Source organism: Flavobacterium micromati (assembly GCF_900129585.1).
Classification (GTDB): domain Bacteria; phylum Bacteroidota; class Bacteroidia; order Flavobacteriales; family Flavobacteriaceae; genus Flavobacterium; species Flavobacterium micromati.
On record NZ_FQWF01000009.1, the window covers coordinates 57672 to 173014 of the forward strand.

Genomic DNA, 115343 nt, shown 5'->3' on the forward strand with positions numbered 1-115343 from the left:
ACAGGTTTCAATCATTCAAAAAAAATATGATGAAATCGCTAAGATTACAGGAGAAAATTTTAATATTTTCTCTATTATGAGAGCTGAAACTGACGAAGTAAGAACACATTCAAGGATAATTGCAGAATTATTAAATCCTAAAGGATTACATAGTCAAGGGAGTATTTTTTTAAAGCTTTTTTTTGAAGAAGTAAAAGATTTAAATGATATTCTAGAAAACTTTGATTACGATAATGCCCAAGTTGTGGTAGAAGAACATACTGGAAGAATCGATGAAGATTATTCAGAAGGTGGTTTCATCGATATTATTTTAAAAGATTCAAAAAACCAAGTGGTGATTGAAAATAAAATAAATGCTGGTGATCAAAAAGGCCAACTATTGAGGTATAAAAATAAATATCCTAACTGCAAATTGCTGTATTTAACCTTAGATGGTAAAAAACCTAATGAGTCAAGTTACAAAATCGAAAAAGGTCAGGAGTTAAAATTAGAAGATATTATATTAGTTTCCTATAAGGAAGTCATTAAAAACTGGCTCGAAAAATGTCTTGAAAAAACATATTCTCTTCCTGTAATTAGAGAAACGTTAGTACAATATTTATATCTAATAAAGAAATTAACAAATCAAACAACAAACATAAAAATGGAAAATGAAATTTTAGATAATATTTTAAACAATCCTCAAAATATAGAAAGTGCCTTGATCATTGCTGGAGTTGGGTTAGATAACATTAAACTGGGAATTTGTAAAAGACTAATCAGTAAAATTCAAAACAAAGTAGGAAATAATCTAATAACAAAAGATTATGACGCCACAGTTTCATTTGGGAAATTAGAGTCAGGAATGTGGTTTTCTTCGCAAGAAGAATTCAAGATTGGAGTTTTACTTTGGTTTGACGCTAATTACAATTTAAACCTAGGTATAGATGTGAATTGTCATACTCATGATGAGAAACAAGCAATAAGAAAAATTTGTGGTAGTGATACAAATTGGATTACGGCCACAGATGATTTTAATGAAAATTTTAACAATCTGAAATGGGAAGAAATTTTGTTAGAAAACAACATAAGTGAAATTGTTATTAAAATCATGAAACTAATTGAAACCGTGAAAATATTAGAAGAAAAGATATGAAAACTTGTAAAACAATTTAAAAGTTAAATCACAACAACGATTCTACACCGACACACCCTAAAAATGTGTCGTTTTTGATTTATTAAAGATTGAAAAAATATATATTTCTAGACCGTCATCTTTTGGCATACTTGCTAATTTCCTTTGTTATATAAAAAATAAAGATGAAAACATATTTCCAAAAAAACGAAAATCAGTTTATTGCTTCAATGATTTTAAATAGCACTACCGATATTAATAACAAGGAAAATCTAAAAAAAATCAATAGTTATTTTATAAACAAATTTATGAAATACGAAAAACTTTTAGCAAAAAATCAAACAGAACTAGAGTTACTAAAAAGTCAACCCAAATATTTTGGTTTTGCAATTGCTTCAGGAAATAATAGAGCTGAAAAAGTTATTGAATTAGCACTTTCAACACTTACACATAATGATAAGCTGATGGTTGATAATGTTTCTATACTTCTACTAATTTCTTCCATAAACGGCGGAATTGACTTAGACGAAATTGGATTAATCAACGATTCTATTCAAGAAAAAGCGGATTTTAAAGCAAGTATTACGATGGACGTTAGCGAAGATGAAAATCTTGGAGAGGCTATTGCTGTTGCTATACTGATATCATAAAATTTAAAGTCTATTTAAAATAATTTTTTATATCTACATTTTTTAAAAGCAGTACGCAATTATGAAAAATAATCAAATAGCACAAGCTAAAGAACAATTGAAAGCATACAAAAAAGCTCAGGAAGAATGGGAAAAACGCAAATTAGTTGATGTGAATTCACTATCTTTTGATAACGATTGTGCCGATCTTATAATTACAAATTCATTTACTTATAAAGCTAACGAACCATTACAAATAAGAGTTTTTAATAATAAAGAAAGCATCAACATCGGTTGCTTAATTATTCCAAATCAGTTTGAAGAAACAAATACTAAAGAACAATTTACTGCTGATTATAAAAGCATTGGCAATCATTTTGACGCGTTGCTGTTAATGACTCCAAATTCTAATTTTACTGATCTTGGTTTTAAAAAAATGGTTTCTAATGACAAAGATAATTCAATGAGTCATTACCGAAATAGTTGTTTTGATTTTGAAGCTTTTAAAAATGTATTTAAGCCAAAAAGCATTGTACTTATGGGGACGTCGGTTGCTTTTGGTTTTGATCGAGCTGGAGAGGCAACTAAATCTGTTTTTTCATTCCATGACTTTTTAAAAAATAAAAATATGGAGATCAGAAATACAATGGTTTGCATATCTTATGGTACCGCAAAATGTTCAAACGATGAACTTAATGATATTGGTAAATATTCTCATCGCCAAATTAAAAGAGGATATAGTCTTATTTGCAATACATTTGAAGATTTATCATTAGAAAACAAGATTAGAGTTTCGGGATTTATAGGGTGTTTTGATAGCGTTGAATGACATAATATTAACAATAATAATCTTTTTAATAAGCAAAAAGTCCTAAGGTAATCGATTGTCAGACGACTCCAATAAATTTGTCCAAAACAATTAAAAAAAACTATCATGTCACAAATGAATACTGAAGGAGGTGAATTAAATAGAAATTGTTCTAAACAAAGCAACAAAATTGAATACTCGACAACATCAGGAAGGTCATGATACACTCGATATTCCGGTTCTAGTTATGGTGAATTTATAGATTTGACGGATGCAGGAAAAGAACTGTTAGCAAATACCTCCAAAGGTCTTTATTACTCGACTACAAATGGTAGGAATTGGTCCAAAAGAGGATGATTTTATTTGAAATATTCAAAACCCTTTCAGAGTTTAAAACTCTGAAAGGGTTCGTTCGTATATGAAATAGCTAAGAATAATATCTTAAAATAATCTTCTAAAACCAAATTAGTAAATTAATGTCATTTTGCAAGCTAAACCCCTAGCCCAGATAGAAGTGAAAATCCTTTTCTTTTTTTCTTTATAAAAAGAAAAGATTGTAACGGATAGCTGGATTAGCTCCTAAAAATTCTAAAAAAAGACACAAAAAAACCGCCAATCTTGCGAGAGGCGGTTTTTATTTTATTCTATAACAGCATTTTCTTTTTTGTCGTAGAAATGATATTCTAGATACGTGTAAGCGTCACGAGGTATGATTTTCACCCACTTTTTATGTTCAAGAAACCATTTTGAACGTAATGATGGAAAACCTTTGGTAAGGTATGCGGCCACAAAAGGATGTACATTAAGCACAACTTCTTTGTGATTCTTTAATGCTCTTTCTAGATCAAAAGTGATTTTATCAATGATTTGGATTGGCGCTTCAATTTCGCCACTTTCATTGTTTGGATCTTCTTCTCTAGTTTTGATATTTACTTCCGGTCTTACTCTTTGTCTAGTAATTTGGACTAATCCAAATTTACTTGGGGGTAAGATCTTATGTTTCGCTTTATCATCGCTCATTTCTTCTTTCAAGAAATCGAACAACACTTTACGATTTTCGGGATTGGACATATCGATAAAATCAATTACAATTATTCCGCCCATATCACGTAGACGTAATTGTCTGGCAATTTCAGCAGCGGCTATCATATTGACTTCCATGGCTGTATCTTCCTGATTAGTGGCCTTATTAGAACGGTTTCCGCTGTTTACGTCTATAACGTGTAGTGCTTCAGTATGTTCTATAATAAGATATGCCCCTTTACTCATGGATACTGTTTTCCCAAAAGAAGTTTTGATTTGTCTTTCTATGTTATATTTCTCAAAAATAGGTGTGTCTTTTGATTGATAAAACTTGACAATTGATTGTTTGGATGGTGCAATTTCTTGCAAGTAATCCTTTGTTTGGTTGTACAACTCTTCATCATCAATTTGAATACCGCTAAAGGTATCATTGAAAACGTCTCTCAATATGGATGAAGCTCTGTTGAGTTCTCCCAAAACTTTGGACGGATGATGAGCAGTTGGTAATTTTTTACACATTGCAGTCCATCTGCTAAGCAGGTTCTGCAAATCTTTTTCTAATTCTACTGTGCTTTTGCCTTCGGCTACTGTGCGAACAATAACACCAAATCCTTTTGGTTTGATGGATTGTACAAGACGTTTCAAACGTTCCTTTTCTTTTTTGTCTTCTATTTTTTGCGAAATAGAAACTCGGTCAGAAAACGGAACCAAAACTATAAATCTTCCGGCAAGAGAAAGCTCTGCGCTAATTCTTGGTCCCTTGGTAGATATAGGTTCTTTGACAACTTGTACTAAAACAGATTGATTGGAACTCAAAACATTAGTTATGGTGCCATCTTTATCTATTTCTTTTTCAAACTGAAAGGTTTTTAGGGAGAAATCTTTTAATTTACCTGCGCTTACAAGTTTTATGAATTTCAATTGGGAAGCTAAATTAGGACCTAAATCATGATAATGTAAAAAGGCATCTTTTTCAAAGCCTACGTTTACAAAAGCCGCATTGAGGCCAGCAACAGGTTTCCTGATTTTGGCAATAAAAATATCACCAACTTGGAAATTGCTTTTTTCTTCTTCCTTGTGTAATTCAATTAGTTTTCCATCTTTTAATAAGGCAAAATCTACTGCTTCAGAACTAGATCTAATGATTAATTCTTTATTCATTTGTAAATTTTTATCCGCACTTTTAATTTAGGATTTTCGAATAAGAAACTAGGATTAAAAATCCCAAATCTCATATTATCAATCAGTAATTAATTGTAAGGATGGATTAAACAATAATTTAACAGGTATTGGACCCGAGGAGATTTTAGATTTTTGATTTATAAATTTTGATTTTAGATTTTTAAAATCTGTAATCTTAAATCGTTGATCGACAATCTTCAATCTCAATTTCAATGAACGTTTAAAAAGAAAAAAGTAGTTTAAAACTACTTTTTCTTCTTGTGACGGTTAGCTCTTGCTCTTTTCTTGCGTTTGTGCGTTGCTACCTTATGTCTCTTTCTTTTTTTACCACTTGGCATATCTTGTCGATTTTAAGATTAATTAATATATTACTTTGCTTCGTTATTTATTTTCACTCCTTCTACAAATACTTTCGCAGGTTTAAATGCTGGGATGTTGTGAGCAGGAATTTTAATAGTAGTGTTTTTTGAGATATTTCTACCTGTTTTTTCAGCTCTAGTTTTTACGATAAAACTTCCAAAACCTCTTAAATATACATTGTCGCCAGTCTCTAATGAATTTTTAACTTCATTCATAAAAGTCTCTACAGTCGCCTGAACATCTCCTTTTTCAAGACCTAATTTCTCTGAAATTTTTGCTACGATATCTGCTTTCGTCATTTTCTTTCCTATTATATTTTGTTGTACTATTTTTTTGAGGTTGCAAATATAAGCATTTAAAAAACAATTATTCAAGGTAATTCATTAAATTTTAATCACATAAACTTTTACTTTTGCAGTCTAATATTTAAAGATGAATTTTTCTAATATATTGATAAAATGGTACTTACAAAACAAGCGTGATTTACCTTGGAGAAACACCACCAATCCCTACCCTATTTGGCTCTCAGAAATCATGTTACAACAAACGCGAGTTGCCCAAGGAACACCTTATTTTTTATCGTTTACAACAGCTTTTCCAACAGTTTTTGATCTCGCCGCCGCAAGTGAAGAACAAGTGTTAAAACTGTGGCAAGGACTTGGTTATTACTCTCGTGCGCGAAATTTACACAAAACGGCGCAATACGTTGCGACTGAATTAAACGGAATATTCCCTGATAATTATAATGACTTACTTAAACTAAAAGGAATTGGTGAATATACCGCTGCTGCAATTGCTTCTTTCTCCTATAATGAGGCGGTTCCGGTGGTTGATGGAAATGTCTTTAGGGTTTTATCTCGTTATTTTGATATTGAAACAGATATTGCCCAGGCTTCCGCCAAAAAAGAATTTGCTACTCTAGCGTTCGAGTTAATGCCAAAAGACAGCCAAGATAGACTCAAACGGAGCAAATACGCACCCGCAACTTTCAATCAAGCGATTATGGAATTTGGTGCTTTGCAATGTGTCCCTAAAAATCCCAACTGCAGTATTTGTGTTTTTAACGAAAGTTGTGCTGCCTTACAAAAGAAGAAAGTTGCTCATTTACCTGTAAAATCTAAAAAGATAAAAGTGCGCAATCGCTACTTTAATTATATAGTCGCAAATGATGATAATGAAAATACGTTAATTCAAAAACGAACTTTAAAAGGAATTTGGCAAAATTTATATGAGTTCCCTTTATTAGAAACAGAAAAAGAGGAAGATTTTGATTTTGTTTCAGAGCAAATTCAGAGCGAATATTTCAAAGAAAATACTATTTCGAGCATATTAGAAACCAACGATAAAAGCATTATCCATAAATTATCCCATCAACATTTACATATTAAATTTTGGAAAGTGAATGTGAATGGAATTATTGAAAACGGAATTAATCAAGAAACTTTAAAGACTTTTCCATTTCCTATTGTTATTCATAATTTTATTGAAAAGGAATTAAATTAAAATATTTCCAAAAAACTGTACCTTTGATCAAATACCTCAATTTATAATGAACGGAACATTAAATAAAGTAATGCTAATAGGTTTTCTTGGCGATGATATCAAAATGCATTATTTTGACGGAGGCAATTGCATTGGAAGATTTCAGCTGGCCACTAATGAAGTTTACATCAACAAAACTACTAATGAAAAAATCACTTCTACAGAGTGGCATAATCTAGTGGTTCGCAATAAAGCAGCTGAACTTTGTGAAAAATACTTATCTAAAGGAGATAAAATATACGTTGAAGGTAGGATCAAATCGCGACAGTGGCAAGCGGAAGATGGAAGTACAAAATACGCCAGCGAAATTCAAGTAACTGAATTCACTTTTCTTACCACAAAGAAAGAGAGTGAAAACAACAAACAAATTCCTGCAACTGCTGTTGCAAAAAACACTAATTTTGAACCAGAAAAAAATGTCTTGCCCATAAACGACTTGCCATTTTAATTGTCTAACTAATTTTTATCAATTTGGACCCAGAGCCCAGTTTGTCTTTTACCTATAATATTGACAGCAATTTGGCATTTGCCATTTTGGGAATAGTACTGTTACTATTATGCTCCGCTTTAGTTTCAGGAGCTGGAGTTGCGTTGTTTTCATTGTCACAAAAAGACATTGACGCAATAACCGCAGGAAATAATTCTAAAGGAAAACTTATTTCCAATCTTTTAGAAAAGCCTAAAAAATTGCTAGCCACATTAATGGTTGCAAATAATTTTATAAATATCACCATTATATTATTTTTCTCTTTAATAGGAACAAATATTTTTTCAGCGATCCAAATTCCACTTTTAAAGTTTGTAGTAGAAATTGTCGTTATCACCTTTTTGATTTTGCTGTTTGGAGAAGTTTTACCAAAAGTATATGCAAGTAGAAATAGCATCAACTTTGCTAAAATAGTTGTTTATCCTATTGCATTTTTAAATAAAGTGCTTTCGCCAATAAGTTTGCCTATGCGAGCGATTACCATTCACTTACACAACAAATTTGGAAAACAAAAAACAAATTTTTCAGTAGATCAATTATCTCAAGCACTTGAACTTACAGCCTCAGACGAAACCTCGACCGAAGAGCAAAAAATTTTAGAAGGAATTGTCAGTTTTGGGAATACCGATACGCGACAAGTTATGAGTCCAAGAATCGATATTTTTGCTTTAGAAATATCAGAGTCATTTACCGCTATTTGCCCAAAAATAATAGATAAAGGATATTCCAGAATTCCAGTTTACAGAGATAATATTGATCAAATAGAAGGCGTTTTACATGTTAAAGATTTATTACCACATATTAATACGAATGAATTTGACTGGACATCTTTGCTGCGAGAACCATTTTTTGTTCCTGAAAATAAAAAACTAGACAACCTGTTAAAAGATTTTCAAAATATGAAAAGCCATCTTGCTATTGTAGTAGATGAATATGGTGGAACTTCAGGATTAGTATCCCTTGAGGATGTTATTGAGGAAATAGTAGGTGATATTAGTGATGAATTTGATGACGAAAATATTAATTTCTCCCAGATAGACAACAAAAATTTCCTTTTTGAAGGCAAAATAAATTTAAAAGATTTTTATCGAATTATTGAGGTTGACGAAGAATTATTTGAAGATAAAAAAGGAGAGGCGGAAACACTAGCAGGATTTATTCTAGAGATTTTAGGTAATTTTCCAAAAAAAAATCAGAAGATTTCACTAGGAAATTGTTTATTCACTATCGAAACGGTAGATCAAAAAAGGATAAAACAAATTAAAGTAACGATTGACTAAGTAAAATGACAAAAAAAATATTCGCCCTTGCGATGGTAAGTATAGTTGCAGCAACTACTTTTAGTTGTAAAGAAGAGGTGTTGCCAAAACCTTCAAGCTATTTGCGACTAGATTATGCCGAAGCTAAATACTCAAATTTTGAAAATGAATGTCCTTTTACTTTTGAAATGAATGCAGATGCTATTGTCAAAAAAGGTAAAAATTGTGATCTTACGATTACTTATCCTAAGATGAAAGCAACTATATATTTGACTTACAAACCTGTAAATAAAAATATAAATAACCTTTTGCGTGACGCACAAAAATTGACTTTTGAACATGTGATAAAAGCGGATGATATTTTAGAGCAACCGTATTTGAATCCTGATAAAAAAGTTTATGGAATGTTTTATCAAGTAGAGGGAAATGCAGCGACAAATTCACAATTTTATGCGACAGATAGTACTAAACACTTTGTAACTGGATCTGTTTATTTCTATGCAAAACCCAATTATGATTCTATTATGCCCGCAGCCAGTTATATAAAAAATGATATGCAGCGATTGATGGAAACTTTAAAATGGAAACAATAAAACATAAAAAAAACATTCGCGACAAACGAATGCTTTTTTTGTATAAATTAAAATGATCTTAGATCTTCATATCTTTTACTGAATATGTTTTACCATCGGCAGCTTCTTCAACTACTTTAGTTAGTTTTTCTGGATTTTGAACTGTTTTGTCAAACGTTACAGTTGCTAATTTTGTATCAAAATCCACCTTTGCCTCCTGAACACCATCTAAACCTGTTAAATCTTCCTGAATAGTTTTTGCACAACCTATAGAGCAAGTCATTCCGCTTACTTCGAAAGTAGCTGTTTGTAGGTTAGCAGCAGCTATTTCTTTTTTAACTTTTGGAGTTGCAACTTCTGATGTTTTTGCAGTCTCTTTTGAATTTAGATCATTAGATTTTTCTTTACATCCTACAAATAAGATACTTGCCAAGGCTAAAGTCAATATTGATTTTTTGAAGTTCATACTATTATTTTTTAAAGATTGAAAGCAAATTTACAAATGCAAAATTAATCAAAAAAAGGCCGAGTAATTCATAAAATAATTACAATTTTGGGGCAAAATTATCTTTATGGAATCGAAGCAGTTAAAATGGGTATATTTGGGTTTTCTTGCATTAGTTTGGGGAAGTTCTTTCATTTTAATAAAAAAGGGATTAATTGGCTTAACCGCCCTTCAAGTTGGTTCTTTACGAATTATTTTTGCTTCTATTTTTCTTCTAATGATCGGGTTTAAAACGCTTTCAAAAATTCCTGCTCACAAATGGAAATATATTGCGTTGACATCGTTATTTGGCACTTTTATTCCCGCTTATCTATTTGCTATAGCACAAACTGAAATTGACAGCTCAGTCAGTTCAATTTTAAATTCGCTAACTCCTTTGAATACATTAATTCTTGGTGCCTTAGTTTTTGGATTGCGTTTTAAGAGAAACCAAATTATTGGCATTCTAACAGGTTTATTGGGAAGCGCATTACTAATTTTAAATGGTGCCATGAATCATCCAGAACAGAATTACTATTACGCTATTTTAGTATTGATTGCCTCTGTTTGTTATGCAGTAAATGTGAATTTAATTAAGAAATACCTGCATGATTTGAGTCCGTTAAGCATTACGACGGGGAATTTTATGGTATTGTTTGCACCTGCGCTGGCCGTTTTATTTTTCTCTGGATTTTTTGATGTAGTGACTGAAATCAAAGTGCAGCATTCTATAATTTTTATAATTATTCTTGGTGTGGTAGGCACTGGAATAGCTAACATTTTGTTTTTTAAATTAATCCAAATGTCTTCACCCGTTTTTGCAACATCAGTAACTTATTTAATTCCTGTGGTTGCGTTTAGTTGGGGATTGTTAGACAATGAAATGCTGACGTCTGTTCAATTTTTTGGAGCATTTATTATTTTAATCGGGGTGTACTTGTCCTCAAAGAAATAGTGTTCGGTAGTCAGTGTTCAGTGTACGGTAGGCAGTGTTCACTATTAAGTGTTCACTATTAAGGATCTAGTGTTCAGTGGGCGGCATTGAGTATGCGGAAATATTAATTTGTAAAAAGTTTGATGTTCGATACATAAAAAGAGTTAAAAACAACAAAGGCTGCCTAAATTAGACAGCCTTTGCTTTTTATTAAGATTTCTGATTATTTAAAATCAGCATCTGACACATCTTCATTAATTTTTACATCTGACATTTTGATGTCTAATTCAAAACCAACATTCTGAATAATATTAAAAGGAACTTTAATACCTTTTACTTCTTTGTAATCCCCGTAATTAGTAACTTGAGTAATACTTTTACCACCTTGTTCCATCACTTTAGATTCTGCTACTTTTAATCCCGAAGTTACATCATAAAAATAAGTTGTTTTTCCGTTTTTAACAGCATAAGCGTCTTTTCCATTTATCGATTCAATACTTTCTAAAGTTAGCCCTTGCTTTTTAGAAAGAGAAAGCTCTTCAAATGGAGTCGCCGCCGCCTGCATATCAGCAAGCGCTGTGCCTTCAATGTTTTGGCGTTGCCCTTGTTGCATCGTGTAACCTCCTTTTTCATTCACAACTTGTTTCATCAAGCTCATTGTTCCCATTGCAAGTTCAACCATAAGCTTTCCTTTAGCATCTACTTTTGTAACAAAACTTAATGGTGATGGTGCTTGTGGAATAGTTGTAGTTCCATTCATTGCAATTGTTTTCACAGCAGTTGCCGCTTTTTCCCCACCTATTGCTTTGATATAATTATCGATAACACTTTTTGCTGTTACTCCTGCTGGAACTGCTTTTTTGAATTCTGGTTTTGCAGTTGCATTTCCGTACTTATCAAAATAGGAAACTGGAATAGTAAGCTTTTCTAATGCTGGTGCAACATCTGATGCTTTTCCTACAATTATAATTCGGCTGTTATCCGCTAAGAAATATTTATTGGCCACTCTCAAAACATCATCAGCAGTTACTGCACCTATGTTTTTAATGTAATTTTCATAAAAATCAGCAGGCAAGCTTTGAGTTTGAATACGCAAAGCATAACCAGCAACAGTTTGTGGTTTCTCAATTTGCATTACAAATCGTCCTGTGTAACCAGCTTTAACGCTAGCTAACATTTCATCAGTTACTTTTTCAGTTCTGATTTTCTTAAATTCTTTCATAATTTCCACAACCGTACTGTCAGTTACAGCATTACGAACTTGTGTTGATGCACTGAAGTTAGATACGCGCTTATCACCGCCTATCGATGTTCTTGCACCGTAAGTCCATCCATGTACTTCTCGCAAATTCATATTGATGTAACTGTTAAAATCGCCACCAAAAATTTGGTTGGCAATCAAAACCGCAAAATAATCCGGATCAGTCATTTTAAGATTTGAGATGTTACCAACCGCAACTTCTGACTGAACGGCATTTGGCATATCAATGAAGTTAATTTGAGTGCTTGCAACATCTTTTGGATCAGCGTAAGAAATAGACGGCGCGGTCCCTTTCTTCCATGAACCAAAGAATTTCTCAACCATTTTCTTAGTTTCTTTGAATTTAACGTCACCCACAATAATAAGGTATGCGTTGCTAGGAACGAAATACGTATTGTAATTTGCTTTTGCATCCTCAAGTGTAACGTTTTTGACAGTAGCTTCACTTACAAATTCACCAGATGGATGATTCTTGCCAAAAGTTAAAACATTTATAACTCGAGCTGCAACAGCTGAGACACTTTTTTCATCTGCTTTCAAGCCTTCGATGAGTTTTGTCTTTTCTTTATCAAATTCTTCCTGAGTGAAGTTTGGGTTTAATGCGCCATCAGCCATTAATTCTAATACTCTGCCAGAATATTTTGATAATGCACTAGCTGTTGCTCCATTAGAACTAAAGTTGATATTTGCTCCAAGAAAATCTACCTCTTCATTGAAAGCATCTTTTGATATTTTTGTTGTTCCACTTCCTATTAATATGCCAGTCATATCAGAAACGCCTTTTTTGTCGCCCTCCGCGTACGGATCGTTGTCTAGTGTTAGACTGAAAGTTACTCTTGGTAGCTTGTGGTTTTCAACAACCATTACTTTCAATCCATTTTTCAATTCAAAGGTCAATGGTTTACCTATTTTTACTGAAGGAGCTACTCCTGGTTTCGGCTGAGGGATTATTTGTCCTTGCATAATAATTGTTAAGAGCAGGCTTGATAAAATTAATATTGATTTTTTCATGATATATCTTAGTTTTGAGCTTTATCTTTAGATGGAACATAATCCAAAACTAATCGTTGATTTGGATTCAAATATTTCTTGGCAACATCTCTAATCTCTTCGCGTGTGATTGATTGGTAAATATCGATTTCAGTGTTTATCAAGTTAACATCTCCATATAACAAATAATAGGTAGCCAAATTGTCAGCGATACCGTCAATTGTTGAATTGCTGTTTACATATTGATTCTCAAACTTATTTTGAAGTTTTTGCAAATCCTTTTCAGAAATTAATTCCGTTTGTAAGTTTACAATTTCTGCATCGATTTCTTTCAGGATATCCTCAGCAGTATTTGGAGCCTGCGGCAAACCGTAAATAATGTAGCTTCCGTAGTCTTCTTGATTGTTGCTAAAAGCACCAATTTGTAACGCCATTTTCTTGTCGTCAACTATTTTCTTATACAATCTTGAACTTTTACCATCACTCAATATTGACGAGATCATATCAAGAACTCTAGCATCTCTAGTTTTCATCGATGGTGTTCTGTAAGCCGCTACAATTGCAGGTATTTGAATGTTAGCATCTTCAAACTTAGCTTTTATTGTTTGAGTAATTGGTTCTTCAACAAATGTTTCTCTTACAATAGCTGCTCCTTTTTTTATTGATCCAAAATATTTCTGAATCCATTCTTTAGCTTGTTCTTTTTTGAAATCACCAGCTACAATTAAAACCGCATTATTTGGAACGTAAAATTTCTTGTTGAAAGCTTGAAACTCTTCTAAAGTAGCAGCATCTAAATGGCTCATAGAACCAATAGTTGCCCAGCGGTAAGGATGTTTTGTAAATATATTCTTTTTTACTTCTGCTAAAAAGTTTCCATAAGGTTGATTGTCAACGCGAAGTCTTTTTTCTTCTTTAACCACTTCGTTTTGCGTATCGACACCTATTTGGTTAATGATAGGATGTAACATTCTTTCCGCTTCCATCCACAATCCTAACTCAAGATTATTAGAAGGAAAAACTTCATAGTAATAAGTTCGGTCATCAGTGGTGTTAGCGTTGTTCACACCTCCATTACTTGTTACAATTTTGAACCATTCACCACGTTTGATATTTTCAGTTCCTTCAAATAGTAAGTGTTCAAAAAAGTGAGCGAAACCCGTTCTTTCAGGATTCTCATCTTTTGCACCTACATGATACATAACCGAAGTTATTACAGTGGGAGCTGATGGATCATTATGCAAAATAACATGCAGCCCATTGTCTAGTTTGTATTCCTCAAATGCTACTTTTTGAGCAGAAGCGACTCCTCCAAGCATAAATAAAGCACCTAAAGCCATTATTGATTTTTTCATAAAGTTAATAATTTAGTTGATATATGTAAGTAGTAAATTCCTTCTTATTGTTACACGAAAAAGGTAATAAAAACTCAAATACTTTAAAGTTATTTTTGTTCTAAAAAATTGTGATCGAAATGGTTAAATTTTTTACTTTTTTGGCCAATAATAATTATCAAGAACAAATTGCGATTTAAATATATAATTGTATATTTGCAACCTTAAAAATTATTAAAACAATTCAGTATGTATGCAATCGTAGAGATAGCAGGGCAACAATTCAAAGTAAGCAAAGACTTAAAGGTTTATGTTAACCGTTTGACTAATGAAGAAGGTTCAAAAGTTTCTTTTGACAAAGTTCTTTTATTAGATGACAACGGCACAATCACTTTAGGCGCCCCAGCTATAGAAGGTGCTTCAGTAGAAGCTAAAGTGTTACAACACTTAAAAGGAGACAAAGTTATCATTTTCAAAAAGAAAAGAAGAAAAGGATACAAAAAGAGAAACGGTCATAGACAATATCTTACTCAAATTGTAATTGAAGGTATTACAGGTCTTGTTGCTAAAAAAGCACCTGCTAAAAAAGCAACTGCTGAGACAACTACAGAAGAAGTTGAGGCTCCAAAGAAAAAGGTAGCTAAAGCTAAAAAAGAAGATACTCAAGAATAATAACAAAATAAAACTAATACGTCATGGCTCACAAGAAAGGTGTCGGTAGTTCTAAGAATGGTAGAGAATCAGAATCAAAACGTTTAGGTGTTAAGATTTTTGGTGGTCAAGCTGCTATTGCTGGGAACATCATCGTAAGACAAAGAGGTTCAAAACACAACCCAGGTGCTAATGTTTACATCAGTAAAGATCACACGCTACACGCAAGAGTAGATGGAGTTGTTAAGTTCCAAAAGAAAAGAGATAATAAATCTTATGTTTCTATACTTCCATTTGAAGTTGAAGCATAATTGAATCGCTTTCAAATTAATAAAAACCTTTAGAGAAATCTAGAGGTTTTTTTTTGGCTAGAAGCCAAATTTAAATTAGATATAAATTTTTTGAATGAACAAAAAAATGTCAATACAAAATTACCTTACTTAATTATATGGAAAATAGTGCTCGCTCACATTTTTAGGAACGCTATTTGATTACTGCTAAATTGTAAAAATTGATTTAAAACCAAGCATTTTACAATTCGGAATTAAAACTATAAATCAGCATTTATTGAAGCATTTAATCGTTAAAATCTAACAATCTGACCTATGAAAAAACTTTTACCCATAATGTTTACTTTAGCCTCTATAGTATCGTTGGCTCAAAATAAAAATTTCATAATAAGTCAAAACTTTATTACTTGGAAATTTATCTACGAGGATTCCGAAAGCATCTTAAAACTCAAGAATAATTTAGGACTACAATTCAAAACAGATTCAACAGGGTTTATTAAACGGACGAATTTTAATGATAGAAAATTACTAAAACTCGAAGCAGAATTCAAAATTGAATTCAAGATAAATAGATACCGTGTTTCAGTTTATAATATAAAATTTATTGAAGATCCCGCAGTTATAAGCAACGATAGTTTGCTACTGCAAGTTATAAATGAACGCACCATCGAGCAAAAATTACTGACAAGAAAAGGATTGATAAGAGGATCCTCGTTTGGCTACAATTTAACTGAAATATTAAATCCCCATTTTGTAAAATTATTTAGGATTAACGATGATTTAGATAGTAATTGGTAGCAACTAAAAAAACCGTAAAATACTTAAAAATAGTATTTTACGGTTTTGAATTAGTGACCGCGACAGGGCTTAAACCCGTGTATTGTGATAAACTGAAAAAACCCTTAAAGTACTGTAAACAAAAGGGTTTTCTAAAAATCAACGTTTATACAAATTCGATTCATTCCATATAAAGACATTTATGGTTGACTAGATGTTGACTAACTTAATTTATTGATTACATTTGATGTGTTCAAAATATCAAATACAATGGCAACAATAAAATTTATACTTCAAAGCAAAACGGAAAATTCAAATATTTATGTTCGTTATTCAATAGATAGGAAAACTAACTTAAAAAGGAAAACGGGTTTTGTAATAGACTTTAAAGACTGGAGCGAACCCAAAGCACAGCCGATCCAAAAGAACGACGAACTCAAAGCGTTAAAATCTAAACTTGACAAATTAGCCGTTTCACTTGAAACCGCCTACAATAATTCAGTTAGTAAAGGCGGAGATTTTACAGGCGAATGGCTACAACTTCACATTGATTTTTTTAATAATAAAACACCCGTTATTGAATTGGATATTTTAACTACCTATATTCAAAAGTACATTGACGACGCACCTTATAAACAAAACCAAAAAAAAGAAACGGGATTAAGCTCGGGACGTGTTCAAAATATCAAATTATTTAAAAACACAATTTTACGCTATGAAGATGAAAACCTAAAAGGTAAAAGCATTATTATAAAAGATATTAATTTGCAGTTTGTTGAAAAATTTAAACTTTGGTTATTCGATCAAAAATATTCAGTAAACTATGTAGGTAAAAATATCAATAATCTAAAAACAATTTGTTTTGATGCTTCAAAAAATGATATTGAAACCTCAACACAATTGAAAAACATCAAAAGCATATCAGAGAAAAAAGCAGCTGAACAAATTATAACCTTATCGGAACAGGAACAGGACAAAATTAAAGATGCTATTCTATTACGTAAAGCATTAGTAAACGCTCGTAAATGGTTGTTATTAGGTTGTTTAATTGGACAACGTGGAGGCGATTTGCTGAACATTACAGCCAATAATATAAAAGACATTAACGGCATTAAAATAATTGAATTAAAGCAACAGAAAACGGGCAAATTAGTTGCTATTCCTTTATTACCTGATGCACTTGAAATTGTTGAAAGTGGTTTGCCTTATAAAATTTCATTAGTGAAGTTTAATGAATACCTAAAAGATATTTGTAAAATTGCTGAACTAAATGAACCAACAACAGCCAAAGTAAAAGTAACAAGCCGAAATCCTCTACAAATGGAAACTAAAGCGAAGTATAATTTTATTTCGAGCCACGTTTGTCGCCGCAGCTTCGCTACTAATTTTTACGGACGTATTCCAACACCCGTTTTAATGAATATAACGGCACACGGAACAGAAAAAGTGTTTTTAGCCTATATTGGTAAAACTACATACGATAATGCTTATCAAATGTTAGAATATTTTAGTAAGTTAGCCCCGAGGCCAAAGACGGCACAATTAGAAGTAATTCACAACACAGGCACGAAATGAGAAAATTAATTATCGCATCGCTAATATTAGCTACTTTATCAGTTAATTGTAATGATAAAGAAAAATTAGAACAAGAAAGAATTGAAAAACAAGAAGCCAAAGAACTAATTAGTTTAAAATTTAAAAGAAACGCAAAAGTTCTTTTGGACGGGACAACCGATTTAGTAAAAAAGTCAATACGTGGAGAAATTTCTAAAGATAAATGCAACGCAAAAATAGCAGTAATGATGGTTATTTTTGATTCTTATTGCAAGCAGATGAACGCCAAAGATTTGGCTGAAGTTCAAGAATATCGAATGAAATTAGCAAATGAAACAATTGATTTGCAAGTGGAAAAAAATTAAAACTAATTGAAGTAGATTGCATCTCAACAGGAGGTTTTACAGAACAGAGGTCCAAATGAATAAAAAAAACATTATACTTAAAACAATTGACGAAGTTCACTTCTTTAAACAACAATTACTGTTTTCAATTGTAAGAAATGAATTTAAAAAAACATTCTTACTTTTATCACAAAATCGTATTTTAGACATTGAACCATTAAGAAATTATTTGATTGAAAATAAATTAAATGATTTTGCAAAAAAAGAGATTGATAACCTGATAAATAAAATAGATGCTTGTTTAGATTTAGAAAAAAGTTATAGAAAATTACCTATTGAAGATTGTAATTATAAATATGAGTACGAGGGCAAAGGTTGTGTTTCTGGCAACGGCGGAATTAAATTTATATTAGTAGTCAAAGGGAGTTTTTTTAAAGCAGACAATAAAACTTTTGACGAAAAAGAACCAAACTTTAAATATATAAAGTCTTTTAATATTGGATTATTGGTTTTAAGATTAACAGACATAAAAAGTTTGTTTGAAATGGACAGTAAGGAACCCGAGCTTGAAACAATGGAACCCATAAAAAAAGATTTAAGCGATACCACAGCCACAGAATCGGCAATTTCAGAACCTCAACAGCCGAACCGAAACAATAATAATTTTGACCCGAACCATTTTAACCAAAAAGGCTATGATTTATTTTTGTATCTAGTGGAACATTACGACAAATTAGATAAAACTAAATTCATCAATATTTTTTATTACTTGAAATATTACAGGAAAGAAAATATTTATTTTTTTAATTTCACAGAAGACAAATACAAAAGTTTTGTACTTAAAAATCACAGCGTTTCAGTCAATCATTTTAAAAAAGACAAGTTTGATAATTCAAGTGAAAAGCACGTGTTAAATTCACACGAACAGCAGTTTGACGGTCGATAATTCAAATTAGTACATTATACCTGAATTATACCTAAATTATACCTATTACAACCCTTTTTTGCCACCCTAATCATTTTTGAATATTGGACTTCACTTTAAAAGTAAGTACAATGGACAATCAAATTTTTTTAAACGGCATTACGCTAGAGCAATTAGCTGGAGCGTTAAAACCTTTGTTGGAACTTCACACACCAACAGCACCCACCGAACCCGAAAACGAATTTATAACAAGGGAACAGGCGTGCGAATTACTTTCAATAAATAAAACGAGCCTTTGGAAACACACCAAAAGCGGGCGGTTAAAATCGTACGGTATTGGCAACCGTGTTTTGTATCGTAAAGATGAGGTACTGCACGCCGTGAAACCTATTAATCATTAATAAGATGAAAGATAGTAAACCACAGGCAAAACAGTTAAGCGATGCAATTGATAACGCTATGACAACCGAACAAACGGCAACTTTAAACCCGTTTCCTATTGAAGTGTTCCCGTTACTCTTTAGAGATTTAGCACTAGATTTAAACACGTCCTTAAAATTTCCTATTGACTATGTAGGAACAGCAATTTTAACAGCTGTAGCCACAGCGGTCGGAACAACGGCAAAAGTAAGGGTTAAAAATAATTGGTTTGAATATGCTTCAATTTATAGTTGTGTTATTGGCAACGCTGGAGCTAATAAAACCCACCCTATGAATTTGATATTTGGAGCGATACGGGAACTCGACAAAAAAAGGCACGATGAATATGCTGAACAGTTTAACGAATATCTTGCTTATGGCAATTTAAGTAAAGCAGAAAAAACCGAAACAATAGAAACGCCGAAACCGTTACCAATTTTAAGCAAAAGCTTATTAACCAATTTCACACCCGAAATATTAAATAAAAGATTAGAAGAAAATTTGAGAGGTTGCACCGTTGTAACCGATGAATTGGCTACTTTTTTTGAGGGAATGAATCAATATTCAAAGGGCGACCAGATTGGCGTGTATCTTTCATTTTGGAGCAACCAACCCACCACGATTGACCGTATAGGAAACCCGATACCGTTATTTATTACGAATCCTTATTTGTCAATCATTGGCGGATTACAACCTCGAATGTTAGGCAGCTCGTTTCCTATTCAGAAATTGAATAACGGATTTTTTCAAAGATTTTTATTTGCATTTCCTGAATCCAATTTCAAGCAGCCGATTAATGATATTGAAAACAATGAAATACTTTTTAATCAGTACAAAGACTTTATTCAAGACTACTTTAACAACTATTCAGTTTATGAAGTGGACGGCAAAATTGAAAGCAGAATTTTAAAATGGACATCCGAAGCGAAAACATTTTTCTACAATTGGCAAGCTGAAAATTGCGAGGTAGTAAATGACTATCAAAACAATATTAAAGGCGAAATTGCTTCAAAATATGATAATCATTTTATTAGGTTGTCTTTATTGCTTCAATTGATGTTTGACCCGCAAAGCGAAAGTGTTGGCATTACAGCCGTGCAAGGTGCAAAAGAATTGTGTAGATATTATATGAATTGTGCCTTTAAAGTTTTGGCAGTTATTCAAAACCCCGTTGAATATTTGGAAACATTAAACCAAAATAAGAAAGATTTTTATAGAGCTATTGCAGAAAATTTCACAACAGCCGAAGCCATAGCGGTCGGATTAAGATTTGAATTTCTCGAAAGACGTGTTAAGGAATTTTTAAACGATACCGTTTTATTTAAGAAAGTAAAACACGGAACGTATGAGAAAACTATAAAATCCGAAAGAGAAAATTTGAAATAATTTAGTCTTTGCACTTTGCACTATCGACATTATAGACATTTTGAAAGTGTTGAAAGTGTTGAAAAGGCAAAGTGCAAAACTTTAAAACCTTAAACCGATGAAACTATATAAATACAGTTTAGATAAAAGTAGTAAGAAGTTTATTTGTCCTAAATGCAATAAACGAACCTTTGTTAAATACATTGAAACTGAAACAAAGAACTACTTAAATGATGAATTTGGACGTTGTGACCGTGAAAGTAATTGCGGTTATCACAACAACCCGAAAAGCGATTTAAATAATTCCTATGAAGTCAAACATATTCCAACACCCGAACCCTCGTTTCACAATTACGAACTTGTGAGCCAAAGCGGTCGGAATTTCAAAGAAAATAACTTTGTTCAATTCCTGAAAACTCTATTCACACCCGATGAGGTAAAAAATGCAATATTGAAATATCTTATAGGTACTTCAAAACATTGGACAGGTGCAACTGTATTTTGGCAAATTGATAACAACGAGAAAGTAAGGCACGGAAAAGTTATGTTATACGATCCTGAAACAGGCAAACGGCAAAAGCGAGCGGACGGCAAAGCTTATATTAGTAGTGTTCGCAGTATCTTAAAACTTGAAAATTTTAATCTTAATCAATGCTTGTTTGGTTTGCACTTAATAAACGAAACCAACCAAAAGACTATTGCAGTCATAGAAAGCGAGAAAACAGCAATTATAATGAGCGTTTTTAAACCTGAATACATTTGGGTTGCAACAGGAATGAAAGGCGGGTTTAAATACGAGAATTTGAAGCCAATAAAAGATTATAAAATTATAGCGTTTCCTGATAAAAGTGAATTTAACGATTGGCACAATAAGGCAATAGAATTAAATGCAGTAGGGTTTAAGATAGTTGTAAGTGATTGGCTGGAGCAAACAGACTACAAAGACGGAACAGACCTCGCAGATGTTTATATTGATGAAGTTGAAAATATAGCACCCGGAGTAATTAGGCAACAGACAGCCACCGAAATAACAGTTAATAGAATAGCGGAACACACACCCGAAATTAGGCTACTAATTGAAACTTTTGAACTGACCGATCACAATGGAAACGAAATAAATTAAATACTTAAATATGAATATTCAACAGACTACAGAACAAAAAGAACTTTGCAAGCTAATTAATAAGCTGGAGCAAAAAACAGGCAACACGAATTTACTTTTAATTTTAAAAGCAGTCCACACTTTATCAGTAGATAATGAAACAAATCTAATATTAACTTTTTTAAAACAAAATTATTCATATTGTATGGAGTAAAACACAAAAGGCGAACCAATAACAGAACACCTTTTTTTGTTTTGAATATCACTTAAAGTAGGTATTGGAATATTGTAATTTAATTTGTTTATTGCAACAAATTATAAAAAAATGAAAAAAACATTGATAGCACTATTATTAATATTAATTACAAACAACTCTTTTGCACAAAATAAAAACTTCATTATTGTAGATGGATTAATTAATTGGAGTAGTATTTATGAGGATTCAACAAATATTTCAAAACTCAAAAATAATCCGAGGTTAGAATTTAAAACAGACTCGACTGGAATTATTAAGCGAACGAATTTCAATGACAAAAAGCTTAGAGAATTAATAGGCGAGTTTAGAATTGAAACAAAGAAAAGTAAATATAGAGTTACCGTTATGAATTTTAGATTTTTTGCTGAACCTATTGGTCTTTATGGTGGAGGAGTTTCAATGCAAACAATTAGTGAATATTCGATTGAACAGTCTTTAATAAAAAAGAACGGTGCAATAAGAGAAACAGCTTTTGGGTACAATCTAACTGAAACATTAAATCCTCATTTAGTTGAACTATTTACGATTAAATTACAGCCTATTTCAGAATGGTAGAATAGATTAGAAGATAATTAACAACTTTAAAAACTTATTTATGAAGAAAATTGCGATCGTTTGTTTATCAATTTTATTATTTAATTGTAAGGAAAAAGAAAAAGAATATACTTTAGAAGAAACGCTTAAAATGGATAGTATTGCGAGGGCTATTATGGAAAAATCCGAAACCGAAGCGTTTAAAGAAGATATTAGCGGATGGAAATACGATACAATAAAAAATAAAATGACTGATGTTAAAGATGTTTTTTGTAGAGTCCAAAGCAATGAAAGCTTAAGCCTTACAGCTCCATACGAGGGAGTTAATTTTGGGCAGTTAACAGTTAGACGAATGAACGGCCAAGTAGATATTATTATTTCGATAATGAAAGGACAAATAAGTGGAGGATACGAAAACGAGTATTTTAAAGCTCGTTTTGATAATGGTAAACAAACAACGTTTTCTTATTCAGAGCCAGCGGATAACTCAACTGAAACAATTTTCGTTGAAGGTAAAAGTAAATTTTTAAAAATGTTAAAAACTTCAAAAAAAGTATTAATAGAGATACCTTTATATCAAAATGGCAATCAAATATTAGAGTTTAAAACTGAGGGATTAACATTTTAATCTGCATTTTAAAACAATTATAAAAACACAAAAGGCGAACCAATAACGGAACGCCTTTTTTTGTTCAAATAGTATCACACAGGCAATGCGTAAAACCTAAACAAATATAGATAAAATTTATTACTTTTACATTATTAATAGTTAACGTAAATAGTCTAAAGTAGATAAATATAGAAGCAATGGCAACAGGCATAAAAACAGGCGGACGAACCAAAGGAACACCGAACAGAAACACCACCGAAATACGGGAACAATTCCAAAGTCTTATTAATGATAATTTGGCGCAAATGAATAGCGATTTAAAAGCATTAGAACCAAAGGAACGTATAAAGGCGATAATTGATTTAGCAAAATTTGTACTACCTACTTTAAAAGCTACTGAATTAAGTACAACAACTGAAAACGCATTTATTCCTATTGTTGTTAATATTACAACCCCCGAAGACGTGAAGCGAATGATTAACGAATTTAACGATCAGTATTAAAATGGAATTTCAAATAAATAATATTGACGAATTAAAAGATTTTGTTTTAAATTCAGATGTAGGATTAAGCGATAAAATAAAAATAACAAATCAATGTTTAAATATTGTTATCCTTGGAAACATAGACACCATAGCTGAACTAATTGAAACAATTGACGATAACGGACAAAACCAAAACAAAAGAATTGTTTTAGGCAAAGGAATTAATCCAATAGATGACAAATAATATTTTTTTTTATTTATTAAACACAAAAAAAACACCCTAAGAAGAGTGTTTTTGAAAATGGTTGACTAAATGTTGACTAAAAACGTTGTTAAGTCAATAAAATCAACACTATTAGTGACCGCGACAGGGTTCGAACCTGCAACCCTCAGAGTCGAAATCTGATATTCTATCCAGTTGAACTACGCAGCCATTTTGATTTTAGGTTGTTGATTAACGATTTTAGATTTATGATTTATAAATACCACCAACTAACACGTTAAACTCTAAACCAATAATTTCTTTACAATGGTGGAAATTGTTTTTCCTTCTGCAGTTCCACCTAATTGCGCTGCTGCTAATCCCATTACTTTTCCCATTGATGCAATTCCAGAAGCTCCAGTATCAGAGATAATTTTTGCAATTACTGCTTCAACTTCCTCTTCCGTTAATTGTGCAGGCAAGAATTTTTCAATAACTGCGATTTGAGCTAATTCTGGTTCAGCTAAATCCATACGGTTTTGCTCTGTAAAAATTCTAGCACTTTCTTTGCGCGTTTTTACTAATCTTTGCAATAATTTAACTTCATCATCAGCTGAAATTTCTTCTTTTGATCCTGATGCTGTTTGTGCTAATAATATTTCTGATTTGATAGCTCTTAACGCTTCTAATGCTACTGTATCTTTGGCTCTCATGGCGGTTTTAAGATCGTCCATGATTGTTATTGATAAACTCATAATTTTGTTTATTTATTTAGTCTTTAAAATGCCTATTGTTTTTTAATCAGCCTCAAAATACTATTTCAGTTGAAGTAAGAGGTTTTTTTTAGCTAAAACTCTTTCTTCCTAAAAACTTAAATCGATCGCTTAAATCGAAGCTCGGCAAATTTAAAGAAATTTACTGAAATTAACAATTAATGCAGCTGTTCATTCGGCAAAAAAAGTAACCCGAAAACCACTTTTAATTTTCGGGTTACCTAATTTTTGTTAGAATTCTTTAATCTACATTATCATGCAAGTAAGAGTTGTTTGAACGCAACTGCAAATCATTGTTACTATCGGTCCCCACAGATATTCTCGAATTTGTATTATTAGCTGAACTATTTGAAATGTCTATTCCTAATCTTTTATAGGCCGGCTCTTTTTCATATTCATCAATTTTAGAAACATTGTTATGGAACTTATAATTGAATTCTTTTAGCTTTTTTCTTCTTTCATCAGCTCTCATTCGTAAAGTTTCCTCGATTGTCATCTCCATTGGTGATATAGGCTCAGAATCCACCGCTTCATATTCTGATTTATCAAGTTGCTTCATAGTGATATTCATTTCAGCTGGAACGATCACTTCTGGAACTTTTGCGATTGGTTTAACCATAAATTCAGGCTCTTGCTCCATAAACTCTTCAAGAGAATATTTAATAATTCCTTTATCTGACAATTCCGTCACGGGAACAAATTGAATAGCGTCGTTTACTTTGATCTCATGAACTTCATTTGTCAACTCAAAAGATACTTTTTTCTCTTGTATTGGCTCTACTTGCTCTGATTTGAAAAGTGGCAGGTCAAAAGAGAAAGTAGTTTGTTCTTGTCTTTCGACCACTTTTGGTTGTAAAGCCTTTACCTCTTTGACAGGAGTTGTAATTTTAAAATCAACATCACTAATAGGAGAAACGATTTCAAAAGTTACATCTAAATTTTTAATAAAATCAGACATCACCAGCAAATCCTCTTTTTCGGCTGTAGGCATTGCTAATGCTAAATCGGTAACTACTTCCTTATCATCTAGGTCAAATACAACTCTTTCATTGAAATTAGAACTGACAAAATCTGAGTTCAAATTGAATGCTGCAACTGATTTATTACTTAAATTATGAACACTTCTTTGCTCATCTTCAAGAGTATGAATTATCTTTTTTGGTTCGGTATTAACGATTTCATTTTGCTGTTCAATGTCAAATCCTGTGGCAATTATCGTTACAGCTATGGCGTCGCCAAGTGATTCATCTTCACCAACACCCATAATAATATTTGCATTGTGACCAGCTTCTATCTGGATATGATCATTGATTTCTCCAATTTCATCAATTGTAATCTCATTAGTTCCAGAAACGATAAGCAACAATACATTTTTAGCACCGGTAATTTTATTATCATTTAATAATGGTGAATCAAGTGCGGCAACTATAGCTTCCTTGGCTCTATTTTCACCAGATGAAACAGAAGATCCCATTATTGCAGTTCCACTATTATACAAAACTGTTTTGGCATCTCTTAAATCGATATTTTGAGTGTAGTGATGCGTAATTACTTCAGCAATTCCTCTTGAGGCTGTTGCCAAAACTTCATCAGCTTTTGAAAATCCGGCTTTGAAACCAAGATTGCCATATACTTCTCTTAATTTATTATTATTGATAACAATCAAAGAGTCAACCTGCTTGCGTAATTTTTCAATTCCAATTAAGGCTTGTTCTTGACGCACCTTTCCTTCAAAAAGAAACGGCAATGTTACAATTCCTACAGTAAGAATATCTCTTTCTTTAGCTAATTGTGCAATTACAGGCGCAGCTCCCGTTCCAGTTCCTCCGCCCATTCCGGCAGTTATAAAAACCATCTTTGTATTGCGATCTAACATCTTTTCGATATCAGAAATACTCTCAATGGCTGATTGTTGCCCCACATCGGGGTTTGCTCCTGCACCAAGTCCTTCCGTTAAGTGAACTCCTAACTGAATTTTATTGGGCACTGAACTATTTTGTAAAGCTTGAGAATCCGTATTACATACGATGAAATCTACTCCTTTAATTCCTTGCTTAAACATGTGATTAATGGCATTGCTTCCGCCTCCACCTACTCCTATAACTTTTATCACATTTGATTGGTTTTTTGGTAAATCAAATGAAATACTTCCAAATTCTGAGTCGCTTATCATTTTATCTGGTTTTTGAAATTGTTATACTATTTATCCTTTTCATTTTTTTGGCTATGCCACTTATTCGGCATTATCTAAAAAATCCTTAATCTTATCTACATAACGATCAAAGAAATTTCGTTGTATCCTATTTACTGTTGAATTCTGTTTTTCAGTAGCATTGTTATCTTGCATATCCTCTACATCTTGCAAAACTTCATCTACTGGAGCATTCACGATAGGCGGTCTGTACACAGGTACTTTAGTCTGTATTACGGCATCTATTCTCACTGCACTTTGTGATTTATTTTCAATGCTTTTCATTACTAATCCTACCGCTGTTGCGTATAATGGACTTGCAATTTCCTCATCAGAATTTCCTGCTAAATGCTCATTGGGATATCCAATTCTAGTATCCATTCCCGTAATGTATTCTACTAATTGCTTGATATGTTTCAATTGAGCACCGCCACCTGTCAGCACAATTCCAGCAATTAATTTTTTACGTGGATCTTCATGACCATACGCTTTCACTTCTGTAAAAACTAAATCCACTATCTCCACCACTCTTGCATGAATGATTTTAGAAAGATTTTTTAATGAAATTTCTTTTGGCTCTCTACCTCTTAATCCAGGAATAGAAACAATTTCGTTGTCTTTATTTTCACCTGGCCAAGCAGAACCAAATTTAACTTTCAATAATTCGGCTTGTTTTTCAATAATTGAACATCCTTCTTTGATATCATCAGTGATTACATTTCCGCCAAAAGGAATTACCGCAGTATGACGAATAATCCCATCTTTAAAAATAGCCAAGTCAGTAGTTCCGCCACCGATATCAATTAATGCAACTCCAGCTTCTTTTTCTTCTTGACTTAAAACTGCATCAGCTGAAGCCAAAGGTTCTAGCGTAAGTCCTGATAATTCAATCCCTGAACTTTGAATACATCGTCCCACATTACGTATTGACGAAGCCTGACCCACTACAACATGAAAACTAGATTCTAATCTACCGCCATACATCCCGATCGGTTCTTTTATTTCAGACTGTCCATCGATTTTAAATTCTTGCGGTAAAACATGAATTATTTCCTCACCCGGTAACATCGCCAACTTATTGACTTGATCAATTAGTAATTGAATATCCATTCCGCCTATCACTTCCTCAGGATTATTTCTGCTAATATAGTCGGTGTGTTGTATACTGCGAATGTGTTGACCTGCGATTCCAACAACGACATCTTTTATTTTATAACCAGAATTAATCTCTGCTTCTTGAACTGCTTGTTGAATAGATAGAATGGTTTGAGTAATATTATTTACTACACCTCTGGCTACTCCTAAACTTTTAGATTTTCCTAAACCTAAAATTTCTAGTTTACCATATTCATTCTTCTTGCCTATCATGGCAACTATTTTAGTCGTGCCTATATCTAGACCTACTGCAATATTCTCTTTTTCCATTATCTATTATTTAGTGCAAACTACTTGTTCCGTAAATCGGAGGTCAATTTTTTTATATTTATACAACGAACTATCTAAAACTGCTTTTTGAAAAAAAGCTTTATAATTTTTAAATTTCTGTTCAACATTTTTTACTGTACCAAAATCTATTTGATAGTCAAAATTTCTATTGAACATTTTTAAGCTTCCATTGGGCATAATTTGAATTCCAATGATGTTTTTTTTCAAAAATGCATCATCATAAATTATCCGGAACAATGCGGCCAAATCTTCGTTGTTATTTTTATTTATTCTCCCTGAAACAAGTGGGACTCTTGCTGTAAAATTAGCAGATAAAGGCATTTTAGTTCCTTTGTAATCAATATAAAAAGAACTTCCATTCTCAAAAATCCTAGCAATTGGGGTTTTCTGTTTTACTACAGCTTTCAATATACCATCAATACTCACATATACGTCTGATTTTTCAATCATTTTGTGCGCATTTAAGCGTTTTTCCAACATATTCAAATCTAAATCTTCTTTTTCAATGCTTGTTACTTGTTCATTATTTTCTATCAACAATTTATTAACTAAATCTTGTTTAACGAAAGGAGCATTGTCTTCAACGAAAATGATCGTGCATTTGGTCAATTTTCTCTTTTCACTACGTTTTGATGTAAATGAAAATAAAAAAACCACAATTACAAACATCAGAATTAGTCGGATATTGATCCAGTTAAATAGTTTCATAAATCGCTTTTTTTATTGGTGTAACTAATTCCCCAATATCTCCTGCTCCAATTGTTACAATAATCTTAGCGCTGCTAGCCAAAATCGCTGGAATCAGATCGCTCTTATTTACTAATTTTTTATTTCCATTAGTCATTTTATCCATAAGCCATTGTGAATTTATGCCTTCCATCGGTGTTTCACGAGCAGGATAAATATCCAATAAAATAACTTCATCAAATGCCGATAAACTTTTTGCAAAATCATCTGCAAAATCCTTCGTCCTGCTAAACAAATGAGGTTGAAAGACAGCGAGCACTTTTTGACCATCATACAATTCTGTAACCGCCTGATGAACCGCATTTATTTCTGTAGGATGATGCGCATAATCATCTATGTAAACTTTAGCTTGTGTTTTTATTTGGTACGAAAACCGTCTTTTTATTCCTTTAAATGAAGCTATGGCTTTAGCAATGACATCGGTTGGGGTGCCAAATAAATTTGCCATTGCAATAGCCATTACTGCATTCATTAAATTATGTCGCCCTGGTAATCCAAAATGTAAATCTTTAATTACCGAGGTGGGCGTTTGCACATCAAAAACATAACTTCCATCTCCTATTCTAACATTGATTGCTTTGTAAACTGCCTCGTCGTTTACGGCGCATACAACTCCTTCAATTGGCAATTCTTTTGTAATAAAAAGGTTTTTCTTGTCTTTTATTTTATCTGCAAATTCTATAAATGATTTTTCAATTTCCTCACTCGTTCCATATATATCTAAATGATCAGCATCCATTGAAGTAATACAAGCAATATTAGGATGCAAATGCAAAAATGAACGATCAAATTCATCCGCTTCAACAACGGTTATTGTCTTTCCGTTTCCTATCAAATTAGAATTATAGTTCTCTACTATTCCGCCTATAAAAGCAGTTACATCCGCGCCGCTTTCGTGCAAAATGTGGCCCAAAATACCTGATGTGGTCGTTTTCCCATGTGTACCTGCAACTGCAAAACAGAAAGTGTCTTTAGTAATTAATCCTAAAACTTCAGCTCTCTTTTTAATTACGTAACCTTTTTGTATAAAATAATTCCATTCGGAATGTGAAACCGGCACTGCTGGTGTAATAACAACCAAGGTGTTTTCAATATAAAAATCCTTTGGAACCAAATCAATAGCATCTTCAAAATGAATTGAAATACCACTTTCAATCAATTCATTTGTAAGAACAGAAGGCGTTTTGTCATAACCGCAAACTTCCTTTCCCAAATTCTTGAAATAGCGCGCAAGATTACTCATCCCGATTCCTCCGATTCCTATAAAGTAGACGTTATTTATTTGATCTAAATTCATTTTATTTTTTATAAATTTCTAAAGTCGTTATGCTTACAAAGTCTGTGGACTTTCTAACTTAGGACTTTGAACTAATTTTATTATCTCGTCAACTATATCTTTTGTTGCATTTGGTTTTGCTAATTTTTTCATGTTTTCACTTAGATCCTTTTGCAGATTCTCATCGTGTAGCAATCTGTTAAAAACCGTCTCAAATTTTTCGCCAAGTTCACTTTCTTTTATTAATAGCGCTCCATTTTTGTCGGCAATTGCTTTTCCGTTTTTAGTTTGATGATCTTCAGCTACATTTGGCGAAGGAATAAAAATCGTTGGTTTCCCCACTAGGCACAATTCAGAAACTGATGATGCTCCAGCGCGAGAAATGACGAAATCAGCCGCCGCATATATTAAATCCATTCTATCAATAAACGAAACTACTTGAACATTTTCTGTCTCCGAAAATTGTTTGTACTCTGTCATGTAAAAATTACCGCATTGCCAGAATATTTGAATCCCTGATGCTAATAAAAAATCTAGCTCTGTTGCAATCAATTGATTGATTCTTCTGGATCCTAAACTTCCACCAAGAATTAACAATGTTTTTTTATTAGCATCTAAATTGAAATATGAAATTGCTTCACTTTTTTTAGAATCAGTATTTAAAACATCTTGACGAACCGGATTTCCCGTTAAAATCATTTTTTCTTTTGGAAAAAACCGTTCTAAATTTTCGTAGGCTACACAAATTTTATTGGCTCTTTTACTCAATAATTTATTGGTTATTCCAGGATATGAATTCTGTTCTTGAATAACGGTAGCAATATTAGAAAAAGCAGCAACTTGTAAAAGTGGACCACTTGCAAAACCACCTGTGCCTATAACGACATCTGGTTTAAATTGTTTGATAATCTTGCGCGCTTTTATCAAACTACTAATTAGTTTTAGCGGAAATAAGGTATTATCAAATGTTAGTCTTCGTTGCAAACCTGAGATCCAAAGTCCAATGATTTCATAACCTGCTTGAGGAACTTTTTGCATTTCCATCTTATCATTGGCACCCACAAATAAAAACTCAGCATCGGGAAACCGCAATTTTAATTCATTTGCAATAGCAATTGCAGGATAGATATGTCCTCCTGTTCCGCCGCCGCTTAATATGAATTTATATGGTTTCATTATTTCTATAATAGTTATTATGTTTATTTATTCATTACTGCCTGCATTGGATTTCTCGCTTTGTCTTCAATAGAATAGGTTCCGTCTAAAACTTCATCTTCCTCTAATTCTCTGTCAATTAACTTTTGAAGCGCTTCATCCCTTTTGGCAGCGTTTTTTAATTCTTGAACAATTTCTTCCTCTTTTTTAGTCACACTGATTATAATTCCAAGCGCAATACAAGTCATCCAAATTGAAGTTCCACCGCTACTAATCAGTGGCAAGGTTTGGCCAGTCACTGGCAGCAATTCGACAGCCACGGCCATATTTATCATTGCTTGAAATATCATGGGAAAACCCAGTCCTACAACTACAAGTTTTCCAAAAAGCGTGGTTGCTTTGTGCGAAGCAACAACAAACCGGAAGAGCAATAATAAGTACAATGACATTACAACCAAGCCGCCAATTAAGCCATATTCCTCAATTATAATAGCATAAATAAAATCGGAAGAAGACTGAGGTAAAAAGTTTTTCTGAACGCTTTTTCCTGGTCCTAGTCCATAAATCATACCCGAAGCGATTGCAATTTTAGCTTTTTCTATTTGATAATCATCTTCATCTGGTTTATCAGTACTAAAACTTTCAATCCGGCTTTCCCAAGTCCGCACTCTACTAAACATTGTTGAATCCGGAAAAGCTTTAGACATTAATATAAAAAAGGTAAGAACAACAATTCCTGCTCCTACAATGATTGCAATATATTTCATGGGATACTTTCCTATAAACGTAAGCATAACAATCATTGTGAATATTAATGCAGTTGTTGAAAAGTTTGATGGAAGTATCAACAACAACGTTAAAAATACTGGTGCCCAAAGCTCTTTTATTGACTCAAGAAAATCAATGGGCTCTTCTCTTTTTTTAGATAAATATCGCGCAACAAAAACAAATAAAACAAGTGATGCAAATGTTGATGGCTGAAATGAAATACCAACAAGCGGGATTTGAAGCCATCGACTAGCATTAGCCCCACCTACAACTTGCCCTTTAATCATTGCTAAAGCTAAGACTACCCAAACTATTGGCAGAAACCATTTAGAAATTGATCTAAAATATAGATACGGAACATTATGAACCATAAATATTATTCCAAAACCAAAGAAAATATGACCCAAATGTTTAACCAAATATCCCAACGTATTTCCTGTACCATGTCCTAAATACGCTAAGTTGCTACTGGCACTAAAAACAGGCATAAATGAAAATAGAGCCAACAGCGCCACGAATGACCATATTACTTTATCTCCTTTTAAATAGCCTATTAATTGCTTCATATTCATTATAATTTTAGCCGTTTTAATCTTTATCTATTTCCAAATTTATCACTTTGGCTCGTTAATAATTTATAATTGTTTAACCGCTAGTTTAAATTGATTTCCACGGTCTTCGTAATTTTCGAACAAATCAAAACTTGCACAAGCAGGTGACAATAAAACGGTGTCTCCCTTTTCGGTTAGGCGCTGTCCCATTTGTACTGCATCACTCATATTATCCACTTCAACCATAATGTCTACAACATTCCCAAAAACATCGATAATCTTTTTATTATCTACACCTAGACAAATGATTGCTTTTACCTTCTCTCGTACTAACGACATTAATTCATTGTAATCGTTCCCTTTGTCAACTCCTCCCACAATCCAAACTGTAGGTGTGTTCATACTATCCAAAGCAAAAAATGTAGCATTTACATTAGTCGCTTTAGAATCATTTATATATTGAACATTTTGGATTTTTAAAACTTTCTCAAGACGGTGTTCTACACCTTGAAAATTAGAAAGACTTTCTCTTATCGTTGCCTTTCTTATTTGCATTAATTTTGCCACAGAGGTTGCTGCCATTGCGTTTTTCATATTATGTTTTCCCTCTAAGGCAATGTGATCTGTATCCATTGTGAACTTATCTTGCTCGATTCTAATTTCCATTTTATTGTTTTTTATGTAAGCTCCTTCGTTGAAAGTTTTTGTCAATGAAAAAGGTATTAATTTTGCTTTTGTTGTGTGCCTTTCTAACCATGCACTTATGGCTTCATCATCAGCATCATAAAGAAGATAGTCATCCTCAGTTTGATTCATTGTTATTCTAAATTTTGCATTAATGTAATTGTCATAGTTGTATTCATATCGATCTAAATGATCTGGACTAATATTTGTAATAACAGCGATATGGGGTTTAAAATTTTTAACGCCATCCAACTGAAAACTACTTAATTCTAATACATAAGAATCATATTTGTTATCAGCAATTTGCCAAGCAAAACTTTTCCCTATATTTCCTCCCAATCCCACATTCAATCCAGCTGATTTTAACAAATGATGAGTTAGCATTGTGGTAGTTGTTTTACCATTACTTCCCGTTATCCCTACAATTGTAGCATTTGTATATGGAGCGGCAAACTCAATCTCTGAGATTACAGGAATGCCTTTCTCGACTAATTTTTTTACTATTGGCGTTTTATCTGGAATACCAGGACTTTTCATCACCACATCAGCGTTGAAGATTAGATCTTCAGTATGTTTTTCCTCTTCCCATGCAATACCATTAATGATAAGAACTTCTTTATAATTTCCTTTTATCTTTCCAAAATCAGATACAAAAACTTCATAACCTTTTTTCTTGCCTAAAATTGCAGTTCCTACACCGCTTTCGCCACCTCCTAAAATTACTAATCTCATATTATCTTAATTTTAGAGTAATAATTGATAAAATGGCAAACATTATTGCAACAATCCAAAATCGTGTTACAATTTTACTTTCATGGTATCCTTTCTTTTGATAATGGTGATGTAAAGGAGACATTAAAAATATTCTTCGGCCTTCGCCAAAGCGTTTCTTGGTGTATTTAAAATAAGTGACTTGCAGAACTACAGAAAGATTTTCGACGAGAAAAATTCCGCATAATAATGGAATCAGCATCTCTTTTCGAACAGCGATTGCTAATACTGCAATGATTCCTCCAATAGTTAAACTTCCTGTGTCACCCATAAAAACAGAAGCTGGATATGAGTTGTACCATAAAAACCCAATGAGGGCACCTACAAAAGCCGCTATAAAAACGGTCATTTCTCCTGAACTGGGTATGTAAGGAATATTGAGATAATTAGAAAAGATAATATTACCCGAAACAAATGTAAAAATACCCAAAGCAAAGACTGAAATTGCCGACGTTCCCGCCGCGAGACCATCAATTCCATCTGTTAAATTTGCACCATTTGAAACGGCAGTTATGATGAAAATCACAACTGGAATAAACACTAGCCACGCCCACTTTTGATAACCATCGCCTGTCCAAGCAAGCAATTCTGCGTAATCAAATTCATTGTTTTTAAAGAATGGAATTGTAGTTACTGTAGATTTTTCTTCTATTGGCGCTTGCACAGTTATATTTTCGGTTTGTGCTTTAAAAATATTTGTTCTAGTCGTGTCCTGTCTAACGGTAACTGCTGGACTTAAATAAAGCACTGAACCTACGATTAAACCTAAACCAACTTGACCAAATACTTTGAAAATACCTTTTAATCCTTCCTTATCCTTTTTAAAGATTTTTATATAATCATCGACAAAACCGATAGTTCCCATCCATAGCGTAGTTACAATCAACAAAACAATATAAATATTATGCAATTTTGAAAAAAGCATTACTGGAACAAGCGTTGCAAAGATTATGATTAATCCACCCATTGTAGGTGTTCCCGCTTTTTCATTTTGACCCGCTAATCCCAACTCGCGAACAGTTTCCCCCACTTGCTGTCTTTGCAAAAACTGAATAATTCTTTTTCCGTAGATAGTTGACAATAACAACGATAAAATAAATGATAATGCCGATCTAAACGTAATATATTGAAATACTCCTGTCCCCGGAATATCCAATGTTTTATCTAAATATTCAAATAAATAGTATAGCATATTTGTTTTTGTTTATTTAGTTATTTATTAAGTTGTTCTAAAATTTCCTTTACCGTTTCCATGTCGTCAAAATGCTGACGAACACCTTTCACTTCCTGATATGTTTCATGACCTTTGCCGGCAATTAGGATAATATCATTTGGCTGAGCCAATTGACATGCGGTTTTAATCGCTTGTTTTCTATCGGTAATCGTTAATAATTTCTTATGGTTCTGAGGTGCAACACCTTGTTCCATTTCGTTAATTATTTCTTCTGGATTTTCATCTCTTGGATTATCTGACGTCAAAATAACTTTATCACTTAAATCTGTCGCAATTGCGGCCATAATGGGACGTTTGGCTTTATCTCTGTTTCCACCACAACCCACTATCGTAATTAATTGTTCGTTTTTTGTGCGAATATTGTTTATTGTTTTCAAAACATTGTCAAGCGCATCTGGTGTGTGCGCATAATCAACAATTGCAGTGATATTTGTTGTTGAAACTATAAACTGAAAACGACCAGAAACACTTTCTAAATTAGACATTAGGCGAAGTACTTCTAGGCTTTCCATTCCTAATTCTACAGCAGTGCCATAAATTGCCAATAAGTTATATGCATTAAATGTTCCTATTAATTTTACCCAAACTTCATTACCATTTACTTTTAGAAGCAAACCCGATAACTGGTTTTCTAATATTTGCGCTTTATAATCAGCGTATGTTTTTAAGGCGTAAGTGACTTTTTTCGCCGCAGTATTCTGCAACATTATTTGTCCGTTTTTATCATCGACATTAGTTAGCACAAATGCCGTTTTAGGTAAACTATCAAAAAATGATTTTTTGACATCTCTATATTCAGCAAATGTTGGGTGATAATCTAAATGATCATGAGATAAATTAGTAAAAATTCCACCCACAAAATGCAACGCTTCTGTTCTTTTTTGATGAACTCCGTGAGAACTAACCTCCATAAAACAATATTCAACACCAGCATCGACCATTTCTTTTAGATAATGATTGATAGTAATTGAATCTGGAGTTGTGTGCGTTGCTTTATATTCGATCACATCTACTACAATTTTCACTGTCGAAAGTAATCCAACTTTATGACCTGCTTTTTGAAACAATTGAAACAATAGTGAGGCAATAGTAGTTTTACCATTTGTACCAGTTATCCCAATCAATTTTAATTTTTGAGATGGATTTCCAAAGAAATTGGCAGCCATAAAAGCTAATGCCGAATTGGTATCTTTTACTTGCACATAGGTAATTCCTTTTTCGATAGTTTCTGGCAATGTATCACAAACAATTACAGTTGCTCCTTGTTGAATTGCTTTGTTGATATAATCGTGACCATTAGAAATTGTACCACGAATAGCAATAAAAACGTCATTAGCTCCAATTTTTCTGGAATCGAAATCTATCTTATTAATAGAAATTTCCGTCGAACCTTGCATAGATTCGATAGCCACTTTGTATAATATGTCTTTTAATTTATTCATGACAATTCTAATAAAATCGTTGTATTCTTCACTAAATTTTGACCAGCTTCAACTGATTGTTTTCTTACCTTCCCTACGCCTACAACCCTAACTTTAAGTCCTAAATTCCCTAATAATGCTACAGCATCCATTCCTGACATTCCTTTTAAATTAGGAACCAATTGCTGTTTTATATTTGACTTTGCAAAATAGGAATCGTAATTACTTTCTTGTTTTGCAATTTTTTTATCTATATTTTTAATTTCATTGGTAGAAGGTGCATCAGTAAATATTTTTTGAGCAATCCTTTTAAACACTGGACCTGCCACATCAGCACCATAAAAGTTATTCAATGCAGTATTTGGCTTGTGCACTACAACAATGCAAGAATATTTAGGTTGATCAGCTGGAAAATAACCCACGAATGAAGATGCATAATACATCTCTGACCTACCATTTTTACCGTAATTCACTTGCGCTGTACCTGTTTTTCCTGCCATTGAAAAATCTTTTGAGTACAATTTAGAACCCGTTCCTTTTTTAACGACATTTTCTAGGACAGCCTGTAATTTCAAAATTGTTTCATCAGAACATATTTTCGCAATCAAAACTTCTTTCTCGTATTTCTTTATTGTTCTGTTCCATTCTTTTATTTCTGAAACAAATTGCGGTTTAACCATTTCTCCATCATTGGCAACAGCATTATAAAATGCTAAAGTTTGCATGGGCGTAATCGAAACTCCGTACCCAAAAGCCATCCAAGGAAGTGAGACATTAGACCACTTTTTATCCTTTGGATGCGGTATGTAAGGAACTCCTTCTCCTTTGATCGAAAGTCCCAACTGTCTATTTAATCCAAAATTATTGAGATGATTAACAAATGTTGATGGTTCATCTTTATAAGCCTGATAAACTGCTTGAACTAGAACGGTATTTGATGACAATTCAAATCCTCGTGCTAACGAAATTTTTCCATAACCACCTTCCTTTGAATCACGTACTTTTCGACCAGAATAGATTATCGTGCCGCCTTTACTATCATAAACTGTACTCGTATCCGCTTTTTTATCTTCGAGTAGCGCCATCAAATCGGCTAATTTATAAGTTGAACCTGGTTCATGCGATTCAGCTACCGCATAATTTGTGGTTTCAAAATACGTCCCATCTTTGGCTTTGCCAAGGTTAGAAATTGCTTTAATATGACCGGTATGTGTTTCCATAACCACTACACAACCGTGATCAGCATCATAAGCTTCTAATTGTTTTAATAACGCATGATGCGCAATATCTTGAATGTAAACATCAATAGTAGAAATCACGTCGTAACCATCCCGAGGATCCACTTCATTGACATCGCGAATAGGTTTCCATTGTCCCTTAGCAATTTTTTGCTTTAAAATCTTACCATCTTTCCCGTTTAAGTCATCTCTAAAAGCCCATTCAATCCCTTTTCCTTCAAATGATTTTCCATGAGAAGTTCTTTCATAACCTACGGTACGTTCGGCAATTTTCCCTATTGGATGCTCTCGCACGGTTTCCTGTTCAACGATTATTCCTCCCTTATAGGCACCCAAATTAAATAAAGGAAAACCTTTTATTTTGAAATATTCTGTATAACTCAAATTTCGCGCTAATAGGTAATACCTGTTTTTATTAGCTCTCGCTTTTCTCAATTCATTTTCGTAAAATTCAGAAGATTTCCCAAGAACTGTAACTAATGAATCGGCTAATGACTTGACATTTTTCTCAAATGCCTCGGCTTTTGGCGCAAGCGCATCAAATCGAATTTCATAATTTGGAATTGAAGTTGCAAGTAAACTGCCATCTGCTGAATAAATGTTTCCTTTATTAGCTGGAATTACAAATGTTCGAACTGTTCTTTCTTTAGCCAATTTTCTATAATAATCACCTTCTACCCACTGAATATTGGTTAATTTCACAGTAATAGCTATGGCCATGAAAAAGATGCCAAAAGCTACTAGATAAATACGATACGATATTTGTTTATCTTCTACTGCCATAATTTTTGAAAAAATCTTTTTTCTTTTACTTCTTTAACTTTTATTTTTACTGGAGGAACTGTTGATGGAAAAATTTCTTTTTCAATCATTTTTTCAGAAACTGCTGACTCCATTTTCAATTTCATTAACTCTGATCTTCTATCAACAAACTCAGAGCGCAGCTCCTTTGATTTGTTTGTCAATTCCACAATCTTGAAAACCTTTTGTTCAAAGCGTTGTGTATTTGCGATCATTAGAATTCCTAAAAAAATAATAAAAACGATAAATCGCCAGTTCTTTACTGCATCCTCGTTTAAGAGGAATCTTGCTTTTAATAAACTGTATACTCCGTTTTTCATTTTTGGATCTTTATCTCTTTTTCGTAACTCTACTTTTTCTCGGCAATTCTTAATTTGGCACTTCTTGCTCTATTATTTTCTTTAATTTCGGCATTATCAGGAACAATTAATTTTCCAACAGTTTTAAAGGGCACCGAAAAATTTCCAAAAAAATCACGTTCAGGTTCTCCTTCAAACATTCCGTTTTTCATAAAGCGCTTCACCAGTCGATCTTCTAATGAATGATACGAAATGACACTTAATCTACCGTCAATATTTAAAACTTCAAGTGATTGTTCTAGAAATTCTCTTAAAACATCCATTTCTTGATTGACTTCAATCCGGATGGCTTGATAAATTTGAGCTAATACTTTATTCTTAACTCTTTCTGGTAAATGCTGAGAAAGAATTTCTTTTAACTTATCAGTAGTTTTAATTGGATTAAATTCTCTTGCTTCTAAAATTGTCTTTGCTAAAACGGGCGCATTTTTTAATTCTCCATAATCTAAAAATACTCTTCTTAAATTAGCTTCGTCATATTCATTCACTACTTTGTAAGCATTCAAATCATTTTTTTGACTCATTCTCATGTCCAATCCAGCATCAAAGCGAGTTGAAAAACCTCTTTCAGGAACGTCAAATTGATGAGAGGAAACTCCCAAATCTGCCAAAATTCCATCAACACTTTTAATTCCATAGAAACGTAAAAAACGCTTTATGAATCTGAAGTTTTCATTGATAAGTGTAAATCTCTCATCTGCTAAGGCATTTGCTAAAGCATCTTCATCTTGATCAAAAGCAAACAACTTCCCGTTTGGACCAAGTCTGCTCAAAATTTCTTTAGAGTGACCACCTCCACCAAAGGTTACATCAACATAAATGCCATCTGGCTTGATATTTAAACCATCTACTGATGCGTGAAGTAAAACCGGATTATGATATTCCATTGTCGTTGTCATTTATATTACCCATTACTTCTTCGGCTAAATCTGCAAAATCTAAATCTTCACCACTTATTGATTTCTCATACAAATCTTTATCCCAAATCTCCAAAATATTTACAGCTGATGAGAAAACCACTTCCTTATTAATGCTTGCAAAAACTACTAAATCCTTCGGTACTAATAAACGCCCTAAAGCATCTATTTCAACTACTTTTACACCAGCTGTGAACCTCCGGATAAAGTCATTATTCTTTTTTACAAACCGATTGAGCGTATTAATTTTTTGCATCATTAAATTCCATTCCTTCATTGGATATAATTCCAAACAAGGTTGAAAAACGGAACGCTTCAGGACAAATCCGTCTTGAAGTGAAGTGGTCAACTGCTTTTTTAAAGGTGCTGGTAACAGTAACCTTCCTTTGGCATCGACTTTACATTCATATGTCCCAATTATTGTATCCAAGTTCAAGAGTTAAATGGTGTAGAGCAAAAATATAAAAAATTTTACCACATTTTACCACAATGTACCACTTTGTTAATAAGTTTAACCACTTGTCACCCTTAGCCCCTAATTAATATAGAATCAAAGAGTTATCATCAATAAAAATAATTTGTAAGAAACATAATGTTATAAAAAAAGACAGTAAGTACATACAGAATCGTAATTTTTAAAGGTCATAATTTGAGAAAAAATATTAAAATTTAAGGTATAATTTTGGGTAAAACCAAATCACTTAGTAACACTAACTCAGTATTTTTACAATTAAAAATTGTTGTAAAAATTAGTTTTAGTTTATTAAATCATATATTTGTCGAAATTGAAAATCCGGTCTGAAACAAAATGGAAAAAAATTATAAAAAAGAAGGTAGATACAGCTATTATGAAGCTGGCGAAGGAACTCCAATAGTGATCTTACATGGTTTAATGGGAGGACTCAGTAACTTTGATGCTGTTGCCAATTACTTTTCTACAAGAGGTTATAAAATTATCATTCCAGATTTACCTATTTACACTCAGAATATTTTAAAAACAAATGTAAAAAGTTTTGCTAAATACGTTAAAGATTTTATTACGTTCAAAGGATTGGAACGCGTTATACTTTTAGGAAATTCTTTAGGTGGACATATCGCTTTATATCACACTAAAATGTATCCCGAAAAAGTAGCTGGACTGGTAATAACAGGAAGTTCAGGACTTTATGAAAGCGCCATGGGAGATAGTTATCCTAAAAGAGGTGATTATGAATACATCAAGAAAAAAGCCGAAGATGTTTTTTATGATCCTAAAGTAGCCACTAAAGAACTAATTGATGAAGTTTACGAATCAGTAAACGACAGAATAAAATTGATTAAAACTTTGACAATTGCTAAAAGCGCAATTCGTCACAATATGGCTAAAGATCTACCAAATATGGACGTTCAAACCTGCATTATTTGGGGAAAAGATGACAAAGTTACCCCTCCAGATGTTGCTGAAGAATTTAATAAATTATTACCAAATTCGACTTTATACTGGATCGATAAATGTGGACATGCTGCAATGATGGAACATCCTGAGGAATTCAATCTTTTATTAGAAGATTGGCTAACTAACACGCATTTTACATTAAATTAATACAGAAGAATTTTATACTCTTATAAATGAAAATTAATACCGCCGAATTTGTTATAAGCAATTCCGATGTAGCGAAATGTCCTAAGGATTTTTTGCCGGAATACGCTTTTATAGGTAGATCAAATGTGGGGAAATCCTCTTTGATCAACATGATAACAAATCATAAAAAGCTAGCAAAAACATCTGGACGACCCGGTAAAACTCAACTTATAAATCACTTTATAATCAATAATAATTGGTTTTTAGTAGATCTACCCGGTTATGGATATGCCAAAGTTTCAAAAAAAACAAAATCTATCTTTCAAGAATTTATCACAGATTATTTTGAAACTAGAGAACAATTAGTTTGCGCATTTGTGTTAATAGATATTCGCCATGAAGCACAAACTATAGATATTGAATTCATGTCTTATATGGGAGAAAGTGAAATCCCTTTTTGTATCATTTTTACTAAAGCTGACAAAATTAGTCGAGTAAAAATAGATTCTCACATAGCGGCGTACAAAAAGAAAATGTTTGCTAACAATTGGGCTGAAATGCCACAATACTTTATAACATCAGCAACTGAATCAACTGGAAAAGAAGAATTGTTAGGTTATATTGATGAAGTAAATCAAGAAGTTTTTAAAAATAACAATAGTGGATTTTAAAACAAGAAAATCCAAAAAATAAAAAAATTCCTAATTCCAATAATAAATTGGAATTAGGAATTTTTTTATTAGGTTTTTTTTACTTTACCAAATCCAATTTCTCCGCAAAATAGTCGCAGAAATCTTTCATTGTATCTGCCATTTTTTCATCGTCAGTAGCGCGTTTAAATGTTTCAGACATAGCAACTAATGTTTGATGAAAGAAAATTTTCATTTCATCAACCGGCATATCTTTCGTCCATAAATCAATTCGCATACTTTCTTTAGCTTTGCTATCCCAAACAGAAAGCATGATAGCTTTGGCCTCTTCTAGTTCTACTCCACCATCTTTGGCAGACCACATTAATTTCTCTGGAACACGATTATCATCTAGTTCAATTTGAAATTTAATTTCCGATATATTTTTATTTGACATTATTTCTTAGGTTTATATTTAGATTTTTCAAAAAGCTCTTTTGGATCTACTTTTAGTAAATCGGCAATTGGCATGTCATTATTTTTTGCATATGAACGAACAATTTGCCAGCCTATCCACGCGCCAACTCGCCCAGGCGAATCATTGTCGATTTCCAAATAAAATTTAGAAAATGGAGCTGGATTGATAAAACGAGATATTAGTTTCTGCTCATTGCTATATAGCATTTCTCTCTCGATAAAATAACGCCACATATAGCTTTCGTTTTCTTTGCACCAAGTTATCTGCGGTTCCGTGTAACCAATTTTTTCGGCATCGGTGTAATAAGGTAATAATAAATCTTTTAAATACAGTTGCTTGCCATAATAAATCATCTGACTGAGTAACTCTTTATCTGTTACTGCTGGAATTTTTCTACTAGCAAAACTTGAAACTACATCTGGTGCTATTTGTCTTTTCTCGAAATTTTCTTTTAAGTAATTAGGAAATTGATAAAATTTATGATTTTTACCCAGATACAATTCCAGTGATACAATCAATAAACTATCAGCATAAATTGCTTTAGTATCGTAATCCATTTCTGAAATAATGGTGATTACTTTGGGAATTTTAGTTTTTGGAAAGTAATATTTAATATGCTTAAAAAGTGTTTCCAATTCTTTTTTTACAGGATTAAAATTAGCGTATTTTTTTTGAACTTCAGTGTAAACCTCTTTCCAGAGCGGATCCTGCATTTTATTAATCCAAACATTGTTATCATTTCCATTAGGAAAGAAAAACGGAAATTCTTTTTTTACTTTATTTAAATCTTCAACTGGTGTTTCAAAGAATATTTTATCAAAACGTTCCACTTTTAACTCTACTGGAATTATCGCAACCGATTCCTCAATCTTATTTTTTTTATCACACGATAAGAAAAAGAGACAAAAGACTACAATAAATACAAATTTTTTCATAAATATTAATTAAATTTGTTAGTAACGAATTTTTAAACAAAAAGTTGAACAAATAGATTTTGCAAATATACGTTCCTGCTTTTAAAAACTTAAATTATTATGACTAAAAAAAGTACAATTAAAGTGGAAGAAGTCAATAATCAGATAGTGGATTGGCTAAAAAGCTACGCAGGACATTCGAAAGTAAATGGATTTGTGATTGGAATTTCTGGTGGTATTGATTCAGCGGTTACCTCAACCTTATGTGCTCAAACTGGTTTACAAGTTTTATGTGTTGAAATGCCTATTCATCAGGCAACAAGTCATGTAACACGGGGGCGCGAACATATCGAGCAATTAAAAAAACGATTTCCCAATGTTAGCAGTGTCGAAGCAAATTTAACTTCTGTTTTTGATACATTCATAACAACAGTACCAAATAATGTTGATGCAGGAAAAGTAAATTTGGCCCTTGCTAATACTCGAGCACGACTAAGAATGACAACTTTATATTATTTTGCGAGCGTTCACGGTTTACTTGTCGCCGGAACTGGCAACAAGGTGGAAGATTTTGGAGTTGGATTTTATACAAAATATGGTGACGGCGGAGTGGATTTAAGTCCAATTGCTGATTTATTGAAATCTGAGGTGTTTTTGTTAGGTCATTTCTTAGCCGTACCTCAATCTATTCTAAAAGCTGCTCCCACGGATGGATTATTTGGAGATGATAGAACCGATGAAGATCAACTAGGAGCTAGTTATGACGAGCTAGAATGGGCCATGTCGCAAGCTGAAATCCATAAAAGTTCTCTAGATTTTACTGGTCGAGAAAAAGTAGTTTTTGAAATTTATACACGTTTAAATGCCGTAAACCAACATAAAATGCTACCAATTCCGGTTTGCCGAATAAAAAAATAAAAAAAAAATCACATTTTCTATTGATTTGCAATTAATTACAGAATTTATTTATTAATTTTACAATTCCAATTACAAACAATTCTAAAACTTAAAAATTATGATCAAGGTATGTATAGCCGATAATTATCCCGTTGTGCATTTTGGAGTAAAATCTTACTTTAAAGACAATGCAGACATTTCAATTGTTGCCAATGTTGGTAATTTCTTGATGGTCAGGGACATACTTCAAACTAAAGACATCGATGTGTTAGTAATCGATTTAGATTTGGAAGGACTTTCTAGTATTTTTGAGATTAAAGCGATCTTGAAAACTTTTCCAAAAACAAAAATTATTATTTACAGCAGTCTCTCAGAACAAATTTATGCGCCAAATGCCATAAAAGCCGGAGTATCTGGTTTTGTGCATAAATCTGAAAAGTTAGAGACTTTAGGTATTGCCATTAATAAGGTTTTCCAAGGTAAAATAATAATGAACGAAACCGTAAAGAAAAATTTAGCATTAATTGCTAAGCAAAGTAAAAGTGAGCGTTTATATCGTAAACTTTCCAACCGTGAAGTTGAAGTTTTGCGTTATTTAAGTGGAGGTAAAAAGAATCATGAAATCGCTGAAATTTTGAATCTAAATGAAAAAACTATAAGTACTTACAAATTGCGTTTACTCACAAAGTTGAATGTAACTAATTTAGTAGATTTAGTTAATAAAGCTAAAACCTTAGAAATTGTTTAATAATATCTAGACATTACCCTTCCTAATTTTTTAGAGAAAGAGTGCACTAACATATTATAATCCATTATCATTGCCATAGACTCTGTATTATCTGAATTTGATTCTGATAATATAGAGTTTTTTAATTCTTCAATAATTCTGCCCACTAAATACCAACGCATCGTTAAGATAGTTTCTGAAACATTTTGCGCAATCGTTTCGGTTTTTGATTTTGGGAAAATATTTTGTCCTTGCCAATCGTGTAAAACAACGCGTTCATCCTCCATCAAGATATCGGTAACTTCTTGAGCAAAATCAGTTTGCAAACGCATTAAATACTGCTCTAAGCTAAAATTTTCCTGCTCATTATAAAATGCAATTAAGTCCTTAAATATATCACGAAATAACGGATTAGCTAATTCCACTTCATCTTCTTGTAAACTGAGATAAATTCGTTGAAACACTTTATAGATTTTCTTCTCTGTAAATGTTTCTATCTCGCCATCTTCATTAGTTTTTAAATAGGTATCCTCAAACTCTTCTTCTTTGTTACCATACAAAAGTAGAATTTCAATAATTTTTCGTTCCAAGCGATACAATATATCTACTTTTTCTATTCCAAGGATATTTTCATTTTTTACTACTTCAAATACCTGTTGACCAGCAGAATCATTTTGTTTTAGTTTTTTACCAACTTCTATAGTTTCTTTCTGAACTATTTGCGCCAGCGTGCTCTGCAACACTTGCTCCGAAATATCCATTATTCTCGAGCATTCTTGAATGTAAATTTCTCTTTGAATACGATCAGGAATTTTGGAAATACTCACAACCATATCCCGAATCAAATCGGCTTTCCTGATGGGGTCATTTTTGGCCTCATTCATTAAAAGCGAGGCTTTAAACTGAATGAAATCTTTGGCATTATTTTCTAAATAAGCCACTAAATCTTCATAGGATGATTTCTTTGCAAAACTATCTGGATCTTCACCATCTGGAAAAGAGCAGACTTTTACATTCATTCCTTCTTCTAGAATTAAATCTATTCCTCGAATCGACGCACGCAAGCCCGCAGCATCGCCATCAAAAAGAACGGTAACATTCTTAGTTAATCTGTTTATTAATCGAATTTGATCTGGTGTTAGCGCAGTTCCAGACGAAGCAACCACATTTTCAATTCCAGATTGATTAAACTGGATCACATCGGTGTAACCTTCTACTAAATAACAATTGTTAAGCTTTGCAATAGACTGTTTTGCTTGAAAAATACCGTAAAGAACTTTACTTTTATGATAAATATCGCTTTCTGGTGAATTGAGGTATTTTGCGGCTTTCTTATCATTAGTTAAAATTCGACCACCAAAACCCAAAACGCGTCCTGACATACTTTGTATTGGAAACATAACCCGACCTTTAAAACGGTCAAAAGGCCTATCATCTCTTGGAATTGTTAGTCCTGTGCTTTCTAGAAATTCTAACTTATATCCTTTTCCTAAAGCTTCCTTAGTAAAAGCATCCCAAGCTTCTGGCGAATAGCCTAAACTGAATTTTGTTATCGTTTCATTGGTAAAACCACGTTCCTTAAAATAGGAATAACCAATTGCTTTTCCTTCCTCAGAATTCAATAATGTAGTATGAAAATAGGTTTTGGCAAATTCCGAAACCAAATACATACTTTCTCGAATGTCAGTATTGGCTTTTTCTTCATCGGTTTGCTCCGTTTCTTCTATTTCGATATTGTATTTTTTGGCTAAATAACGAATGGCTTCTGGATAGGTAAACTTTTCGTGTTCCATCAAGAATGCAATCGAGTTTCCTCCTTTTCCAGAACTGAAATCTTTCCAAATCCCTTTTGCTGGTGAAACCATAAACGATGGAGAACGTTCTTCAGAAAACGGACTCAAGCCCTTAAAGTTAGACCCCGCTCGTTTCAAATTTACAAAATCACCGATAACCTCCTCAACGCGAGCAGTTTCGAAAACAGTATCTATTGTGGCTTTTGAAATCAATTTTATGTTAGGTGAAGGTTATAAAAAGTCAAAGTTACAAAGTTTTTTAAGATATAAACCCCTTCAAAGTTTGAAACTCTGAAAGGGTTCTTAAAAATAACTAACTCAAAAAATTTTAATTCAAATCAAATCGAATTCCTAAAGAAACATTGTTTTGATCAACAACATTGTTTTGAAACAAAGGATTCAAATCATATTTTAAATAGAGGCTGGTTGATTTATACCCTACGTAAGTGCTTAGACCGTATATAAAATTACTGGTGTTAAAATCTCCTTTAGTTTTTTCTCTCGCTTTCAAATCATCATCATCAAATTTAAGGATTTGCTTGGATTTTAAATTTATCCCTGCATATCCGCCAATACCCAATCGGACACTTTGATGCGTTTTAAAAAAAGGTTTATCATCTTTCATTCTATTTCCTGAAAAATCAAACTCTAAATGGACTGGCAAAACTAAATAAACATTCTTAAATCGCGAATCTTTCATATTTATTGGATTAACTTCCAAATTTGTCTGTTCGCCATTAGCAACAAATGTACGATTGTCTGTGGGACGTAGATTATTATACATTATTGAAAATCCGTATTTTGCATGCAATAAATTATCACTTTTTAAAATTCTAGTATTGTAAGTCACACCCACTTCATAAAAATGAGAACCAATAAATCGATAATCTGAGTTCTCTAATGTTCCATTCGTAACTAAATTATTTAATCCTGCTGCAAAAACGAATTGACTAGTTGTTCTTTTTTCTATTTTCGCCTTTTCTAACGTATCACTTTTAGCTTTTCTATCGCCAAAAGAAATTTTGATCGACGGTCCTACGTGTTTGCTGATAGTGTCTTCGGTTTTAATCTTCCCATCTACCTTTTCTTGGACTAAATTTTTTAATTCCAGTTGGGAAACTGCCACTTTGTTTTCTATTATAATAGCTCGTGCTTGGGCAAGCTGTTGTTTTTTCAAATTAGCTTGTTCAATTGTAATTTCTCCTTTTTCTAATTGGCTATTGACCTCTTCAACCTCTACTTTTAAAAGTGCTTTTTGTTCTCTGGTAATCCATTCTATGTTTTCAGCGATTTTTTTTGCTTTAGACTCGAATGATTCTTGTGCTGTTAATTTGCTAAAAAATAGGCATAACAGCGTTACTAAGTAAATTGTAAAATTTCTCATGATGATTTGTTTAAAGATGATTAATGATTGATTATTCTAAATTCCTATTGGATAAAGCGACTTTTACGGTTTGAAAATTCTTGCTCACTTTGTTAATTACTTTTTCTCGAAAAGAAAGCTCTAATTCTCCATCAATTTCTGATAGTAAATTAATAGCATTCACGCGCACAATTAAATTTTGTTGCGATTGCATTTCTTTTTTCGAAGGACTTTCTACCGCCGCTAATAGTTCGTCAACTGAAACAGCAACAGATTGTGGTTTGATCGATTTTTTTTCTAATTTTTGATTGTTGATTGAAACTTCTACTATTGGATTTTGATTTGAAATGCTTTTATTAACGATTGACTTCTCTCTACTTGTTATAGTTTTATTTACTAAAATATTTCCTTTCACATCCGTTTTTCCAATTACTTCGTTTAGCTGATCGTCCGCTTTTCTAACCTCTGGATTTTCTTTTTTAGATTCTGTTCTGATACCATTCTCTAAAACCACCTCATTATTTAGATTATCTATGCCATTTAATTTTTTACTAAAATAAACCGTACCGATCAACAAAAACCCTACGACGCTTGCAGCAATGTACATCCACGGAAACTTTCGTTTTGGCTTTTGCCTCGCCTGTTCGCTATTGCTCGATTCAGCGGCTGTTAGCATAGCATCTAATTTGCTCCAAGCCATTTCTGACGGTTGAATCTCCCTGGAATTTAACTGCTCTTTTATATGTTTATCTAATTTATTCGGTTCCATACTCGTAATTCTTTAACTTGTTAACTTGGACTTGCAGCATTTTCCTAGCGTGTGATAATTGTGATTTTGAAGTGCCTTCACTTATCCCTAACAAACTTGCGATTTCTTGATGTTTAAAACCTTCAATAGCGTAAAGATTAAAAACCATTTTGTATCCATCGGGCAAACTATCAATCAAAAACTGAATATCGTCCATTGAAAGCTGACTTTCGATATTGTTAAAGCTTTCTTCAAAATAAGTTTCGTCTTCAATGTATTTTATTTTTTTCTGCACTCGAATAAATGAGATACATTCGTTTACCATTATTCTTCTGATCCAACCTTCAAAACTTCCGTTGTGTTGAAAATTTTTGAGATTTGTGAAAACCTTCATAAAAGCAGTAAGCAATATATCTTCAGCTTGATGAATGTCCCTTATATACTGCCTGCAAACACCTAACATTTTAGCAGAAAATTGAGAATAAATCTGTTGCTGGGCTTGTCGATTGCTTTCGATAGCTAACTGGATTAATTCCTTTTCCTGATGATGTAATTGTATTACTTTCATTGTTGGTGGTTAGTGGTCAGTAGTCAGTTTTTAGTGATCAGTTTTTAGTGATCAGTTTTGGTAATTAGTGTTTAGTAGTTAGTATTCAGTAAAAATAACAGACTTCTATTAACATAGACGAGAATAGTTGCAAAATGGTTGCATGAATAATCAGATAATGTAAAAAATAATAATATTAAACATTTAATTATATGATTTACAGTATTTTAGCAATCAAATTATTTAAATAAAATTATGAAATATAAGCTGAATCAAAAACTTTACTTAAACTAACTTAGTATTGACAATTTATATGTGGAAGTTGCAAAAACCGTAATTGAACGTTCAACATTGACCAGTAAACATTGAGCACTGAACACTACTTCTTTCTTTCAATAACGTAATTTACCATCAAAATTAAAGCTTCCTTAAACTCCGAATCGGGATAATTATCCAGCAGTAAAAGGGCTTCTTGCTGAAATTGAACCATTTTTTCTTCTGCGTAAAGCAAACCATTATTGTCTTTTACAAAAGCAATAACTTCTTTAACGCGTTTTTTGTCTTTGTTGTGATTTTTGATCGAATTGATCAGCCAGCTTTTTTCTTTTGAATTACAAGTATTCAAAACATAAATAAGGGGCAATGTCATTTTTTGCTCTTTAATGTCAATACCTGTTGGTTTTCCAATGGCTTCATCTGTATAATCAAATAAATCATCTTTTATTTGGAATGCCGTGCCGATGAGTTCACCAAATTTTCGCATGTTCTCAACCTGAACCTCATCCTCAATAACTGATCTTGCACCAAGAGCACAACAAGCAGCAATAAGAGTTGCTGTTTTTTTTCGGATAATTTCGTAATAAACCTCCTCAGTAATATCAAGTTTTCTTGCTTTCTCTATTTGCAGCAATTCGCCCTCACTCATTTCGCGTACAGCGACAGATATTATTCGAAGTAAATCGAAGTCGCCATTATCAATAGAAAGTAGCAATCCTTTAGACAATAAATAATCACCAACAAGAACCGCAATTTTGTTTTTCCAAAGAGCATTAATCGAGAAAAACCCTCTACGCCTGTTGCTGTCATCAACCACATCATCATGAACTAATGTTGCAGTATGTATAAGTTCAATAACACAAGCGCCTCTATAGGTTCTCTCATTAACTAACCCAGCAGAAACCATTTTAGCAGTTAGAAAAACAAACATAGGACGCATTTGCTTTCCTTTTCTATTTACAATGTAATAGGTAATTCTGTTTAGCAAAGCCACTTGTGAAGTCATTGATTCGTAGAACTTTTTTTCAAAAAGTTCCATTTCTTTCAAGATCGGCTGTTTTATTTGCGAAGTGATATTCATTAGAATTCAAAGATAAGCTTTAGCTTGCAATCATACTAATGCTTCCTTCGTTTTGAACGTTTATAAAAAGTTAAATCCTACGCTTCTTTATTGGCAAGTTGACCGCAAGCTGCATCAATATCTTTTCCGCGACTTCTCCTCACTTTCACAACTATTCCGCTAGCTTCCAGCGCTTTTATATATTCATTAATTGATTCATCTGACGCTTGCTGAAATTCGCCATCATCAATAGGATTATACTCAATCAAATTGACTTTGCATGGAACATATTTACAAAACTTCACAAGCGCATCTATAGATTCCTTATTATCATTGATGTCTTTCCAAACCACGTATTCATAAGAAATTTTACTTTTGGTTTTTTTATACCAATATTCCAATGATTCACGTAAATCAGCCAACGGAAAATTAGTACTAAACGGCATAATCCGAGATCGGATTTCATCAATAGCCGAGTGTAAAGAAACGGCTAATTTAAATTTCACATCATCATCAGCCAGTTTCTTAATCATTTTAGGCACTCCTGATGTCGATACCATAATTCGCTTTGGAGACATCCCTAAACCTTCTGGTGAAATTATCATTTCGATTGCTTTCAAAACATTGTTGTAATTCATAAGTGGTTCGCCCATTCCCATGAAAACAATGTTCGATAGCGGGTGATTGTAATACAACCTACTCTCTTTATCTATAGCAACAACTTGATCATAAATTTCAGCAGGTTCTAAATTTCGCATTCTTTTTAACCGCGCTGTTGCGCAAAAGTTGCAATCTAAACTACAACCTACTTGACTAGAAACACAAGCTGTTGTTCTGGTATTTGTGGGAATTAAAACACTTTCTACCACTAAACCATCATGTAAGCGAACAGCATTTTTAACGGTTCCATCTTCACTACGTTGCATCGTGTCCACTTTTATGTGATTGATAACAAAATTAGCTTGAAGCATGGTTCGTGTTTCTTTCGAAACATTAGTCATATCCTCAAAACTATGCGCTACTTTGCTCCATAGCCACTCGTACACTTGATTTCCGCGGAAGGCTTTATCGCCATTTGCTGTAAAAAATTCCCGTAGTTGTTCTTTAGATAAGGCGCGTATGTCTTTTTTCTCAATTTGCATGGCGCAAAGTTAGTTACAATTTTGAATAATACTTAATTTTTCTAACCTACGATGTTAAATTTTGTAACTTTGACTTTTAAAACAATCTAACATGGGACTTCCCGAATTAAAACAAAAAATTCAATTACAAATCGAAAATGCAGACGAACGTTTATTACGAATCGTTTCTTCGGTTTTTGATAATTATTTGAATGAAGAATCTTATAATGACTTTTCTACCAGTTCGTTGGCTTTGAAGAAGAAGGAATTATTAAACGAGGCACTCCGTCAGGTTAGAGAAAAGAAAACTTTACCGCATGATTCTGTCATGGAAGAAACAAAAAAAAGATATTCAAAATATTTTAAAAATGAAGATTGAATGGACTTTAGTTTCAAAAGATGATTATTGGAATAATATCGAATACTTAGAAAGTCGGTGGTCAGAAACAGAAGTGTTAAATTTTATAAATGAGGTTGACCATTCACTGAATTTATTATTGAAAAATAACATAATTTTCAAAGAATCAGATTATAAAAATGTTTACAAACTGGTAATCATAAAACAAATCACCATGTATTATTCCATTGAAAATGAAACTATATATTTGTTGCGATTTTGGAATAATTACCAAGATTTGAATACTTTTAAATTAAAATAATGCATTTTATTTCCCAAGAATTAGAAGACTACATTGAGCAACATTCTGAAAAAGAACCTGTATTGCTAGAAGCTTTAAACAAAGAAACCTATCAAAAAATTTTAATACCCAGAATGTTGAGCGGTCATTTTCAAGGTAGAGTTTTAAGCATGCTATCTAAGTTGATCCGTCCAGTAACTATTTTAGAAATTGGGACGTTCACTGGATACTCGGCTTTATGTTTATGCGAAGGAATGCAAGAAAACGGCACATTACACACTATTGACATCAAAGAAGAATTAGTAGATTTTCAGCGGAAGCATTTTGATAAATCGCCTTGGGGCAAACAAATACATCAATATTTAGGAGAAGCGGTGGACATTATTCCTACATTAAACTTAAAATTTGATTTAGTTTTCATTGATGCAGATAAAGAAAATTACCTCAACTATTTTGAATTAATTTTACCAAAAATGAACAGAGGCGGAATAATTTTATCAGATAATGTTTTATGGAGTGGGAAAGTGCTGGAAACTTTAAACCCAAAAGATACAAGCACAAGAATTTTATTAGAATACAATGCACTTTTAGCAAATGATCCTAGAGTTGAGACGGTATTGCTACCTATTCGTGATGGTTTGACAGTAAGTAGAGTGCTATAAATATTTCGACGGAAGCGGAAAATAGCGTTGCTGAGCTATTTTATAGACTTTAAATATTAAAAATCCGAAAACAAATCCAAATAAATAACCTGTCACAATATCGATAGGATAATGTAATCCTAAATAAATTCGGCTATAGGCAAATATCAATGGCCACAAAAACAATAAACCAAAATATTTGAAATGCGATCTTAGCGTGAAATAAATCAAGGTGGCAACAGCCATCGAATTTGATGCATGACCAGAGAAGAAACTAAAGGAATTCCTGACTTGTACTACTCGGATAAAAGAATTAATTTCAGGATTATTGCAGGGACGCAAACGTTGAAAGCCATTCTTGAAAACATTAGTCATTTGATCAGTAAAAGTAACAAGAACTGCGACTACTAGAAGCAAATAAAGGGTTTGCTTTGCTCCTAATTTTTTAAAAATCACATATAGCAACAGTAAGAATAATGGAATCCAATTGCTTTGTTTTGTGATAAATAACCACATTGCGTCATACGTCGCGGAACCTAAAGAATTTAAAAAAATAAATAATTCTACGTCAAGAGATAGTAATTTTTCCAACATTACAATTGACGTTTTATTGGTCCGGAAATATCTTCAATTATCTCTTTGGTCGATTCCAAAGGAGCATTTATATCGCCAATCATATTTTCTTTTGCTTTGTTAATTTCAGAAGTAATATTTTCTCTAATATCAGTGTACTGAGAAGTATCGCCCAACAAATTATTTTTGACTTTATCAATTTCTGATGTGAGATTAACTCTTAAATCTCCTATTGTTTTAGTGTCAAATCCATTTGATTCTGCTCCTTTTTGAATTTCACTTTTAATATCATTTGTTGCGTTTTTTAATTGCGCCATTGCTTTACCCATAGTACGCGCAATTTCTGGAACTTTATCAGATCCAAAAAGCATCAAAACTATAAACATGATGAAAATTAATTCCCCTCCACCTATACCAAACATATTTTTTATTTTTATTGCTACAAAGATACCAAATTTAGAAACTTGGACTTTTAAATATTTCATAAAAAAAAGACTCTTGTTACAGAGTCTTTTTTAGCGTAGTTTTCATTAATCAAATCTAGATTTCGATTCTTCTTTTGGCCAAGTGTTATTAGTAATATCTATATCAGCTGTCTCAAGTTTTGGATCTAGCTGAATTTTTTTGATTACTTTTTCGGTAGCGTAAATTTTCTTTGCCGTTTCATTGTTCTTTCTCCAGATTTGTGCTGGATATTTAAACAATTCTTTAGTATCATCCTCGTACGTTAATTCAACAATTACCGGCATTATCATTCCGCCTGGCTTATTAAATTCTATTTCGTAAAAGTATTTAGGCGATTTTAAGTTTGATTTCTCGTCGGCAGTAAATTTAGTATTAACATAATCAGATAATAAATTGACATCAATAAGTGCTAAAGCTTTTTTATCCTTAGCAGATAATTCCTCGCTTGTGCTTGGAACTAGATATACGAAAGGCCCTTTTTCTTCACCAAATCGTCCTCTTTTAACAACAGCGTCTTTTAATTCTTTTGTCGCCGTTTGAGAAACATAATATTGTTTTACCTCTTTTATACCGATATCTACAAAATCTGTTGAGTAAAACCAACCTCTAAAAAACCAATCTAAATCTACCGCCGAAGCGTCTTCCATGGTTCTAAAAAAGTCTTCAGGCGTAGGGTGCTTAAACTTCCATCGGTTTGCATATACTTTGAAAGCGTGATCAAACAATTCTCTACCCATAATGGTTTCTCGCAATATGTTTAATCCTGTAGCTGGTTTTCCATAAGCGTTTGATCCAAACTGATGGATACTCTCGGAGTTAGACATTATAGGTTCCAAAAACTTTTGATCGCCACTCATGTAAGGAACAATCTTGCTCGCGGGACCGCGACTAGAAGGGAAATTTGTTCCCATTTCTTGCTCAGCCATATATTGCATAAACGTATTTAAACCTTCATCCATCCAAGACCATTGACGCTCATCAGAGTTTACAATCATTGGAAAGAAATTATGACCAACTTCATGTATCGTTACGCCTATCATTCCGTTTTTAATGCGCTCGCTTAATACTCCATTTTCATCTGGGCGACCGTAATTCCAGCAAATCATAGGGTATTCCATTCCTTGGTCTTCGGCAGATACAGATACTGCTTTTGGATAAGGATAATCAAATGTATGTGCAGAATAACTTTTTAAAGTATGAGCTACAGTTCGCGTTGCTGTTTCTCCCCAAAAAGGATTTGCTTCCTTAGGATATATTGACACCGCCATCACTGATTTATCGTTTAATTTTACCGCCATCATATCAAGTATGAATTTTCTTGATGTTGAAATTCCAAAATCTCGTACGTTCTTAGCACTAAATTTCCATGTTTTCTTTTTTTCAGAGAATCCTTTTTCAGCTGCTTCTGCTTCTGCTTGTGTAACAATAACCACTGGCTTGTCATACGTTTTTAACGCTAATTCATATCTTTTTACTTGTTCAGCTGTAAAAACTTCACTTCTATTTGTTAGTTCGCCTGTTGCCTCCATTACGTGATCTGCCGGAACAGTTATGTTCACATCAAAATTTCCAAAAGGCAATGTAAATTCTCCTGTTCCCCAGAATTGCATATTTTGCCAACCTTCAACATCATTGTAAACTGCCATTCTAGGATAGAACTGTGCAATTACATATAATTTATTTCCATCTTTTTCGAATAATTCATATCCAGATCGTCCACCTTCCACTCTATAATTATTGATGTTGTAGTTCCATTTGATTCCAAAAGAAAATTTATCTCCTGGTTTCATAGGTGAAACTAGGTTGATACGCATCATCGTTTGATTGATTGTGTATGACAATGTATTTCCTTTAACATCTTTAACTGACTCGATATTAAAGCCTCTTTCTAAATCTTGTTTTAAGAATTTATTACTAAAAGTTGCTGCTGGCAATACTTGTTCCATCCGCTGACTTTCTGCTAGTGGAGTTTGTGAATTTTTTGCTGCTTGATTTTGGTCTAACTGTACCCATAAATACTCTAATGTATCAGGAGAATTATTGTGATAAGTTATAACTTCTGAACCTTTGATACTAGATTTTTTATCGTCAAGTTCAATATCAATTTTATAATCAGCTTGTTGTTGATAATATGCAGGACCTGGCGCGCCCGAAGCTGTGCGAAACATATTTGGCGTTGCCATCAAATCGTACATTTGACTAAACTTATTGTTGTCGTATCGGCCTGATTGTTTTGGAGTAGTCGGAGGTGTTTTTTCTTGCGCAAATAATAGAGCAGGAAGAAGTAAAAATAATGCTAATTTTTTCATAGTTACGATTCTGGTTTTGAGGATGTGAAAATAATATTTTTTAGTAAATAATTCTAATAAATCACTTCTTAATTACGCCTTTTTGCGAAGATTCTGTAAAAAGCAATGTATTCTTTACGCCTAAAATAGAAAAGTGCATAATATTTTGCTGTTCACTATTTCCCTCTATAATTACGGCATTGTATACTTCAAGTGATTTAATTTTGTGAATATCTTTAATTTTAAAATAGCAAATTAGCACATCACCTTCCATTTCTTTTGATAAGAATTGTACATCTTTGACCTGACCATTTACCTTAATTGTAAATTTTTCGTTGAAGTATTTTTTAAATAGGAGTAAATCAGAGTCAGTTTCATTTTCTGAACCTAATTGAATTTTCTTATTGAACTTTTTTTCAATCGCGTTATTTAAATCGTCTATGAATATTCGAGACGTAATTTGGAGCATTTTTTTTTCGGGGGCAAAATCTACTTGGTATAAGGAAACGTAGAATTTATGAACACCAAATGAACTTACTCCAATCGTCAAGAGTATAAAAAGTGTTACTACTATTATTTTTTTCATTTTTCAAAATTAGTGATTCTTTTAAACTCCTCGCTTTTAGTAACTAAAAAATCAATTAGCATAAACTCGTCTTCTTGCTTTAGCAGCGTTTTCGATTTTGGATCTACTTCGCAAAAATCAAGAAAAAGATCAACTTCATCGCTTTTTATCTTTAGCGTCTTGGTAAAAAAGTTGCGATCTAGTGCGTTCGAAACTGAATTAGAGAAATCTATATTCGAATTTAAATCAGTTTTTGCATTGTCTTTCTTAAATAATTTGGCCGCCATTTTATAAATACGCACGAAATCCATTCCGTTTTCAATCGATCTATCAGAAGGCATCGCACTATTTTTAACTGCTGACTGGGCATCAGCAGCAAATTTCATATCGACTATTGCTTGTGAATTTGCTATTGCTGGCTTTATATCTGTTTGACCTTTTATAACCACCTCTTTCAGCGCTGTAGTTTGAGATTCTAAGATCACAATATACAGCGGTTTAATAAAGTCTTTCTGCTGAATTATCATTTTCTTTGACTTAAAAGCCGGGCTTAGTACTAATAATGTGTCATTGGCTTTCGCCAAAACATCAAAGAAACCTTGATTACTAATAAAAGTTCTCGTCTTTGAATTTAAATTAAACACATAGCCGTTGTCAACTAAAACTGCTTCATTAGTAAATTGACCGTGTAACGATTTGCGATTATCATTTTGACCATAGGAAAATAGGCAAATAAAGATCAAGCAGCATAGCGTAATTGTAGTTTTCATAAGTAAATCTATTTATTCTTACTATTCAATAAAGTTTTAAATTCTAGCGATAAAGCTGTCATATACAAGGAAATTTGTGGTTCATTTCTGCTGTCTAAAATTTTTACGAAATTTTCATTTTCAACAATATAAAATTTAAAACCATTTATATTTTCAGTTAGAATATTTAATTCGTCTGTAAAATATTCATCCCTAAACAATTCAGAAATAACCTTAATATTACTTTCCTTTTTCTCTAAAACAACTAGTTTTTTCAACCTTTTTGTCCTGCCATTAATCTTATTTATCAGCGTATCAAGAGGCATCGTTCCACCTATTAAATTTAACAGCATAATAGGTTTAAAATCCCCCGCTGTTTGCAATCTTCTTTCTGCTGTTGTATATTTCGTTGGCGCTTTAGTCACAATTCCTAGAGAAACAACATTAAATTGATTGTTTTTAACAATTACCTCGTCAAGTCTCGTTACTTTATTGAACATTTTAATTGGAAGAAAACCATTTTCAAAATCACTAGAAGCAATGATAATTCTTTTTGCTTCAAGATGTAATGCTGAAAGAACTAGAACATCATTGACTTTAGCTAAAATAAAAAACTTACCATTGTTAGCACTTACTGTTGTTTCTTTATTCCCTAAATTTACTACATTTATTCCGTTTACGTAAAGAGAATCGACTCTAATTTCTCCATGAATCAACTTTTCAATACTAACTTGGCTATAAGTAACTTTTGATAGCACAAATAAAACTAGGAATAAATTTTTATTTACTTTCAAGAGCAAGTATTTCGTTATAATTTTCAGCTAATTTCACAATGAGAAAAAGCACCATTGTTTTATTTTTTGCCCGCAAAGCATTGGCCATTGAGATATCATCGATGCAGTAGTATTGAAATCCTTTAATATAGAGTTCAGGAATTTTTAAAGTTTCAATATAATAATTGTCCTCAAAAAGAATATCAATTTTAGCTAATAACTGCTCTTTTTTCTCCACAATTATTTCCTTTTTTATCATTGCTTTCCGACCAGAAATAGTATTCAATAGTCCGTCTATTCCCCCGCCTGTAGTCGCCGTATAAAGCCTTCTTTCAGCTGGAGTATATTTTTTTTGACCGTATGGAATAATGCCTAAACTTTCTGATGATACTCCCGACTCATTAATTATAACTTCTTTTAGAACAATACTTTTAACACCCATATTCACTGTTAAAACTTCCTTTTCGATATCCCGTTGGTCAATTTTTATTCTTAGTGTCTCGAGGTCTTTACTTGATAAAAGAATTACATCACCTATTTTGACATCGATAGTAAAAAACTCACCAAGATTTGAGACAATTGTTTTTTGAGAAGTTACGTTTGTTACATCGATAGCATGCACCGCTGTGCTGTCGGAACTAAGTTGAACTCGCATTTTCGCCTTTATTACGGCCTGTCCAAAAATTATTTGAACTGAAAACAAAAATAAGAGTTTGATGGTGTTATTAATGATTGCTTGCAATTATTTCTTTATATTTTATCGCTAAGTCACCTATAAAAAAGGCAGACAATGCAGCGTTATTTGATTCTAAAATTTTTACAAAATCTTGATTTTCTATAATGTAATACTCAAATCCTTTTATATAAATAGCCGGTATTTTTAGGGTATTGATGAAATAATCATCTGGAAACAAGTACTGGATTCTTTTTAAATAAAATTCCTTTTTTTCTACTTCCAAATCCTTTTTCAACATTTTAGTCCGACCTGAAATCCAGTTTAGCAATGGATCTGCTGAAATAGAACCACCCATCATCGATCCCACATTTGCAGAAGCATTAAGATCTGTCGCGGTGTATAATTTTCGTTCGGCTGCCGTGTAACTTTTTTGTCCTTTAGGGATAATTCCTAATGATACTGCGTTAATATTGCTTTGCACTATAACCTCATCTAATTGGTTGATTTCTTGATTCAAGTTTACCGTAAAAATTTCTTCTTTTATATTATTTTGAGTGATGCAGATTGCAAATTCTAAAAATTGCGAACCCGAAAATAGTAAGGTATCATCAGCCATAGCTTCAATTTTAAAGAAACCTTGTTGATTTGTTTTTGTTAGTTGATTAGTTATTTTATTAATGACATAAATGTTTTCTAAAGCCATGAAATCAGCACTTACTTTACCATTTATTTGTATACGAGGCCGATCTTGTGCAACAATTTGCATTGCATTAAATGCCAAAAAAAAATATACAATTTTGATCATATTTTAATAAACGTATTTATTAACTCGTAAAAATACCCAAATCACCTCCAAATTATTTACTAACGCCTTGGTAAAAAAATGTTAATTAAATGTTTGAAATAAAATAACTGAATCAATACCTTTAGCCTAAATTAAATTCTACGATGAAAAATATAATTATAGCAAGTACATCGACACTTTCAAGTGAAGGTTATCTTGATTATCTATTGCCCGCATTGCAACTGCATTTTCAAAATTGTAAAACTATTCTATTTATTCCTTTTGCAAGACCAGGTGGAATTTCGCATAAAGAATATACGGAGCTGGTTGGAATGGCTTTCGCCAAAATTAATAAAAAAGTTACCGGCATTGATGAATTTGACGACGCTACGGAAGCTATAAAAAATGCAACAGGAATTTTTACTGGAGGAGGAAACACATTTGTATTAGTTTCACAATTGTACAAATATAATTTAATGGATATTCTTTCACAGGCTATTAAAAAAGGAACTCCTTATCTAGGAACCAGCGCAGGAAGTAATATTTGCGGATTAACAATGCAAACTACTAATGACATGCCAATTGTGTATCCATCCAGTTTTCAAACTTTGGGCGTTGTCCCATTCAATTTGAATCCTCATTATTTAGATCCTGATCTATCATCAAAACACATGGGCGAAACAAGAGAAACGCGTATCAAGGAATTTCATGCTTACAATTCGGCACCGGTGTTAGGTTTGAGAGAAGGTAGCTGGCTTGACGTAAAAGGCGACAAAATCATTTTAAAAGGAGATCTCACTGCCCGACTGTTTAGACAAAATCAAAATCCTGAAGAATTAGAATCTGGAATGGATTTAAGTTTTATAAATTAGTCTCTAAAAATGTTACGATTTATGGGTTTGCAATTTGCACAGCGAAAGACATAGTTACCGGGAAAAAGCTTTAAAATGAAAGTATTTTTTACTAATTGTGAGCTTCCTTATTTGATAGGAAGTCTGGCATTTTAGTATTGCGGTAGAATGTTGTGTTGTTCTAGCCAAAAATATAATGGCACAACAAAAAGCGTAAAAGTAGAGATACACATAAAACAAAAAACCTCAAACAAAGTTTGAGGTTTTAGAGCGAAAGACGAGGCTCGAACTCGCGACAACCAGCTTGGAAGGCTGGAGCTCTACCAACTGAGCTACTTTCGCATGACAATATTAAATTAATTTTTCAAAACAAGTTTTGAAAATTAGAGCGAAAGACGAGGCTCGAACTCGCGACAACCAGCTTGGAAGGCTGGAGCTCTACCAACTGAGCTACTTTCGCATTAACAACGGTGCAAATATAATTAATAAGTTTGCTTGAATGCAAGTTTTTTTCTTAAAAACTCTCCAACTGCAATTGCTAAATGGAAGTAAATACGAAAATTTAAATCATAAAGAATTTAATACTATAATATTATACATTTATAATTCCTTTGAAAAAGTTTAAAAAAATATGCAAATAATTAAAAAAATTATCGCTTTAGACACTTTTCCGGTGCGTCATCCAGTACTTCGAAATGAAAAACCCATAGAAAGTTGTCATTTTGATGGTGATAATTTAAAGTCTACAACACATTTTGGATTGTTTGATAGCGGTAAAATTCAAGCTGTAATTTCGCTGTTCGAGGCAAAAAATGAGTGGTTTGAAAGTGAAAAACAAATACAAATTCGGGGAATGGCAGTTCTAGAAAAACATCAAAAAAAAGGGTTTGGCGAAATTTTGATCATAAATGCGGAGAATTATTGCATTCAAAAAAAATCAAACTTAATTTGGTTCAACGCTCGACAAGAAGCAATTGGTTTTTATCAAAAAATGGGATATGGGATAATAGGAGTTCCCTTTGAAATCATCGATGTAGGAGAACATGTTGTGATGTTTAAAAACTTAAGTTCTACTAATATTAAAATAGAGCGATAAAATAAATACCATCTTGTTACGATTTACATTGCAACAATTGATTTAATTTCACTTTTAACCTAAAGAATTAGACTTTAATTTAAATCCGGTGCTTGTGATTATTTTATTAAACAATTTTTCAGTAAGCTTCGTATTGGTTTTTTATCAACTCTTCGATCAGTATAGACGAACTATTCCAAGAGTTGAGACTATTATACGGGTTTTTGAATGACTTTTTTTCGCAATGAAAATTAGTGCAAATGTTTAATATCCGGCATTACTCCAATTTTACCTTAAAATTTAAGAAATTGATTTATCTCCAAAATTTGAAACTCTTGACGGATGATAAATAAAGAAACATGATTTATCTTTTATAGCAGTGATAATTTCTTTTGAAAGCTCAACAGGAACGGCAGGACATCCTTGACTTCTTCCTAATCTATGGTTGTTTTTGATAAACGAATTAGAAACATAATCAGCAGCGTGCATCACCACTCCGCGAGATCTAGCATTATCATTTACACCTTTTTCTAAACCGTCTAATCGAAGGGACATTCCGTGTTTTCCATTATAAATTTCGCCCGTGGAATAAAAACCTAAACTGCTTTTGTAGGATTCCGAAGCGTTAGAAAAATTGGAAGCAAACTCTTGACCAGTATTTCGCCCATGAGCCACAAGCGAATGAAACAATACATCACCGGTAGTTAAGTCAATTACCCATAGTCTTTTACTGTTTGCTGACAAACTGAAATCGATCAAAGTCAGAATCTCTTTTTTTATTACTCCCTTTTGCTTGAAAGAATAATAACCTTTTAAAGCCTCGGCAAAACTTTCTAATTTTGGTAATTCGAATTTATCTGAATGCAAATTTTTATAAGCAACTTCAATTCGAGATTCTAGAGTGGGTTCAGCTTTTTTTACATACACAGCTGTACTTAAAACATTTGGATCTTTCTCTGTATTTGTTGTTGAGAATGAAGAAACAAATAAAAATATCATAGTAGGAATTATTGTATAAATCATTGATTTTGTTTAAGTTATAGATTAATAGGGCACACAAACCTAGTGTAAAAAAACAGAAATATCAGTGAATTTAACAAAAATTTATTTTGGTAATGACGAAAAAATGCACTAACTATTAATCAACAAAATCGGTGAAATCGCAATTCCTATGTTAATTTTATTACTTTTGTTGTAAACCTAGCCCCCATTTATGTCACAATTACTTTTAAAAAGTTTAATTTTTTCATTATTATATACTTTTACCACTTATAGTCAAAAAAAAGTTTTACAAGCTAAACCAATTACTGAAAATATAGTTATCGATGGCAAAATCAACGAAGAAATTTGGAATTCAGCGTCAGTTGCGACTAATTTTATAATGTTTGAACCAGACAATGGAAAACCAATTAGTGCTGAAAAAAAAACAGAGGTAAAAATAGTTTATGACAACGACGCCATTTACGTTTCGGCCTTACTGTACGACAATGAACCAGATAAAATTCAGAAAGAACTAACTAATCGAGATATATTTGGCGTTTCTGATCATTTTGCGATTTACATTAATGGCTTTAATGATGGTCAACAGGATTTTCGGTTTTTTGTAAGCGCTGCAGGCGTACAAATGGATTGCTTAGCTACCGAGGATTTTGAAGATTTTACTTGGGATGCAATTTGGGATAGTGAAGTAGTTCTTACTGAATTTGGTTGGGCAGTTGAAATGAAAATTCCTTATGCCGCGTTACGGTTTAGTAAAGCTGATACACAAGTTTGGGGCTTAAACTTTCTACGCGAAATTAAGCGCGACGTACAAAAGTACACTTGGAATCGCGTTGACACTCAAATTGGGGCAGTGATACCGCAAGCTGGTGTTCTTGAAGGTATTGAAAATATCCAACCGCCTACTCGACTTTTTTTTATACCGTACACCTCAGCATATTACCAACAAAGCGATATTGGTTCTGATACAACTTTAAAAGCTGGTTTAGATATTAAATATGGTATTAATGATTCCTTTACATTAGATGCTATTTTGGTTCCTGATTTTGGTCAGACAAAGTTTGATAATGCTATTTTGAATTTGTTGCCTTTTGAACAGCGGTTTGAAGAAAACAGACCTTTTTTTACAGAAGGTACCGATTTATTCAATAAAGGCAATTTGCTTTATTCCCGCCGAATAGGTGGCGAACCCACTACAGTCCCTAATACCACTGACGTTGAAGAAATAACCAATTATCCTAGCACGGTAAATTTACTAAATGCTGTAAAAATTTCGGGTAGAACCGAGAAAGGTTTGGGAGTGGGTTTTTTAAATGCTGTTACCGAAAAAACCCAAGCAACCATTTTTAACAATGACACCCAAGAAGTTCGTAAAGAAGTAATTGAACCGCTTACTAATTATAATATGATTGTTCTAGACCAGCGATTCAATCAAAACTCATCGGTCTCTTTTGTAAATGCAAATACAACCCGCAATGGAAATTTTAGAGATGCAAACGCATCAGCGATAGTGTATGATTTAAATACAAAAGAGAACACATACAATTTATATGGCGATTTTAAATTTACTCAAGTCAATACCATTAAAGATTATAACGGTATAAAAACTGCTGTAAACTTCGAAAAAACAAGTGGTCGCTACCGATACTTATTTGCTGGAAAATACATATCAGAAAATTATGATATCAATGACTTAGGAATTGTTTTTTATACTAATTATCACAATGTCGAAGCAAATGTGAGTTACAGAATATTAAATCCTACTAAAATTTTTAATACACTAAAAATAGAGCAAGAAGTCAACTTAGAGCTTCAAAATACCACAGGAAAAGTTCAAGAAAGTTGGTACAAAACAGTGGTAAAAGCAAGATCGCTAAAAAACGATTATTATGAGTTAGGCATCATTGTAAATCCGCTAGAAACATTTGATTTTTATGAACCTCGGGAATATGGAAGATATGTTTATATACCTAAAAGAGTCGCGTCCTATTTTGGTTTTGAGTTAAATAGAAATAATGAGTTAACGTTAGATATGACCGTCAACTTTACAAAGTTTGATGAAGAAAAGCGATTAACTCACGGTTTTTATGCGAGTCCAAAATACCGATTTAATGACAAGTTTTCATTAGCTTACGCGGTGGAATATACTAACATGAGAAATGATCGCGGCTGGGTTGACTTTGATGATTCTGGGATTGTTTTTGCAGAACGCAATCGAGAAATATTGCAAAACGACCTTACCGGGAAATATGCAGTAAATAACAGAATGACCATTAATTTAAAGGCCCGCTACTATTGGTCTTATTCTAAAAATCATGAGTTTTTTACGTTACAAAATAATGGCTTTTTGACAGAAAACGCAGTTTATGCATTAAATAAAGACCGAAATTTCAACTCTTGGAATTTTGATTTATCTTATTCTTGGTGGTTTGCTCCTGGAAGCGAAGTCTCTGTTTTATACCGCAGTTACGGATTACAAAGAGCGAGTATGGTTGAGAAGGATTTATCAAGAAATCTCAAAAACATATTCAATAGTGACCTTACAAATGTACTTTCGATAAGCGTTCGCTATTTTATTGATTATAATGCAATAAAAAACAAATTTTAATTTAGTCAAATCAAATTGTAACATTCAGGCAGATATGGAGTCTATTAAGCAAACTACACAGCGAACAGCGAATTAAATTTTCTGATGCTCTTGTGGTTTATTTAATTTTGCATCAATAAATCTTTCATGAATAAGCTTCTATTACTTTCTCTACTATTCTTTTCTTTCTTTGGCTACAGCCAAAAAAAAACACTCCACACTAAATTTATTACCGAAAAAATAGAAATTGACGGAAAATTGAATGAAGGTATTTGGAAATCAGCTGCAATTGCAAGCGATTTTATTATGTTTGAGCCTGATAATGGAACTCCAATTCCTGAAAATAAGAAAACAGAAATAAAAGTTTTATACGACAACGATGCCATTTACATAGGCGCAATTTTGTATGACGAGAGTCCTGATAAAATATTAAAGGAAGTTACGCAGCGAGATAATTTTGGTACGGCTGACCTTTTTGGAGTTTTTATTAACGGTTTTAATGACGGTCAACAAGATTTTCAGTTTTTTGTAAATGCCGCAGATGGTCAAGCAGATTGTATCACAACAGATACAAATGGCGAAGATTATTCTTGGGATGCAGTATGGGATAGCAAAGCGATTATTACTGACAAAGGCTGGGCAATAGAAATGCGCATTCCTTATGCGGCACTTCGTTTTTCAACAGAAATGAAGCAAACTTGGGGTCTTAATTTTTTTAGAGAAGTGAGGCGCGATCGCTTTAAATACACCTGGAATTTTATCGATACAAAACTAGGCACATTCACCCAACAAACGGGAACATTGGAAGGAATTGAAAATATAAAACCTCCTACTCGACTCTTTTTATTGCCCTATTCCTCCTTTTACTTAGATGCCAACGCCCGCCAAAAAACAATTGGAACTTTAAAAGGCGGCTTAGATTTGAAATACGGTATTAATGATGCGTTTACGCTCGATATGATTTTGATTCCTGATTTTGGACAAACAAAATACGACGATCAAATTTTGAATTTAACACCATTTGAACAGCAATTTAATGAAAATAGACCTTTTTTTACCGAGGGAACAGATTTATTTAGCAAAGGAAATTTAGTCTACTCGCGCCGCATTGGTGGCAACCCAATCAATTATCCCACTACTTCAATTAATGAGCAAATCATAGATAATCCTGCTAGTGTAAATCTAATTAATGCTTTAAAAATATCAGGACGAACTAAAAATGGATTAGGAGTTGGAATATTAAATGCAGTAACTGAAAAAACAGTTGCTACAATTCAAAATAAAAACACGCAAGAAATTAGAAAAGAGACCGTAGAGCCACTAGCAAATTATAATGTTTTCGTTTTAGACCAGCGCTTTCGCAAAAATTCCTCAATAGCTTTTGTAAATACTAATGTGACCCGAAATGGAGATTTTAAAGATGCAAATGTGTCGGCTTTAGTTTGGGATTTAAATACACAAAAAAACACTTATAATATTTCTGGGGATTTTAAATACAGCCATATTAACAGTACCGAAGACAAAAAAGGGATCAATTCACAATTGAATTTCTCTGAAACAAGTGGAAAATTTAGATATGGCGTTGGAGCTGATATTACTACGAAGGATTATGACAATAATGATCTAGGAATAAATTTTGAAACTAATTATTACAGCATTTATGGCAATACGAGTTACAGAATCTTAAATCCAACTAAGTATTTTAACTCTTTTGGTGCACGTTTAAACACTTATTCCCAGTTTCAAAAAGAGACTGGTAAAATACAGTCGGCCAATGTAAATTTACAAATCAATTCAAACGATAAAAAAAATCATTATTATGGCTTTACCGTTGATGCTGCACCAATAGAAACGTATGATTATTATGAACCAAGAGCAACTGATCGATACGTAATAAGGCCCACTAGAATAAGAGGATCTGCTTTTATCTCAACAAATTATAATTATCGTTTTGCGGTTGATTTTAATCCGTCGTATACCGCATTTGATGAAATAGGTCGTAACACTTATAATATTTCGATAGGTCCTAGATACCGATTTAGCGATAAATTAGCATTGAATTATAATTTTAATTTTAATAGGCAAAACAACAACAAAGGATTTATAGATAGTTTAGCCGATAATTTGAATGCTTCAGTACCTAATACAATACTTTTTGCCAATAGAAATGTTTTGACGTATTCCAATACCTTGTCTGGTAAGTATGCGTTAAATAGCCAAATGACTTTTAACATTGCTTTGCGACAGTACTGGTCGTATGCTGAAAATAAAAATATACTTTCATTAGAACAAAATGGAAGACTTGCTGATTTTGCGGGATACACCAGCAATAAAAATTCTAGCTTCTATTCCTGGAATGCTGACTTATCATACACTTGGTGGTTTGCACCTGGCAGCCAAGTCTCCGTTTTGTATAGAAATAATGCCAATGACTTTGAGAGAATTATCAATAAAGATTTTGTCAGCAACGTAACTAATATTTTAAATAATGAGGCGCTTATCCATACTTTCTCAATAAGTGTGCGTTATTTTATCGATTATAATCAAATCAAGAATATAATGTAAATGCAATAATTCTAATAAACCGAGGTGTCTACTAAAATAAAACCAATTTTTAGGATCGTTCATCATTGAATTTACAATAGTTACCGCCACTGATGTCAACATTTTTAGAAATGTTTTATCTTTGTTCAAAATAACTTTATAATGAACAAAAAAGTAATACTTATGATTTTGGACGGCTGGGGAAAATCGCCCGATCCAAAAATTTCAGCTATTGATAATGCGCATGTACCATTTATAGATAGTTTATATAGAAAATATCCTAGTGCCCAACTTAGAACCGATGGCCTAAATGTAGGATTGCCAGATGGACAAATGGGAAATAGTGAAGTGGGACACATGAATCTAGGTGCTGGTCGAATTGTTTATCAGGATTTAGCAAAAATTAATTTGGCTGTTGCCCATGATACCTTAGCAAAAGAGCAAGTTTTAGTAGATGCCTTCACCTATGCAAGGATAAATAATAAAAAAGTACATTTTTTAGGACTCGTTTCTGATGGTGGTGTGCATTCTCATACGTCACATTTACGAGGATTAATTGACGCAACTCAACAATATGGATTACAAAAAGTTTATATTCACGCCTTTACTGACGGTCGTGACGTAGATCCAAAATCAGGCAAACATTACATCCAAGATTTACAAGATTATATTACAACTACAACTGTAAAATTAGCTTCAGTTATTGGCCGTTATTATGCTATGGATCGCGATAGACGCTGGGAACGCGTTAAACTTGCTTATGATTTATTAGTTAATGGTATTGGAACTCATTCCACTGACGCGGTTACTTCTATTGAAGAAAGTTATGAAGTAAATGTAACTGATGAGTTTATCCATCCGCTACTTATGGTTGACGGATATGACAATCCAGTTGCACTGATTGAAGAGGACGATGTGGTAATCTTTTTTAACTTTAGAACTGACAGAGGACGTGAGTTAACTGAAGTACTAACTCAAATAGATTACCACGAGCACAACATGCACAAACTAAAATTATATTTTGTTACGCTTACAAATTACGATGAAACGTATCAAAATATAAAAGTTGTTTACAATAAAGATAATCTTACCGAAACTTTAGGCGAGGTTTTAGAAAAAGCGCATAAAAAGCAGATTCGTATTGCTGAAACAGAAAAATATCCACATGTTACATTTTTCTTTTCTGGTGGTAGAGAATTACCATTCATTGGCGAAAGCCGTATTCTAAAAAACTCTCCAAAAGTTGCGACTTATGATTTGCAACCTCAAATGAGCGCCTTGGAGCTCACCGATGCCTTAATTCCGGAACTTGATAAAGGAGAAGTGGACTTTGTGTGTCTAAATTTTGCTAATGGCGATATGGTAGGACATACTGGCATAATGAGTGCTGCGATCCAAGCTTGCGAAGCGGTTGATCAATGTGTAGAAAAAGTAATTACCGCAGCTTTAGCTAATAACTATACCACAATTGTTATTGCAGATCACGGAAATTGCGAAACAATGATAAATCCTGATGGCAGCCCAAATACGGCACATACAACAAATCCAGTTCCTCTTATTTTAGTCGATAAAGAATTAAGACAAATTCATGATGGCGTTCTAGGCGATATTGCACCAACAATTTTAGAATTGATGGGAATTGAAAAACCGGCGGTCATGACCTGCCATTCCTTACTCACTTGTAATTAGTACAATAAACAAAGTCACTCGCTAACAAGTGGCTTTGTTTATAAATAAAAGTTAAAATCTGATTATTAATAGTAATACGATTAGTTTTGCAACTAATTTTGTCAAAATATAAAAGACAACTAAAATGAAAACAACTATCATTGTCGCACTGTTATTTCTTGCTACTAATTTCCTTGTTGCGCAAAATACGAACAACAGAAACAAAGAATTCAATAATATTGAAGAGGCAATGAAAAAACCAGAATTGGTTTATAAATTAGATTTAAGCAATCAAAATATAGATTTAGAAGGCGTTGATTGGTCTAAATTTATCAACATCGAATATTTAAACCTTAAAAATGATCACTTAAAAAAGATTCCAAAGGGTATTACCAAACTTACGTCATTAAAAGTAATTGATCTGAGTGGAAATGATTTCGACATGTTACCTAGTGACTTTATAAAGTTGACAAAACTTGAGGAAGTCTATTTGAACGATGAAAAAAACATGAACTTACCCAAAACACTTAATATTTTAGCTAAACTACCAAATCTTAAATCTCTACATTTAGAAAATGACAAATTAAGAGCGCTTCCAAGTGAGATTTTAAATTTTAAAAATCTAGAAAACTTATATTTAGCTAATAATGAACTTGAGGCAATTCCTCAGATAAAACCACTTAATCACTTAAAATATCTTGATTTAAAATCTAATAATATTAGACCAGAGCTTCAAGATATGAAACAATTGAATTTTGGTTTTAAAATAAATTTTTAGTCAAATACACTTTTACAATTTGCAGTAATTCACATTTGAAAGTAATTATTGTGAATATTTTAAAAGGGAATTCGATAATTTTTACGGTGTTGCATTAAAAATTAAAATGACAATGACAATTTTGTTATTGATCATATTAAAGTTGCCAAAATATTATTTGTAATATATTTAAGGAGGAATTTATTTCCAAAAATTCTAAATAATTATACTAAAATGAATACTATCTTATCTAGTTTGAAAATAAAGGTAAATGCAAAAATTTACGTTAAAGATCCTGAAACCTCTGCTTTAGGCAAAAGAATTTTAAAAAATAGTATACTTTTGATTGATGAAATTGGTTTTGAGAATTTTACTTTTAAAAAATTAGGAGAGCGAATTGGTTCAAACGAAAGCTCTATCTATCGCTATTTTGAAAATAAACATAAATTGCTAGTTTACTTGTCATCATGGTATTGGAGTTGGATGGAATATAAATTAGTATTAGCAACAGCAAATATTATAGACCCTAAAGAAAAATTAAATAACGCCATTCGTATAGTTACTGAAAAAATAGTTGACGACCAGAATACAGATCATATTAATGAATCAATTATGAATAAAATCATAATTGCTGAATTTACTAAAACATTACATACAAAAGAAATTGACGAAGAAAATAAAGAAGGCTATTTCCTAATTTACAAAAGTGTTATCAACAGAATTGTAAGTATTGTAAACGAAGTAGATCCGAAATACCTTTTTGCTAAATCATTAACATCAACTATTGTTGAAGGTAGTTTACATCAACATTTTTTAACTGAACATTTAAAAACAATTACAGATTGCAACGAAGTTGTAACAGCAACGCAATTTTACCTTAATCTTGCCGAAAATGTTTTATCTCAAAACCAATAATAATTATTCTTTATGACCCCTTTAAAACGCTTTTACAAATTACTCGAATTAGATAAAAAAGATGTATCACAAATTATTTTTTACGCCGCATTTGCCGGATTAGTTAGCTTGTCATTACCCTTAGGAATTCAAGCAATTACAAATCTTATTCAATCTGGTAGAGTTAGTGCGTCATGGATCGTATTAATTGTTTTAGTCGTTTCTGGAGTCGCGTTGGTAGGGCTACTATCACTTATGCAACTTAGAATAACAGAAAATTTACAGCAAAAAATATTTATAAGATCTTCTTTTGACTTCGCAGCTCGGTTGCCAAAAATAAAAACCGAGATGCTTTACCGCTTTTACCCACCAGAACTTGCCAATCGTTTTTTTGATACGATGTCAATACAAAAAGGAACTTCAAAATTAATAATTGACTTTTCAGCGGCAATATTGCAAATTTTCTTCGGACTAATCTTATTGTCTTTATATCATCCTTTTTTTATAATTTTTGGAGTTTTACTTTTTTTTCTTCTTTATTTCATCTTTGTATTTTCTTATGCCTCAGGTCTTGAAACGAGCTTGAAAGAATCAAAATTTAAATATAAAGTGGCTGGGTGGCTTCAAGAAATTGCACGTAACAGCCACAGTTTTAAAAACGATTTAAACTACAATTATGGCTTACAAAAAAACGATAATTTAGTGGCCAGCTACTTAGGTTATCGTGAAAAACATTTTGTTATTATTAAAAGACAGTTTACGCAACTTATCATTTTTAAAATGATTGTAACTGGCGGATTGCTTTCAATGGGAGGTTATTTATTGCTATCGCAACAAATGAATATTGGGCAGTTTGTGGCAGCCGAAATAATCATCCTTTTAGTAATTAATTCAGTAGAAAAAATAATAATTGGTTTGGAAACGCTTTATGACGTACTAACATCGATTGAAAAGATAGGTCAAGTAACTGACTTAGAATTAGAACAAGAAGACGCAATTACAGGCGACACTTGCTTTGTAAATACTTCGTTAGAGATAGAGAATTTAACGTTTAAATTTCCCGATTCTAACAACGATATATTGAGTGGTATTTCATTAAAAATAGATCAAGGTGAAAGAATAGTAATTGATGGCGCAAATGGTTCGGGAAAAACGACGCTTATTCGAATATTATCTGGTTTATTACAGCCCGTTTCCGGTTATTTTTATATTAATGATGATACATTTAGAAAGATAAATTTACAACAATATCGCTCACAAATAGGGAGCATTATTGCTGGCGAAACTCCATTTGAAGGCACTTTGCTTCAAAATATTACTTTTAATAATGAGTCGATAAGCTCTCAAGACTTGAAATGGGCAATAGATGGCGTTCAGCTCACCTCTTTTATAAAGTCTTTGCCAAAAGGACTTGACACTCATATTTTCCCAGAAGGCAAGCAATTATCATCGTCTAACTCCCAAAAATTATTACTAGCAAGGAGTATTATCTGCAAGCCTTTAATACTTTTTTATGAAGATCCAACAGATGTGATGGACGAGCTAATTGCAAATGAGATTATTGACTTTATCACTTTAGATAAACATAAATGGACGATTATTGTTTCTTCAAAAAATCCATATTGGAAAACTAAAGCTACGCGCACAATAATAATGAAAAATGGTGCTATTCAACTAGACATGAAAAATAATTAGTTATGCTAAACATATCCGATAATAACACAAATTTACCGTCCCTTAATAAATATGCAACTGTTAAAGGTTTAGCAACTAGACCGCATTATAAAATTTTAAACAAGATAATTGCTGGTGTTTCAATTGCTGTTTTCTTTGCACTTTTCTTGCCATGGACACAAAATATTACAGGAATTGGGTCAGTAACGACATTAAAACCCACTCAGCGTCCGCTATCAGTCCAAAGTGTAATATCAGGTCGCCTCGAAAAATGGTACGTTCAAGAAGGTGATTTTGTAAAAAAAGGGGACACTATACTTTTTATCTCAGAGATAAAAGAAGATTATATGGATCCTAACTTAGTACAAAATACTAGAAATCAAATGGATGCAAAACAACAATCTTTAGAATCTTATGAATTTAAGGTTGTCACGTTAGCGATGCAAATTAAAGCGATTGAACAAGAAAAAAACTTAAAATTAGAGCAGGGCCAAAATAAAATCACACAGGCGTACTTAAAAATTAAAAGTGACAGCATGGATTTAGTAGCGGTTCGAACACAGCTAAGAATTGCAAATACGCAATACAATCGTTCAGTTGAATTAAACAAAGAAGGACTGAAGCCGCTTACGGATATTGAGGAAAAAAGATTGAAATTACAGGAGGTTGAAGCTAAAATTATTACTCAAGAAAATAAGTTTTTGACTAGTAAAAATGAACTAATAAATGCTAAGGTAGAAATAAGTAGAATTACAGCTGAATATGCAGAAAAATCCTCGAAAGCTAATAGCGATAAATTTACAGCATTAAGCAGTCAATTTGATACAGATGCACTAGTAAATAAATTAAAAAATCAACTTGCTAATTACAGCATCAGAAATGGGATGTACTACATTAGAGCCTCGCAAGATGGTTATGTCAATAGAGCACTTCAGTCAGGGATAGGCGAAACAATTAAGGAAGGAACGCCCATTGTAACCATAATGCCAGCTAGATATGACATTGCGGTAGAAACTTTTGTTAATCCTATCGACCTTCCGCTACTTCACAAAGGTGAAAAAGTGAGAGTGTGGTTTGATGGATGGCCTACAATAATTTTTTCCGGATGGCCTGATATATCATACGGTACTTTTGGTGGTGAAATTGTTGCAATTGAAAATTTTATTAGTGACAACGGAAAGTACCGAGTTTTAATAGCACCCGATCAAGATGAAGCCAAGTGGCCAAGCCAATTGAGTATAGGTGCTGGAGCGCAAACATTAGCTTTATTAGAAAATGTTCCGGTGTGGTTTGAAATGTGGCGAACGTTAAACGGTTTCCCACCTAATTATTACCAATCAACCACCGAAACCAAAAAAGATAAGAAATAATGAAATATGTTTTTATAGCGTTTTTATTCTTTGGGTTAACCGTATCAGCGCAAAACATTCCCTCAAAAGAGTTTACATACGATGAGTTTCTAGGTTATGTAAAAAAATACCACCCACTTGTTAAAACTGCTAACTTAGAAATTAGTAGAGCACAAGCTAATTTAATGATGGCGCGAGGAGGATTTGATCCAAAAATTGAAGTTGATTTCGATAAAAAACAGTTTAAGAACCAGGAATATTTTTCGATTTTGAACAGTAGTTTCAAAATTCCCACTTGGTATGGAATTGAAATTAAGGCAGGCTTTGATAATAATGAAGGTATTTTCCTGAATCCAGAAAACACAATGCCCAATCAAGGATTAACATCCTTCGGAATAACCGTTCCGTTAGGTCAAGGATTATTTATTAATCAAAGAATGGCTGATGTTCGACAGGCAAAAATACAAATAAAGTTGAGTCAGGCAGAACGAAAACTACAAGCTATTGAAGTATTATACGATGCATCAATCGCTTATTTCAATTGGAAAAAGAATTTTAGTGAAGTCCAGTTATATCAAGAGTATAATCGATATGCACAAATTAGATTTGAAGGAATAACAACATTGATAAAGGAAGGCGACAAACCGGCAATTGATAGCGTTGAGGCAGGGATTATTGTCAAAAATAGGATTTTAAACTTAGAGGATTCTGGTCAAAAATTGGCAAAAGCCAAATTAGAACTGTCTAATTTTCTTTGGTTAGAAAATAATATTCCCCTTGAATTAGCCGATGAAATGATTCCTGAACTACAACTAGAATTTACAATTCAAGAAAGTTTAAGGACAAATGATTTATTAAACACCGATTTCTCCATAATAAACCATCCAAAAATTAACGCGCTGCAAAGCAAAATTGATATTCTTAATGTAGAAAGGAAATTGAAAGCCAACATGCTTTTACCAAAAGTTGATGTAGGTTATTCGTATCTATCTGAGCCAAGTTATATTGACAATTATCGATTTAAAGATTATAAAATTGGACTAGATTTTTACTTTCCGTTATTTCTTAGAAAAGAAAGAGGAAGTTTGAAATTGACTAAGTTCAAGGTGCAAGAAACAGAATTTGCTCTAGATATTGAAACTGTTCAACTGAAAAACAAAATCAATGCTCAAAAAATAGAAATCACTTCACTTGAAAAACAGAAGGAATTAATTAAAGCTTTAGTACAAGATAATTTAACGATGTTAGGCGCTGAGGAACGATTATTTTCATTTGGAGAAAGTTCACTATTTTTAATCAACACTCGAGAGAATAATTTAGTACTTGCACAACTTTCTAAAATAGCGCTAGAAAACCGATTCTACATATCCAATTCTGAACTTTTTAAAATTATGGCCAATCCGGATTAAACAATTATAAAATTGTACTTTTGCAAACTGAAAATTTAAATTATGATTATTGTTAAATCACGTGAAGAAATAGAGTTAATGCGCGAAAGTGCACTGATCGTTTCAAAAACTTTAGGCATGATTGCCTCAGAAATAAAAGAGGGAGTTACCACATTATATTTAGATAAATTAGCAGAAGAATTTATTCATGATCACGGAGCAGTTCCAAGTTTCCTAGGATTATATGGCTTTCCAAATTCACTTTGTATGAGTCCAAACGCTCAAGTGGTGCATGGAATTCCAAATGATAAACCACTAGAAAGCGGCGATGTGATATCAGTAGATTGTGGCGCTTACAAAAATGGTTATCATGGAGATCACGCTTATTCCTTTGAAATTGGCGACGTAGCACCTGAAATAAAACGCTTGTTGCAGGTTACTAAAGAAAGCTTATACGTGGGAATCCGAGAGTTCAAAATTGGAAACCGCGTAGAAGATGTAGGCAATGCAATTCAAAAATATACAGAATCCCGCGGTTATGGTGTTGTTCGCGAATTAGTAGGTCACGGAGTAGGACAAAAAATGCACGAAGATCCTGAAATGCCCAATTACGGTAAAAAAGGAAGAGGAAAACTTTTTATAGAAGGGATGGTTGTAGCTATTGAGCCTATGATAAACCTAGGAACCCGAAATATAAAACAGCATAAAGACGGCTGGACAATTACAACTGCTGACGGCAAACCATCTGCTCATTTTGAACATGATGTTGCCATAATTGATGGTAAACCTGAAATCCTATCTACTTTTGCGTATGTTTATCAAGCTTTAGGGATTGTGAGTAATGAGGAAGATGAGTTTAGAAAAGTGCCTTTTGTAATTTAGATAAGAGATCAGAATAACATAGATTTCACAAATTGTCATAGATTTATTATAACTGACGATGTCTAAAAAATAAACCCTTAAACATTATTACACTAAGTAAAGAGCGACATGCGATTTAAATAATTAAAGATTACTCAAAGTAGCAAATATTTCCCAACTTTTCACAGATTTATTATGGAGGAATTTTATTTAACAGATGAAACTTTCAAAATTTTAGGATTATGTGAGGAGGTAAATAAAATTTTCGCCAAGGGATAAAGTGAAAATGTTAATGGCGATGCACTTGAATACGAATCCAAACTGAATTCAATTCCTTTTGAGAGCGAAAAAATTTATTAAGTGAATACAAAGACATTATTGTACCAAGAAAATACCTTGCTGATTTTGTTGTTTAAAATGAAATAAAATTTAAAATAAAAGTAATTTGACCATTAACGAATAGTGACATCGAATAAATACTAAATCATCTTGCAGTATCAAAAAATAAAATTTTTTGTTAGTCAATTTCGTCTTAAATAGTCTAAAATACAAAAGAGTCATTATATAATTCAATCCGTTAAATTAGTATTTAACCTTTTAGCCTAGAAAATCTGTGTTTAAAAATATTTAATTTATGAAATCTGTGTTTAAACTTATCCTTAATACTATCCCTCGCCCACTACTTATTCGTTTAAGTTATGTCGCGCGTCCCATAATTGCATTGTCATTGAAAGGCAATAAATTTACTGATCCTATTGATGGAAAAAGTTTTAAATCGATGATGCCTTACGGTTATGAAACGCAACGTAACAATGTGCTTTCGCCAAGTACACTCTCGTTAGAAAGACATCGATTGTTGTGGCTATACTTAAACGAGCAAACTGATTTTTTTACCGCGCATAAAAAGGTGTTGCATTTTGCACCAGAACAAGCATTTTACAAACTGTTTCGCAATCAAAAAAACCTAGATTACACAACTACTGATTTATTTTCACCGCTGGCAGATGTAAAAGCTGATATTTGTAATTTACCTTTTGATGATAATCAATATGATGTAATTCTTTGCAACCACGTTTTAGAACATATTCCTGATGATACTAAGGCAATGCAGGAACTATATCGCGTTTTAAAACCGGGCGGAATGGCAATTTTGCAAATTCCCCAGGATTTAAAAAGAGCTACAACTTTTGCAGATGATTCTATTACGGATCAGAAAGAACGCGCTAAAATTTTTGGACAATACGATCACGTACGTATTTATGGTCGTGATTATTTTGATAAGTTGCGAAGTATCGGTTTCACTGTAATAGAAGAAGACTATACCAATAAAATTGCACCTGAATTAGTAGAAAAATATTGTTTAGCCAAAGGAGAAATTATACCTGTTTGTTTTAAGTAAATATTTCATTATCAATTAGAAAAAGACACACAACTAAATATCTATTTTTATTTGAAAACAGAAAATTTTTTTCAATTTTGCTTTGATATCAGTTTTGAAAAAAAACTGAATTGCTATATTCCAGCAGTTTATGTTATCAAAAAATCAGACAAAATAACCTATTTAGACAAAAAGGCAAGTCCTGAGGTCTTAAAAAGTTTTGGGATTATTTTTGAAAGCTTAGATGCAAATACCAAAAAAATACTAACTCTCTGTGAAGTTCTCAGACCTGAAAAGGTTTTTGAAAAATTTAGTAAAAAAAGTAAGTCAGCCAAAACTATTGATGATTTACTAAAAGATCCTAAGCTAGAATTTGGCATCCGCCAATTTAGCACAAACTACTTAAACCAGTTTTACACATTAATCAAACAAGAGCAATTCCCTCTATCAATAAATTTAGGAAAAGAAAAAGATTTCCGACTAAGTTGCGTCTCCACCGATAATTCTTGTTTAGAAACAGAACTCCATTTTGATAAACATGAAAACGGAATTACATACACTTTAGCTTTACGAGAAAACGATGTTGCTTTTTATCCAAGTAATTCTAATATCGAATTACTTTTGAACGAGCCAAGTTGGCTGATTATTGACCGAAAGCTTTTCCATTTACAACATTTCAATTCTAAAAAAATTACTCCTTTTTTGACGAAAAAGTCTATTGAAATTCCGTCCAAATTAGTACCTGATTTTTTCGAAAAATTCATCAAGGATATTGCTAAAAAATCTAATATGACGGCGACAGGATTTGAAATTGAAGTTCGTGATTCAATTTTAGGTTGTTCGATCCAACCAATACACGATTTCTTTAAAAATAGTTATTTTTTAAACCTAAAATTCGATTATAACGGCTACTCATTTGATTTCGTTCCAAACAAAAATAGGAGCTCGAATATTGATTTAAGCGATTTAGATAATATTAAATTGATTCAATACAATCGCTCTGAAACGGAATCATTATTTACCGAAAAACTACTCAAACTGGGTTTGATAAAAACTGAAAATGGTTTCTTTGGGCTTCCGCCAAATGATGAAAAACAAGATCCTTACGCATGTATTCAGTGGATAATAAAAAATAAAGAAGTATTGGAATCTGAGGGGTTCTCATTTGAAGATTTGAAAATTGATAGCAAGAACATCGATACTCAAAAAGCAACTGTTGAATTTTCCAAAGAAATAAAAAGCGACTGGTTTGATATCAAAATGATGGTGATTTGCCAATTATTCTCTTTTAATTTTAGTGAACTAATTCCATATATAAGAACACGAAACCGTCTTTTTATTTTACCAAATGGCAACTACTTTTTGATCCCATTTGAATGGATGACTTTGTACGCACCAATGGCGAAACTAGCGCAGATTAAAGACGGAAAAATTATGTTACTCAAAAGCAATTTTGCCGTCTTAACAGAAATTTCCGAGCTTAAAGATGCTAATTATTTACAAGGAAATATTGAATATAAACAGTCGCCATTTGTTAAAGCAACATTGAGACCGTATCAAATTGAAGGAGTCAAGTGGCTTCTGGGACATTACAACAACGGTTTAGGTGCTTGTTTGGCCGATGATATGGGATTGGGAAAAACATTGCAAACCTTGACGACACTTGTTGCTGTGCAAGAACATTTGGAATTTAAGAGAATCGAAGATGTACAATTCGATTTATTTGGCAACGAAATTGCTGTCGCAAAAGAATATCTTAAAGCCTTGATTGTTATGCCTTCGTCATTGGTTTTTAATTGGTACAAAGAAGCGCGGAAATTCACGCCTCACTTTCGACGAATTCAATACATTGGCAACGACCGAAAACTACTGGCCAGAAAATTAGAAAAATACGATTTGGTTTTTACCACTTACGCGGTGGTTTCCAGAGACATTTCTATTTTAGAAAAATACAATTTCAGATATTTGATTTTGGACGAAAGTCAATACATAAAAAACAAAAACTCTAAAATTTTTAAGGCTATTAATCAAATAAAAGCCAGTCATAAAATAGCATTGAGCGGAACTCCAATAGAAAATTCTCTGGATGATTTATGGTCGCAAATGCAATTTATTAACCCTAATGTCTTGGGGAGTTATGCTTTTTTTGCTGAAAATTATAAAATTCCAATAGAAAAAAAACAAGATAAAAGCAGTTTATTAGAACTAAAAAAACTTGTTAATTCATTTATTTTACGTCGTACGAAAGAGCAGGTTTTAAAAGATTTACCGGAACTCTCTGAGCAAATATTCTATTGCGAAATGGAGCCCGAACAAGAAAAATTATATGAAGAAGAAAAATCAAAAGCTAGAAATTCTTTATTAAAAACGGATGGTTCAAGAGTAGATAAAATCAACATTATCAATACGCTAATGCGTTTAAGACAATTGAGTAATCACCCTAAAATGATTGACTCAAAATCAGAAATAGATTCAGGAAAATATATTGCTGTGACCCGTTATTTAGAAACATTAGTTCAATCCCACCAAAAAACTATTGTTTTCAGCTCGTTTGTTTCTAATTTGGAATTTTATAAAAAATGGTGTCTTGAGAATAAGATCGGTTTTTGTGAACTAACTGGCACTACTCCGTTAAAAGATCGAGAATACCAAGTTCAAAAATTTCAAGAACAAGTAAATCCATTATTATTTTTTATATCATTAAAAGCAGGCGGTGTGGGGCTAAACATCACTAGAGCTTCCTATGTTTTGTTTCTAGACCCATGGTGGAATCCTTTTGCAGAAAAGCAAGGGATTGGTCGTGCGCATCGCATTGGACAGCTCAACAAAGTAAATGTGATTCGATTTATTAGTAAAAATACTGTCGAGGAAAAGATAATCCACCTCCAAGAAACTAAGAAATTATTATCAAATTCACTTTTAGAGGAAGATTATATTAGTGCCGACATTGAGGATAATTTGGATTTTATATTATCATAAAAAAGATACGTTGCAATCATGATTTATTTCTATATTTATGAGCTCAAACTTTTATTCATAGCACTTTGTACAGCTAATAACAGGCAAGAAAAGATTAAAGTAAAAACGTATATTTATTTCAATTTCTTCTACGGTTTAAAACAAGAAAATTATTTTGTTGTCCATAATTATCTGTGCAAAAGATCAAACCATTTTTTTGCTTACCAAAATATTTTACTTTTTTTCTGGCATTAAAATCCCAATGACTTTATCTTTCGACAAATATTTTTTTGCAATACGCTGGATATCCTTCGCAGTTATTTCATTTACTAAAGACTCAAAATTTAAAATGTCTTCTGGATTTTTCCCGTAGAGATACGATCTAGTAAAATTTGACATCCAGAAGCTATTTCCCTTACTATATGTTCTAAAATCAGACAATTCACCTTCTTTGAATTTCATCAAATCCTTTTCATCAGGTCCATTATCAATCAAGTTTTGAAGTTCTTTTAAAGCGGAAGCAATTAACTTTTCAGCGTTCTCAGGTGCACACGGAAAACCAATTGAAAAACTAAACGATTCATTCGGAACTTTATTCAAATTACCGCTAGCTTCGATTCCATAAATTTGACTTTCCTTTTCACGTAAGTTCTCCAGAAGCTTTATCGTTAGTATTTCGCCCACGGCTTGAATCGAAATTGCATCTTTTTCTAAATAACTAGCATCGCCGTAAAACATGATTGTAACAGTACTTTTTGGATCTATTCCTTTATAAACCACTTTTTTTAAATCCCCTTTTATCATTCGATATCCTAAATCAACCACTTTTTCTCTTTTATCAGATGAAGGTAAAGAAGCTAAATATTTTACAGCATATTCCTCTATTATTTTATCATCGATATTTCCAACAAAATAAAACTCGAAATCAGCTGCATTCGCAAAACGCTCTTTGTATTTGTAATATGCTAAATTATAATCGGTTTCTGCCCACGATTTAGCAGAAGGAATTACACCATTAAATCTTGGATTTTCTAAATTTAGGTAGCTGTAAAACTCTTGTAAGAAATAATAAGTAGGCTGCGAAGCTAAATTATCAAAATAAGCCGCTTGCTTTTGTTTAAATCCTTCAAAAGCGCTTTCATCTTTATTGAGATCTGTAAAATAAGCATGAGTCATTTGGAATAAATATTCAAAATCTTTTGGCGTGGAACTTCCCCTTAATCCCTCAGTATTTATGCCAATAAACGGCTTTACGTTTACCATTTTTTCTGTCATAAATTTATTAATTTCATTTACTTTTAATCCTGAAAATCCCGCTTCAGTTAATGCGCCGTTTGCGTACTGAACTTTTTTCATCTCATCATCAGAATACCTATTGCTTCCGCCAAAACTGATCGCTTCAAATAGAATTTCGTCATTTTTAAAATCAGTTTTTTTGTAAGTTACTCGAACACCATTTGACATAATTAAGGTTTTGGTTCCTAATTTTTGATTGTTCTCCCTTGTCACAATAGAGCCCGGCTTAACTTCATTTCTAAGCAAACTAGCAACAGCTATTTCATCTTGATATGGTGCAAGTGCACTAAAGTCACTTTTGAAAACGTCCAGAACTTGACGCTCGGTTACTTTATCTAAACCTTCCTTATCAGGACCTGTCAATATTACAACGCGATTATCTTGCTTTATATATTCTTTCATTAGACTATTAACATCAACCAAATTAATTAAAGGCATTAGAAGTTGAATCGTTTCGTACGTCCATTCAATTCCTGGTATTGGCTCGTTTTCTAGAAAATTAGCTTGATATTCATTAACAAAATTTTCAGAATCCATTTTGTCTTTATCCGTGTACGCTGTTTCGATAGAAGCTAAAAATTGTTTTTTAGCTCGATCTAATTCTGTTTGTGTAAACCCAAATTGTTTTACTCTTTCATTCTCAGTAATTAATATCTTCAGAGCGCTCAACTGCTTATCTTCTCTGGTCATCGCAACTGATTGAAATCCCTTTTTATTTCGTGCAAAAGTGCCACCGTAAAATGATGATCCATAGGTAAAAGGCGGCTCGGCAGAATTTGTTAATTCAGTCAGTCTTGCATTTAAAATGGTCGAAAATAATCCCTCGACAATGTAATTTTTAAAATCAGCATAGCTTAGAAGCGTTTTTTTATTCTCATAGTCTTTATAAAGCAAGAAAACCTGTGAACTTGATGCTTCTTTATCATTTTCAATTGCTACCAAAGTGCTTTTATGATTGGGAACTTCAAATACCTTTCTCGGCTTTTCATTTACAGGATTTTTGTATGAAGAAAAATGAGCAATTATTTTTTGCTCTATTTCAGCCACATTAATATCACCCACAACAATGACACTCATCAAATTAGGTCGGTACCAATCTTTGTAAAAACTGATAAGTGATTTATGTTTAAAGGTTTCTAATACCTCTTTTTGTCCTACTGGCAAGCGATCCGCATATTGGGAATTATGCATCATTTTAGAAATGTAACGGGACTCCATTCTTTTTTCAGCCCCTAAACCTAGTCGATATTCTTCAAGAATTACGCCTCTTTCGTTATCGATTTCTTTAGGATTAAAAGATACATTAAAAGCCCAATCTTCAATAATTTGGAAACCCTTTTCTAACTTTAGAGGATCATTAGACGGGATTGGCAAAAAATAAACGGTTTCATCAAAACTAGTGTAAGCGTTCAAGTGTTGTCCAAACTTTACACCTATACTTTGTAGATAATCTACCAATTCATTTTTAGGAAAACGCTTTGTACCATTAAAGCACATGTGTTCTATGAAATGAGCTAAACCTTGCTGATCATCCGTTTCAAGTATAGATCCTGCGTTTACCACTAATCGTAAATCAACTTTATTTTCAGGCTTGCCGTTCTTTTTGATGTAATATGTTAAGCCATTTTCAAGCCTGCCTTTTATCACCGTTGGATCAAGCGGAATAGGTTTTGAATAATCCATTTGCTGTGCTATTAGAACAAATGGCAAAAGAAGAATCGCAAGCAGGTTTTTTTTTAGGTTTTTCATAAACTGAACAATATCGAGAAAAATAGGTTTGAAATTTCTTAATTGATAACAATAATACGTTATAATTCAGCAGCAATAAATACTTGATACTAGTTTTTTAGATTCAATTTTATAATTTCAAAAAAAAAGGCTCTTAATCGTTATATTTACATAATCTTATATGATATAAAATGAGCAAATTACTTTTTAAAATAAATCTACTCTTTATAATGTGCAGCAGCGTAGCTTTTGCGCAGGTAGAAATAGAAATACCTCCGCCTTACAACATCAAAACAATTTCATTCGTTCAAAATGATCAAAATGTTGTGCCTATATTTATGCTAGGGGAGGGTTTTCAACTTCAGTTTGATGATCTTTTTGGTAATGAAGCTAATTATTATTACGAAATTATCCATTGTGATTATAACTGGAATCCATCGCCTATACCAAAAATTGAATACCTTGAAGGTTTTGATAATCAAAGAATTATAGACTATGTGAATTCCTTTAATGCATTACAAATTTATTCCCATTACAAATTAGCGATACCCAATCAGTTCACTATTTCGTTGAAGCTCAGCGGCAATTATAAGATTAAAATCTTAGATGAAAATAGAGAAGTTGTCTTTACAAGAAAATTTATTATGTATGAAAATATAGTAAAAGTTCCAATTCAGGTCAAGCGATCTCGAACATTAAGTAATATCGATATGAAACATAATGTAGATTTTACCATTATATCTAACAGCATTATTTTTCAAAATCCGTTAAAAAATGTGAGAGTACTTTTACTTCAAAACGACCAATTTAACAGTGCCATCAAAAATATACAGCCTCAATACACAATTGGAAATGAACTAATTTATAGGTACGATGGGCAAACCCAATTCTGGGCTGGTAATGAGTTTTTATATTTTGAAAATAAAGATATTAGAGCAGCTGCGAATAATGTTTCGAGATTAGATTCAAACACTCCCGTTTATGGAAGTCATTTATTTACAAACGAAGCGCGAAGAAATTTCCCCTATTCCTTTACACAAGATCTAAATGGAAATTTCTCAGTACAAAATATAAATGCCGCTAACAGCGAGATCGAAGCTGATTATGCTTGGGTTTATTTCACGCTTTCTGCGCCGTCATTTAGGCTCAATAAAGATATTTATGTAACCGGAATGTTCAATAATTTTAGTCTTACGCCAAATTATAAAATGGATTATGACCCAAAGACAGCACTTTATGAAAAAGCTATCCTTATCAAACAAGGATTTACAAGCTATCAATATACAATTGCTGATGAAAAAGGAGTTATTGATTATGAAAATGCAATTGATGGTAATTTTTTTCAAACAGAAAATTATTATACTGTAATAGTGTACTATCGAGAGGGAGTTGATCGTTACGACCGAGTTGTTGGAAGAGGAAAAGCAAATTCAGTAAATACTATTAATTAATAAATTCTTTTGCAAAACTTGGTTAAACAAAATCAATTTTTTGTAATTTTGACATTAGCAATGAATAATTCAATCATTTATCATGGTTTCTCAAATAACAAGAGGCATAAAAATATCAGTTCTTACTAGTTTTGAAGGCACTTACTTCAAAAACTACAAAATTCACTTTGCCTTTAGTTATGAAATTACAATTGAAAATCATAGTAAAGACTCTGTTCAACTCATATCACGCCACTGGGAAATTTTTGACTCACTCAAAGAGATCGAAATTGTTGACGGAGAAGGTGTAATTGGAAAAAAACCGGTTTTAAAACCAGGTGAATTGCATACTTACAGTTCCGGTTGCCTTTTATCATCTCCGTACGGCGCAATGAAAGGTCATTTCAATATGATCAATTTTACCTCAACAAGAAATTTCAAAGTAATTGTTCCGTCATTTAGATTATGCGCACCATTTGCTTTAAATTAGATTTTTTAAGAGCTATTCCTGCTATCCATTTCAAGTTTTTGCACTCTCCTTTATTTTTTTCTAAGTAAAATAAGGAGCTTCTAAGGTCGCTCTTATTTTACAAGAAAATATAAGGAGATCACAAAAAGCTTTTCATTTCTATCAGGGCTACAACAGGAGTATCTGTAAGATTGAGGAGTAGTTAAGATCAAGAAATGTATTTTCTTTAAATAAACCTTCGTACTTTTGTTTTTTATTTAAAAACACACAACTCATTTTTTCTAATTTATAATTAAACAAATATGTTAAAAGGATTTTTTCATGTACCAAACGCGGTAAACGAGCCTGTAAAAAGCTACGCACCTAATTCGCCAGAAAGAGCAGCTGTGCTTGCAGCTTACTCAGAAATGTGGAATTCTAAAATTGACGTTCCTCTTTACATTGGCAACGAAGAAGTTAGAACTGGAAATACTAAAACAATATCAGCGCCTCACGATCACTTACACATTGTTGGCACCTACCACTTAGCTGAAAAATCTCATATTGAAAATGCGATTACAACGGCACTAACAGCAAGAACAAATTGGGCTAAAATGGCTTGGGAACAACGCGCGGCTATTTTTCTAAAAGCAGCAGAATTAATTGCAGGACCATATAGAGCTAGAATCAATGCTGCAACAATGGTTGGGCAGTCAAAGACGGTTTATCAAGCTGAAATTGATGCATCTTGTGAATTGATTGACTTTTTGCGTTTCAATGTTCAATACATGACACAAATATATAACGAGCAACCTAAGTCAAATTCAGATATGTGGAATCGCGTTGAATATAGACCACTTGAAGGTTTTGTTTATGCAATTACTCCATTTAATTTTACTGCAATTGCTGGAAACTTGCCTACAAGTGCAGCGTTGATGGGTAATGTGGTAGTTTGGAAACCAGCTGCAACACAAGTCTACTCCGCTAATTTATTAATGCAAATTTTTAAAGAAGCAGGATTGCCAAATGGCGTGATCAACATGGTCATGGGCGATTCAGCAATGGTAACTGAAACATTATTAAACAGCCGCGATTTTGCTGGCGTTCATTTTACTGGTTCAACAGGAGTTTTTAATGATATTTGGGCAAAAATTGGAACAAATATCAGCAAGTATAAAACATACCCAAGAATTGTAGGAGAAACAGGCGGGAAAGATTTTATTATTGCGCATCCATCGGCAAACGCAAAACAAGTAACAACAGGAATTGCTCGTGGTGCATTTGAATATCAAGGTCAAAAATGTAGTGCTGCTTCACGTGTTTACATTCCGCAAAGTTTGTGGCCAGCGGTAAAAGAACAATTGGAAGCCGATTTAAAATCAATGAAAATGGGTTCACCAGAAGATATGCGCAACTTCATTACGGCAGTGATTTCCGAAGGTTCGTTTGATAAATTAGCAGGATTTATTGATCAAGCTAAAAAAGATACTGATGCCGAAGTTATTATGGGTGGCAATTATGATAAATCAAAAGGTTACTTCATTGAACCAACAGTTATTTTGACAACAAACCCGAGATACACGACCATGGAAACCGAATTATTTGGACCCGTAGTTACTATTTATGTGTATGAAGATGCAAAATGGTCAGAGACTTTAGAGCTAGTAGACACTACTTCTGAGTACGCTTTAACAGGAGCGGTTTTCAGTCAAGATCGTTACGCTACTGAAGAAGCTACAATTGCTTTACAAAATGCTGCAGGAAACTTTTATATCAACGATAAACCAACTGGAGCAGTCGTAGGAATGCAGCCATTTGGCGGAGCGCGAGGGTCAGGAACCAATGATAAAGCGGGCTCTATGCAAAATTTATTGCGTTGGACTTCAGCAAGAACTATAAAAGAAACTTTTGTAACTCCAACAGATTACAGATACCCGTTTTTAGGAGAATAAAGATTTATGATTATAAATTAACGATTTGTGATTTATGATTTAAACCCCACAAGATTCAAATTATTTTGAAATCTTGTGGGGTTTTTTATTTTGTTCATAGTTGTCATTCCCACGAAGAACAAATTCCAACACTCGAAAGTAATTTTTTTTGAGACGTTTACAGCGTTAATAAATAATAGAAAATAAAAAGGGATTCTCAAACTTAATAGATTACTCAAAATAAAAAAGAATATTTTTATCGAGACATTTTCGCATAATTTTTTTAGAACTAACACAACCAACTCCAATTGTCACGCTGGAAGCGTCTTAGCACTTGAGAGCAAATTAATTACGTCGCTGCCAGCGACACAAAATAATAGAAAATAAAAAGTAAGCTTACAACTTAGGCAATTATTGCTCACGAAACTTCTAAACCACAAACTTCAACGGCACATGCACTACTTTCTTAGTTTCAAAAAACTCATCTTCAAAAAAATCAGCTAAATCATATTGAGTTGCTTTTGGGAAATCCTTCAATTCTTCCGTCAAGTCTCCGCCTTTTAAATACAGAATTCCGTTTTTCAACTCATGCTTATTATTCTTTTTAATCTTGGTTTTTACCCAAGAAACAAAATCGGGCATGTTAGTTACCGCGCGACTTACTATAAAATCAAAATCCCCTTTTACATTTTCAGCTCGAAGTTGTTCTGCTTTTACATTTTTTAAATCCAATCCTTCGGCAACAGCCTGAACCACTTTTATTTTTTTGGCAATAATGTCAATCAAATGAAAACGAGTTTCTGGAAAAAGAATCGCTAATGGAATTCCAGGAAATCCGCCACCAGTTCCTACATCCAAAACGTAAGTTCCAGGTTCAAACTTTATAATTTTAGCAATTCCCAACGAATGTAAAATATGTTTGGTGTATAAAGCATCAATATCTTTTCTTGAAATAACATTAATTTTTTCGTTCCAATCATGGTATAAAAAATCAAGTTTTTCGAACTGTTCTTTCTGAAAATCAGTTAGATTAGGAAAATACCTAAGAATCTCGTTCATCTTTTATTTTTTTAACAAAAGTAATACTTTACAGTTAAAATATTTATCTCAATTTTGTATATCCAAAAATATATAATATTTACCTTTGAAACTTATTACAACCATATGAATAATAACGCTCCAACATTTGCAAAGCAAGACAACTTGAAATTTTTTAGAACACTTAACTCACGTGTTAACAATTACTTCAAAGAAAATAACATTCAAAAAACGGGTAACTGGAAATTGTATTTAAAAACAATTATTTTGTTTTCGGTTTTTTTAGCACCTTATTTTATAATTTTAACGCTCGGTATGCCTTTTTGGGCGCATTTATTATTGACAATCGTCATGGGAATAGGAATGGCAGGCGTTGGAATGAACGTTATGCACGATGGAAATCACGGTTCATACTCTAATAAAAGCTGGGTAAATAAATTCATGGGAGGAACAATTTACGTGCTCGCTGGAAATGTACATAACTGGCAAGTGCAGCACAATGTTTTACACCATACTTATACTAATATTCCCGGACACGATGAAGATTTAGATGCTGGACGCGTAATTAGATTTACAAAAGATGCAAAGTGGTATAATTTTCACCGTTTTCAACAATATTATTCTGTTTTTCTTTATGGTTTATTGACTTTCAATTGGGCAATAACAACTGATTTTAAACAAATGCGTAATTATCTAAAGAGAAAATTATCTTATGGAGAAGCAAAAAGTCCGAAAGTACTTTGGACAACATTAATTATTACAAAAATAATTTATGTTTCTATTTGGATTGTTTTGCCTATTGTTATTGGAATTATATGGTGGAAAGTTTTAATTGGATTTTTCGTGATGCATTACACAGCGGGTTTAATTTTAAGTGTTGTGTTCCAATTAGCACACGTTGTTGAAGAAACTACAAATCCATCACCAAATGAATTAGGCGAGATGGACAACACTTGGGCAATTCATCAACTATTTACAACAACTAACTTTGCTCCTAAAAATGCAATTGTTAACTGGTACACAGGTGGACTAAATCACCAAATTGAACACCACATTTTCCCACATATTAGCCATATTCATTATGGGAAAATTGCAAAAATTGTAAAGGAAACAGCCGAAGAATGTAATTTGCCATATTACGAATATAAAACGATGCGAGGTGCTGTAATTGCTCACTTTAAGCATCTAAAAGAATTGGGTATGAAACCTGCATTATAATTCATACAAACTATTACTAACCTCCCTAAAAGTAAAAAATTAAGGGCAATTCACTTTTTTAATGAGCAACCCACTTTCAGACAGGATCAACAACCTGGCAACTTCACAAACATTAGCAATGGCAGCTTTAGCCAGAGAACTAAAAGCACAAGGAAAAGACATCATCAGTTTAAGTTTAGGGGAACCTGATTTTAATACACCTGACTTTATCAAAGATGCTGCAAAACGTGCTATTGATGAAAATTACAGCACATATTCTCCAGTTGAAGGATATATGGAATTGAAGGAAGCGATTTGTAGAAAATTTAAAAGAGATAATAATTTAGAGTACAAACCGTCTCAAATTGTAGTTTCAACAGGAGCAAAACAATCTTTATACAATATTGCACAAGTAATGCTTAACGATGGTGACGAAGTGATATTACCAGCACCATACTGGGTTTCTTATTTTGAAATTGTTAAATTATCAGGTGGTGTTCCTATTGTAGTGCCAACAGCTGTCGAAACCGATTTCAAGATCACACCGCAACAGCTAGAAGCTGCTATTACGCCAAAAACAAAAATGATGTGGTTTAGTTCTCCTTGTAATCCAAGTGGAACTGTGTATAGTAGAGAAGAATTAACGGCGCTTGCTGCGGTACTGGAAAAATATCCCCATGTTTATGTCGTCGCAGATGAAATCTACGAACACATTAATTTTTCAGGGACGTTTTGCAGTATTGCTTCTATTCCAGGAATGTTAGAACGAACAATCACGGTAAACGGAGTTGCTAAAGCATTCGCAATGACAGGTTGGAGAATTGGTTATATTGGTGCGCCTGAATTTATTGCAAAAGCGTGTACAAAAATCCAAGGACAAGTAACTAGCGGAGCCAATAGTATTGCACAACGTGCCACTATTACTGCCGTTGAAGCTGATCCAAGCGTTTTGAAACACATGGTTGATGCGTTTCACAGTCGTAGAGATTTAGTTGTAGGATTATTAAAGGAGATTCCAGGAATAAAAATTAATGTTCCAGAAGGCGCATTTTACGTATTCCCAGACGTTTCTTCTTTCTTTGGAAAAACAATAAAAGGAACTTTCATTAAAGATGCAAATGATTTCTCGATGTATCTTTTGGGCGAAGCCAATGTAGCAACCGTAACTGGAGATGCTTTTGGAAATCCAGACTGTATTCGTTTTTCTTACGCCACAAGCGAAGACATATTAATAGAAGCTTTACGCCGAATAAAAGAAGCGGTATCTTAAAATAAGTTTTAAAAAGTATTCTAAAGCCTCAAGATTTTCTTGAGGCTTTTTTATAAACTGAAGATATATTTGTCAATTTTTTTTAACAATAAAATTTAAATTTCAAATTTTACAACAGTAACATAAATACCATTAAAATTTAAAAAAAGAATTAACACCATAATATTATAAACAATCAAAATAATTCTATAACACTTACTAGTGGTTTAAGTATCAACTTTGTAACACATATAAATTATTAAATTAGATATTATGATACAAACAGATGAAACCACAAAAGAAACAGTAAGCACATTAGAAGGATTGATTTCGATTCTAGAAGATGGAAAATTAGGATATATAGATGCCGCTGACAAAGTCGAAAATGCTGCTATCAAAGCTAATTTTTTCGATTACGCTAGAGAACGTTCTCTTTTTATAGTAGAAATACAAGACGAGATTAACAAACTAGGTAAATCTACCGATGAATCTGGTGGAGGAGCTTTAGGAGCTTTGCACCGGACTTGGATTGACATTAAATCTACTTTCACTGGTGGCGACGCTGAAGCAATCATCAATGCTTGTATTACAGGTGAAGAAGCGGCAATCGAAAAATATAAAATGGCAATAGAAAAGAATGATTTACACTCCAATCAAATTTCCATTTTATCAAGGCAATTAAGTAGTATAGAAAGTACTTTACTGAAAATTAAAGCACAAAAAATGTCTTAGTACCACATTGTTTTTTTGTTTAGGAAACCATTTAATTCTTTGAATTAAATGGTTTTTTAAGTTTAAGATAATGTATAAATTAGGATTTTAAAATTGACTGCGAGCCGAAAAACCTTTTTTTTAAATATCGTGTATTCCCGAACGTGGCAGTTTTTGAAAATTAAAAAACAAAGAAGTAATAAAAAAATGGATTTAAAACTCACTCTGAATTTTTGTCAAAATGATTACAATTTATGTTGTCACAAAAATTCATTTTCTTATTTTTACAATCCACACAAGATCCCAAAATCATGAAAATACTTCTTCTAGGCTCTGGCGAATTAGGTAAAGAATTTACGATTGCTGCACAACGAATTGGACAAATTGTAATTGCAGTTGACAGCTACAAAAATGCACCTGCTATGCAAGTTGCTCACGGTTTTGAAGTAATTAACATGCTGGATGGAGAAGCGTTAGATTTTATTGTCGCTAAACACAATCCTGACTTTATCGTTCCAGAAATAGAAGCCATTCGGACCGAACGTTTTTACGAGTATGAAAAACAAGGCATCACCGTAGTCCCTTCTGCGAAAGCGGCAAATTATACTATGAACAGAAAAGCGATTCGGGATTTAGCCTCGAAAAAATTAGGACTAAAAACGGCGAATTATCGTTACGCAACCACCGCCGAGCAATTACGAAAAGGAGTGGAAGCTGTTGGAATGCCCTGCGTTGTCAAACCGTTAATGTCCTCCTCTGGAAAGGGGCAATCTACCATAAAAACTATTACAGATATTGAAAAAGCTTGGAAATATGCTGTAGCTGGTTCTCGTGGAGATGTGGTGGAAGTAATTGTTGAAGCATTTGTCAAATTTAATTCGGAAATTACTCTTTTGACCGTTGTACAGAAGAACAATCCTACCTTGTTTTGCGCGCCCATTGGCCACCGACAAGAACGTGGCGATTATATGGAAAGCTGGCAACCTGCCAGAATTTCAGATGCAGATTTGTTTGAAGCACAAGACATAGCCAAAAAAGTAACGGAGGCTTTAGGAGGTGCAGGACTTTTTGGAGTTGAGTTTTTTTTAGCTGATGATGGCGTTTATTTCTCTGAATTGTCGCCAAGACCGCACGATACAGGAATGGTTACATTAGCAGGAACGCAAAACTTTAATGAATTTGAATTGCATTTACGCGCTATTTTAAGTTTGCCAATACCAGAAATCACATTGGAAAAGGCTGGAGCTAGTGCTGTAATTTTAGCTTCGGAAAACTCAGTAAATCCCACCTATTCTGGTTTAGAAAAAATCGCTGCTTTGTCAAAAACCGACTTTAGAATTTTTGGTAAACCCACATCGCGACCTTTTAGAAGAATGGGTGTAGCTTTGACCTACGATTCACTTGAAACTCCTATTGAAACTGTGGTTGCACGAGCAGTTGAGGCTGCAAAATTAATAAGTGTAAAACATTAAAATATGAAATACATTGTACTACTTGGACTTTTCCTAACCATAAATCTAGGATTTGCACAAGACAAAAAACAAACATTAAAAACTCAACTCGTTGAAGTTTCGTGCGGCCAATGCCAATTTGGAATGGAGGGGCACGGTTGTGAATTAGCGGTTCGTATTGATGGTAAACCTTATTTTGTCGATGGGACGTCAATTGATTCTCACGGTGATGCACATGCAGATGATGGTTTTTGCGCTAAAATAAGAAAAGCCGAAGTCGTAGGAACTATTGTTAAAGATCGATTTAACGTTACTTCTTTTAAACTATTACCAAATAAATAAAATTGGCTTGCAAAAAAATATTACAAGCCAATTTAATAATTACTTACTTTTCAAACTCCCTTTCAGATTGAGATTTGCAAAACTCGAAATATCAATTACTTCTTCCAAATCTTGATCGAAGGAAACTGAGATACTATCTCCAATCATGGTTACCGGTAATTGATTTGATATTTGGGAGGAACCCACAAAAATATTCGGATAATCTTTGACTTTAAAATAATAAAAACTATTCCCGTTTTTTACATCATTTTGGATTCGGGTTATGACTGATTTCACTGTTTTCTTATCAGAAACCGCATTTGGATTGATCTTATTATCGGCCATGTTGTAAACATTTTTGAAGGAAGTCAATGTCTCACGCATTGTATTCCCCACGCCTACGATTGTATAATCTGAAATATCAACCATAGCAAACATCTTTACAAGTCCGCCGTCATCTTTCAGCGTCATTACATAAGCTGGAATATTATTGATGTTATACGGAATAGGCAGCGAAGCTCGATATCCTTTTTCCTGAACTTTCCCTTGCGCTGAACTTTGCGCAGCATATTCGGTTGCACCGCTTTGCTTATAAAAAGTTGATTCTTTAGTTCTAGTATCGACAAGAACAAAGCCTACGGCTGATTCATCTTTCCCTACCGAAGTTAGTCCCGTGTACCAATACGATTTATTGTCTTTTCCGTAAACCAATGTCAAGCCCTCAGTGATTTGAAGTTTATCTGCATTTGACCAATTCCAGTATCCGCGAACATATTCTCCCCAATCATTTAGCTGATCTTCTATAAAATCCAAAGGCTGAATCCGATCTACCCACAGTGGGGTTTTTGCAATTGTGTACTCCGACATAACACCAGATTGTGCATCAACTAAAATAATTCCTGTGGCTTCCTTTCCAGCAAAACCAATTTTTTTAGTGTATGTAGTGATAACCCAAAACGGATTTCCAGAATCGTCAATCTCAAAACTAAAATCGGTTAAACCTACCGTTGCGTTTCCATTAAAGTATACATGTCTATGAATTTCACTTCCAAAATAAGCGTTAGGCTGGTATTTTATCTTAATGTCTTTTCCGCCCACTTGCTGCACTAATTTTACATCACGCTCGTTAGTTGCAGAAACCATCACATATCCGGCAGTTCCGTCTTTGTTATTAAACCATTTTAAAAATCCAGAATGCAATAATGGAGCAACCCAATACAGTTCATCATTTACTTTCTGAATACAAAATTCTCCCAGCTCAACTTGACTTCCAAGAGCGGGTTGTGAACCTAATATCTTTTCACCCAGCAAATATGCAAGTTCCTCATCAACTACTCGGATTTTATCTATTGAAATTGGCGCAATGTGATTAGTTATTTTTTGGCCGTTTTTTACTTCCCCAATTAATTTTTGATACGAATCAGTTCTCAACATTTTCATGCTGGTAAAAAACGGAATTACGAAGCAGTAGAATAAAAGTATTGCTATGGAAATATATAAAAATTTGCTTGGCATCCTGGCTAGCTTAACCTGATTCGTTTGTTGTGAAACAGAAATTCCAGTTGACAAAACTACAGCAATGACCAAAACCACTATTATTAAAAAGGCAAATCCTGTAAAACCGTAGTTTATAACAGGTAAATTAATGTAAAAGAGCAGTAAAGTAATTGCTATCAGTGCTATAATTGATAAGATTTTTTTCATTTTCTATTTTTTACTAAATTAGTATAAAAATATCCATTATGTTACACAAGAAAAGCACTCAATTGTGATAACGTCGATGTAGTTTATGTTATTTATCCTAACAGTTGTAGAACCCAAATCAAAGCGATAGTTTCAAATACCATAAAAAATAGTATTTTTGCAGCTGATTTTTTTTAAAACCAGATACTTTTAAAACAATAACTGTTCAGCATTGATAAAATGCTATAATAAACTCAGCATAAATGAAAGCATACGTATTTCCAGGTCAGGGCGCACAGTTCACAGGAATGGGCAAAGACTTATATGAAAATTCCACATTAGCAAAAGAATTGTTTGAAAAAGCAAATCAAATATTAGGTTTTCGCATTACAGATATAATGTTTAGCGGAACTGCAGAGGAACTGAAACAGACTAAAGTAACCCAGCCAGCAGTATTTTTACATTCGGTTATTTTGGCAAAAACATTAATAGATTTTAAACCAGAAATGGTAGCGGGCCATTCTTTAGGCGAATTTTCAGCATTAGTTGCAAATGGTACATTGTCATTTGAAGATGGTCTAAAATTAGTATCACAAAGAGCGTTAGCAATGCAAAAAGCTTGTGATATAAAGCCTTCAACTATGGCAGCTGTATTAGGATTGGCCGACACTATTGTTGAAGAAGTTTGTGCTTCAATTGATGGCGTTGTTGTAGCGGCGAACTATAATTGTCCCGGGCAATTAGTAATTTCTGGAGAAACATCAGCGGTAGAAAAAGCATGTGAAGCAATGAAAGCAGCTGGAGCAAAAAGAGCGTTATTATTACCTGTAGGCGGAGCATTTCATTCGCCAATGATGGAACCAGCTAGAGCGGAACTAGAAGCTGCTATTGAAGCAACCACATTCTCTACTCCTATTTGTCCGGTATATCAAAACGTCACTGCTAACGCAGTTTCATCGCCAGAAGAGATCAAGAAAAATTTAATTATACAACTGACTGCTCCTGTAAAATGGACACAATCGGTACAGCAAATGATTGCCGACGGAGCTACTTTATTCACTGAAATTGGTCCTGGAAAAGTTTTAGCTGGATTGATTGGTAAAATTGATAAGGAAGCGGCGACTGCGAACGCATAAAAATAGTGATGAGTGATCAGTTTTAGTGATCAGAGCTCTTGTACAAATACAATCCTTGTGAACGAAAGTTGATGGGGATTTTTTTATTATAAACTAGTCGCTTCCTTGCACTGATTATTTAAAATTCCTGTAATCAAATAATCGGTACCTGACTTTTTCGAAAAAAACATATACTATTGTTCGTTTATTATAATTGTAAAAAATATAATGGAAACCAAGACAATGAAATTCCGCGGAAGTTTTCCTGCTTGGAAAATCTTTAATATTTTGAGAAATGAACTGAAGTAATTTTTCCAAATACTTTTCTGAATTCTCTTGATAAGAAAAATATTCTTTTTGAATAATAAATAGACTAATTCGTCAAAATAATCTAAAATACTATTTTTATAAATTATTTTTTCCAAGGATACTTACTTATTCGTTTTTTCATTTCAGATAAAAACTCTTTAAATGTATAAACGTTTTTAAACTCGATATTAATATCAAAATTCTTTCCAAAACCTTTTTATTTTGAAGTTGTTTTATAAGCAATTACTGGTTCTTCAGCTTTCTCAGTAATTATTTTTTATAATTCATAAAGACAGTTTTAGAAAATCAGAGTCATAAAAAAATCCCAAACTATCATTTTTGATAATTTGAGATTTTTTAGTTGTACTATTCAAAGTTTAACTTCTTATTTTCTGTTCCCACTTCCAGGCGCTCGCCATCGCTTCATCAAGAGTAGATTGCGCTTTCCAACCTAAAACATTATTTGCCTCATCAGTATTGGCGTAAGCCGAAGTAACATCTCCTTCTCTACGACCTACAATTTTAAATGGCAATTTTTTTCCACTCACTTTTTCAAATGAATGGATCACTTCCAATACAGAACTTCCTGTTCCAGTACCTAAATTGAAAGTCTCTACTTTTGATTTGTTTTTTTTATTCAGTAATCGTTGTAACGCAATTACATGGGCTTTCGCCAAATCAACTACGTGAATATAATCACGAACTGCTGTTCCATCTGGAGTAGGATAATCATCACCGTAAACGGCCAATTCTTTTCGCAAACCAAAACCTGTTTGCGTAATAAAAGGAACAAGATTTTGAGGAATTCCTAGCGGTAATTCACCTATTTCAGCGGTTGGATGAGATCCAATAGGATTAAAATAACGCAGCAAGATTGCATTAATATTCGTTACTTTGGCAGTATCGGTTATAATCTCCTCCCCTATTGCTTTGGTATTTCCATAAGGCGACAAAGCTTGTTGCAATGCAGCATCTTCTGTTATTGGCATTTTTTCGGCTTGACCGTACACAGTACAAGAGGAACTAAATATAAAATTAGCCTCTGGTTTTTGTTGTAATTGTTGCAATATATAAACCAATGCGCTGACGTTATTTTCATAATATAACAATGGATTTTCAACACTCTCTCCTACCGCTTTTGAAGCTGCAAAATGAATTACTCCGGAAATATCCTGATGTCTTTTAAAAAAATCTTGCACTCTCTCTTTTTCACGCAAGTCTATATTTTCATATTGAGGAACTTTACCAGTGATGTTTTGAATTCCGTCTAAAACACTTAGCGAAGTATTTGATAAATTATCAATAACGATTACCTCAAATCCTTCATTTTGTAATTCCACTACTGTATGAGATCCTATAAAGCCCAAACCACCTGTTACTAATACTTTCATCTTTTTTACTGATTTTAATACAAACGCTGTTATTTTAAAAATTCTAAAATACTATCCGTAATATATTTAATTTGTTCATCGTCAAGCTCTGTATGCATAGGTAATGAAAGCACTTCGGTCACCAATTGATTCGTTACCGGAAAATCTTCTTCTTTGTATCTCGCATCTTTATACGCTTTTTGCGAATGCAAAGGAATTGGATAATAAATTGCACAAGGAATACCTTTATCCAGTAAATGTTGCATCAATCCATTCCTGTCTGATGCAACAATACGTAATGTGTATTGATGAAAAACGTGACAGTCACAAATGTCACATATAAATGGTGCGATGATATTTTTATGTCCTTCTAACGCAGCTGAATATTTTCTAGCAGCATCTTGCCTTGCTTTCCCGTACTGATCCAGCAACGGTAATTTCGCATTTAAAACTGCTGCTTGAATACTATCTAAACGTGAATTAACACCTACAACATCGTGATGGTAACGCTCGTACATTCCGTGATTTACTATTCCACGTAGTTTGTGAGCCAAGGCATCATCATTTGTAAAAATTGCTCCTCCATCTCCATAACATCCTAGATTTTTAGATGGAAAAAATGAAGTCGCACCTACGTGTCCAATAGTTCCAGCTTTTTTCTTAGTTCCATCAGAAAATTTACAATTCGCTCCAATTGCCTGTGCATTATCTTCAATAACGTATAGATTATGTTCTTTGGCAATAGCCATAATCGCTTCCATATTAGCAGCACGGCCAAATAAATGAACCGGCACAATTGCTTTAGTTTTTGGTGTGATTGCTTTTTTAATTCCTTCTATCGAAATATTCATGTTATAAAGATCAACATCAACTAAAACTGGTGTTAATTGCAGTAACGCAATCACTTCAACAGTTGCTGCAAAGGTAAAATCAGCGGTAATTACCTCATCGCCAGGTTTTAAATCAAGTCCCATCATTGCAATTTGCAACGCATCGGTTCCATTAGCGCAAGGAATTACATGTTTTACATCTAGATATTCTTCTAAAGATTTTTGAAATTGATGAACTTGAGGTCCATTGATATAAGTGTTAGTATTTAAAACCTCCTGAATCGAGGCATTCACGGTAACTGCAATTTTATCATATTGACTTTTCAAGTCAACCATTTGGATTTTTTTCATTGTAATTTTTGTTTATTGTTCGAAAGTGTACCGTTTCTAAATACGGTCATTACTTTCTTAAAACGAAGCACAAAAATAGTTATTTATGAGTTGAAACCAATGCGACCCTCATTAAAAAAAGATAGTATTCCTTTGAAATAAAAAGTGGGTTCATGACAAGCAAAATTTATCTATTTATGCTGCAGCAATAAACCTAAAGAAAACGTATTTTAGCCCCAAAATTATAATGATGCTTTTTCTCTATAATCTAGTTGTACAATTTGCTGGTTTTTTCTTAAAAATAGTGGCTCTTTTCAATCCAAAAATGAAACTTTTTGTGAATGGCCGGAAAGTAGTTTTCCTTGTTTTGGAACAAAAAATAAAACCCAGAGACAAAACAATCTGGTTTCATGCCGCTTCACTTGGCGAATACGAGCAAGGCTTACCCGTGATCGAAAAAATAAAAAAACAATTCCCTTTACATAAAATCGTGGTTACCTTTTTCTCACCTTCGGGTTATGAGGTTAGAAAAAATAATACTGTTGCTGACGTTACGGTTTATTTGCCTTTGGACACCAAAAAAAATGCAAAAATTTTTTTGAAAATCGTTCATCCAGAAATGGTATTCTTTATCAAATATGAATATTGGCCTAATTATTTAGCGGAGCTCAAAAAACGGAATACTAAAACTTATTTAATCTCTGGAATTCTTAGAAAGAATCAACTATTTTTCAAATGGTACGGTGGTTTTTACAGAGAAGCATTAGAAACATTTACTTATTTTTTTGTACAAAATGAAACTTCAAAAAAATTGCTTCAAGAATTAGGCAAAACAAATGTTGCTGTTTCTGGCGACACTCGATTTGACCGAGTGATAAACATTTTAGAAAAAGACAATTCGCTTGATTTTATTTCTCAGTTTAAAAATAATACGCTAACTATTGTTGTAGGAAGCTCATGGCCAACAGATGAAAAACTTTTAGTGAATTTTATTAATTCATACCAATTAAATATAAAATTTATCATTGCACCGCACAATATAAAAAAGGAACAGATTATAGAATTAAAAAACAGCATAAATAAAAAAACAGTTTTATTTTCTGAAAAAGACGAAAAGAATTTAGCTGACTTTGATGTTTTTATTATTGACACTATTGGCATTTTGACCAAAATCTACAGTTATGCGGATATCGCGTACGTGGGTGGCGGATTTGGAAATCCTGGTGTCCATAATCTATTAGAACCAGCAACTTTTGGCGTTCCAATTATTATTGGACCCAACTATTCGCATTTTGCAGAAGCAATCGCGCTGGTAAATATAGAAGCCTGTGTTTCGGTTACCAATCAAAAAGAATTAAATGAAGCGCTTGAAAACCTGATACGCAATGACGACATCCGAAGGGAGAAAGGTCATACATCTAGCACCTTTGTACAAATGAATAAAGGAGCTACGGCAGTGATTTTAAAACACATTTTAAATGATACAATTTAAGCCTCTGGTAATTTCTGATATTGAATCAGTAGTGATAATGATGCAAGAATTTTACGCAGTTGATAATTATCCTATTGATGTTGACGTTTCTAAAACTTTATTGACAGATTTTATTTCCAATGAAAATTTAGGGAAAGCCTGGCTCATTATTTTTAATAATGAAATTGTGGGCTACGTGATTATCACTTTCATTTTTAGTTTTGAATACCAAGGTAAAATAGCTTTTCTGGATGAATTATATGTAAGAGAAAAATTCCGAGGTAACGGAATTGGAAGTCAAACGTTAGCATTTATTATAGAGGAAAGTAAACAATTATCGTTGAAATTGATCTATTTAGAGATAGAAAATCACAATCAAAACGCACAAAAATTGTATATTGCCAGCGGTTTTGAATTGCATAATCGGAAATTAATGGCTTACAAAATCAACTAAAAATGCAAATTAAATAAATAAACATGAAATTTTTAAAACTATTCCTATTATTATTTGTTCTTCAGACACAAGCCCAGCAAGGTGGAATGTGGATTCCTTCTTTATTGAAAGGGATGAACGAGACAGAGATGAAAAATCTAGGCATGAAAATGTCAGTAAAAGATATTTACGATGTAAATACTTCAAGTATTAAGGATGCTGTTCCCCATTTTAATGGTGGTTGCACCTCTGAGGTGATTTCTCCAAAAGGATTAATTTTAACCAATCATCATTGTGGCTACTCGCAAATTCAATCACACTCAACAGTTGAAAATGATTACCTTACTAATGGTTTTTGGGCCTACAAAACGGAAGACGAATTACCAAACGAAGGTTTGACAGTTACTTTTATCGTGAAAATTGAAGATGTAACGACAGCGGTTTTAAATGGAACAGCGACATTGACAAACGAAGCGGAGAAGCAGAAAAAAATTCAAGAAAATATTTCTACTTTAAGTGCGACTTTATCCAAAGAAAATTGGCAAGAAAATAAAATCCGTACTTTTTACGAAGGAAACCAATACATGCTTTTTGTAACGGAAACATTTAATGACGTTCGATTAGTTGGAGCTCCACCTACATCGATTGGGAAATTTGGATCCGATACTGACAACTGGGTTTGGCCGCGTCATACTGGAGATTTTTCTTTATTTAGAATTTATGCTGACAAAAACAATCGTCCAGCAAAATATTCAAAAGACAATATTCCTTACACGCCAAAACATTTTTTACCAATATCACTTGACGGTATAGCCGAAGATGATTTCTCTCTAGTTTTTGGTTACCCGGGAAAAACAAATGAATATTTACCAGCTGTTGCCATCGAACAGATTGTAAACGAACTAAATCCAGCAAAAATAGAAATTAGAGATAGAGCCTTGAAAGTTACGGATGGTTTTATGCGAAAAGACAATGCGATTAAAATTCAATATGCGTCAAAATACGCAAGTATTGCTAACTATTGGAAAAAATGGATTGGCGAAACACAAGGATTAAAAAAATCAAATGCCGTAGCTGTAAAAAGAGACGCAGAAAAACTTTTTCAACAAAAAATTATAAAAGCAGGAAAAGAAAAAGAATACGGAACACTCTTAGCTGATTTCGAAAAAAATTATACTGCAATCGCTCCGTATGCAGTGGCGAGAGATTATTTTATGGAAATTGTACTTCGTAACACTGAAATGCTGAGCACAGGATACAAACTGTATCAATTAGAGCAATTATATAATGTTAGAGGCGAACAAGCGTTTAATGACAGAAGAAATAATTTAGTTACTGGTTTGGCTGACTTCTACAAAAATTTTAATGCTGTGGTTGACGAAAAAGTTTTTGAACAATTGATAGAGTTGTGCGCAACCAAATCGTCTAAGCAATTTTTACCACAAAGTTTGAATAATGTAAATGCTAAAAACTTGGCTTCGGATGTTTACAGTAAATCTAAACTTCGCAGTTATGATACTTTGAAACAATTGCTTTCTGGTGATGCAAAAACCGTAATCACAAACTTAAATGCCGATCCAGGATTTACTTTAGTCAAAGAACTAGGAGAAATATATGCAAAGGAAATTGCTCCAAAATATGACGAAATCAATCTAAACATCACTGCACTTCAACGCACTTACATGAAAGCCCAATTAGAACTAAATACTGACAGCCGTATATTTCCAGATGCTAATAGCACGTTGAGGGTGACTTATGGAAAAGTAAAAGGTTATGAGCCCAAAGACGCCACTATTTACAGCCCAGTAACGTATTTAGACGGCGTTATGGAGAAATATGTTCCAGGAGATTACGAATTTGATGTGCCAGCAAAATTAATTGATTTATACAACGCTAAAGATTATGGCCCTTACGGTGAAAATGGCAAAATGCCCGTTTGTTTCATTGGAACAAATCATACTACAGGAGGAAACTCTGGAAGTCCTGCAATTGATGCTTATGGAAACTTAGTTGGATTAAATTTTGACCGAGTATGGGAAGGAACTATGAGTGACATTTATTATGACCCTAGTATATGCCGAAACATTATGGTCGATATACGCTATGTTTTATTTATTATGGACAAATATGCAGGAGCTCAAAACCTAATTAACGAATTAAAACTAGTTCACTCAAAGAAAAAGAAAACTGTAAAAAACAATAACGTCAAGCAACTATAGTCCCAGTTTAGGGACAAGTTAACACAATTGACCATATATTGTATTTCGCTAAGTTTTGTTAAAATGATTAATATGTATATTACAGTTAAATAAGAATAAAAAAATTAAAAAATAAAATAAAAAAATATTTTACATATTAAAAAATTTATATCTTTGCGGGGAATTAATAATTAACCTTTATATTAAATTAAGATGAAAAAAGTATTTTTAAGTTTAGCTTTCGTTGCTGTTTTAACTGTTGTATCATGTAAAAAAGCTGACGCTGCAGCTGAAGAAACTACTGTAGACACTACTGCTGTAATCACTGACACTACTGCTGTAATTGTTGACACGACAGTAACTACTGTTGATACAGTTGCTGTAACTCCAGCTCAGTAATTTTTAATTACAGAAAAAATCAAGCCATCCGCTTAGCGTGATGGCTTTTTTTATGCTTATTATTTTCGTAATTATATGAATGGATGAAAAAAAGGGAGCGTTTTGAAATTTCAAAACGTTCCCTTTTTTTTGTTAAATCGCTAGTCTAAAAAAATACAGTCATTACCAGTAAAGTCTAAAATCTCTGAACTAGACCCATATTTAACAATCTCATCAATCCCTTTTTGTAAACGCAAGGAAGTAGTGTATTTTCTACTTGTTGCAAAGTGATGACCTCCTAATATCAATTTAAAAAAGAATTTCCCACCAGAAGACTTAAACTTTAAAAAATCAGCAGAATCAATTTCGCGTTTAAACTTTTCAATATTTTCCTCACACTCAAACTTGAGTTCATAACTCAAACTTGTAAATACTATTTTGCCTTTTCTCGAAGTAAATACAAATTTGTATTCGTCATTAAATCTTTTACTAATTACAAAAGCTCCCATGAATTTTAACTATTAAATTTTAGAAATTGCATTTTTGTTAATTATTTATTTAGCAACACAAAGTTTAAATTATTTAGTAAAAAACAATCTCAAGAAATTGTTTTAAAATAAAATTTTAATGTTCTTTTTTAAATTAATTAATCATGGTTCTTAAGATTTTAAAAACAAAAAAAACCTCTTCACTTGAAGCTTTTTCTTGTACTCAGAGCGGCTCCGAAGCTTCGGAGTTGAACCCGCTATTATATCATAATTTACTAAGCACATCAAACAATATATTCGAATCAGCTACTACTTTCTCTAAAAAAATTCTAGATTTCATTCTTTTCAAAAAACGCTCTAAGAAATATGCTTTCTCACTGGTTTCACATTCAAAACTTAATCTTAAATCCCAAGGAATTCCCTTGGCAGTAAATGATCTGTCATATAATCCAGAATTATGCTCACTCAGCCTTTTGACGACATCATCAGTAGTACCAACATAATACCTGTCTAATTTTTTAGAATAAAGTATATAAATGAAATACATTTAAAAATTATCTAATAAAAAAGCTTCAAACATAGTTTGAAGCTTTTTCTTGTACTCAGAGCGGCTCCGAAGCTTCGGAGTTGAACCCGCTATTATATCATAATTTACTAAGCACATCAAACAATATATTCGAATCAGCTACTACTTTCTCTAAAAAAATTCTAGATTTCATTCTTTTCAAAAAACGCTCTAAGAAATATGCTTTCTCACTGGTTTCACATTCAAAACTTAATCTTAAATCCCAAGGAATTCCCTTGGCAGTAAATGATCTGTCATATAATCCAGAATTATGCTCACTCAGCCTTTTGACGACATCATCAGTAGTACCAACATAATACCTGTCTAATTTTTTAGAATAAAGTATATAAATGAAATACATTTAAAAATTATCTAATAAAAAAGCTTCAAACATAGTTTGAAGCTTTTTCTTGTACTCAGAGCGGGACTTGAACCCGCACGAACATTGCTGTTCACTGGATTTTAAGTCCAGCGTGTCTACCAATTTCACCATCCGAGCATTATGTGATGTGGAGCGAAAAACGGGGCTCGAACCCGCGACCTCGACCTTGGCAAGGTCGCGCTCTACCAACTGAGCTATTTTCGCATTTTCAATTTTTAGAAAGAACCGCGATACTTGTTCTGTATTGCGGAGGCAAATTTAGGACATTTATTGAATTACACAAGCCTTTTTTACAAATATTTTTGATATAAAAGTTAACCTTCTGATAACCTCAACTTTAAAATCAAAAAAATTATTTTCTAGTAAGCATTCTTTTAATTTCATTGAGTTTCATCAATGCTTCCATAGGTGTTATGGTATTTATGTCAAGATTTAATATCTCGTCTTTGATTTCTTCGAGCAAAGGATCATCCAAATTAAAAAAACTCATTTGCATTTGATCTGCTTGTTCGCCTTTTAGAACACTAGCAATTTTAATTCCATTTAGCGCATCACTAGAATGATTTTTTTCTAATTTTTTCAAAAGTTTTTGGGCTTTCAAAATTACAATTTGCGGCATTCCAGCCATTTTTGCGACATGTATTCCAAAACTATGCGCGCTTCCCCCTTTTACCAACTTCCGAATAAAAAGCACCGTATCTTTGAGTTCTTTTACAGCAACGTTGTAATTTTGAATTCTTGGAAGCGATTCGCTCATTTCATTCAATTCGTGATAGTGCGTGGCAAATAAGGTTTTGGGTTGCGAAGGGTGCTCATGTAAAAACTCTGCAATCGCCCATGCTATCGATATTCCATCATAAGTGCTGGTTCCTCGTCCGATTTCGTCTAATAAAACTAAACTACGATCCGAAATATTATTCAAGATAGAAGCGGTTTCGTTCATTTCGACCATAAAAGTCGATTCGCCCATCGAAATATTATCACTCGCTCCTACTCTAGTAAAAATCTTATCGACAATTCCCATTCTTACGCTTTCTGCCGGAACAAAGCAACCCATTTGCGCTAGTAGTACAATTAGCGCAGTTTGTCTTAAAATAGCCGATTTTCCAGACATGTTTGGTCCCGTGATCATAATCAGCTGTTGTGTTTCTCGATCCAAGAAAACATCATTTGCAATATATGGCATTCCAACGGGCAATTGCTTCTCGATCACCGGATGCCGCCCGTTTTTAATTTCGAGTTCAAATGTTTCATCTAATTCAGGACAAACATATTTATTTTCAATTGCTAATTGGGTAAACGAACACAAACAATCTAATTGTGCAATTAAATTCGCATTCATTTGCACTGGTTTGATATACGTAGCAATCCAACTGACTAATTGCTCAAATAGCTCAACTTCTATTTTGTAAATTTTTTCTTCAGCGCCTAGAATTTTAGTTTCGTATTCTTTTAATTCTTCGGTGATATAGCGTTCTGCATTTACTAAAGTTTGTTTCCTAATCCATTCTGTTGGAACTTTGTCTTTGTGCATGTTTCGCACTTCGATGTAGTAACCAAAAACATTGTTAAATGAAATCTTTAAAGATGAAATCCCCGTTGCTTGGGATTCGCGTTTTTCAATTCCTTCTAAGAATTCCTTACCAGAAGTTGACACCGCTCTGAGATCGTCTAATTCAGCGTGAACACCTTTAGCAATTGCATTTCCTTTGGCAACAGCCACAGGAGCATTCTGATTAAGCACTGTTTTTATTTTTTCGCGCAGTAATTCGCAGCTATGTAAGCTATCACCAATAACCTTCACGGCTTCTTGCGGACTGGCTAACGCCAGCGTCTTGATAGGAATAATCGCGTCTAATGACTCCTTCAAATTAACTACTTCGCGTGGTGATACTTTTCCCGTTGCAATTTTAGAAATTAAACGTTCTAAATCAGAAATTTGCTTGATTTGATTTTGAATATTCTTTAAAACGTCCTGATTCTCTTTTAAATAAGAAACCACTTCGTGTCGACTTTTAATTTTATTAGCGTCTTTCAAAGGCAAAGCAAGCCACCTTTTAAGCAAACGACCACCCATTGGCGAAAGCGTTTTATCAATAACATCGATCAGCGTTACGGCATTTGGATTATAACTATGATACAATTCAAGATTGCGAATTGTAAATCGATCCATCCAGACGTAAGCATCCTCAGCGATGCGTTGAATACTCGTAATATGTTGCACGCGATTATGCTGTGTCTCTGACAGATAATATAAAATAGCACCGGAAGCGATAATTCCTTCTTTGAGTTCCTCAATGCCAAATCCTTTGAGAGAAACGGTTTGAAAATGTTTAGTTAAAGTTTCAAAAGCGTAATCTTCATTATAAATCCAATCTTCGAGGTAGAAACTATGATAATCATCCCCGAAAATTTCTCGAAACTCGCTCTTGTTATTTTTAGGAATTAAAACTTCACTCGGACTAAAATTCTGTAATAGCTTATCGATATATTCAGCATTTCCTTGAGCAGTTAAAAATTCACCCGTGGAAACATCTAAAAATGAAATTCCGATCGATTTACTTACAAAATAAACTGATGCTAAAAAATTATTCGTTTTAGATTGCAAAACCTCATCATTCATAGAAACGCCTGGAGTTACTAGTTCAGTAACACCACGTTTTACAATGGTTTTTGTCATTTTAGGATCTTCTAGCTGATCACAGATCGCAACTCGAAGACCCGCCTTGACTAGTTTAGGCAAATAAGTATTGATGGAATGATGCGGAAAGCCAGCAAGCGCGGTTTCTGTCTCAGATCCAGCACCTCTTTTTGTTAATGTGATGCCTAAAATCTTTGAAGCTCTCACAGCATCATCGCCAAAAGTTTCATAAAAATCTCCTACGCGAAACAATAAACAAGCATCAGGATATTTCCTCTTGATGTCGTTGTATTGTTTCATTAAAGGCGTTTCTTTAACCAATTTATCTTTTGATGCCAACTTCCTTACTATTTAAAAAATGAATGAATAATCGAACAGCGAATTTAATTATTTATTGGCACTTTTACTGATTCCATAAAATAATTAATATTTTTAAGTCTATTTTAAGCCAATGGCATGATTTTTTCTTTAAATTTGGCGAACCAATAAAAAAACTTAAGAAAATGAAAAAAATAGTAACGCTAGCATTATTACTAGTTTTAGGAGTAACAGCTTCTAATGCTCAACAAACATCAAAAAAAGTTAACAAAATTAAAGCTAAAACTACATCAGTTGCAACTTCAAAAGTGGAAGGTGCAGGAATGGTTTTCGCTAATGAGACCATAGATTACGGTACTGTTGCTTATAATTCTGATGGAAAACGTGAGTTTGTATTTACCAACAACGGTAACAAACCATTAATTATCACTAATGCACAAGGATCATGTGGATGTACTGTTCCATCTTATCCAAAAGAGCCGATTGCTCCTGGAGCAAAAGGAGTAATAGGAGTAAAATATGATACTTCAAGAGGTGGTCAAACTTTTACAAAGACAATTACTTTAACAACCAATGCTACCGTTCCAAATAAAACGCTTACAATAAAAGGAAATGTATTGGCTGCTGAGACTGTAAAAAGTTAATTTAAAAAAATATATAATGAAAGCTTCCATTAATTTCGGAGGCTTTTTTTTTGAATAATATCCAGAAATGAGAAAACTTGAAAATAGCGAACTAGACAGAAAATCAGTCGAAGATTTTAAACAATCTGAAAAAACACCTTTAATTCTGGTTTTGGATGACATTCGTAGTTTGCACAATATTGGTTCCGTTTTTAGAACCGCCGATGCATTTTTAATTGAAAAAATATATTTATGCGGAATTACGGCAACGCCTCCAAACAAGGAAATTCACAAAACGGCACTTGGCGCAACTGAAACAGTTTGCTGGGAACACCATGAAAATGTATTAGAAGTAATTCATTCATTGAAAAAGGATAATGTACTTACACTTGCCATTGAACAAGTGGAAAGTGCTATTTTTCTTCAAAATTTTAAAGTTGAAAAAGATAAAAAGTATGCATTGATTTTTGGAAATGAAGTATATGGAGTTTCGCAGGAAGCAGTTGCACTATGCGATGGATCGATTGAAATTCCGCAATTAGGAACTAAACATTCACTAAACATCTCAGTGAGTGCTGGAATTGTAGTTTGGGATTTATTCCAAAAAATGAATTGGCCTGTTAAAATTTAGCATTTAAAAAGAATAATGTAATTTTATAAAATGAGAATTAACAAATTATCATTTTTAACATTATTACTCATTCTTGGCTCAATTGCTAGAGCACAAACCACCCCGCCTAAAATTTTAGCAACAGGAAATCAGATCTTTTGTGCTGGAACAAGTATTAAGATAGTTACTAATGTTACAATAACTCATGACCCAACCGATCCTAGTTCTGACGCAATTTTTATTCAAATTTCATCTGGTTATGTTTTTAATGAAGATTTATTAACATTAACCAATCCTGTTTTACATCCAAATATCATTACAACTTGGAGTCCTGCCGAAGGTAAATTGAAATTATCCAGTCCAACTGGAAATCCTGTCCTTTTTTCAGACTTTGAAAATGCTATCAAAGACGTGGAGTATAGCAGTTCGTCATTATCTCCAACTGGAAGTCGCGATTTTTCGATTAATATAGGTTTTGGAACGGCAAATTACTTGCCTAGAAACGGTCACTTTTATGAATTTATTCCAAGTTTAGATATTACATGGACCGAAGCAAAAGCTTTGGCTACTACAAAATTTTATTATGGCCTGCAAGGATACTTAGCTACTTTAACCGCTGCTGATGAGGCACAATTAGCTGGAGCACAAGCGCCAGAAGCTGGATGGATAGGTGGTAGTGATGCAGATACTGAGGGAGTTTGGAGATGGTTAACTGGTCCTGAAGGACTTGCTAATGGTGGCGCAGGAACTATTTTTTGGAACGGAAATGCTAGTGGTAGCAGTCCTAATTTTGCTTTTTGGAATACAAATAATAATTTTCAGGAACCTAATAATCTAAATGGAAATGAACATTATGCACATATTACAAATCCAAACCTCGTTGGGTCAGTTACAGGCGGATGGAACGACCTTGCTAACACTGGCGGACCTGGATTCTACCGTCCCCAAGGATTTATCGTTGAATACGGTGGAATGCCAGGAGATCCTGTCCTTGAAGTATCAGCAAGTACAAAAATTACAATTCCTCAAATAATAGGCACAACTCCTGACTCTCGATGTGAATCAGGAAGCGTAACGCTTCGAGCTTCGGCGTCAAATGGAGCGGTAAATTGGTTCGATAGTGCAATAGCAGGAACACTATTATTTACAGGTACTACTTACACAACGCCGCCACTCACTAGCTCAACGACTTATTTTGTATCGGCAGAATGTTCACCGCGGACGCCAATTATTGCAACAATAAATAGTATACCTACCGTGAGTATAATTACAGCATTCAACTCAAGATGTGGCTCTGGAACAGTAATCTTAGATGCAACAAGTAATATAGGAATTATAAACTGGTATTTATCACCTACTGGCGGAACAATTCAAGGAACTGGAACAAGTTTCACAACACCAAATCTCACAGCAAACACTAATTATTACGCGGAAGCAGAAAACAATGGTTGCGTTTCTCTTGACAGAAAATTAATAGAAGTAAAAATTTATAGTCCTCCATTAGTGCAAGATCAAGAATTGACAAAGTGCCAGTCTAGCACCATAACATTAGACGCTTTACTCCCTAATATGTCTTATTTATGGTCTACTGGCGAGACGACGCAACAAATAATGGTTTCTCAGATAGGAAATTACACTGTAGATGTTACCAGTTTTTCACCTGAAAATTGTACAAGTCGCAAAAAAATTAAAGTAATTGAAAATAAAATTCCCGAAATTAATACTGTTGAGGTAGACCAAACGACGGTAACCGTTAATTTAAAAGATCCTCAAAATTATTTTGAATACTCAATTGATGGTATCAATTATCAAAGTTCGAATGAGTTTAATAATGTTTCCAGTGGATTGCAAACTGCTTATGTAAGAGACAAAAATCTATGCAGCAGTGATAGTGCGGAGTTTATTGTGTTAAGAATTCCCAAGTTCTTCACGCCAAACAACGACAATTATAATGACGTTTGGGAAGTTCAAGGCCTTGCAAATTATCCTAAAGCTCAAGTGTCAATTTTCGATAGGTATGGAAAATTAATTACACGACTTGATAGTTCCAAATTAAGCTGGGATGGAACTTTTAATAAAATTCCGTTGCCTGCATCCGACTATTGGTATATTCTAAATATTGATTTATCAAGTATTACGATGAAAGGACATTTCTCTTTAAAACGATAAATACAATTCGTAGACTGTTCCTAAATAATTAATTTTGTTTGTGAGTGATTTTCTTTTGAATTTCGTTTAAAATAAAAATATAGTCTTCTTGATTTTTTACAAAATCACGATCTGAAACATCGATAATTAAAACATTCAAATCTGTTTGTGATTTAATGTAGTCTAAATATCCGTTATTGATTTTGTCTAAATAATCAGCAGCAATTTTTTGCTCGTAGCTTCTACCTCTTTTCTTTATATTTTGTAATAGTCGCTCTGAATTTTGATATAAATAAACATACAAATCAGGCTTTGGCATTTCTTTATAAATGATATCAAATAGATTGCGGTACAAGCGATACTCATCGTCAGCAAGTGTGATTTTTGCAAAAATAAGAGATTTAAAAATATGATAATCAGCAACAATAAAATCTTTAAATAAGTCAAATTGCGCCAAATCATCTGATAATTGTTGGTATCTGTCAGCAAGGAAAGACATTTCTAATGGAAACGCATACCGATTTTGATCTTTATAGAACTTTGGCAAAAAAGGATTGTCAGCAAAACGTTCTAACACTGTTTTTGCGTTAAAATCCTCAGCTATTTTAGTTGCCAATGTCGTTTTTCCAGCTCCAATATTTCCCTCGAAAGCAACGTAATTAAATTGTTCTAACGCAATACTCTGTAAAGGAAATTTTAAATATTGTACTACATTACATATACTTTCATCTGGCGACTCTTTTAATAACTCTACAATTGTTTTCTTAAAAATGGGATGTTTCCAATCTAATTTTAAGTCTTGACAAGGTAACAAGACAAAATTTCTATTTTGCATCAAACGATGCGGAACTTGCAGCTTGTCTGAATTAATAATTTCCTCATCAAAAGCTATAATATCAATATCAATTATTCGAGATTCATAACCTACGACACCACTGCGAACTCTACCTAACTTTTTTTCAATTTTTAGAACTTGGTTTAAAACTTTTTGTGCTGAGTTGGAACTATGAATAAGTAGCGCGCAGTTAAAAAAGGAATCACTATCAAAGCCCCATGACGGAGTTTCATACAATCTAGAAACTTTGATTACCGTTCCCACTGCTTTATGAAGTAATACAATACAATTTTCTATGTTTTCTAAACGATTGCCTTGATTACTTCCAACTGATAAAATGACCTGATGTTGTGATTTCATATTAACCGCAAATTAACTAAAAGAATTTTAGAATAGAAGTATCTTTGCTCAGAGTGTTAATAAATAATTTTAGATTTTTTTTCTATAAAAACTGTAACATATTGACCTCAATTGAGACTTATTAAAAAAATATAGATATGAGATTTTTAGGAAATGTGTTGGCAACCATAATAGGAATTTTTGTTTTCTTTATGTTGTTCTTCTTTGGAATTGTGATTGTAGGTGCAGTTTTTGGTGGCGATTCAGACGCGGTAACAGTGAAAAGTGATACCGTAATCGAATTAAATTTAGATAAAGTTCAAAATGATTACGCAGGGAAATATACCGATCCATTTGTAACCATGTTTTCAGAAAATAAAGCAGCTGGGTTAATAGACATTATCAATGCTATTGAAAAAGCAAAAACAGATAATGATATCAAAGGAATTTCTATTTTAAATAACAGTTCCTCGCTAGGAATGGCGCAAAGTAAAGCGTTACGCGATGCTCTTGAAGATTTTAAAAAGTCTGGGAAATTTATAATGGCTTATGCCAATTCCTACTCTCAAAAAGAATATTATTTGAACTCTGTAGCCAATACAATCTATATAAATCCTGTTGGAGACATGGATTTTAAAGGACTTTCGGCGGAGATTATGTTTTTTAAAGATTTCCAAGAAAAATCAGGATTGAAATTAGAAGTCATTCGTCATGGAAAATATAAAAGTGCCGTTGAACCATTTCTTGAAAATAACATGAGTGATGCCAATAGAGAGCAAACTACAGCGTTGTTATCGTCGGTTTGGAATTCAGTAGTTGCTGACATAGCGAAAAGTAGAAATATTTCAGTGGCTAAATTGAACGAAATTGCAAATGGCCTTTTGGCTAGAACCCCTGAAATGGCAAAAGCAGAAAAGCTTGTTGACATTGTAGCATATGAAGATGTTTATCATGTTGCTATTAAAAAAGCGTTGAAAGTAGCAAATGATGAAGACTATAATAAAGTGTCGATCACTGACTATGCTCAAAAAATTGCTACTACTTCAGAATCATCCGATAGTACTGACGAAATAGCTATCATTTATGCGCAAGGCGAAATCATGGGTGGCGAAGGTGATGTTACCGTTATAGGCGAAGGGTCAATGCGTCGTTCACTTCAGGAGGCTAGAAAAAATAAAAATGTAAAAGCAATTGTACTTCGTGTTGATAGTCCAGGAGGAAGTGCTTTAACTTCTGATTTAATTTGGAGAGAAATTGAGTTAACTAAAAAAGTAAAACCAATAGTAGTTTCTATGGGAAATTACGCAGCCTCTGGAGGATATTACATTGCTTGTAATGCCAATTCTATTTTTGCAGAAGCAAACACCATTACAGGATCTATTGGAGTTTTTGGAGTCTTGCCTAATTTTACTGCATTAGCAACTAAAATAGGAATTAATACTGAGCAAGTAAAAACACATCAAAATGCGGCAAACTATAGCCCGTTTGTGCCTATTGACGACACATTCAAAGCAGTAACTCTAGAAGGTGTTGAACATATTTACAAAACATTCGTTACGCGTGTAGCGGAGGGTAGAAAAATGACTTTTGCACAAGTAGATGCTATAGCTCAAGGTAGAGTTTGGACTGGATCCGAAGCTTTGAAAATTGGATTAGTTGACAAAATAGGCGGCCTAGATGATGCGATTGTCAAGGCAGCCTCTTTAGCAAAAATAAAAAGTTACAATACTCAAAACTATCCTGAATACGAGAAAGATTTCAATGATTTATTTGCAAATTTCCCTTTCGCTAAATCCAAATCTTCGTTTATTATAGAAGAGATTGGCGAGGAAAATTATCGCATAATGCAAAAAATAAAAAAATTACAAACACGCACTGGAATTCAAGCGATAATGCCGTTTGAAATAAATATAAATTAGCTTGTAGTAAAGCCGAAAGAGATCCGTTTAAATTAATTTTTGAACGGATTTTTTTATTTTTACGTAGCAATATGCACAAATAAAGTTTATTAACTATTTTTACACCGATCATCCCCTTACTTATTAAATAAATCTAAAGAAATTAATATTATGCTAAAAACAATTTTAAAAATAGTGGGAGCATTATTTGTTCTAATTCTAGTCGCTCTTTTTGCTATCCCTTACTTTTTTGAAGATCAAATAAAAGCTAAAATTGCAAATGCAATCAATGAGAAAGTAGATGCTAAGATCACTTTTAAAGATGCCGATTTGAGCTTGCTAAAAAGTTTTCCAAGCGCTACAATTACTTTAGACTCTTTAATCGTAATAAACAAAGCTCCTTTTGATGGCGACACTTTGGTTTCTTTTGGTGAGATTAATTTAAGAATGTCTATCAAAGAATTATTTAAAGATAAAAATGAAGCTATAAATATTGATGGAATC

105 protein-coding genes and 5 tRNA genes (2 of these 110 cut by a window edge) are annotated in these 115343 nt (G+C 33.0%); 59 read left to right on the forward strand and 51 right to left on the reverse strand.

From position 1 onward, the window contains the following. The 3 genes from BUB42_RS10595 to BUB42_RS10605 form a co-directional block, all read left to right on the forward strand. Nucleotides 1-1135: the 3' portion of a PDDEXK-like family protein gene (locus BUB42_RS10595; protein WP_170857217.1), read on the forward strand. It extends 26 nt beyond the left edge of the window; the window shows 1135 of its 1161 coding nt (coding positions 27-1161); its start codon lies beyond the left edge, outside the window; its stop codon occupies nucleotides 1133-1135. Nucleotides 1136-1299: 164 nt separating this feature from the next. After that, nucleotides 1300-1764, forward strand: a complete 465-nt coding sequence (locus tag BUB42_RS10600; protein ID WP_073019977.1) for an FtsZ/tubulin family protein — start codon at nucleotides 1300-1302, stop codon at nucleotides 1762-1764. 61 nt (nucleotides 1765-1825) lie between these two features. Then, a complete protein-coding gene (locus BUB42_RS10605; RefSeq protein ID WP_073020101.1) occupies nucleotides 1826-2572 on the forward strand; it encodes an FtsZ/tubulin family protein in 747 nt (248 codons plus the stop codon). A gap of 618 nt (nucleotides 2573-3190) precedes the next feature. Here the strand turns inward: BUB42_RS10605 and BUB42_RS10615 are convergent. Both BUB42_RS10615 and BUB42_RS10620 read right to left on the reverse strand, forming a co-directional pair. Continuing rightward, on the reverse strand, nucleotides 3191-4735 hold the full coding sequence (locus BUB42_RS10615; protein ID WP_073020107.1) for an Rne/Rng family ribonuclease: 1545 nt from the start codon (nucleotides 4733-4735) through the stop codon (nucleotides 3191-3193). A 389-nt stretch (nucleotides 4736-5124) separates the two neighbouring features. Continuing rightward, on the reverse strand, nucleotides 5125-5445 hold the full coding sequence (locus BUB42_RS10620; protein WP_262987405.1) for an HU family DNA-binding protein: 321 nt from the start codon (nucleotides 5443-5445) through the stop codon (nucleotides 5125-5127). 103 nt (nucleotides 5446-5548) lie between these two features. On the opposite strand from BUB42_RS10620, the gene mutY reads away from it, so the two are divergent. The 4 genes from mutY to gldD are packed head-to-tail and all read left to right on the forward strand — an operon-like array spanning nucleotide 5549 to nucleotide 8997. Next, complete coding sequence (gene mutY / locus BUB42_RS10625) at nucleotides 5549-6619, forward strand: A/G-specific adenine glycosylase (RefSeq protein ID WP_073020109.1); 1071 nt, start codon at nucleotides 5549-5551, stop codon at nucleotides 6617-6619. Nucleotides 6620-6665: 46 nt separating this feature from the next. Further along, nucleotides 6666-7106 (forward strand): single-stranded DNA-binding protein, encoded by a 441-nt coding sequence (locus BUB42_RS10630; protein WP_073020111.1) that lies wholly within the window; start codon nucleotides 6666-6668, stop codon nucleotides 7104-7106. Nucleotides 7107-7129: 23 nt separating this feature from the next. Continuing rightward, on the forward strand, nucleotides 7130-8425 hold the full coding sequence (locus BUB42_RS10635) for a gliding motility-associated protein GldE (RefSeq protein ID WP_073020113.1): 1296 nt from the start codon (nucleotides 7130-7132) through the stop codon (nucleotides 8423-8425). A gap of 5 nt (nucleotides 8426-8430) precedes the next feature. Continuing rightward, nucleotides 8431-8997, forward strand: coding sequence for a gliding motility lipoprotein GldD (gene gldD / locus BUB42_RS10640; protein WP_073020115.1), 567 nt, complete (start codon nucleotides 8431-8433; stop codon nucleotides 8995-8997). 58 nt (nucleotides 8998-9055) lie between these two features. Here the strand turns inward: gldD and BUB42_RS10645 are convergent, their stop codons facing one another. After that, a complete protein-coding gene (locus tag BUB42_RS10645) occupies nucleotides 9056-9442 on the reverse strand; it encodes a heavy-metal-associated domain-containing protein (protein ID WP_073020116.1) in 387 nt (128 codons plus the stop codon). Nucleotides 9443-9548: 106 nt separating this feature from the next. Here BUB42_RS10645 and BUB42_RS10650 point away from each other — a divergent pair, with 106 nt between their 5' ends. Next, nucleotides 9549-10415 carry a DMT family transporter gene (locus tag BUB42_RS10650; protein ID WP_073020118.1) on the forward strand — a complete coding sequence of 289 codons (867 nt, stop codon included), beginning with the start codon at nucleotides 9549-9551 and terminating at the stop codon, nucleotides 10413-10415. A gap of 202 nt (nucleotides 10416-10617) precedes the next feature. On the opposite strand, the gene BUB42_RS10655 is transcribed toward BUB42_RS10650, so the two are convergent. Next, nucleotides 10618-12666, reverse strand: coding sequence for an insulinase family protein (locus BUB42_RS10655; protein ID WP_073020120.1), 2049 nt, complete (start codon nucleotides 12664-12666; stop codon nucleotides 10618-10620). 8 nt (nucleotides 12667-12674) lie between these two features. Beyond that, nucleotides 12675-14000, reverse strand: a complete 1326-nt coding sequence (locus BUB42_RS10660) for a M16 family metallopeptidase (RefSeq protein WP_073020122.1) — start codon at nucleotides 13998-14000, stop codon at nucleotides 12675-12677. 228 nt (nucleotides 14001-14228) lie between these two features. Here BUB42_RS10660 and rplU point away from each other — a divergent pair, with 228 nt between their 5' ends. From rplU to BUB42_RS10730, 13 genes are all read left to right on the forward strand, one after another. Beyond that, on the forward strand, nucleotides 14229-14651 hold the full coding sequence (gene rplU, locus BUB42_RS10665) for a 50S ribosomal protein L21 (RefSeq protein ID WP_073020124.1): 423 nt from the start codon (nucleotides 14229-14231) through the stop codon (nucleotides 14649-14651). A gap of 23 nt (nucleotides 14652-14674) precedes the next feature. Then, complete coding sequence (gene rpmA, locus BUB42_RS10670) at nucleotides 14675-14941, forward strand: 50S ribosomal protein L27 (protein WP_066079927.1); 267 nt, start codon at nucleotides 14675-14677, stop codon at nucleotides 14939-14941. Between the two features lie 294 nt (nucleotides 14942-15235). Next, complete coding sequence (locus BUB42_RS10675) at nucleotides 15236-15718, forward strand: hypothetical protein (protein ID WP_139257351.1); 483 nt, start codon at nucleotides 15236-15238, stop codon at nucleotides 15716-15718. 249 nt (nucleotides 15719-15967) lie between these two features. After that, the gene (locus BUB42_RS10680; RefSeq protein ID WP_073020128.1) at nucleotides 15968-17272 is read left to right on the forward strand and encodes a phage integrase SAM-like domain-containing protein; all 1305 of its coding nucleotides are present in this window, start codon (nucleotides 15968-15970) and stop codon (nucleotides 17270-17272) included. Beyond that, on the forward strand, nucleotides 17269-17616 hold the full coding sequence (locus BUB42_RS10685; RefSeq protein ID WP_073020140.1) for a hypothetical protein: 348 nt from the start codon (nucleotides 17269-17271) through the stop codon (nucleotides 17614-17616). Before BUB42_RS10680 ends, BUB42_RS10685 begins: the two co-directional genes overlap by 4 nt. 55 nt (nucleotides 17617-17671) lie before the next feature. Further along, entirely contained in the window at nucleotides 17672-18541 is an 870-nt protein-coding gene (locus tag BUB42_RS10690) for a hypothetical protein (RefSeq protein ID WP_073020141.1), read from the forward strand. A 110-nt stretch (nucleotides 18542-18651) separates the two neighbouring features. Then, nucleotides 18652-18921: a helix-turn-helix domain-containing protein gene (locus tag BUB42_RS10695; RefSeq protein ID WP_073020143.1), complete on the forward strand. Its 270-nt coding sequence runs from the start codon at nucleotides 18652-18654 to the stop codon at nucleotides 18919-18921. A 4-nt stretch (nucleotides 18922-18925) separates the two neighbouring features. Then, the gene (locus BUB42_RS10700; RefSeq protein ID WP_073020145.1) at nucleotides 18926-20326 is read left to right on the forward strand and encodes a DUF3987 domain-containing protein; all 1401 of its coding nucleotides are present in this window, start codon (nucleotides 18926-18928) and stop codon (nucleotides 20324-20326) included. A 97-nt stretch (nucleotides 20327-20423) separates the two neighbouring features. Next, complete coding sequence (locus tag BUB42_RS10705; protein WP_073020147.1) at nucleotides 20424-21428, forward strand: DUF6371 domain-containing protein; 1005 nt, start codon at nucleotides 20424-20426, stop codon at nucleotides 21426-21428. 304 nt (nucleotides 21429-21732) lie between these two features. Continuing rightward, nucleotides 21733-22218: a hypothetical protein gene (locus tag BUB42_RS10715; protein WP_073020151.1), complete on the forward strand. Its 486-nt coding sequence runs from the start codon at nucleotides 21733-21735 to the stop codon at nucleotides 22216-22218. 40 nt (nucleotides 22219-22258) lie between these two features. Further along, entirely contained in the window at nucleotides 22259-22825 is a 567-nt protein-coding gene (locus tag BUB42_RS10720) for a hypothetical protein (protein ID WP_073020152.1), read from the forward strand. A gap of 179 nt (nucleotides 22826-23004) precedes the next feature. After that, nucleotides 23005-23310 carry a hypothetical protein gene (locus BUB42_RS10725; protein ID WP_073020154.1) on the forward strand — a complete coding sequence of 102 codons (306 nt, stop codon included), beginning with the start codon at nucleotides 23005-23007 and terminating at the stop codon, nucleotides 23308-23310. A 1-nt stretch (nucleotide 23311) separates the two neighbouring features. Continuing rightward, the gene (locus tag BUB42_RS10730) at nucleotides 23312-23536 is read left to right on the forward strand and encodes a hypothetical protein (RefSeq protein ID WP_073020156.1); all 225 of its coding nucleotides are present in this window, start codon (nucleotides 23312-23314) and stop codon (nucleotides 23534-23536) included. Between the two features lie 115 nt (nucleotides 23537-23651). Here the strand turns inward: BUB42_RS10730 and BUB42_RS10735 are convergent. The 15 genes from BUB42_RS10735 to mraZ all read right to left on the reverse strand — a co-directional run bounded on the left by BUB42_RS10735 (nucleotide 23652) and on the right by mraZ (nucleotide 40256). After that, nucleotides 23652-23725: transfer RNA gene (locus BUB42_RS10735), tRNA-Arg, on the reverse strand. A 74-nt stretch (nucleotides 23726-23799) separates the two neighbouring features. Further along, complete coding sequence (locus BUB42_RS10740) at nucleotides 23800-24249, reverse strand: GatB/YqeY domain-containing protein (RefSeq protein WP_073020158.1); 450 nt, start codon at nucleotides 24247-24249, stop codon at nucleotides 23800-23802. A gap of 259 nt (nucleotides 24250-24508) precedes the next feature. Further along, entirely contained in the window at nucleotides 24509-26440 is a 1932-nt protein-coding gene (gene ftsZ / locus BUB42_RS10745; RefSeq protein ID WP_073020160.1) for a cell division protein FtsZ, read from the reverse strand. 60 nt (nucleotides 26441-26500) lie between these two features. Continuing rightward, a complete protein-coding gene (ftsA, locus tag BUB42_RS10750) occupies nucleotides 26501-27883 on the reverse strand; it encodes a cell division protein FtsA (RefSeq protein WP_073020162.1) in 1383 nt (460 codons plus the stop codon). Between the two features lie 6 nt (nucleotides 27884-27889). After that, a complete protein-coding gene (locus tag BUB42_RS10755; protein WP_073020163.1) occupies nucleotides 27890-28612 on the reverse strand; it encodes a cell division protein FtsQ/DivIB in 723 nt (240 codons plus the stop codon). Next, nucleotides 28599-29948, reverse strand: coding sequence for a UDP-N-acetylmuramate--L-alanine ligase (gene murC, locus BUB42_RS10760; RefSeq protein WP_073020165.1), 1350 nt, complete (start codon nucleotides 29946-29948; stop codon nucleotides 28599-28601). The genes BUB42_RS10755 and murC overlap by 14 nt, the downstream gene beginning before the upstream one ends. 33 nt (nucleotides 29949-29981) lie before the next feature. After that, nucleotides 29982-31103, reverse strand: a complete 1122-nt coding sequence (gene murG, locus BUB42_RS10765; protein ID WP_073020167.1) for an undecaprenyldiphospho-muramoylpentapeptide beta-N-acetylglucosaminyltransferase — start codon at nucleotides 31101-31103, stop codon at nucleotides 29982-29984. A gap of 23 nt (nucleotides 31104-31126) precedes the next feature. Next, nucleotides 31127-32416, reverse strand: coding sequence for an FtsW/RodA/SpoVE family cell cycle protein (locus BUB42_RS10770; RefSeq protein WP_073020359.1), 1290 nt, complete (start codon nucleotides 32414-32416; stop codon nucleotides 31127-31129). A 69-nt stretch (nucleotides 32417-32485) separates the two neighbouring features. Beyond that, complete coding sequence (gene murD / locus BUB42_RS10775) at nucleotides 32486-33817, reverse strand: UDP-N-acetylmuramoyl-L-alanine--D-glutamate ligase (protein ID WP_073020169.1); 1332 nt, start codon at nucleotides 33815-33817, stop codon at nucleotides 32486-32488. Between the two features lies 1 nt (nucleotide 33818). Then, nucleotides 33819-35048 carry a phospho-N-acetylmuramoyl-pentapeptide-transferase gene (mraY, locus tag BUB42_RS10780; protein ID WP_073020171.1) on the reverse strand — a complete coding sequence of 410 codons (1230 nt, stop codon included), beginning with the start codon at nucleotides 35046-35048 and terminating at the stop codon, nucleotides 33819-33821. A gap of 20 nt (nucleotides 35049-35068) precedes the next feature. Continuing rightward, nucleotides 35069-36532: a UDP-N-acetylmuramoyl-L-alanyl-D-glutamate--2,6-diaminopimelate ligase gene (locus BUB42_RS10785; RefSeq protein WP_073020173.1), complete on the reverse strand. Its 1464-nt coding sequence runs from the start codon at nucleotides 36530-36532 to the stop codon at nucleotides 35069-35071. Continuing rightward, entirely contained in the window at nucleotides 36529-38532 is a 2004-nt protein-coding gene (locus tag BUB42_RS10790; protein ID WP_073020174.1) for a penicillin-binding transpeptidase domain-containing protein, read from the reverse strand. The genes BUB42_RS10785 and BUB42_RS10790 overlap by 4 nt, the downstream gene beginning before the upstream one ends. Further along, on the reverse strand, nucleotides 38523-38870 hold the full coding sequence (locus BUB42_RS10795; RefSeq protein WP_073020176.1) for an FtsL-like putative cell division protein: 348 nt from the start codon (nucleotides 38868-38870) through the stop codon (nucleotides 38523-38525). Before BUB42_RS10795 ends, BUB42_RS10790 begins: the two co-directional genes overlap by 10 nt. Nucleotides 38871-38899: 29 nt before the next feature. After that, a complete protein-coding gene (gene rsmH, locus BUB42_RS10800; RefSeq protein WP_170857218.1) occupies nucleotides 38900-39808 on the reverse strand; it encodes a 16S rRNA (cytosine(1402)-N(4))-methyltransferase RsmH in 909 nt (302 codons plus the stop codon). Continuing rightward, entirely contained in the window at nucleotides 39783-40256 is a 474-nt protein-coding gene (mraZ, locus tag BUB42_RS10805; protein ID WP_073020178.1) for a division/cell wall cluster transcriptional repressor MraZ, read from the reverse strand. Before mraZ ends, rsmH begins: the two co-directional genes overlap by 26 nt. A 378-nt stretch (nucleotides 40257-40634) precedes the next feature. Between mraZ and BUB42_RS10810 the strand changes: the two genes are divergently transcribed. Next, nucleotides 40635-41408 carry an alpha/beta fold hydrolase gene (locus BUB42_RS10810; RefSeq protein WP_073020180.1) on the forward strand — a complete coding sequence of 258 codons (774 nt, stop codon included), beginning with the start codon at nucleotides 40635-40637 and terminating at the stop codon, nucleotides 41406-41408. Between the two features lie 26 nt (nucleotides 41409-41434). After that, nucleotides 41435-42058: a ribosome biogenesis GTP-binding protein YihA/YsxC gene (gene yihA, locus BUB42_RS10815; protein ID WP_073020181.1), complete on the forward strand. Its 624-nt coding sequence runs from the start codon at nucleotides 41435-41437 to the stop codon at nucleotides 42056-42058. 79 nt (nucleotides 42059-42137) lie between these two features. Here yihA and gldC read toward each other — a convergent pair whose 3' ends face one another. Together gldC and gldB are read right to left on the reverse strand one after the other, a co-directional pair. Continuing rightward, nucleotides 42138-42473: a gliding motility protein GldC gene (gldC, locus tag BUB42_RS10820; protein ID WP_073020183.1), complete on the reverse strand. Its 336-nt coding sequence runs from the start codon at nucleotides 42471-42473 to the stop codon at nucleotides 42138-42140. After that, entirely contained in the window at nucleotides 42473-43429 is a 957-nt protein-coding gene (gene gldB, locus BUB42_RS10825) for a gliding motility lipoprotein GldB (RefSeq protein ID WP_073020184.1), read from the reverse strand. The genes gldC and gldB overlap by 1 nt, the downstream gene beginning before the upstream one ends. Nucleotides 43430-43528: 99 nt before the next feature. Between gldB and nadE the strand changes: the two genes are divergently transcribed. Beyond that, complete coding sequence (gene nadE, locus BUB42_RS10830) at nucleotides 43529-44326, forward strand: NAD(+) synthase (RefSeq protein WP_073020186.1); 798 nt, start codon at nucleotides 43529-43531, stop codon at nucleotides 44324-44326. Nucleotides 44327-44423: 97 nt separating this feature from the next. Further along, on the forward strand, nucleotides 44424-45053 hold the full coding sequence (locus BUB42_RS10835; RefSeq protein ID WP_073020187.1) for a response regulator transcription factor: 630 nt from the start codon (nucleotides 44424-44426) through the stop codon (nucleotides 45051-45053). Here the strand turns inward: BUB42_RS10835 and dnaG are convergent. From dnaG to rlmN, 6 genes are all read right to left on the reverse strand, one after another. Beyond that, the gene (gene dnaG, locus BUB42_RS10840) at nucleotides 45050-47038 is read right to left on the reverse strand and encodes a DNA primase (protein ID WP_073020189.1); all 1989 of its coding nucleotides are present in this window, start codon (nucleotides 47036-47038) and stop codon (nucleotides 45050-45052) included. The genes BUB42_RS10835 and dnaG overlap by 4 nt on opposite strands. A 115-nt stretch (nucleotides 47039-47153) precedes the next feature. Continuing rightward, the gene (locus BUB42_RS10845) at nucleotides 47154-48209 is read right to left on the reverse strand and encodes a hypothetical protein (RefSeq protein WP_073020191.1); all 1056 of its coding nucleotides are present in this window, start codon (nucleotides 48207-48209) and stop codon (nucleotides 47154-47156) included. 31 nt (nucleotides 48210-48240) lie between these two features. Beyond that, complete coding sequence (locus BUB42_RS10850) at nucleotides 48241-48957, reverse strand: hypothetical protein (RefSeq protein ID WP_073020193.1); 717 nt, start codon at nucleotides 48955-48957, stop codon at nucleotides 48241-48243. Then, a complete protein-coding gene (locus BUB42_RS10855) occupies nucleotides 48944-49504 on the reverse strand; it encodes an RNA polymerase sigma factor (protein ID WP_073020195.1) in 561 nt (186 codons plus the stop codon). Before BUB42_RS10855 ends, BUB42_RS10850 begins: the two co-directional genes overlap by 14 nt. A gap of 358 nt (nucleotides 49505-49862) precedes the next feature. Further along, the gene (locus tag BUB42_RS10860) at nucleotides 49863-50840 is read right to left on the reverse strand and encodes a polyprenyl synthetase family protein (RefSeq protein ID WP_073020197.1); all 978 of its coding nucleotides are present in this window, start codon (nucleotides 50838-50840) and stop codon (nucleotides 49863-49865) included. 77 nt (nucleotides 50841-50917) lie between these two features. Further along, nucleotides 50918-51961 (reverse strand): dual-specificity RNA methyltransferase RlmN, encoded by a 1044-nt coding sequence (gene rlmN / locus BUB42_RS10865; protein ID WP_073020199.1) that lies wholly within the window; start codon nucleotides 51959-51961, stop codon nucleotides 50918-50920. Nucleotides 51962-52052: 91 nt separating this feature from the next. On the opposite strand from rlmN, the gene BUB42_RS10870 reads away from it, so the two are divergent. From BUB42_RS10870 to BUB42_RS10880, 3 genes are read left to right on the forward strand one after another with little or no spacing between them, the layout of a single operon-like run. Continuing rightward, on the forward strand, nucleotides 52053-52319 hold the full coding sequence (locus BUB42_RS10870) for a hypothetical protein (RefSeq protein WP_073020201.1): 267 nt from the start codon (nucleotides 52053-52055) through the stop codon (nucleotides 52317-52319). Beyond that, nucleotides 52309-52599 carry a type II toxin-antitoxin system RelE/ParE family toxin gene (locus BUB42_RS10875; protein ID WP_073020203.1) on the forward strand — a complete coding sequence of 97 codons (291 nt, stop codon included), beginning with the start codon at nucleotides 52309-52311 and terminating at the stop codon, nucleotides 52597-52599. Before BUB42_RS10870 ends, BUB42_RS10875 begins: the two co-directional genes overlap by 11 nt. Then, entirely contained in the window at nucleotides 52599-53240 is a 642-nt protein-coding gene (locus BUB42_RS10880) for an O-methyltransferase (RefSeq protein WP_073020205.1), read from the forward strand. Before BUB42_RS10875 ends, BUB42_RS10880 begins: the two co-directional genes overlap by 1 nt. On the opposite strand, the gene BUB42_RS10885 is transcribed toward BUB42_RS10880, so the two are convergent. From BUB42_RS10885 to BUB42_RS10920, 8 genes are all read right to left on the reverse strand, one after another. Next, nucleotides 53235-53813, reverse strand: a complete 579-nt coding sequence (locus BUB42_RS10885; RefSeq protein ID WP_073020206.1) for a phosphatase PAP2 family protein — start codon at nucleotides 53811-53813, stop codon at nucleotides 53235-53237. The genes BUB42_RS10880 and BUB42_RS10885 overlap by 6 nt on opposite strands. Then, a complete protein-coding gene (locus BUB42_RS10890; RefSeq protein ID WP_073020363.1) occupies nucleotides 53813-54214 on the reverse strand; it encodes a twin-arginine translocase TatA/TatE family subunit in 402 nt (133 codons plus the stop codon). The genes BUB42_RS10885 and BUB42_RS10890 overlap by 1 nt, the downstream gene beginning before the upstream one ends. Before the next feature lie 108 nt (nucleotides 54215-54322). Further along, nucleotides 54323-56566, reverse strand: coding sequence for a M1 family metallopeptidase (locus BUB42_RS10895; protein WP_073020207.1), 2244 nt, complete (start codon nucleotides 56564-56566; stop codon nucleotides 54323-54325). A gap of 61 nt (nucleotides 56567-56627) precedes the next feature. Continuing rightward, nucleotides 56628-57131, reverse strand: a complete 504-nt coding sequence (locus BUB42_RS10900; protein WP_073020209.1) for a DUF6702 family protein — start codon at nucleotides 57129-57131, stop codon at nucleotides 56628-56630. Beyond that, nucleotides 57128-57880 (reverse strand): BamP family beta-barrel-assembly machinery protein, encoded by a 753-nt coding sequence (locus BUB42_RS10905; RefSeq protein WP_073020211.1) that lies wholly within the window; start codon nucleotides 57878-57880, stop codon nucleotides 57128-57130. Before BUB42_RS10905 ends, BUB42_RS10900 begins: the two co-directional genes overlap by 4 nt. 8 nt (nucleotides 57881-57888) lie before the next feature. Continuing rightward, complete coding sequence (locus tag BUB42_RS10910) at nucleotides 57889-58653, reverse strand: hypothetical protein (protein WP_073020213.1); 765 nt, start codon at nucleotides 58651-58653, stop codon at nucleotides 57889-57891. Continuing rightward, a complete protein-coding gene (locus tag BUB42_RS10915; protein WP_244533921.1) occupies nucleotides 58640-59287 on the reverse strand; it encodes a hypothetical protein in 648 nt (215 codons plus the stop codon). The genes BUB42_RS10910 and BUB42_RS10915 overlap by 14 nt, the downstream gene beginning before the upstream one ends. A 70-nt stretch (nucleotides 59288-59357) precedes the next feature. Then, the gene (locus BUB42_RS10920; RefSeq protein ID WP_073020215.1) at nucleotides 59358-60113 is read right to left on the reverse strand and encodes a peptidase associated/transthyretin-like domain-containing protein; all 756 of its coding nucleotides are present in this window, start codon (nucleotides 60111-60113) and stop codon (nucleotides 59358-59360) included. Between the two features lie 143 nt (nucleotides 60114-60256). Here BUB42_RS10920 and pepE point away from each other — a divergent pair, with 143 nt between their 5' ends. After that, complete coding sequence (gene pepE, locus BUB42_RS10925; protein WP_073020217.1) at nucleotides 60257-60964, forward strand: dipeptidase PepE; 708 nt, start codon at nucleotides 60257-60259, stop codon at nucleotides 60962-60964. 248 nt (nucleotides 60965-61212) lie between these two features. Here pepE and BUB42_RS10930 read toward each other — a convergent pair. Both BUB42_RS10930 and BUB42_RS10935 read right to left on the reverse strand, forming a co-directional pair. Next, nucleotides 61213-61285: transfer RNA gene (locus tag BUB42_RS10930), tRNA-Gly, on the reverse strand. Between the two features lie 45 nt (nucleotides 61286-61330). Next, nucleotides 61331-61403 (reverse strand) — tRNA-Gly (locus BUB42_RS10935). A gap of 171 nt (nucleotides 61404-61574) precedes the next feature. Here BUB42_RS10935 and BUB42_RS10940 point away from each other — a divergent pair. Next, on the forward strand, nucleotides 61575-62039 hold the full coding sequence (locus BUB42_RS10940) for a GNAT family N-acetyltransferase (protein ID WP_073020219.1): 465 nt from the start codon (nucleotides 61575-61577) through the stop codon (nucleotides 62037-62039). A gap of 279 nt (nucleotides 62040-62318) precedes the next feature. Here the strand turns inward: BUB42_RS10940 and BUB42_RS10945 are convergent, their stop codons facing one another. Next, entirely contained in the window at nucleotides 62319-63041 is a 723-nt protein-coding gene (locus tag BUB42_RS10945; protein WP_073020221.1) for a murein L,D-transpeptidase catalytic domain family protein, read from the reverse strand. Nucleotides 63042-63231: 190 nt separating this feature from the next. On the opposite strand from BUB42_RS10945, the gene BUB42_RS10950 reads away from it, so the two are divergent. From BUB42_RS10950 to BUB42_RS11000, 11 genes are all read left to right on the forward strand, one after another. Beyond that, nucleotides 63232-65625, forward strand: coding sequence for a DUF5916 domain-containing protein (locus tag BUB42_RS10950; protein ID WP_073020223.1), 2394 nt, complete (start codon nucleotides 63232-63234; stop codon nucleotides 65623-65625). A 126-nt stretch (nucleotides 65626-65751) separates the two neighbouring features. Continuing rightward, nucleotides 65752-68169 (forward strand): DUF5916 domain-containing protein, encoded by a 2418-nt coding sequence (locus BUB42_RS10955; RefSeq protein WP_073020225.1) that lies wholly within the window; start codon nucleotides 65752-65754, stop codon nucleotides 68167-68169. Between the two features lie 141 nt (nucleotides 68170-68310). Next, entirely contained in the window at nucleotides 68311-69837 is a 1527-nt protein-coding gene (gpmI, locus tag BUB42_RS10960; RefSeq protein WP_073020226.1) for a 2,3-bisphosphoglycerate-independent phosphoglycerate mutase, read from the forward strand. 124 nt (nucleotides 69838-69961) lie between these two features. Further along, entirely contained in the window at nucleotides 69962-70594 is a 633-nt protein-coding gene (locus BUB42_RS10965) for a leucine-rich repeat domain-containing protein (protein ID WP_073020228.1), read from the forward strand. Nucleotides 70595-70807: 213 nt separating this feature from the next. Beyond that, complete coding sequence (locus tag BUB42_RS10970) at nucleotides 70808-71488, forward strand: TetR/AcrR family transcriptional regulator (RefSeq protein WP_073020230.1); 681 nt, start codon at nucleotides 70808-70810, stop codon at nucleotides 71486-71488. Between the two features lie 12 nt (nucleotides 71489-71500). Further along, a complete protein-coding gene (locus BUB42_RS10975) occupies nucleotides 71501-73162 on the forward strand; it encodes a peptidase domain-containing ABC transporter (RefSeq protein ID WP_073020232.1) in 1662 nt (553 codons plus the stop codon). 2 nt (nucleotides 73163-73164) lie between these two features. Then, nucleotides 73165-74511: an HlyD family secretion protein gene (locus BUB42_RS10980; protein ID WP_073020234.1), complete on the forward strand. Its 1347-nt coding sequence runs from the start codon at nucleotides 73165-73167 to the stop codon at nucleotides 74509-74511. Next, nucleotides 74511-75899 carry a TolC family protein gene (locus tag BUB42_RS10985; RefSeq protein ID WP_073020236.1) on the forward strand — a complete coding sequence of 463 codons (1389 nt, stop codon included), beginning with the start codon at nucleotides 74511-74513 and terminating at the stop codon, nucleotides 75897-75899. Before BUB42_RS10980 ends, BUB42_RS10985 begins: the two co-directional genes overlap by 1 nt. Before the next feature lie 42 nt (nucleotides 75900-75941). Continuing rightward, nucleotides 75942-76760: a type I methionyl aminopeptidase gene (gene map, locus BUB42_RS10990; RefSeq protein WP_073020238.1), complete on the forward strand. Its 819-nt coding sequence runs from the start codon at nucleotides 75942-75944 to the stop codon at nucleotides 76758-76760. A gap of 613 nt (nucleotides 76761-77373) precedes the next feature. Further along, nucleotides 77374-78138 (forward strand): class I SAM-dependent methyltransferase, encoded by a 765-nt coding sequence (locus BUB42_RS10995; RefSeq protein ID WP_073020240.1) that lies wholly within the window; start codon nucleotides 77374-77376, stop codon nucleotides 78136-78138. A gap of 51 nt (nucleotides 78139-78189) precedes the next feature. Then, nucleotides 78190-81096 carry a DEAD/DEAH box helicase gene (locus tag BUB42_RS11000; RefSeq protein ID WP_073020242.1) on the forward strand — a complete coding sequence of 969 codons (2907 nt, stop codon included), beginning with the start codon at nucleotides 78190-78192 and terminating at the stop codon, nucleotides 81094-81096. 213 nt (nucleotides 81097-81309) lie between these two features. Here BUB42_RS11000 and BUB42_RS11005 read toward each other — a convergent pair whose 3' ends face one another. Beyond that, on the reverse strand, nucleotides 81310-84120 hold the full coding sequence (locus BUB42_RS11005; protein WP_073020243.1) for a M16 family metallopeptidase: 2811 nt from the start codon (nucleotides 84118-84120) through the stop codon (nucleotides 81310-81312). 170 nt (nucleotides 84121-84290) lie between these two features. Between BUB42_RS11005 and BUB42_RS11010 the strand changes: the two genes are divergently transcribed. The 3 genes from BUB42_RS11010 to pruA all read left to right on the forward strand — a co-directional run bounded on the left by BUB42_RS11010 (nucleotide 84291) and on the right by pruA (nucleotide 87929). Beyond that, nucleotides 84291-85550 carry a type IX secretion system plug protein gene (locus BUB42_RS11010; protein WP_073020246.1) on the forward strand — a complete coding sequence of 420 codons (1260 nt, stop codon included), beginning with the start codon at nucleotides 84291-84293 and terminating at the stop codon, nucleotides 85548-85550. 82 nt (nucleotides 85551-85632) lie between these two features. Beyond that, on the forward strand, nucleotides 85633-86019 hold the full coding sequence (gene apaG, locus BUB42_RS11015) for a Co2+/Mg2+ efflux protein ApaG (RefSeq protein ID WP_073020248.1): 387 nt from the start codon (nucleotides 85633-85635) through the stop codon (nucleotides 86017-86019). Nucleotides 86020-86300: 281 nt separating this feature from the next. Continuing rightward, complete coding sequence (gene pruA, locus BUB42_RS11020) at nucleotides 86301-87929, forward strand: L-glutamate gamma-semialdehyde dehydrogenase (RefSeq protein ID WP_073020250.1); 1629 nt, start codon at nucleotides 86301-86303, stop codon at nucleotides 87927-87929. 408 nt (nucleotides 87930-88337) lie between these two features. On the opposite strand, the gene rsmG is transcribed toward pruA, so the two are convergent. Beyond that, nucleotides 88338-88967, reverse strand: a complete 630-nt coding sequence (gene rsmG, locus BUB42_RS11025; RefSeq protein ID WP_073020252.1) for a 16S rRNA (guanine(527)-N(7))-methyltransferase RsmG — start codon at nucleotides 88965-88967, stop codon at nucleotides 88338-88340. 105 nt (nucleotides 88968-89072) lie between these two features. Between rsmG and BUB42_RS11030 the strand changes: the two genes are divergently transcribed. From BUB42_RS11030 to BUB42_RS11050, 5 genes are all read left to right on the forward strand, one after another. Then, nucleotides 89073-90164: a fatty acid desaturase family protein gene (locus BUB42_RS11030; protein WP_073020254.1), complete on the forward strand. Its 1092-nt coding sequence runs from the start codon at nucleotides 89073-89075 to the stop codon at nucleotides 90162-90164. 61 nt (nucleotides 90165-90225) lie between these two features. Further along, complete coding sequence (locus BUB42_RS11035; RefSeq protein ID WP_073020256.1) at nucleotides 90226-91413, forward strand: pyridoxal phosphate-dependent aminotransferase; 1188 nt, start codon at nucleotides 90226-90228, stop codon at nucleotides 91411-91413. A gap of 252 nt (nucleotides 91414-91665) precedes the next feature. Then, a complete protein-coding gene (locus tag BUB42_RS11040; RefSeq protein ID WP_073020258.1) occupies nucleotides 91666-92124 on the forward strand; it encodes a ferritin-like domain-containing protein in 459 nt (152 codons plus the stop codon). A 233-nt stretch (nucleotides 92125-92357) separates the two neighbouring features. Then, nucleotides 92358-93575 (forward strand): formate-dependent phosphoribosylglycinamide formyltransferase, encoded by a 1218-nt coding sequence (gene purT, locus BUB42_RS11045; RefSeq protein WP_262987404.1) that lies wholly within the window; start codon nucleotides 92358-92360, stop codon nucleotides 93573-93575. Between the two features lie 3 nt (nucleotides 93576-93578). Then, nucleotides 93579-93896, forward strand: coding sequence for a DUF6370 family protein (locus BUB42_RS11050; protein ID WP_073020260.1), 318 nt, complete (start codon nucleotides 93579-93581; stop codon nucleotides 93894-93896). Nucleotides 93897-93935: 39 nt separating this feature from the next. Here the strand turns inward: BUB42_RS11050 and BUB42_RS11055 are convergent, their stop codons facing one another. After that, entirely contained in the window at nucleotides 93936-95579 is a 1644-nt protein-coding gene (locus BUB42_RS11055; protein ID WP_073020262.1) for a hypothetical protein, read from the reverse strand. A gap of 242 nt (nucleotides 95580-95821) precedes the next feature. Between BUB42_RS11055 and fabD the strand changes: the two genes are divergently transcribed. Beyond that, a complete protein-coding gene (gene fabD / locus BUB42_RS11060) occupies nucleotides 95822-96694 on the forward strand; it encodes an ACP S-malonyltransferase (protein WP_073020264.1) in 873 nt (290 codons plus the stop codon). 665 nt (nucleotides 96695-97359) lie between these two features. On the opposite strand, the gene galE is transcribed toward fabD, so the two are convergent. Both galE and BUB42_RS11070 read right to left on the reverse strand, forming a co-directional pair. Next, on the reverse strand, nucleotides 97360-98373 hold the full coding sequence (gene galE, locus BUB42_RS11065) for a UDP-glucose 4-epimerase GalE (protein WP_073020275.1): 1014 nt from the start codon (nucleotides 98371-98373) through the stop codon (nucleotides 97360-97362). A 29-nt stretch (nucleotides 98374-98402) separates the two neighbouring features. Continuing rightward, entirely contained in the window at nucleotides 98403-99533 is a 1131-nt protein-coding gene (locus BUB42_RS11070; RefSeq protein WP_073020276.1) for a DegT/DnrJ/EryC1/StrS family aminotransferase, read from the reverse strand. Between the two features lie 229 nt (nucleotides 99534-99762). On the opposite strand from BUB42_RS11070, the gene BUB42_RS11075 reads away from it, so the two are divergent. From BUB42_RS11075 to BUB42_RS11090, 4 genes are all read left to right on the forward strand, one after another. Continuing rightward, nucleotides 99763-101004, forward strand: a complete 1242-nt coding sequence (locus BUB42_RS11075; protein WP_073020369.1) for a 3-deoxy-D-manno-octulosonic acid transferase — start codon at nucleotides 99763-99765, stop codon at nucleotides 101002-101004. Beyond that, nucleotides 100991-101437, forward strand: a complete 447-nt coding sequence (locus BUB42_RS11080) for a GNAT family N-acetyltransferase (RefSeq protein ID WP_073020278.1) — start codon at nucleotides 100991-100993, stop codon at nucleotides 101435-101437. The genes BUB42_RS11075 and BUB42_RS11080 overlap by 14 nt, the downstream gene beginning before the upstream one ends. A 23-nt stretch (nucleotides 101438-101460) precedes the next feature. Continuing rightward, on the forward strand, nucleotides 101461-103635 hold the full coding sequence (locus BUB42_RS11085) for a S46 family peptidase (protein WP_139257353.1): 2175 nt from the start codon (nucleotides 101461-101463) through the stop codon (nucleotides 103633-103635). 192 nt (nucleotides 103636-103827) lie between these two features. Further along, the gene (locus BUB42_RS11090) at nucleotides 103828-104013 is read left to right on the forward strand and encodes a hypothetical protein (protein ID WP_073020282.1); all 186 of its coding nucleotides are present in this window, start codon (nucleotides 103828-103830) and stop codon (nucleotides 104011-104013) included. A 140-nt stretch (nucleotides 104014-104153) separates the two neighbouring features. On the opposite strand, the gene BUB42_RS11095 is transcribed toward BUB42_RS11090, so the two are convergent. The 6 genes from BUB42_RS11095 to mutS all read right to left on the reverse strand — a co-directional run bounded on the left by BUB42_RS11095 (nucleotide 104154) and on the right by mutS (nucleotide 108407). Then, complete coding sequence (locus BUB42_RS11095; protein ID WP_073020283.1) at nucleotides 104154-104501, reverse strand: DUF1508 domain-containing protein; 348 nt, start codon at nucleotides 104499-104501, stop codon at nucleotides 104154-104156. A 244-nt stretch (nucleotides 104502-104745) separates the two neighbouring features. Then, nucleotides 104746-105027 (reverse strand): GIY-YIG nuclease family protein, encoded by a 282-nt coding sequence (locus BUB42_RS11100; protein WP_073020285.1) that lies wholly within the window; start codon nucleotides 105025-105027, stop codon nucleotides 104746-104748. A gap of 97 nt (nucleotides 105028-105124) precedes the next feature. Continuing rightward, entirely contained in the window at nucleotides 105125-105406 is a 282-nt protein-coding gene (locus BUB42_RS11105) for a GIY-YIG nuclease family protein (RefSeq protein WP_073020285.1), read from the reverse strand. A gap of 52 nt (nucleotides 105407-105458) precedes the next feature. Then, nucleotides 105459-105544 (reverse strand) — tRNA-Leu (locus BUB42_RS11110). Nucleotides 105545-105555: 11 nt separating this feature from the next. Continuing rightward, nucleotides 105556-105631: transfer RNA gene (locus BUB42_RS11115), tRNA-Gly, on the reverse strand. Nucleotides 105632-105779: 148 nt separating this feature from the next. Then, nucleotides 105780-108407, reverse strand: coding sequence for a DNA mismatch repair protein MutS (gene mutS / locus BUB42_RS11120; protein ID WP_073020287.1), 2628 nt, complete (start codon nucleotides 108405-108407; stop codon nucleotides 105780-105782). Between the two features lie 164 nt (nucleotides 108408-108571). On the opposite strand from mutS, the gene BUB42_RS11125 reads away from it, so the two are divergent. The 3 genes from BUB42_RS11125 (at nucleotide 108572) to BUB42_RS11135 (ending at nucleotide 111788) form a co-directional block, all read left to right on the forward strand. Then, a complete protein-coding gene (locus BUB42_RS11125; protein ID WP_073020289.1) occupies nucleotides 108572-109030 on the forward strand; it encodes a DUF1573 domain-containing protein in 459 nt (152 codons plus the stop codon). A 67-nt stretch (nucleotides 109031-109097) separates the two neighbouring features. Further along, nucleotides 109098-109640, forward strand: a complete 543-nt coding sequence (locus BUB42_RS11130) for an RNA methyltransferase (RefSeq protein WP_073020290.1) — start codon at nucleotides 109098-109100, stop codon at nucleotides 109638-109640. A gap of 30 nt (nucleotides 109641-109670) precedes the next feature. Then, nucleotides 109671-111788 carry an Ig-like domain-containing protein gene (locus tag BUB42_RS11135; protein WP_073020299.1) on the forward strand — a complete coding sequence of 706 codons (2118 nt, stop codon included), beginning with the start codon at nucleotides 109671-109673 and terminating at the stop codon, nucleotides 111786-111788. 28 nt (nucleotides 111789-111816) lie between these two features. Here BUB42_RS11135 and folK read toward each other — a convergent pair whose 3' ends face one another. Then, nucleotides 111817-112962, reverse strand: coding sequence for a 2-amino-4-hydroxy-6-hydroxymethyldihydropteridine diphosphokinase (folK, locus tag BUB42_RS11140; RefSeq protein ID WP_073020301.1), 1146 nt, complete (start codon nucleotides 112960-112962; stop codon nucleotides 111817-111819). A gap of 137 nt (nucleotides 112963-113099) precedes the next feature. On the opposite strand from folK, the gene sppA reads away from it, so the two are divergent. Together sppA and BUB42_RS11150 are read left to right on the forward strand one after the other, a co-directional pair. Next, nucleotides 113100-114860: a signal peptide peptidase SppA gene (gene sppA, locus BUB42_RS11145; protein ID WP_073020303.1), complete on the forward strand. Its 1761-nt coding sequence runs from the start codon at nucleotides 113100-113102 to the stop codon at nucleotides 114858-114860. 150 nt (nucleotides 114861-115010) lie between these two features. Further along, nucleotides 115011-115343, forward strand: the 5' end (the start) of a protein-coding gene (locus BUB42_RS11150) for an AsmA family protein (protein ID WP_073020304.1). It continues 2295 nt past the right edge of the window; 333 of the gene's 2628 nt are visible here — the first part of the coding sequence; the start codon lies at nucleotides 115011-115013; the stop codon falls past the right edge of the window.

Coding starts and splice junctions, on each gene's coding strand:
- BUB42_RS10600 (WP_073019977.1), top strand. CDS start 1,300: ATGAAAACATATTTCCAAAAAAACGAAAATCAGTTTATTGCTTCAATG.
- BUB42_RS10605 (WP_073020101.1), top strand. CDS start 1,826: ATGAAAAATAATCAAATAGCACAAGCTAAAGAACAATTGAAAGCATAC.
- BUB42_RS10615 (WP_073020107.1), bottom strand. CDS start 4,735: ATGAATAAAGAATTAATCATTAGATCTAGTTCTGAAGCAGTAGATTTT.
- mutY (WP_073020109.1), top strand. CDS start 5,549: ATGAATTTTTCTAATATATTGATAAAATGGTACTTACAAAACAAGCGT.
- BUB42_RS10630 (WP_073020111.1), top strand. CDS start 6,666: ATGAACGGAACATTAAATAAAGTAATGCTAATAGGTTTTCTTGGCGAT.
- gldD (WP_073020115.1), top strand. CDS start 8,431: ATGACAAAAAAAATATTCGCCCTTGCGATGGTAAGTATAGTTGCAGCA.
- BUB42_RS10645 (WP_073020116.1), bottom strand. CDS start 9,442: ATGAACTTCAAAAAATCAATATTGACTTTAGCCTTGGCAAGTATCTTA.
- BUB42_RS10650 (WP_073020118.1), top strand. CDS start 9,549: ATGGAATCGAAGCAGTTAAAATGGGTATATTTGGGTTTTCTTGCATTA.
- BUB42_RS10655 (WP_073020120.1), bottom strand. CDS start 12,666: ATGAAAAAATCAATATTAATTTTATCAAGCCTGCTCTTAACAATTATT.
- BUB42_RS10660 (WP_073020122.1), bottom strand. CDS start 14,000: ATGAAAAAATCAATAATGGCTTTAGGTGCTTTATTTATGCTTGGAGGA.
- rplU (WP_073020124.1), top strand. CDS start 14,229: ATGTATGCAATCGTAGAGATAGCAGGGCAACAATTCAAAGTAAGCAAA.
- rpmA (WP_066079927.1), top strand. CDS start 14,675: ATGGCTCACAAGAAAGGTGTCGGTAGTTCTAAGAATGGTAGAGAATCA.
- BUB42_RS10675 (WP_139257351.1), top strand. CDS start 15,236: ATGAAAAAACTTTTACCCATAATGTTTACTTTAGCCTCTATAGTATCG.
- BUB42_RS10680 (WP_073020128.1), top strand. CDS start 15,968: ATGGCAACAATAAAATTTATACTTCAAAGCAAAACGGAAAATTCAAAT.
- BUB42_RS10685 (WP_073020140.1), top strand. CDS start 17,269: ATGAGAAAATTAATTATCGCATCGCTAATATTAGCTACTTTATCAGTT.
- BUB42_RS10690 (WP_073020141.1), top strand. CDS start 17,672: ATGAATAAAAAAAACATTATACTTAAAACAATTGACGAAGTTCACTTC.
- BUB42_RS10695 (WP_073020143.1), top strand. CDS start 18,652: ATGGACAATCAAATTTTTTTAAACGGCATTACGCTAGAGCAATTAGCT.
- BUB42_RS10700 (WP_073020145.1), top strand. CDS start 18,926: ATGAAAGATAGTAAACCACAGGCAAAACAGTTAAGCGATGCAATTGAT.
- BUB42_RS10705 (WP_073020147.1), top strand. CDS start 20,424: ATGAAACTATATAAATACAGTTTAGATAAAAGTAGTAAGAAGTTTATT.
- BUB42_RS10715 (WP_073020151.1), top strand. CDS start 21,733: ATGAAAAAAACATTGATAGCACTATTATTAATATTAATTACAAACAAC.
- BUB42_RS10720 (WP_073020152.1), top strand. CDS start 22,259: ATGAAGAAAATTGCGATCGTTTGTTTATCAATTTTATTATTTAATTGT.
- BUB42_RS10725 (WP_073020154.1), top strand. CDS start 23,005: ATGGCAACAGGCATAAAAACAGGCGGACGAACCAAAGGAACACCGAAC.
- BUB42_RS10730 (WP_073020156.1), top strand. CDS start 23,312: ATGGAATTTCAAATAAATAATATTGACGAATTAAAAGATTTTGTTTTA.
- BUB42_RS10740 (WP_073020158.1), bottom strand. CDS start 24,249: ATGAGTTTATCAATAACAATCATGGACGATCTTAAAACCGCCATGAGA.
- ftsZ (WP_073020160.1), bottom strand. CDS start 26,440: ATGATAAGCGACTCAGAATTTGGAAGTATTTCATTTGATTTACCAAAA.
- ftsA (WP_073020162.1), bottom strand. CDS start 27,883: ATGGAAAAAGAGAATATTGCAGTAGGTCTAGATATAGGCACGACTAAA.
- BUB42_RS10755 (WP_073020163.1), bottom strand. CDS start 28,612: ATGAAACTATTTAACTGGATCAATATCCGACTAATTCTGATGTTTGTA.
- murC (WP_073020165.1), bottom strand. CDS start 29,948: ATGAATTTAGATCAAATAAATAACGTCTACTTTATAGGAATCGGAGGA.
- murG (WP_073020167.1), bottom strand. CDS start 31,103: ATGAAACCATATAAATTCATATTAAGCGGCGGCGGAACAGGAGGACAT.
- BUB42_RS10770 (WP_073020359.1), bottom strand. CDS start 32,416: ATGAAGCAATTAATAGGCTATTTAAAAGGAGATAAAGTAATATGGTCA.
- murD (WP_073020169.1), bottom strand. CDS start 33,817: ATGAGATTAGTAATTTTAGGAGGTGGCGAAAGCGGTGTAGGAACTGCA.
- mraY (WP_073020171.1), bottom strand. CDS start 35,048: ATGCTATACTATTTATTTGAATATTTAGATAAAACATTGGATATTCCG.
- BUB42_RS10785 (WP_073020173.1), bottom strand. CDS start 36,532: ATGAATAAATTAAAAGACATATTATACAAAGTGGCTATCGAATCTATG.
- BUB42_RS10790 (WP_073020174.1), bottom strand. CDS start 38,532: ATGGCAGTAGAAGATAAACAAATATCGTATCGTATTTATCTAGTAGCT.
- BUB42_RS10795 (WP_073020176.1), bottom strand. CDS start 38,870: ATGAAAAACGGAGTATACAGTTTATTAAAAGCAAGATTCCTCTTAAAC.
- rsmH (WP_170857218.1), bottom strand. CDS start 39,808: ATGACAACGACAATGGAATATCATAATCCGGTTTTACTTCACGCATCA.
- BUB42_RS10810 (WP_073020180.1), top strand. CDS start 40,635: ATGGAAAAAAATTATAAAAAAGAAGGTAGATACAGCTATTATGAAGCT.
- yihA (WP_073020181.1), top strand. CDS start 41,435: ATGAAAATTAATACCGCCGAATTTGTTATAAGCAATTCCGATGTAGCG.
- gldC (WP_073020183.1), bottom strand. CDS start 42,473: ATGTCAAATAAAAATATATCGGAAATTAAATTTCAAATTGAACTAGAT.
- gldB (WP_073020184.1), bottom strand. CDS start 43,429: ATGAAAAAATTTGTATTTATTGTAGTCTTTTGTCTCTTTTTCTTATCG.
- nadE (WP_073020186.1), top strand. CDS start 43,529: ATGACTAAAAAAAGTACAATTAAAGTGGAAGAAGTCAATAATCAGATA.
- BUB42_RS10835 (WP_073020187.1), top strand. CDS start 44,424: ATGATCAAGGTATGTATAGCCGATAATTATCCCGTTGTGCATTTTGGA.
- BUB42_RS10845 (WP_073020191.1), bottom strand. CDS start 48,209: ATGAGAAATTTTACAATTTACTTAGTAACGCTGTTATGCCTATTTTTT.
- BUB42_RS10850 (WP_073020193.1), bottom strand. CDS start 48,957: ATGGAACCGAATAAATTAGATAAACATATAAAAGAGCAGTTAAATTCC.
- BUB42_RS10855 (WP_073020195.1), bottom strand. CDS start 49,504: ATGAAAGTAATACAATTACATCATCAGGAAAAGGAATTAATCCAGTTA.
- BUB42_RS10860 (WP_073020197.1), bottom strand. CDS start 50,840: ATGAATATCACTTCGCAAATAAAACAGCCGATCTTGAAAGAAATGGAA.
- rlmN (WP_073020199.1), bottom strand. CDS start 51,961: ATGCAAATTGAGAAAAAAGACATACGCGCCTTATCTAAAGAACAACTA.
- BUB42_RS10870 (WP_073020201.1), top strand. CDS start 52,053: ATGGGACTTCCCGAATTAAAACAAAAAATTCAATTACAAATCGAAAAT.
- BUB42_RS10875 (WP_073020203.1), top strand. CDS start 52,309: ATGAAGATTGAATGGACTTTAGTTTCAAAAGATGATTATTGGAATAAT.
- BUB42_RS10880 (WP_073020205.1), top strand. CDS start 52,599: ATGCATTTTATTTCCCAAGAATTAGAAGACTACATTGAGCAACATTCT.
- BUB42_RS10885 (WP_073020206.1), bottom strand. CDS start 53,813: ATGTTGGAAAAATTACTATCTCTTGACGTAGAATTATTTATTTTTTTA.
- BUB42_RS10890 (WP_073020363.1), bottom strand. CDS start 54,214: ATGTTTGGTATAGGTGGAGGGGAATTAATTTTCATCATGTTTATAGTT.
- BUB42_RS10895 (WP_073020207.1), bottom strand. CDS start 56,566: ATGAAAAAATTAGCATTATTTTTACTTCTTCCTGCTCTATTATTTGCG.
- BUB42_RS10900 (WP_073020209.1), bottom strand. CDS start 57,131: ATGAAAAAAATAATAGTAGTAACACTTTTTATACTCTTGACGATTGGA.
- BUB42_RS10905 (WP_073020211.1), bottom strand. CDS start 57,880: ATGAAAACTACAATTACGCTATGCTGCTTGATCTTTATTTGCCTATTT.
- BUB42_RS10915 (WP_244533921.1), bottom strand. CDS start 59,287: ATGCGAGTTCAACTTAGTTCCGACAGCACAGCGGTGCATGCTATCGAT.
- BUB42_RS10920 (WP_073020215.1), bottom strand. CDS start 60,113: ATGATCAAAATTGTATATTTTTTTTTGGCATTTAATGCAATGCAAATT.
- pepE (WP_073020217.1), top strand. CDS start 60,257: ATGAAAAATATAATTATAGCAAGTACATCGACACTTTCAAGTGAAGGT.
- BUB42_RS10940 (WP_073020219.1), top strand. CDS start 61,575: ATGCAAATAATTAAAAAAATTATCGCTTTAGACACTTTTCCGGTGCGT.
- BUB42_RS10945 (WP_073020221.1), bottom strand. CDS start 63,041: ATGATTTATACAATAATTCCTACTATGATATTTTTATTTGTTTCTTCA.
- BUB42_RS10950 (WP_073020223.1), top strand. CDS start 63,232: ATGTCACAATTACTTTTAAAAAGTTTAATTTTTTCATTATTATATACT.
- BUB42_RS10955 (WP_073020225.1), top strand. CDS start 65,752: ATGAATAAGCTTCTATTACTTTCTCTACTATTCTTTTCTTTCTTTGGC.
- gpmI (WP_073020226.1), top strand. CDS start 68,311: ATGAACAAAAAAGTAATACTTATGATTTTGGACGGCTGGGGAAAATCG.
- BUB42_RS10965 (WP_073020228.1), top strand. CDS start 69,962: ATGAAAACAACTATCATTGTCGCACTGTTATTTCTTGCTACTAATTTC.
- BUB42_RS10970 (WP_073020230.1), top strand. CDS start 70,808: ATGAATACTATCTTATCTAGTTTGAAAATAAAGGTAAATGCAAAAATT.
- BUB42_RS10975 (WP_073020232.1), top strand. CDS start 71,501: ATGACCCCTTTAAAACGCTTTTACAAATTACTCGAATTAGATAAAAAA.
- BUB42_RS10980 (WP_073020234.1), top strand. CDS start 73,165: ATGCTAAACATATCCGATAATAACACAAATTTACCGTCCCTTAATAAA.
- BUB42_RS10985 (WP_073020236.1), top strand. CDS start 74,511: ATGAAATATGTTTTTATAGCGTTTTTATTCTTTGGGTTAACCGTATCA.
- map (WP_073020238.1), top strand. CDS start 75,942: ATGATTATTGTTAAATCACGTGAAGAAATAGAGTTAATGCGCGAAAGT.
- BUB42_RS10995 (WP_073020240.1), top strand. CDS start 77,374: ATGAAATCTGTGTTTAAACTTATCCTTAATACTATCCCTCGCCCACTA.
- BUB42_RS11005 (WP_073020243.1), bottom strand. CDS start 84,120: ATGAAAAACCTAAAAAAAAACCTGCTTGCGATTCTTCTTTTGCCATTT.
- BUB42_RS11010 (WP_073020246.1), top strand. CDS start 84,291: ATGAGCAAATTACTTTTTAAAATAAATCTACTCTTTATAATGTGCAGC.
- apaG (WP_073020248.1), top strand. CDS start 85,633: ATGGTTTCTCAAATAACAAGAGGCATAAAAATATCAGTTCTTACTAGT.
- pruA (WP_073020250.1), top strand. CDS start 86,301: ATGTTAAAAGGATTTTTTCATGTACCAAACGCGGTAAACGAGCCTGTA.
- rsmG (WP_073020252.1), bottom strand. CDS start 88,967: ATGAACGAGATTCTTAGGTATTTTCCTAATCTAACTGATTTTCAGAAA.
- BUB42_RS11030 (WP_073020254.1), top strand. CDS start 89,073: ATGAATAATAACGCTCCAACATTTGCAAAGCAAGACAACTTGAAATTT.
- BUB42_RS11035 (WP_073020256.1), top strand. CDS start 90,226: ATGAGCAACCCACTTTCAGACAGGATCAACAACCTGGCAACTTCACAA.
- BUB42_RS11040 (WP_073020258.1), top strand. CDS start 91,666: ATGATACAAACAGATGAAACCACAAAAGAAACAGTAAGCACATTAGAA.
- purT (WP_262987404.1), top strand. CDS start 92,358: ATGTTGTCACAAAAATTCATTTTCTTATTTTTACAATCCACACAAGAT.
- BUB42_RS11050 (WP_073020260.1), top strand. CDS start 93,579: ATGAAATACATTGTACTACTTGGACTTTTCCTAACCATAAATCTAGGA.
- BUB42_RS11055 (WP_073020262.1), bottom strand. CDS start 95,579: ATGAAAAAAATCTTATCAATTATAGCACTGATAGCAATTACTTTACTG.
- fabD (WP_073020264.1), top strand. CDS start 95,822: ATGAAAGCATACGTATTTCCAGGTCAGGGCGCACAGTTCACAGGAATG.
- galE (WP_073020275.1), bottom strand. CDS start 98,373: ATGAAAGTATTAGTAACAGGTGGTTTGGGCTTTATAGGATCTCATACA.
- BUB42_RS11070 (WP_073020276.1), bottom strand. CDS start 99,533: ATGAAAAAAATCCAAATGGTTGACTTGAAAAGTCAATATGATAAAATT.
- BUB42_RS11075 (WP_073020369.1), top strand. CDS start 99,763: ATGCTTTTTCTCTATAATCTAGTTGTACAATTTGCTGGTTTTTTCTTA.
- BUB42_RS11080 (WP_073020278.1), top strand. CDS start 100,991: ATGATACAATTTAAGCCTCTGGTAATTTCTGATATTGAATCAGTAGTG.
- BUB42_RS11085 (WP_139257353.1), top strand. CDS start 101,461: ATGAAATTTTTAAAACTATTCCTATTATTATTTGTTCTTCAGACACAA.
- BUB42_RS11090 (WP_073020282.1), top strand. CDS start 103,828: ATGAAAAAAGTATTTTTAAGTTTAGCTTTCGTTGCTGTTTTAACTGTT.
- BUB42_RS11095 (WP_073020283.1), bottom strand. CDS start 104,501: ATGGGAGCTTTTGTAATTAGTAAAAGATTTAATGACGAATACAAATTT.
- BUB42_RS11100 (WP_073020285.1), bottom strand. CDS start 105,027: ATGTATTTCATTTATATACTTTATTCTAAAAAATTAGACAGGTATTAT.
- BUB42_RS11105 (WP_073020285.1), bottom strand. CDS start 105,406: ATGTATTTCATTTATATACTTTATTCTAAAAAATTAGACAGGTATTAT.
- BUB42_RS11125 (WP_073020289.1), top strand. CDS start 108,572: ATGAAAAAAATAGTAACGCTAGCATTATTACTAGTTTTAGGAGTAACA.
- BUB42_RS11130 (WP_073020290.1), top strand. CDS start 109,098: ATGAGAAAACTTGAAAATAGCGAACTAGACAGAAAATCAGTCGAAGAT.
- BUB42_RS11135 (WP_073020299.1), top strand. CDS start 109,671: ATGAGAATTAACAAATTATCATTTTTAACATTATTACTCATTCTTGGC.
- folK (WP_073020301.1), bottom strand. CDS start 112,962: ATGAAATCACAACATCAGGTCATTTTATCAGTTGGAAGTAATCAAGGC.
- sppA (WP_073020303.1), top strand. CDS start 113,100: ATGAGATTTTTAGGAAATGTGTTGGCAACCATAATAGGAATTTTTGTT.